The 94,397-nt window shown below is 62.2% G+C and carries 69 protein-coding genes, 5 pseudogenes and 1 riboswitch; of the genes and pseudogenes, 22 read left to right on the forward strand and 52 right to left on the reverse strand.

Annotation, left to right across the window (positions count from 1 at the left end; all coding sequences use genetic code 11):
• Positions 1–216 precede the first annotated feature (216 nt).
• Together M1B35_RS19425 and M1B35_RS19430 are read left to right on the forward strand one after the other, a co-directional pair.
• Positions 217–1,242 (forward strand): extracellular solute-binding protein, encoded by a 1,026-nt coding sequence (locus M1B35_RS19425; RefSeq protein ID WP_268262803.1) that lies wholly within the window; start codon positions 217–219, stop codon positions 1,240–1,242.
• Positions 1,242–2,807 (forward strand): ABC transporter permease, encoded by a 1,566-nt coding sequence (locus tag M1B35_RS19430; RefSeq protein WP_268262804.1) that lies wholly within the window; start codon positions 1,242–1,244, stop codon positions 2,805–2,807. Before M1B35_RS19425 ends, M1B35_RS19430 begins: the two co-directional genes overlap by 1 nt.
• Positions 2,808–2,871: 64 nt before the next feature.
• On the opposite strand, the gene M1B35_RS19435 is transcribed toward M1B35_RS19430, so the two are convergent.
• The 12 genes from M1B35_RS19435 to M1B35_RS19490 all read right to left on the reverse strand — a co-directional run bounded on the left by M1B35_RS19435 (position 2,872) and on the right by M1B35_RS19490 (position 17,202).
• A complete protein-coding gene (locus M1B35_RS19435; protein WP_268262805.1) occupies positions 2,872–4,806 on the reverse strand; it encodes a methyl-accepting chemotaxis protein in 1,935 nt (644 codons plus the stop codon).
• Between the two features lie 138 nt (positions 4,807–4,944).
• On the reverse strand, positions 4,945–6,237 hold the full coding sequence (locus M1B35_RS19440; RefSeq protein ID WP_123329571.1) for an adenylosuccinate synthase: 1,293 nt from the start codon (positions 6,235–6,237) through the stop codon (positions 4,945–4,947).
• 54 nt (positions 6,238–6,291) lie between these two features.
• On the reverse strand, positions 6,292–7,479 hold the full coding sequence (locus M1B35_RS19445) for an ATP phosphoribosyltransferase regulatory subunit (protein ID WP_268262806.1): 1,188 nt from the start codon (positions 7,477–7,479) through the stop codon (positions 6,292–6,294).
• A gap of 292 nt (positions 7,480–7,771) precedes the next feature.
• Positions 7,772–8,641: a protease modulator HflC gene (gene hflC / locus M1B35_RS19450; protein ID WP_123329567.1), complete on the reverse strand. Its 870-nt coding sequence runs from the start codon at positions 8,639–8,641 to the stop codon at positions 7,772–7,774.
• Positions 8,641–9,813, reverse strand: coding sequence for an FtsH protease activity modulator HflK (gene hflK, locus M1B35_RS19455; protein WP_123329564.1), 1,173 nt, complete (start codon positions 9,811–9,813; stop codon positions 8,641–8,643). The genes hflC and hflK overlap by 1 nt, the downstream gene beginning before the upstream one ends.
• Before the next feature lie 95 nt (positions 9,814–9,908).
• A complete protein-coding gene (gene hflX, locus M1B35_RS19460; protein ID WP_268262807.1) occupies positions 9,909–11,210 on the reverse strand; it encodes a ribosome rescue GTPase HflX in 1,302 nt (433 codons plus the stop codon).
• 12 nt (positions 11,211–11,222) lie between these two features.
• Complete coding sequence (gene hfq, locus M1B35_RS19465) at positions 11,223–11,483, reverse strand: RNA chaperone Hfq (protein ID WP_007921378.1); 261 nt, start codon at positions 11,481–11,483, stop codon at positions 11,223–11,225.
• Between the two features lie 94 nt (positions 11,484–11,577).
• Positions 11,578–12,549 carry a tRNA (adenosine(37)-N6)-dimethylallyltransferase MiaA gene (miaA, locus tag M1B35_RS19470; RefSeq protein ID WP_123329560.1) on the reverse strand — a complete coding sequence of 324 codons (972 nt, stop codon included), beginning with the start codon at positions 12,547–12,549 and terminating at the stop codon, positions 11,578–11,580.
• Entirely contained in the window at positions 12,549–14,459 is a 1,911-nt protein-coding gene (gene mutL / locus M1B35_RS19475) for a DNA mismatch repair endonuclease MutL (RefSeq protein WP_425273429.1), read from the reverse strand. Before mutL ends, miaA begins: the two co-directional genes overlap by 1 nt.
• Positions 14,456–15,868: an N-acetylmuramoyl-L-alanine amidase gene (locus tag M1B35_RS19480; protein WP_123329556.1), complete on the reverse strand. Its 1,413-nt coding sequence runs from the start codon at positions 15,866–15,868 to the stop codon at positions 14,456–14,458. Before M1B35_RS19480 ends, mutL begins: the two co-directional genes overlap by 4 nt.
• Positions 15,869–15,883: 15 nt before the next feature.
• On the reverse strand, positions 15,884–16,354 hold the full coding sequence (gene tsaE, locus M1B35_RS19485) for a tRNA (adenosine(37)-N6)-threonylcarbamoyltransferase complex ATPase subunit type 1 TsaE (protein WP_123329554.1): 471 nt from the start codon (positions 16,352–16,354) through the stop codon (positions 15,884–15,886).
• A complete protein-coding gene (locus tag M1B35_RS19490; protein ID WP_268262808.1) occupies positions 16,342–17,202 on the reverse strand; it encodes an NAD(P)H-hydrate dehydratase in 861 nt (286 codons plus the stop codon). Before M1B35_RS19490 ends, tsaE begins: the two co-directional genes overlap by 13 nt.
• A gap of 63 nt (positions 17,203–17,265) precedes the next feature.
• Here M1B35_RS19490 and queG point away from each other — a divergent pair, with 63 nt between their 5' ends.
• Complete coding sequence (gene queG, locus M1B35_RS19495; RefSeq protein ID WP_268262809.1) at positions 17,266–18,345, forward strand: tRNA epoxyqueuosine(34) reductase QueG; 1,080 nt, start codon at positions 17,266–17,268, stop codon at positions 18,343–18,345.
• Here the strand turns inward: queG and M1B35_RS19500 are convergent.
• Together M1B35_RS19500 and orn are read right to left on the reverse strand one after the other, a co-directional pair.
• Entirely contained in the window at positions 18,327–18,941 is a 615-nt protein-coding gene (locus M1B35_RS19500; protein WP_185039142.1) for a trimeric intracellular cation channel family protein, read from the reverse strand. The genes queG and M1B35_RS19500 overlap by 19 nt on opposite strands.
• 122 nt (positions 18,942–19,063) lie before the next feature.
• Positions 19,064–19,606: an oligoribonuclease gene (orn, locus tag M1B35_RS19505; protein ID WP_123329547.1), complete on the reverse strand. Its 543-nt coding sequence runs from the start codon at positions 19,604–19,606 to the stop codon at positions 19,064–19,066.
• Between the two features lie 107 nt (positions 19,607–19,713).
• Between orn and rsgA the strand changes: the two genes are divergently transcribed.
• Entirely contained in the window at positions 19,714–20,745 is a 1,032-nt protein-coding gene (rsgA, locus tag M1B35_RS19510; protein WP_268262810.1) for a small ribosomal subunit biogenesis GTPase RsgA, read from the forward strand.
• A 63-nt stretch (positions 20,746–20,808) separates the two neighbouring features.
• Here the strand turns inward: rsgA and motB are convergent, their stop codons facing one another.
• Positions 20,809–21,840, reverse strand: a complete 1,032-nt coding sequence (gene motB / locus M1B35_RS19515; RefSeq protein WP_268262811.1) for a flagellar motor protein MotB — start codon at positions 21,838–21,840, stop codon at positions 20,809–20,811.
• Between the two features lie 3 nt (positions 21,841–21,843).
• On the reverse strand, positions 21,844–22,695 hold the full coding sequence (motA, locus tag M1B35_RS19520) for a flagellar motor stator protein MotA (RefSeq protein ID WP_123329540.1): 852 nt from the start codon (positions 22,693–22,695) through the stop codon (positions 21,844–21,846).
• Positions 22,696–22,861: 166 nt separating this feature from the next.
• On the opposite strand from motA, the gene M1B35_RS19525 reads away from it, so the two are divergent.
• From M1B35_RS19525 to asd, 3 genes and pseudogenes are all read left to right on the forward strand, one after another.
• Positions 22,862–24,400 carry an HDOD domain-containing protein gene (locus M1B35_RS19525; protein WP_268262812.1) on the forward strand — a complete coding sequence of 513 codons (1,539 nt, stop codon included), beginning with the start codon at positions 22,862–22,864 and terminating at the stop codon, positions 24,398–24,400.
• A gap of 43 nt (positions 24,401–24,443) precedes the next feature.
• A pseudogene (gene rhdA / locus M1B35_RS19530) lies at positions 24,444–25,258 on the forward strand (thiosulfate sulfurtransferase).
• A 16-nt stretch (positions 25,259–25,274) separates the two neighbouring features.
• Positions 25,275–26,135: an archaetidylserine decarboxylase gene (gene asd, locus M1B35_RS19535; protein ID WP_268262813.1), complete on the forward strand. Its 861-nt coding sequence runs from the start codon at positions 25,275–25,277 to the stop codon at positions 26,133–26,135.
• A gap of 65 nt (positions 26,136–26,200) precedes the next feature.
• Here the strand turns inward: asd and serB are convergent, their stop codons facing one another.
• The gene (serB, locus tag M1B35_RS19540) at positions 26,201–27,415 is read right to left on the reverse strand and encodes a phosphoserine phosphatase SerB (RefSeq protein WP_268262814.1); all 1,215 of its coding nucleotides are present in this window, start codon (positions 27,413–27,415) and stop codon (positions 26,201–26,203) included.
• 134 nt (positions 27,416–27,549) lie between these two features.
• Between serB and M1B35_RS19545 the strand changes: the two genes are divergently transcribed.
• A complete protein-coding gene (locus tag M1B35_RS19545) occupies positions 27,550–29,085 on the forward strand; it encodes an AhpA/YtjB family protein (protein ID WP_268262815.1) in 1,536 nt (511 codons plus the stop codon).
• Between the two features lie 258 nt (positions 29,086–29,343).
• Here M1B35_RS19545 and M1B35_RS19550 read toward each other — a convergent pair whose 3' ends face one another.
• The 9 genes from M1B35_RS19550 to M1B35_RS19590 all read right to left on the reverse strand — a co-directional run bounded on the left by M1B35_RS19550 (position 29,344) and on the right by M1B35_RS19590 (position 38,618).
• A complete protein-coding gene (locus M1B35_RS19550; protein WP_268262816.1) occupies positions 29,344–30,054 on the reverse strand; it encodes a PqiC family protein in 711 nt (236 codons plus the stop codon).
• Between the two features lie 179 nt (positions 30,055–30,233).
• A complete protein-coding gene (parC, locus tag M1B35_RS19555; RefSeq protein WP_123329526.1) occupies positions 30,234–32,492 on the reverse strand; it encodes a DNA topoisomerase IV subunit A in 2,259 nt (752 codons plus the stop codon).
• A gap of 7 nt (positions 32,493–32,499) precedes the next feature.
• Entirely contained in the window at positions 32,500–33,021 is a 522-nt protein-coding gene (locus M1B35_RS19560; RefSeq protein WP_268262817.1) for a retropepsin-like aspartic protease family protein, read from the reverse strand.
• Complete coding sequence (locus tag M1B35_RS19565; RefSeq protein ID WP_268262818.1) at positions 33,018–34,001, reverse strand: esterase-like activity of phytase family protein; 984 nt, start codon at positions 33,999–34,001, stop codon at positions 33,018–33,020. The genes M1B35_RS19560 and M1B35_RS19565 overlap by 4 nt, the downstream gene beginning before the upstream one ends.
• The gene (gene parE, locus M1B35_RS19570) at positions 34,001–35,905 is read right to left on the reverse strand and encodes a DNA topoisomerase IV subunit B (protein WP_268262819.1); all 1,905 of its coding nucleotides are present in this window, start codon (positions 35,903–35,905) and stop codon (positions 34,001–34,003) included. The genes M1B35_RS19565 and parE overlap by 1 nt, the downstream gene beginning before the upstream one ends.
• A 45-nt stretch (positions 35,906–35,950) precedes the next feature.
• Positions 35,951–36,559, reverse strand: a complete 609-nt coding sequence (locus M1B35_RS19575) for a YqiA/YcfP family alpha/beta fold hydrolase (RefSeq protein ID WP_123329518.1) — start codon at positions 36,557–36,559, stop codon at positions 35,951–35,953.
• Positions 36,560–36,642: 83 nt separating this feature from the next.
• On the reverse strand, positions 36,643–37,458 hold the full coding sequence (gene cpdA, locus M1B35_RS19580) for a 3',5'-cyclic-AMP phosphodiesterase (RefSeq protein WP_268262820.1): 816 nt from the start codon (positions 37,456–37,458) through the stop codon (positions 36,643–36,645).
• 99 nt (positions 37,459–37,557) lie between these two features.
• Entirely contained in the window at positions 37,558–38,010 is a 453-nt protein-coding gene (locus M1B35_RS19585) for a DUF1249 domain-containing protein (RefSeq protein WP_123329514.1), read from the reverse strand.
• On the reverse strand, positions 38,001–38,618 hold the full coding sequence (locus M1B35_RS19590) for an NUDIX domain-containing protein (protein ID WP_268262821.1): 618 nt from the start codon (positions 38,616–38,618) through the stop codon (positions 38,001–38,003). The genes M1B35_RS19585 and M1B35_RS19590 overlap by 10 nt, the downstream gene beginning before the upstream one ends.
• Positions 38,619–38,842: 224 nt before the next feature.
• Between M1B35_RS19590 and M1B35_RS19595 the strand changes: the two are divergent.
• Positions 38,843–39,588, forward strand: a pseudogene (locus M1B35_RS19595) (RsiV family protein).
• Here M1B35_RS19595 and cytX read toward each other — a convergent pair.
• Both cytX and thiC read right to left on the reverse strand, forming a co-directional pair.
• The gene (cytX, locus tag M1B35_RS19600) at positions 39,557–40,849 is read right to left on the reverse strand and encodes a putative hydroxymethylpyrimidine transporter CytX (RefSeq protein ID WP_268262822.1); all 1,293 of its coding nucleotides are present in this window, start codon (positions 40,847–40,849) and stop codon (positions 39,557–39,559) included. The pseudogene M1B35_RS19595 and the gene cytX overlap by 32 nt on opposite strands.
• 103 nt (positions 40,850–40,952) lie before the next feature.
• Positions 40,953–42,842, reverse strand: a complete 1,890-nt coding sequence (gene thiC / locus M1B35_RS19605) for a phosphomethylpyrimidine synthase ThiC (protein WP_123329506.1) — start codon at positions 42,840–42,842, stop codon at positions 40,953–40,955.
• A 146-nt stretch (positions 42,843–42,988) separates the two neighbouring features.
• A riboswitch (TPP riboswitch) is annotated at positions 42,989–43,094 on the reverse strand.
• A gap of 196 nt (positions 43,095–43,290) precedes the next feature.
• Here thiC and M1B35_RS19610 point away from each other — a divergent pair.
• A pseudogene (locus M1B35_RS19610) lies at positions 43,291–44,726 on the forward strand (TolC family outer membrane protein).
• A gap of 83 nt (positions 44,727–44,809) precedes the next feature.
• Here the strand turns inward: M1B35_RS19610 and waaA are convergent.
• Positions 44,810–46,093 carry a lipid IV(A) 3-deoxy-D-manno-octulosonic acid transferase gene (waaA, locus tag M1B35_RS19615; RefSeq protein ID WP_268262823.1) on the reverse strand — a complete coding sequence of 428 codons (1,284 nt, stop codon included), beginning with the start codon at positions 46,091–46,093 and terminating at the stop codon, positions 44,810–44,812.
• A 22-nt stretch (positions 46,094–46,115) separates the two neighbouring features.
• Positions 46,116–47,000: a LysR family transcriptional regulator gene (locus M1B35_RS19620; protein WP_425273430.1), complete on the reverse strand. Its 885-nt coding sequence runs from the start codon at positions 46,998–47,000 to the stop codon at positions 46,116–46,118.
• Between the two features lie 109 nt (positions 47,001–47,109).
• Here M1B35_RS19620 and M1B35_RS19625 point away from each other — a divergent pair, with 109 nt between their 5' ends.
• From M1B35_RS19625 to M1B35_RS19640, 4 genes are all read left to right on the forward strand, one after another.
• A complete protein-coding gene (locus M1B35_RS19625; protein WP_123329491.1) occupies positions 47,110–47,442 on the forward strand; it encodes a DMT family transporter in 333 nt (110 codons plus the stop codon).
• A gap of 88 nt (positions 47,443–47,530) precedes the next feature.
• The gene (locus M1B35_RS19630) at positions 47,531–48,706 is read left to right on the forward strand and encodes an NAD(P)/FAD-dependent oxidoreductase (RefSeq protein WP_268262824.1); all 1,176 of its coding nucleotides are present in this window, start codon (positions 47,531–47,533) and stop codon (positions 48,704–48,706) included.
• Complete coding sequence (locus tag M1B35_RS19635) at positions 48,703–49,515, forward strand: aldo/keto reductase (RefSeq protein ID WP_268262825.1); 813 nt, start codon at positions 48,703–48,705, stop codon at positions 49,513–49,515. The genes M1B35_RS19630 and M1B35_RS19635 overlap by 4 nt, the downstream gene beginning before the upstream one ends.
• Before the next feature lie 41 nt (positions 49,516–49,556).
• A complete protein-coding gene (locus M1B35_RS19640; protein ID WP_268262826.1) occupies positions 49,557–50,528 on the forward strand; it encodes a metal ABC transporter ATPase in 972 nt (323 codons plus the stop codon).
• A gap of 51 nt (positions 50,529–50,579) precedes the next feature.
• Here the strand turns inward: M1B35_RS19640 and hldE are convergent, their stop codons facing one another.
• From hldE to msbA, 4 genes are all read right to left on the reverse strand, one after another.
• Positions 50,580–52,004, reverse strand: coding sequence for a bifunctional D-glycero-beta-D-manno-heptose-7-phosphate kinase/D-glycero-beta-D-manno-heptose 1-phosphate adenylyltransferase HldE (gene hldE / locus M1B35_RS19645; protein ID WP_123329909.1), 1,425 nt, complete (start codon positions 52,002–52,004; stop codon positions 50,580–50,582).
• A gap of 102 nt (positions 52,005–52,106) precedes the next feature.
• Positions 52,107–52,718 (reverse strand): adenylyl-sulfate kinase, encoded by a 612-nt coding sequence (gene cysC, locus M1B35_RS19650; protein WP_268262827.1) that lies wholly within the window; start codon positions 52,716–52,718, stop codon positions 52,107–52,109.
• The gene (locus M1B35_RS19655) at positions 52,711–53,415 is read right to left on the reverse strand and encodes a sulfotransferase family 2 domain-containing protein (RefSeq protein ID WP_268262828.1); all 705 of its coding nucleotides are present in this window, start codon (positions 53,413–53,415) and stop codon (positions 52,711–52,713) included. The genes cysC and M1B35_RS19655 overlap by 8 nt, the downstream gene beginning before the upstream one ends.
• A 175-nt stretch (positions 53,416–53,590) precedes the next feature.
• Positions 53,591–55,396 (reverse strand): lipid A export permease/ATP-binding protein MsbA, encoded by a 1,806-nt coding sequence (gene msbA, locus M1B35_RS19660; protein ID WP_123329480.1) that lies wholly within the window; start codon positions 55,394–55,396, stop codon positions 53,591–53,593.
• Between the two features lie 156 nt (positions 55,397–55,552).
• On the opposite strand from msbA, the gene M1B35_RS19665 reads away from it, so the two are divergent.
• On the forward strand, positions 55,553–57,400 hold the full coding sequence (locus M1B35_RS19665) for a bifunctional O-antigen ligase/aminoglycoside phosphotransferase family protein (protein ID WP_123329478.1): 1,848 nt from the start codon (positions 55,553–55,555) through the stop codon (positions 57,398–57,400).
• A 49-nt stretch (positions 57,401–57,449) separates the two neighbouring features.
• On the opposite strand, the gene M1B35_RS19670 is transcribed toward M1B35_RS19665, so the two are convergent.
• From M1B35_RS19670 to glnE, 16 genes are all read right to left on the reverse strand, one after another.
• Positions 57,450–58,073 (reverse strand): CatB-related O-acetyltransferase, encoded by a 624-nt coding sequence (locus M1B35_RS19670; RefSeq protein WP_123329476.1) that lies wholly within the window; start codon positions 58,071–58,073, stop codon positions 57,450–57,452.
• A gap of 16 nt (positions 58,074–58,089) precedes the next feature.
• Entirely contained in the window at positions 58,090–58,974 is an 885-nt protein-coding gene (locus M1B35_RS19675; RefSeq protein WP_123329474.1) for a glycosyltransferase, read from the reverse strand.
• Complete coding sequence (locus M1B35_RS19680; protein ID WP_268262829.1) at positions 58,971–60,125, reverse strand: glycosyltransferase; 1,155 nt, start codon at positions 60,123–60,125, stop codon at positions 58,971–58,973. Before M1B35_RS19680 ends, M1B35_RS19675 begins: the two co-directional genes overlap by 4 nt.
• Positions 60,122–61,006: a DUF6625 family protein gene (locus M1B35_RS19685; RefSeq protein WP_123329471.1), complete on the reverse strand. Its 885-nt coding sequence runs from the start codon at positions 61,004–61,006 to the stop codon at positions 60,122–60,124. Before M1B35_RS19685 ends, M1B35_RS19680 begins: the two co-directional genes overlap by 4 nt.
• A gap of 54 nt (positions 61,007–61,060) precedes the next feature.
• Positions 61,061–62,473 (reverse strand): PIG-L deacetylase family protein, encoded by a 1,413-nt coding sequence (locus tag M1B35_RS19690; RefSeq protein WP_268262830.1) that lies wholly within the window; start codon positions 62,471–62,473, stop codon positions 61,061–61,063.
• A gap of 8 nt (positions 62,474–62,481) precedes the next feature.
• Positions 62,482–63,378: a GNAT family N-acetyltransferase gene (locus M1B35_RS19695; RefSeq protein ID WP_268262831.1), complete on the reverse strand. Its 897-nt coding sequence runs from the start codon at positions 63,376–63,378 to the stop codon at positions 62,482–62,484.
• A complete protein-coding gene (locus M1B35_RS19700; protein ID WP_268262832.1) occupies positions 63,378–64,508 on the reverse strand; it encodes a glycosyltransferase in 1,131 nt (376 codons plus the stop codon). The genes M1B35_RS19695 and M1B35_RS19700 overlap by 1 nt, the downstream gene beginning before the upstream one ends.
• Positions 64,492–66,249 (reverse strand): carbamoyltransferase family protein, encoded by a 1,758-nt coding sequence (locus M1B35_RS19705; protein ID WP_123329466.1) that lies wholly within the window; start codon positions 66,247–66,249, stop codon positions 64,492–64,494. Before M1B35_RS19705 ends, M1B35_RS19700 begins: the two co-directional genes overlap by 17 nt.
• A 199-nt stretch (positions 66,250–66,448) precedes the next feature.
• The gene (locus M1B35_RS19710) at positions 66,449–67,903 is read right to left on the reverse strand and encodes a lipopolysaccharide kinase InaA family protein (RefSeq protein WP_268262833.1); all 1,455 of its coding nucleotides are present in this window, start codon (positions 67,901–67,903) and stop codon (positions 66,449–66,451) included.
• Positions 67,903–68,655: a lipopolysaccharide kinase InaA family protein gene (locus tag M1B35_RS19715; RefSeq protein ID WP_268262834.1), complete on the reverse strand. Its 753-nt coding sequence runs from the start codon at positions 68,653–68,655 to the stop codon at positions 67,903–67,905. The genes M1B35_RS19710 and M1B35_RS19715 overlap by 1 nt, the downstream gene beginning before the upstream one ends.
• The gene (locus tag M1B35_RS19720; RefSeq protein ID WP_123329460.1) at positions 68,652–69,386 is read right to left on the reverse strand and encodes a lipopolysaccharide kinase InaA family protein; all 735 of its coding nucleotides are present in this window, start codon (positions 69,384–69,386) and stop codon (positions 68,652–68,654) included. Before M1B35_RS19720 ends, M1B35_RS19715 begins: the two co-directional genes overlap by 4 nt.
• On the reverse strand, positions 69,386–70,192 hold the full coding sequence (rfaP, locus tag M1B35_RS19725) for a lipopolysaccharide core heptose(I) kinase RfaP (RefSeq protein ID WP_123329458.1): 807 nt from the start codon (positions 70,190–70,192) through the stop codon (positions 69,386–69,388). The genes M1B35_RS19720 and rfaP overlap by 1 nt, the downstream gene beginning before the upstream one ends.
• Positions 70,192–71,313: a glycosyltransferase family 4 protein gene (locus M1B35_RS19730; RefSeq protein WP_123329457.1), complete on the reverse strand. Its 1,122-nt coding sequence runs from the start codon at positions 71,311–71,313 to the stop codon at positions 70,192–70,194. The genes rfaP and M1B35_RS19730 overlap by 1 nt, the downstream gene beginning before the upstream one ends.
• On the reverse strand, positions 71,313–72,374 hold the full coding sequence (gene waaC / locus M1B35_RS19735) for a lipopolysaccharide heptosyltransferase I (protein WP_123329455.1): 1,062 nt from the start codon (positions 72,372–72,374) through the stop codon (positions 71,313–71,315). The genes M1B35_RS19730 and waaC overlap by 1 nt, the downstream gene beginning before the upstream one ends.
• A gap of 1 nt (position 72,375) precedes the next feature.
• Complete coding sequence (gene waaF, locus M1B35_RS19740) at positions 72,376–73,410, reverse strand: lipopolysaccharide heptosyltransferase II (protein WP_268262835.1); 1,035 nt, start codon at positions 73,408–73,410, stop codon at positions 72,376–72,378.
• 134 nt (positions 73,411–73,544) lie between these two features.
• Positions 73,545–76,484, reverse strand: coding sequence for a bifunctional [glutamate--ammonia ligase]-adenylyl-L-tyrosine phosphorylase/[glutamate--ammonia-ligase] adenylyltransferase (glnE, locus tag M1B35_RS19745; protein ID WP_268262836.1), 2,940 nt, complete (start codon positions 76,482–76,484; stop codon positions 73,545–73,547).
• 384 nt (positions 76,485–76,868) lie between these two features.
• On the opposite strand from glnE, the pseudogene aceE reads away from it, so the two are divergent.
• From aceE to msrA, 4 genes and pseudogenes are all read left to right on the forward strand, one after another.
• Positions 76,869–79,513: pseudogene (gene aceE / locus M1B35_RS19750) on the forward strand (pyruvate dehydrogenase (acetyl-transferring), homodimeric type).
• Positions 79,514–79,524: 11 nt separating this feature from the next.
• A pseudogene (aceF, locus tag M1B35_RS19755) lies at positions 79,525–81,476 on the forward strand (dihydrolipoyllysine-residue acetyltransferase).
• 313 nt (positions 81,477–81,789) lie between these two features.
• On the forward strand, positions 81,790–84,483 hold the full coding sequence (locus M1B35_RS19760) for a putative bifunctional diguanylate cyclase/phosphodiesterase (RefSeq protein ID WP_123329445.1): 2,694 nt from the start codon (positions 81,790–81,792) through the stop codon (positions 84,481–84,483).
• 73 nt (positions 84,484–84,556) lie between these two features.
• Positions 84,557–85,204, forward strand: a complete 648-nt coding sequence (gene msrA, locus M1B35_RS19765) for a peptide-methionine (S)-S-oxide reductase MsrA (protein WP_268262837.1) — start codon at positions 84,557–84,559, stop codon at positions 85,202–85,204.
• Positions 85,205–85,330: 126 nt separating this feature from the next.
• On the opposite strand, the gene M1B35_RS19770 is transcribed toward msrA, so the two are convergent.
• A complete protein-coding gene (locus M1B35_RS19770; protein ID WP_123329441.1) occupies positions 85,331–86,167 on the reverse strand; it encodes a 23S rRNA (adenine(2030)-N(6))-methyltransferase RlmJ in 837 nt (278 codons plus the stop codon).
• Between the two features lie 199 nt (positions 86,168–86,366).
• Here M1B35_RS19770 and M1B35_RS19775 point away from each other — a divergent pair, with 199 nt between their 5' ends.
• Both M1B35_RS19775 and M1B35_RS19780 read left to right on the forward strand, forming a co-directional pair.
• Positions 86,367–87,638 carry an O-acetylhomoserine aminocarboxypropyltransferase/cysteine synthase family protein gene (locus tag M1B35_RS19775; protein ID WP_268262838.1) on the forward strand — a complete coding sequence of 424 codons (1,272 nt, stop codon included), beginning with the start codon at positions 86,367–86,369 and terminating at the stop codon, positions 87,636–87,638.
• A 189-nt stretch (positions 87,639–87,827) separates the two neighbouring features.
• Positions 87,828–88,322: a DUF2165 family protein gene (locus M1B35_RS19780; protein ID WP_123329438.1), complete on the forward strand. Its 495-nt coding sequence runs from the start codon at positions 87,828–87,830 to the stop codon at positions 88,320–88,322.
• 81 nt (positions 88,323–88,403) lie between these two features.
• On the opposite strand, the gene putP is transcribed toward M1B35_RS19780, so the two are convergent.
• Entirely contained in the window at positions 88,404–89,888 is a 1,485-nt protein-coding gene (gene putP, locus M1B35_RS19785) for a sodium/proline symporter PutP (protein ID WP_123329436.1), read from the reverse strand.
• A gap of 461 nt (positions 89,889–90,349) precedes the next feature.
• Here putP and putA point away from each other — a divergent pair, with 461 nt between their 5' ends.
• Positions 90,350–94,303, forward strand: a complete 3,954-nt coding sequence (gene putA / locus M1B35_RS19790; RefSeq protein ID WP_268262839.1) for a trifunctional transcriptional regulator/proline dehydrogenase/L-glutamate gamma-semialdehyde dehydrogenase — start codon at positions 90,350–90,352, stop codon at positions 94,301–94,303.
• Positions 94,304–94,397 lie beyond the last annotated feature (94 nt).

Here is a 94,397-nt window from a genome sequence, read left to right on the forward strand (position 1 = left end):
GTCTTCTTCTGGGCACCAATTCAAACTTCAAGATCATTCTTGAAGCTTCACAAAAACCCGCGAAAGCGGGTTTTTGCGTTTCTGGGCCCCTCTCTTTCTCCCGCTGCAGCCAAACACCTCTACCAAGCCTGTCTTCGACCTCAAGCCGCACATGAGAAATAATATCGTTTATCATTGTTACAAGTTTTTGCGGCACAACAGTGAGGAAACCTGCGAATGATGTTCAGAAACACCCCCCTTCCAACATCCCTTCTGCGTGGCTTGACCATCACTTTGCTGGGACTGACCCTGGCATCTCCACTCACCCAAGCGGCCGATCCGGTTTCCCTGACCCTTTATAACGGCCAGCACAAAGAAGTCGGCGACGCCATCGCCAAAGCCTTCGAGGCCAAGACCGGCATCCACGTTAACGTGCGCAAGGGCAGCAGCAACCAGCTGGCCAGCCAGATCGTCGAAGAAGGCGACCGCTCGCCCGCCGACGTGATCTACACCGAAGAATCTCCGCCGCTGAACAAACTCGGCGAACAAGGCCTGCTGGCCAAAGCCGACGCGGCGACACTCGACGTCCTGCCCAAGGATTATGTCGCCACTAACGGCACTTGGATCGGCGTGACCGCACGAGTCCGCGTCGTCGCCTTCAACCCGAAACTGATCGACGAAAAAGACCTGCCCAAATCGGTCATGGAGTTCTCCGAGCCGCAGTGGCAAGGCAAGGTCGGCTTCGTGCCCACCAGCGGCGCCTTCCAGGAGCAAGCGGTTGCGATCATCAAGCTGCATGGCAGAGACGCCGCTGAAGAATGGCTGACCGGCCTGCGCGCCTTCGGCAAAACCTACAGCAACAACATGGTAGCGTTGAAAGCCGTGGAGAACGGCGAGGTCGCCACCGTGCTGGTGAACAACTACTACTGGTTCGCCCTGCAACGGGAAAAAGGCCAACTCGACTCCAAACTGCACTACTTCACCGATGGCGATGTCGGCGGCCTGATCACCGTCTCCAGCGCAGCAGTCTTGAAGTCCAGCAAGCACCCGAAAGAAGCCCAGCAATTCCTTGCCTACATGGCCAGCGAAGAGGGCCAGCGTGTCATCACCCAGACCACCGCCGAATACCCGCTGCACAAAGGCATGGAGTCTGACCGCGGCCTCAAGCCCTTCAGCGAGCTGCAAGCCCCTAAAGTCACACCCGCCGACCTGGGCAATGCCGAAGAAGCCCTGGAACTGGAACGTGAGGTTGGCCTGAACTGATGAGCACATCGTTGCCCGCCTCCGCCTCGCGCGCCGGCTACGTGCCGAGGCGCAAGCGGCCTTCGATCTGGTTGCTGCTGCCGGTCCTGCTCCTGGTCGGCCTGAGCTTGCTGCCATTGCTGTATGTCGGGCTCAAAGCCTGGCAAGCCGGCTGGGCGGAGGCGTTGCACTTGCTGTGGCGCCCCTATGTCTTTCGCCTGCTCAGCAACACATTGCTGCTGATGGTCGGGGTCACCCTGTCCTGCGTAGTGGTTGGTCTGTCCCTGGCCTGGTTGCTGGAACGCAGTGACCTGCCGGGCCGGCGTATCTGGGGGGTCGTCCTGTGCCTGCCCTTTGCCGTGCCGGCCTTTGTCAGCAGCTTCACCTGGGTCTCCCTCAGCGCCAGCTTCGAAGGCCTGGGCGGCGCGATCCTGGTGATGAGCCTGTCCAAATACCCCTTGGTGTTCCTGCCCGTGGCAGCCACCCTGCGCAATCTCGACCCCTCCCTCGAGGAATCAGCCCGCACCCTGGGAGAGAACCGCTGGGGTGTGTTCTTCAAGATCACCCTGCCCCTGCTCTGGCCCTCGGTCCTGGCCGGCGCATTGCTGATCGCCCTGCATATGCTGGTGGAGTTCGGCGCCCTGTCGATCATCGGCCTGCAAACCTTTACCACGGCGATTTATCAGCAGTTCGAACTGGAATTCAGCAACGCCAACGCTGCCATGCTCTCAGCCGTATTGCTGGCTCTGTGCCTGATCCTCCTGTGGCTGGAACTGCGGGTGCGCGGCAAAGGCCGCCATGTCCGCACCGGTCAAGGCGCGGCGCGGCATGCGGAACAGGTGCGCCTGGGCAAATGGGCCCTTGGCGGCCAGCTCTACTGCCTGCTGCTGACCCTGATCGGTAGCGGCATTCCCCTGGGGATGCTGGGTTACTGGCTGGACGTGGGCTCATCGGCGGCGTTCCCGGTGGCCGCCATCAGCGAAGCCCTGCTGTCATCCCTGGCACTGTCTTTGGGAGGGGCCGCGCTGTGCCTGGTCCTGGCAGTTCCCGTGGGCTTGCTGGTGGTACGCCACAAAGGCCGCCTGGCACTCTGGGCCGAACGCCTGCCGTACCTGCTGCATGCCCTGCCAGGCCTGGTGATTGCCCTGACGCTGGTGTACTTCGCCCTGCACTACGTGCCGGCGCTGTACCAAACCTCGGCCTTGCTGCTGATTGCCTATGCGCTGCTGTTTTTGCCACTGGCCCAGGCGCCGATCCGCACCGCCCTGAACAAGGCCGCACCACAGCTGGAAGAGGCCGCCAAAACCCTGGGCGCGTCATCGTTCAGTGCTTTTTGCCGGGTGACCCTGCCGATTATCTTTCCGGCCCTGGGCGCCGCGTTTGCCCTGGTGTTCCTGGATGCGATGAAGGAACTGACCGCGACCCTGCTGCTCAGCCCAACAGGACTGAACACCCTGGCGACTGAAGTTTGGGCGCACACGGCGAATGTGGAATTTGCGGCCGCAGCACCCTATGCGGCACTGCTGATCCTGGTATCGGGGTTACCGGTTTATCTGCTGACGACCAAGATGTACCTGAGTCGTTGAGCAGTGCTTCGCCGGCAAGCTAGCTTCTACAACAGATCGTAGGAGCCGGCTGGCCAGCGAAGTGTCAGGCGCGGAACTGCCCCAGGCTGGCTTTCAATTGGGCCGCCAGATTATCCAGGACCTTGCCGCTGGCCGTGGTTTCCACCACCGCCTGGGCCGCACGCTCAGCCTGGGCGTGAATGGTTTCCACCCGCCCCCTGACGGCCTGCGCGCCCTGAGCCTGATGAGCCGCTGCCTGGGTAGCCAGGCCAATCGCAGCATGCACCTGCTCCACGGAAGACTGCACGGACTGCTGCCGGCGCGCACTGTCACGCAGCACCAACAAGCCTTCGCTGGCTTGGCGCCCGGCCTGGCCAATGGCGGTCACGGCCTCCCGCGCGCCCTGCTGCAGGGCAACGATATGGGACTGGATATCGCCCGTGGAACTCTGAGTCTTGCTGGCCAGGGCCCGCACCTCATCGGCCACCACAGCAAAACCACGCCCCGTCTCACCCGCACGAGCCGCCTCGATTGCCGCGTTCAAAGCCAGCAGGTTGGTTTGCTCGGCAATCCCATGAATCACCGTGAGCACCACCTCGATCTGTTCACTCTGCTGGGCCAGGCGCTCAATCACTTTGGCACCGGTATCCACCTGCCCGGCCAGCGCCTCGATCAAACCACCGACCTGAGCCGAAGTCCGCGTGTTCTCATCCGTGGCCTGGCGAATTTCCACCACTTGCTGCAACGCCGCCTGCATGGCCTGGCTCTCGGCCTGGGCCTCATCGGCCATTTGCGAAAGCGCCCGCAAGCTTTCAGCCACTTCGTCGCGCTGTGCCTCGGCAGCGGCATCCGCCCCGGCGTTGCGCAAGCTCATGGCGCCGATCTCGACACCGGTGCGCTGGGCCACATCACCGGCCTCGCGGACGATTGGCTGCAGCTTGTCCACAAAGCGATTGACCGCCGATGCCATGTCGCCGATCTCGTCATTACTGTTGAGCTGGACACGCTTGGTGAGGTCACCCTCGCCCGCCGCCAGGTCGTTCAGCGCCGCGATCAACAGGTGCAGCTTGTTCACCACACGCCGCCCCAGCACCACCGCCAACAGCAGCAAAACCCCGCAACCCACCAGCGCCAGGCCCATGCCGATCCGCCAGCGCAGCGTTCCTGCGGCGTCCTGCACGGTGCTGGCGGTATTGGCCTGCATCGCCGCAGCCGTGCCCTGGGCGGACTGCAAGCGCGCGCGCATGGCCGCCGAACTGTCCGCAGAAGCGCCCTTGAGGCTGTCGCCCACCAACTGGTCACCGCTGGCAATCAACGCCGTGAAGCGCTTATCCAGCGCCGCCACATCCGCCTCGACCGAGGCCGTGGAAACCCCCATCAGCACCTTGCCGATTTCCACACCATTGGGATTGATCGGTGCCTCGAGGTAATAGACCGATGGATCATTCTTCGCCGCGTTCAGCACCTTATCCAGTGCCCGATCACCCTGGCCCTTTTCCAGCAGCGCCTTGTTGATCGGATTCTCCCGATTCAAGTAGCGCGTCAGGTGCTCACCCGCAGCGTCGTCGTAGACCACAAACAACACATTAGGGTTGCGCTGCGCGCGCCGGGCGAACTCGGAGAGGGTCGGGACATCGTTATCCCACATGGCACGCGGCGCGACCGAGGCGAGTAACTGGGCCATGTCGTTGGCCGAATCCTTGAGATCCTTCTCCAGGGTGGCTCGCAACTGCGCCTGCTCTTCCTTGAGGCGGGAAGACAAACCCGCCGTAAGACGCTGACGCGTATTGCTGGACAGGCTTTCCAGGCTGGAGGTGACCTCTTGGGCCGCTTGCTCCAACTCACTGGAGAGCTTTTGACTATCAACGCCCAGGCCCGCAGCCAGATCAGCCTCAAGGGCCGTCACCGTGCTCCGGGTCAGCGCAACCGCCACCAGTACCTGCACCAAAAGGGCGATACCGAGCGTAACGAACACAGGCCGCAACAAACGGCTTTGTAACAGTGAGAGAACGGCCGACACAGGAAATCCCTCTACTTTGACGCCATTAAATTGATGGCACTCTAGAAGTGGAAATTACAGCAAGGGTCGTGCCGTCCAACCCACAGAAACGACAAAGGGCCCTCGAAGGGGCCCTTTGTGTTTTACATCAACAACTTATCAAGCGAACGGATGACGCAGAACGATGGTTTCGTTGCGGTCCGGGCCCGTCGAAATAATGTCGATTGGCGCGCCGACCAACTCTTCGATGCGTTTGATGTAAGCACGTGCAGCGGCAGGCAGCTCTTCCAGGGTCTTGGCACCCAGGGTCGAATCGCTCCAGCCTGGCATCTGCTCGTACACCGGCTCCAGGCCGATGTAGCTGTCAGCGTCGGTCGGCGCGTCGATGACGGCACCGTGCTCGTTCTTGTAGCCGACACAGATGTTGATGGTTTCCAGGCCGTCCAGAACGTCCAGCTTGGTCAGGCACAGGCCCGAGATGCTGTTGACGTCGATGGCGCGACGCAGGATCACAGCGTCGAACCAACCGCAGCGACGAGCACGGCCAGTAGTCGCACCGAACTCGTGGCCACGCTTGGCCAGGAAGGCACCGACGTCGTCGAACAGCTCAGTCGGGAACGGACCCGAACCCACACGGGTGGTGTAAGCCTTGGTGATGCCCAGGATGTAATCCAGGTACATCGGGCCCACGCCCGAACCGGTAGCGATGCCGCCGGCGGTGGTGTTGGAGCTGGTGACGTACGGGTAGGTACCGTGGTCGATGTCCAGCAGCGAACCCTGGGCGCCTTCGAACATGATGTCCTTGCCGGCACGACGCAGGTTATGCAGCTCGGCAGTGACGTCGAGCATCATCGGCTTGAGCAGCTCGGCGTATTCCATGCACTCGTCCAGAGTCTTCTGGAAGTCGATGGCCGGCTCTTTGTAGTAATTGACCAGTACAAAGTTGTGGTAGTCCAGCAACTCGCCCAGCTTGGCGGCGAAACGCTCGCGGTGGAACAAGTCACCGATACGCAGGCCACGACGGGCCACCTTGTCTTCGTACGCTGGGCCGATGCCGCGACCGGTAGTGCCGATCTTCTGCTCGCCGCGGGCTTTCTCGCGGGCCTGGTCCAGGGCTACGTGGTAGGACAGGATCAGCGGGCAGGATGGGCTGATGCGCAGGCGCTCGCGCACCGGCACGCCTTTCTCTTCCAGCTTGATGATTTCACGCAGCAGGGCATCCGGCGCAACCACCACGCCGTTGCCGATCAGGCACTGCACGCCTTCGCGCAGCACGCCCGAAGGGATCAGGTGCAGGACGGTTTTCTCGCCGTCGATCACCAGGGTGTGGCCAGCGTTGTGGCCACCTTGGTAGCGCACTACGGCAGCGGCATGTTCGGTCAGCAGATCAACGATCTTGCCTTTGCCCTCATCACCCCATTGGGTGCCCAGGACTACGACATTCTTACCCATAACACTTGTCCTCATTCGCGCAAACTTGGTGCCGGCAGCCGCCGGCAGGAAAACTCAAGAAGCCAGCGGCAATACTTGCCAAAGCCCATTCTGCTGAATCAATTGCCGGTCGCAGTCCGCTTCACGGGCGGCGGCCAAAGGCTGCCCAGGCAACGCCTGGACAACACGCTGACCCTCACTGCGCAACTGGCAAACCTGCTGCCAGAGTGCCGCATCAGTGCTGTCAGGCATCCAGATACCGCCGGACGGTAACTCGACCTCAGCACGCCCCAGGGTCACCAGGGTTTTCAAATCGGTGGAAAAACCGGTCGCCGGCCGGGCACGCCCGAAGTCCGCGCCGATGTCGTCGTAGCGACCGCCCTGGGCGATGGACTGACCTTCACCCGGCACGAACACCGCGAACACCACGCCTGTGTGGTAGTGATAGCCACGCAGCTCACCCAGGTCGAAGTACAGCGGCAACTCAGGGAAACGTGCGGACAAACGATCGGCGATGGTCAGCAACTCGTCGAGCGCCGACAACACCGGAGCCGGCGCAGCAGCCAGACGGCTGCGGGCCGCGCTCAACACTTCACGACCGCCGCACAGATCAACCAGCGAGCGCAACATGTCCGCCAGATCGGCAGGCAAACCTTCGGTCAGGCTAATGACCTCGTCGATCGCCTTGCGTTGCAGGGCATCGAACAATTGTTGCTCCACGGCACCCGACAAACCGGCCGCACGAGCCAGGCCGCGGTAGATACCGACGTGGCCCAGGTCCATGTGCACATCCGGCACATCGGCCAGTTGCAACATGGCCAGCATCAAGCTGATGACTTCAACGTCGCTGCTCGGGCTGGCATCGCCATACAACTCGGCACCCAGTTGAATCGGACTGCGCGAGGACGACAAGGCACGCGGCTGGGCATGCAAGACGCTGCCCGCGTAGCACAGGCGGCTCGGACCTTCACGACGCAGGGTGTGGGCGTCGATGCGCGCCACTTGTGGCGTGATGTCGGCACGGAAACCCATCTGCCGACCCGACTGCGGGTCGATGACCTTGAAGGTACGCAGATCCAGGTCCTGGCCAGCACCTGTGAGCAGGGATTCCAGGTATTCGATATGGGGAGTAACGACGAACTCGTAACCCCAACTCTGGAACAAATCCAACACCTGACGACGCGCCACTTCGATGCGCGCCGCTTCCGGCGGCAGTACTTCTTCGATGCCATCTGGCAGCAGCCAGCGGTCTACCGTTGCCATTACGCCATTCCCCTATGGTCCGGGCGGCAAGCCTGGGGCCAGCCTTGAGTGAAGCAGAAAAGGGCCGCATCCGACGCGAACTCAGCCGGACAGGCAGCTGGAAACCAGCTGTACAGACCCTTTTCCTCGAAAAATCTTGCCGGGCTCTTGAACGAACTTCGGCCAATCAAACATGCAGACGCAAAAAAGCCGGGAATTTCCCGGCTGCCGCATCATACACACGTTTTCCCAAAGGATCACCCCGCGAGGCGTTTTAGCCGCCCGGCGGGGTGCTGCTCAGGTCAGTGCAAGATCAAGGCTTGGCTTTTTCCAGGTAACGGAAAAAGTCGCTGCCCGGATCCAGGACCATGACGTCGGTTTTGTTCGCGAAGCTTTCACGGTAAGCACGCAGACTACGGTAGAACGCGTAGAACTCCTGGTCCTGGCCATAGGCTTTGGCGTAGATCGCTGCGGCTTGAGCATCACCATCACCACGCGCCTCTTCAGACTCGCGATAGGCTTCGGCCAGCAGCACGCGGCGCTGACGATCGGCGTCAGCACGGATGCCTTCAGCCAGCTCGTTACCTTTGGCGCGATGCTCACGAGCCTCACGCTCACGCTCGGTGCTCATACGCTCGAACACGCTGCGGTTCACTTCCTTGGGCAGGTCGATGGCCTTGACGCGAACATCGACCACTTCGATACCCAACTCTTTGTTGGCCATCTTGTTCAAGGACGCAGTGATATCGGCCATCAGCGCATCGCGCTCACCGGAAACCACTTCGTGCAGCGTACGTTTACCGAACTGGTCACGCAGGCCCGACTCAAGACGACGGGACAGACGCTCGTCGGCAATCTGCTTCAGACCGGAAGTTGCGGTGTAGAAGCGCTCGGCATCCTGCACTCGCCACTTGGCAAAGGCATCGACCATCACGGCTTTCTTTTCCAGAGTCAGGAAGCGCTGTGTCGGTGCATCCAGGGTCATCAGGCGGGCATCAAACTTACGCACCTGGTTCACGTAGGGCACTTTCACATGCAGGCCAGGCTGGACATCGGCCTGGACCACACGACCGAACTGCAGCAACACCGCACGCTCGGTCTGAGCGACGATGTAGAAGCTGTTCCAGGCAACCACCGCCACGACAACACCCACAATCAGGGCGATCAGCGATTTATTGCTCATCAGCGACTCTCCCTAGAACGTGTCTGCTGTTGCTGCAAATCAGCCGCCGCACGTGCATTCACTTCATTGCTAGCCGCAGACGCTGCACCCGTTACCGGAGCATTGCCGCCACGACCGCTGTCGATCATTTTGTCCAGCGGCAGGTAAAGCAGGTTGTTCTGCCCGCCCTTGTTGCCGGTCACCAGCACTTTGCTGGTGTTGCTGAAGACTTCCTGCATGGTGTCCAGGTACAGACGCTCACGGGTCACTTCAGGTGCCTTGCGGTATTCGGCTACCAACTTGGTAAAGCGATCCGCTTCACCCTTGGCCCGAGAAACCACTTCGTCGCGATAACCGTTGGCATCTTCAAGGATGCGCTGGGCCTGGCCACGCGCTTCCGGCACGACGCCGTTGGCGTAGGTTTCAGCCTGGTTGCGCGAACGCTGCTCATCTTCACGAGCACGGATCACATCGTCGAAGGCCTCCTGCACTTCACGCGGGGCTGCCGCGCTCTGTACGTTGACCTGGGTCACGGTGATACCGGTGCGATAGGTATCGAGGAAGCGTTGCAGACGCTCCTTGATTTCGCTGGCCATCAACTCACGACCTTCGGTCAGCACCTGGTCCATCGCCGTGGAGCCCACGACGTGGCGCAAGGCGCTGTCGGTCGCATGTTGCAGGCTGATTTCTGGCTGATCGACGTTCAACACGAAGTCTTGCAGGTTGCTGATCTTGTACTGCACGGTCAGCGGCACTTCGACGATGTTCTCGTCTTCGGTCAGCATCTGGCCCTGCTTGGTGTAGGCACGCTCACGCGTGACGTTCTCCATGTACTTCTTGTCGATCGGCGGGAAGTAGATGTTCAGGCCCGGGCCGACGGTTTCATAGTACTTGCCGAAGCGCAGCACCACGGCCTGCTCCTGCTCGTCGACGACGTAAACCGCGCTGTACAGCCACACGGCCGCCAGCACGACAAGACCGATGCCCAGCAAGCCGAAACCACCGCCCTTGCCGGAGCTACCGCCGTCATCACCACGTTTTTTACCACCACCGAACAACCCATTCAGGCCTTCCTGCAGCTTACGGAAGGCCTCGTCGAGATCTGGCGGCCCCTTGCGGTCGCCGTTATTACGGCGCTTACCACCCCAAGGATCCTGATTATTCGAGTTGCCACCCGGCTCATTCCAAGCCATAGCGCTCTCCATCTGATAAAGCAAAGACGCACCCACGCGCGCCGACCAATGCTACAGAATGCCTGCTACAGCGGCACAACCGCTTGCCCAGGCTTTTATTGCAAAGTGTGTTGCTCGATGAACTCCAGCGGCTGCATGCCTTCGCGACTTACCAGTCGATTCAACTCGACTCGCGGCAAACGAACAGCAAGCAGACTGACGCCTTCTTCATCGTGGTCTTCCTTTTGCACCGCGCCCAACTCGAAGAACTGTGCACGCAGTCGAGCAAAACGCTGAGGCAAGCGCAAGGTGCCTACGAACAAATCATCGCCCAGCAACTCGGCGATGGCTTGCTTGAGTAAATCCAGACCCCGACCGTCTTGAGCCGATAGCCAGACGCGCTGCGGATTGCCATCGGCATCACGCTGAATCTGCGGCTCCACGCCCTCGAGCAAATCGAGTTTGTTATAGACCTCCAGGATCGGCAAGTCTTGGGCCCCGATCTCTCCGAGCACCACCATGACCTGTTCGATCTGGGCCATGCGCTCAGGCTCATGGGCATCGATCACATGCAGCAACAGGTCGGAATTGCTCGACTCTTCGAGCGTAGCCCGAAACGCCTCGACCAGTTTGTGCGGCAAATGACGGATAAAGCCCACGGTATCGGCCAGCACGATCGGCCCCAGGTCATCCAGTTCCAGACGACGCAGAGTGGGGTCGAGGGTGGCAAACAATTGGTCGGCGGCATATACGTCGGACTCGGTCACCGCATTGAACAGCGTGGACTTGCCGGCGTTGGTGTAACCCACCAGGGACACAGAAGGAATATCAGCCCGCTTGCGGCCGCGACGAGCCTGCTCGCGCTGACTGCGGACCTTCTCCAAGCGCCCCTTGATCTGCCGCAGGCGAACCCGCAGAAGGCGTCGGTCGGTTTCCAGCTGGGTTTCACCCGGGCCACGCAGACCGATACCGCCTTTCTGCCGCTCAAGGTGAGTCCAGCCGCGAACCAGTCGGGTACTCATATGCTCAAGCTGAGCCAGTTCGACCTGGAGCTTGCCTTCATGGGTACGGGCGCGTTGGGCGAAAATATCGAGAATCAGACCCGTGCGGTCAATCACGCGGCACTCGAAAGCACGTTCGAGGTTACGTTCCTGACTGGGCGTGAGGATGTGATTGAAAATCACCAGGTCTACCTGTTCGGCTTTGACCAGGTCGCGTAATTCTTCGACCTTGCCGCTGCCAACCAGGTATTTGGCGGTTGGCCGATGACGCGGCACGTTTACAAACGCGACGGTCTCGGCGCCGGCCGATTTTGCCAGCTCCTGAAACTCCTGCGGATCTTCGCGCGCCTCAGGGTCCTGACCATCCAAGTGAACGAGAATGGCCCGTTCACCACCACCGTGGCGCTCAAAGAACAAAGGAGACTCCTATCAGGCGTTACCTGGCTCAGCGTCACCCTGTTCGGATTCGGATGCGCTAGGCAGACGAATTGGACGAACTGGAACTACTGTCGAGATAGCGTGCTTGTAAACCATCTGGCTGACGGTGTTTTTCAGCAGGATAACGAACTGGTCGAAGGACTCGATCGTACCCTGCAGCTTGATCCCGTTGACCAGATAGATGGAAACCCCAACTTTCTCTTTACGCAAAGTATTCAAGTAAGGGTCTTGTAGCGAATGCCCTTTTGACATGTGCCGCACTCCTTTAAGGATCAATAATAAAAAATTAGAAAAACAGATGGCTTAAGCCGTCACACCCCCAAGGATAGACGGCAATTGCAGGGACTCAGCTCAATATGGAGACCGATCCCAAGTATTTCAAGGCGCGTGGCAGATTGTCGCAATCCAGGCTGTCCAGCCAATGCAGATCAGCCCAACTGCGCAACCAGGTGAACTGGCGTTTCGCCAATTGGCGCGTGGCAATGATCCCCCGCTCCTGCATCTCGGCTGACGTCAGCTTGCCATCCAGATGATCCCAGACCTGCCTGTAACCTACTGCTCGTATAGACGGCAACCCGGCATGCAGGTCACTTCTCGAACGCAGAGCTACGACCTCGTCGATGAACCCCTGTTCCAACATTTGCGTGAATCTTTGTGCAATGCGCTCATGCAGTACCTGCCGATTCGCCGGAGCGATGGCCAAGTTCGCGACAGTATAGGGCAATTGACCCTGTCCCGATGCGCCTGCTTCAGTACTTTGCGCAGATTGTCGCTGGCGGTGAGCCGTCATTGTCTGACCGCTGACCCGGTAAACTTCCAGGGCCCTGCTCAGACGTTGCGGATCATTGGGATGGATCCTGGCCGCCGACTCTGGGTCGATTGCCGCCAATTGATCGTGCAACGCCTGCCAACCCAGTCGCGCGGCCTCGTCTTCCAGCTCGGCGCGCACCTGAGGATCGGCTGGCGGCATATCGGCCAGCCCCTCGAGCAGCGCCTTGTAATAGAGCATGGTGCCGCCCACCAGTAGCGGGATCTTGCCCCGCGCCGTGATATCGGCCATGGCCGCCAAAGCATCAGTGCGAAAGTCTGCGGCGGAGTAACTCTGGGCCGGGTCGAGAATATCGATCAGCCGATGGGGAAACTCCGCCAGCAGCGCCTTGGAGGGCTTGGCGGTACCAATGTCCATGCCGCGATACACCAGCGCCGAGTCGACACTGATCAACTCGCAGGGCAGGACCTTGGTCAGCTCAATGGCCAGATCGGTTTTGCCCGCAGCGGTCGGGCCCATCAGAAAAATCGCTGGAGGAAGCTGGCTCATCAACGACCGCGCAAAAAGAGTTTGTCCAGATCGTCCAGGCCCAGTTGGGTCCAGGTCGGCCGGCCATGGTTGCATTGGCCGCTGCGCTCGGTGTTTTCCATGTCCCGCAGCAGCCCGTTCATTTCCGGCAACGCCAGGCGCCGGTTGGCGCGAATGGCGCCGTGGCAGGCCATGGTGCCCAGCAACTCGTTGAGGTGGGCCTGAATGCGGTCACTGGTGCCGTATTCCATGAGGTCCGCCAACACGTCGTGCACCAAGCGATTGGCCTCAGCCTGCTTGAGCAAGGCCGGGATCTGTCGGATGGCCAGGGTCTCCGGACCCAAACGCTGCAGCTCGAAGCCCAGGCGCTGGAACCAACTGACGTGCTCTTCTGCACAATCCGCCTCGCGCTGGCTGACCGCGATCGACTCCGGTACCAGCAGCGGCTGGCCGCTCAGACCTTCGCTGGCCATGGCCACCTTGAGCCGTTCGTACATGATCCGCTCGTGGGCCGCATGCATGTCCACTAGCACCAGGCCCTGGGCATTCTCCGAGAGAATGTAGATCCCCTTGAGCTGGGCCAGGGCGTAACCCAACGGCGGGATATCCCCCTGGCCGTCCGGCAACGACACCGACGGCGCACCCGGCAGCGGCGCGAAAAACTCGCGATAGGCGCTTTGGGCTTCCGCCGCCGGTAAGGTCGACTGCGGCCGCGGCGTGTATTGGTATTGATACCCCGCCCCGGCACCCGAACCCGGCGTAGTCATGGACGGCTGGGCCTGTGGCTGCTCCAGCGCCAAATTGGCCGCCAGGCGCATTTCACCCTGCGGGCCGAACTCGCCGGCTTCAATCCCCGTTGGCCGTACCATGCCAGCGACAGCCGCCGGCGCCGCCAGATGATCCTCCGGACGCACGTCGCCCAGGGCTCGGTGCAGGGTGCCGTAAAGAAAGTCGTGCACCATGCGCCCATCACGGAAGCGCACTTCGTGTTTGGTCGGGTGCACGTTGACGTCGACCACCGCCGGGTCCACTTCGAAAAACAGCACGAACGTCGGGTGCCGGCCGTTGAACAGTACGTCGCGATAAGCCTGGCGCACCGCGTGGGCGACCAGTTTGTCGCGCACGGCGCGGCCGTTGACGAAGAAGTACTGCAGGTCTGCCTGGCTGCGGGAAAAGGTCGGCAGGCCCACCCAACCCCACAGGTGCAACCCGTTGCGCTCGACCTCGATGGGTAGCGCCTGCTCCAGGAAACCCGCGCCGCATATTGCCGCCACGCGCCGGGCGCGGGCTGCATCGTCGTTGGCTTCGTGCAGGCTGAGCACGCTTTTGCCGTTGTGCCGCAGATGGAACGCCACATCGAAACGGGCCAGGGCCAGGCGCTTGATGACTTCTTGCAGGTGATCGAATTCGGTTTTCTCGGCCTTGAGAAACTTGCGCCGGGCCGGGGTATTGAAGAACAGATCGCGCACTTCCACCGAGGTGCCGACCGGGTGGGCCGCCGGCTGGACCCGCGGCGCCATGTCACGGCCTTCGGTTTCCACCTGCCAGGCCTGGTCGGCGTCACGGGTGCGCGAGGTCAGGGTCAAGCGTGCTACGGAACTGATGGACGCCAGGGCCTCACCACGAAAGCCCAGGCTCATCACCCGCTCCAGGTCTTCCAGATCACGAATCTTGCTGGTGGCATGACGCGCCAGGGCCAGGGGCAGGTCGTCGGAGGAAATCCCGCTGCCGTCATCGCGAACCCGCAGCAGTTTGACCCCTGCCTGCTCCACATCCACATCGATCCGCCTAGCGCCCGAGTCGAGGCTGTTCTCCAGAAGCTCCTTGATCACCGACGCCGGGCGCTCAACCACCTCGCCTGCGGCGATCTGGTTGGCCAGGCGCGGGCTGAGCAGCTCGATGCGCGCACTGCTGTTCAGCGGCTCACTCATTCCTTGGCCGCCAATTCAGTGCCTGGAATGGTCAGGGTCTGGCCCACTTTCAGCTCATCGGTCTTCAGGTTGTTGGCACTGCGCAAGGTCGCGGCCGACACTTGGTAGCGCACAGCCAGCATGGCCAGGGTTTCCCCCGGGCTGACCCGGTGATCACGCGGCCCTTGGGCAATCTTCCCGGAGTCGCGCAGCCAGGCAATGTAAGTTCCCGGCGGCGGGTTCTGCTGGAAGAACTGACGCACGCCGCTGCTGATGGAGCGTGCCAGCGCCTGCTGGTGACTGGCGGTGGCCAGCTTGTTGGCCTCGTTGGCGTTGGAGATAAACCCGGTTTCCACCAGAATCGACGGAATATCCGGCGATTTCAGCACCATGAACCCGGCCTGCTCCACACGCTGCTTATGCAGCGGCGTGACCCGACCGATGTTGCTCAGGACCTTCTGGCCCACATTCAGGCTGGAGGTCAGGGACGCGGTCATCGACAGGTCCAGCAGAACCCCGGCCAGCATGCGGTCTTTGTCATCGAGGCTGACGTTGCCAGCACCGCCGATCAAGTCAGAACGGTTTTCACTGTCCGCCAGCCAACGGGCGGTTTCAGACGTAGCCCCACGCTCGGACAAGGCAAATACGGACGCCCCAAAGGCGGCTTTCGAAGGCGCTGCGTCAGCATGGATCGAGACGAACAGGTCAGCGCCCTTCTTGCGGGCGATTTCGGTACGGCCGCGCAACGGAATGAAATAGTCGCCGGTGCGGGTCAATTCGGCGCGGAAGCCCTTGAGGCCATTGATCTGGCGCTGCAGTTCACGGGCGATGGCCAGCACCACGTCTTTCTCATGCTGACCGCGGGAACCGGAAGCCCCCGGGTCTTCGCCACCGTGCCCGGCGTCGATTACCACGATAATGTCGCGTTTGCCCGCCGGTGCCGGCGGCAGCTTGATCGCCGGTTCGACCGGTGTCACCGGAACGGCCGGAACCGTCGCGACATTGGTCGGCGGCGGTGTCGGCGCGGCATCGGCCGGGTTATCGAACAGATCGACCACCAGACGGTTACCGTACTGGGCATTGGGTGCCAGGGTGAAGCTCTTCGGGGTGACGGCCTTTTTCAGGTCGATGACCACCCGCAGGTCGGTTGGCGTGCGCTGCGCTGAACGCATGGCAGAGATCGGCGTATTGGCCGTAGCGATGTTCAATGGGCCGCCCAGGGTCGCGCCATTGATATCGATCACCAGGCGATCGGGGGCCGAGAGGGTGAAGACACTGTGTTGCACCGGGCCGGTCAGGTCGAACACCAGTCGCGTGTTATCCGGTGCCCGCCACAGCCGAACGCTGCGAACCTGTGTTGCGGCCACAGCCTCGACGGCCAATGCCGTAAGCAAGAGTCCTACGACAGCGACCATCGCGCGAATGCGCATACCTAACCCCATAATTTATTTGAATTCCAACGCCAAAGCGGCACACCAGGACTCGCCACGCGAGCCTTGTGATAACAGATGCACAGAGCGCCCGTTGTTATGCGGGCTAATGGTAATGGTCAGGTCCGGCTTTGGCAAAAAGCCTGCACCACGTTGAGGCCACTCCAGCAGGCACAAAGCATCGCCCTCGAAATAGTCACGGATGCCCAGGAACTCCAACTCCTCCGGGTCGACCAAGCGATACAGGTCGAAGTGAAAAGCCCGCACCTCACCGATCTCATAAGGCTCCACCAGGGTGAAGGTCGGGCTCTTCACCGCCCCCACATGCCCCAGCCCACGGATGATGCCGCGCGACAAGGTGGTTTTACCCGCGCCCAGGTCACCTTCAAGAAAGATCACCCCAACGCCTTGGGTCGCCCGCGCAATCTGTGCACCAAACGCGACCATGGCCTCTTCATCGGCCAGATACAGGGTTACTTCAGACACGGTGACTGCTCCTCCAACAACTGACGAATGGCCGGGATCAGATCACTGGCCGCCAACCCGCGCCCTTGGGCGCCTTGACGCTCGCCGGCCGTGGCATGCAGCCACACCGCCAGGCAAGCGGCTTCGAACGCCGGCAAGCCCTGGGCCAGCAACGCCCCCAGCAGACCCGCCAGCACATCCCCCAACCCCGCGGTGGCCATTACCGGATGCCCCTGATCGCAACGGACCAGGTTCCCCTCCGGGCTAGCAATCAGGCTACCAGCCCCCTTGAGCACCACCACCGCTGTATATTTTTTACTCAAAGCCCGAGCTGCGGCAGGACGATCCGCCTGCACCTGGGCCGTGCTCACCCCCAACAGCCGCGCCGCTTCCCCGGGATGAGGCGTGATCACACTGTCGGCCGGCAACAGCAAGCCGCCCTTGGACAACAGATTCAACGCATCGGCATCCCAGACCTGCGGCAGGCGGGCACTGGCCGCGGCGGACAATAAGCTGCGCCCCCAGGCGCCCTGCCCCAGGCCGGGGCCCACCACCAGGACCGAAGCCTGCTCCAGCAGCCCCATCAACTGGTTGGCTGAGTGCGTGCCCAGGGTCATGACTTCCGGCAAGCGCGCCAGGGCCGCTGGTACGTGCTCGCTGCGAGTGGCCAGCGACACCAGGCCGGCGCCACTGCGCAGGGTGCTTTGCGCGCTCAACAACGCGGCACCGCCGAAACCATGGTCGCCACCGATCACCAGCACATGGCCGAACTGACCTTTATGGGCGTCCAGGGAACGGGCGTTCAATCGCGGCAACTGCTCAGCCAACAGTGACTGAACGTCGGGTAATGGGTGATTTGTCTGCGGCATGCGTCTTCGGGCTCCGATGTCTGGCAGAATTATACGCACCTCAGCCCCGGTTTCTCTCGCCTCATGCCCGCTATTACCACCGATCTCCCTGCCCTCGCCCAATCGATCAAGGACTGGGGCCGCGAGCTAGGCTTTCAGCAAGTCGGCATCAGCGGCCTGGACCTGGCCGAGCATGAGCAGCACCTGGAGCGCTGGCTGGCTGCCGGCTACCACGGCGAGATGGAGTACATGGGCGCCCACGGCAGCAAACGCTCCCACCCGGACCAACTGGTGCCTGGCACCTTGCGCGTGGTGTCGCTGCGCATGGACTACCTGCCCGGCGACACCCAGATGGCGCAACGCCTGGCCCAACCCGAGAAAGCCTATGTCTCGCGTTACGCCCTGGGGCGCGACTACCACAAGCTGATCCGCAAACGCGTGCAGCAACTGGCCGAGCGCATTCAGCAAGCCATCGGGCCGTTCGGCTACCGCGCCTTTGTCGACAGTGCCCCGGTCTTGGAAAAAGCCATCGCCGAACAGGCTGGGCTGGGCTGGATCGGTAAGAACACCCTGGTGCTCAACCGCAAGGCCGGCAGTTACTTCTTTCTGAGCGAACTGTTCGTCGACCTACCGCTGCCGGTGGATGCGCCCCACGCCACGGAGCACTGCGGGCGCTGCACCGCCTGCCTCGACATCTGCCCCACCAACGCGTTTGTCGGCCCCTATGTGCTGGATGCCCGACGCTGTATTTCTTACCTGACCATCGAACTGAAAAGCGCGATTCCCGAGGACTTGCGCTCGATGATCGGCAACCGCGTCTTCGGCTGCGATGACTGCCAGATCGTCTGCCCCTGGAACCGTTTCGCCCGGCCGTCCGGCGAAAGCGACTTCAAGCCCCGGCACAACCTGGACAATGCCGAATTGGCCGAGCTGTTCCTGTGGGATGAAGACACCTTCCTCAGCAGCACCGAAGGCTCGCCCCTGCGCCGCGCCGGCTACGAGCGCTGGCTGCGCAACCTGGCGGTGGGCCTGGGCAATGCGCCCTCGAGCATTCCCGTGCTCGAAGCCCTCAAGGCCCGCCAGGACCACCCGTCAGAACTGGTGCGCGAGCACGTGCAGTGGGCCCTGGCACAGCACGCCAGCCGTCAATGTTCGTCGTTGTAGACGAATTTGGGCATTTCCCAATGAAAACGGATCGCCAGCAGCCGTAATAGAAAGCCGCCAAACAAGGTGATCAGGATCGACTGCTCGCCGGGCAATTGCAGATAGATGCACAGCATGTAGCACCAGGCAGCGGCGAAGGAGACGCTGGCATAGAGCTCGCGGCGGAAAATCAGCGGAATGTCGTTGCAGAAAATATCCCGCAGAATGCCGCCGAAGACCCCGGTGATCACCCCACTGACCGAGGCCACCAGCATGCCGTGGCCCATTTCCAGGGCAGTCATGCAGCCAATCAAGGTAAAGGCCACCAGGCCCACAGCGTCGAGCACCAGGAACAGCGAGCGCAGATGGCGCATCAGGGGCGCGATAAAGATCGTCACCAGCGCCGCCACTGAGGTCAGCACCAGGTATTCGGGGTGCTTGACCCAGGTCAGCGGGTAGTGCCCCAGCAGCACATCACGCACCGAACCGCCGCCCAGGGCCGTGATGCAGGCGATCAGCACCACGCCAAACCAATCCATGCCACGGCGACCGGCCGACAAGGCGCCCGTCATGGCTTCAGCGGTAATGGCAATCAGGTAGAGCATCAGCAGCATGATGGCGGTCCTTGCAGGAAGGCGCGCAGTCTACTCAGTTGGCGCAAGCACCAAAAGAGGGCAGCAGAGGGAAATAGGCTGGCGGCAACGTCTGTCGCCGGGCGGCCGGCGACAGACGTTGCGCTTTAGAACTTGATGAAGTGCTTGCGGTAGTGCTGCAACTCGGCGATGGACTCGCGAATATCATCCAGTGCCAGGTGGGTGCTGCCCTTCTTGAAGCTGTCACGCACATCCGGGGCCCAGCGTGCGGCCAACTCTTTCAGGGTCGAAACGTCCAGGTTGCGGTAGTGGAAATAGCTTTCCAGGGCCTTCATGTGGCGAAACAGGAAGCGCCGGTCCTGGCAGATGCTGTTGCCACAGATCGGCGACTTGCCCTTGGGCACCCACTGCTCGAGGAACGCAATGGTCTGCGCTTCGGCTTCGGCCATGCTGATACGGCTGTCGCGCACACGCTGGGTCAAGCCGGAACCACCGTGCTGGCGGGTGTTCCACTCATCCATGCCAGCGAGGATTTCATCGCTCTGGTGAATCGCGATGACCGGGCCTTCAGCCAAGGTATTGAGGTTGCTGTCGGTGACGATGGTCGCCATCTCGATAATGACGTCGGTGTCAGGGTTCAGACCGGTCATTTCCAGATCGATCCAAATCAGATTCTGCGGGTTTTGCATGGGAGGGCTCCTCGGCGTAGTTGCGCAGTTTAGCCTAGAGCACCTGCCCGGCGTGCTAAACTCGCGGCCGTTTTACCTAACCGCTGCATTATCGACACGGAACACCAATGGCCAAACGCCAGCTCAATCGTCGCCAAAACTGGCGCATCGAAAAGATTCAAGGCGAGCGCGCCGCCCGCGCCGCCAAACGCGAATCCTCCGCGGTGGAAGCCCTGGAGGGAGGCGATCTCGGCCCGGAACAGACCGGGTTGGTGATCGCCCACTTCGGCGTACAGGTCGAGGTCGAAGCCCGCGAAGGCGAATTGGCCGGCCAGGTATTCCGCTGCCATTTGCGCGCCAACCTGCCCGCACTGGTCACCGGCGACCAAGTGGTCTGGCGCGCCGGCAACCAAGGCATCGGGGTGATCGTCGCCCAACTGCCGCGCAACACCGAACTGTGCCGCCCGGACAGCCGCGGCCAACTCAAGCCGGTGGCAGCCAACGTCGACATGATTGTGATTGTCTTCGCGCCCATGCCCGAGCCCCACGCCAACCTGATCGACCGTTACCTAGTGGCCGCCGAGCACGCCGGCATCCGCCCGTTGCTGCTGCTGAACAAAGCCGACCTGATCGACGAACAGAACGCCCCGGCGCTCAATGCCTTGCTCGCGGTCTATCGCCAGTTGGGCTATCCGCTGCTGGAAGTCTCGGCGCACCACGGCGACGGCATGGATCAACTGCAAACCCAACTGGACGGGCGCATCAGCGTATTCGTCGGCCAGTCCGGCGTGGGCAAGTCCTCCCTGGTCAACAGCCTGCTGCCGGAAGTCGAAGCCCGTGTCGGCCCGCTGTCGGAGTACTCCGGCCAAGGCACCCACACCACCACCACCGCTCGCCTGTTCCACTTCCCCGGTGGCGGCGAACTGATCGACTCCCCAGGGATTCGTGAGTTCGGCCTTGGGCATGTCAGTCGCGCCGATGTCGAGGCAGGTTTTATCGAGTTCAACGACTTGCTCGGCACTTGCCGTTTCCGCGACTGCAAGCACGATCGCGAACCGGGCTGCGCCCTGCTCATGGCCCTGGAAGACGGCCGCGTGCAACAGCAACGGATGAACAGCTACCGCTCGATCATCGCCAGCCTGCCGGACAGCAGCTACTAAGCCTCACACGCCAGAAACGACAAGGCCGCGATCATCGCGGCCTTGTCGTTTCTGGGCTGGAGCCTAGGGCTGTTTCGGCGCAGTAGGCGCCTGGCCCGGCTCGTCCATCTTCAATACACCGTCTTCGAAGATGTTCATTCGCTGGCGAACCTCATGGGCTGGCAGCGGGTCGGTACCCGGTGGCAGAGCATGAGGATCAACCGCCGCACCTGGCGCTGCGGGCTCAGGGCTCGCTGGAGCATCAGGCGCCTGCTCACCCTCGATCGCCCGCTGGGCTTTCTTGGTCAGCACGACGATGTCGATCCGCCGGTTCACCGGGTTGAAGGGGTCCTTGCGGTCAAACAGCGACGACGAGGCATAACCCACCACCCGCGCCACTTGCGAGTCCGGATAGCTGCCGGCAACCAACGCCCGTCGTGCCGCGTTGGCACGGTTGGCTGAAAGCTCCCAGTTACCGAATTCACCTGCGCCCGAGTATGGCTTGGCGTCGGTATGACCACTGATGCTGATCTTGTTCGGCACCGCCTTGATGGTGTCGGCCATGGCCAGCAGGATGTCCTCGAAGTACGGTTTGAGGCGCGCACTGCCGGAGTCGAACATCGGCCGGTTCTCGGCGTCCATGATCTGGATCCGCAAGCCGTCCTGGGTGATTTCGAAGAGGATCTGATCCTTGAACTTCTGCAGTTGCGGGTTTTCCTCGACCTTGTTCTGCAACTCTTGCAGCAACAGTTCGAGACGCTCGCGCTCCACCTGCTCGGCCATGCCTTCGACTTGCTCGGCGTCGACCGTGACCTTGTCCGGTTGCGGCTGGGACTTGACCTCAGGGTTGAGGGTGGTCTCAGGAGCCAACTCCGGCGTACCGCCCAAATCGATGATGTAGGGCGTGCCGCTTTCGGAGAAGCCGATCGGGTCCTTGAAGTAACCGGCGATGGCGATCTTCTGCTCCGGGGTTGCGGTGGACAGCAGCCACAACACCAGGAAGAACGCCATCATCGCCGTGGCAAAGTCAGCGAAGGCGATTTTCCAGGCGCCCCCGTGATGCCCGCCCGCGAAGCGCTTGACGCGCTTGATGATAATCGGCTGGTTATTTTCCATGACTTAGCGTCCGCGAACCGCTTGTTCCAGCTCGGCGAAGCTAGGACGGTGCCCTGGGTACAGCACTTTGCGCCCGAACTCCACAGCCAGCGATGGCGGCATGCCGGAAGCCGAGGCCACCAGGGACGCCTTGATGGATTCGTAGACGTTGAGCTCTTCCTTGGCATCGTGGGCCAGGGACGTAGCCAACGGACCGAAGAAACCGTAGGCCGCGAGAATACCGAAGAAGGTACCCACCAGTGCCGCACCTACGTGCAGGCCGATGGACGCCTGGTCGCCTTCACCCAGGGAGGCCATGGTCACCACGATCCCCAGTACCGCCGCAACGATACCGAAGCCGGGCATGCCGTCGGCGATACCGGTCACCGCGTGGGAAGGATGCTCGAGGTCTTCCTTCATGCTGAACAATTCCATGTCGAACAGGCCTTCCAGCTCATGGGGAGCCATGTTGCCGGAGGACATGATGCGCAGGTAATCGCAGATGTAAGCGGTCATGCGCTCGTCTTTGAGCACCGCCGGGTACTTGGCGAAGATCGGGCTGGCCGCGGCATCTTCGATGTCCCCTTCAATGGCCATCATGCCTTCGCGACGGCTCTTGTTGAGGATCTCGTAAACCAGGCCCAGGACTTCCAGGTAGAAGGTGTGGGTGAAACGCGAGCTGAACATCCCCAAGGATTTCTTGATGACGTGCATCGTCATGTGCCCGGGGTTGGCCTGCAAGAATGCGCCGAACGCCGCACCGCCAATGATCAACACCTCGAAAGGCTGGATCAGGGCTGCGATTTTACCGTGGGAGAGCACGTATCCGCCGAGCACGCTCGCGAATACGACGATGATGCCGATAATTTTAGCCATAGGTAGGAGAGTACTTATTGAGTCGGGTTCAAGGTCATATTCGGAAGTTCGTAAAACTCTTCTTCTACTTATCGGCAAAACTGCGCCAGACTATAGCTCGTTAAGGCGAAAAGCCAGTTTGGCCCGCTCTGGGCGTGTTTGCAGCAGACGATGATTGTGTCCAACCATGTCTAATGAAACGACAGTCCCACATCCAACGCCCCGCACACTTGATGCCTGGGTCAAGCGCCTGAATGCCGTGCGCTTGCCCGTGCCGCAAGCCAGCCATGATCGAGTATGCAAAGCCATTGCCAACAACCGCAGCTCATTGCGGGAAATTGCCGACCTGATGCAGAACAGTCCGGCACTGGCCTTGAGCGTGATTCGTGAAGCCAACGCCCACACCCACGGCAGCATGAGTGAGCCGGCGGAAAACCTGGAAATCGCCGTCAACCGCCTGGGCCTCAAGCGCACCGAAGAGCTGCTGGCGCAACTGCCGACCCTGCCCGAAGCCCAGATCCCTCAGCCCCTGCGTCAGCTGCAGTTGATCAGCCAGCATGCCACCCAACAAGCCAATGGTTTCTTCGCCGCGCGCCTGGCCCGACTCTGGCAGGACATCCACTGGGGCAGCCTGCTGTTTCTCTCGCCGCTGTGGCCCCTGGCCCTGAGCGCCCCCAAGCTTCTGGAGGAATGGGAGCAGCGGGTGATCTACAAGGGTGAATCGGCACACAAGGTTGAGCTGGAGCTGTTCGGCGTGCCGCTGCTGGACATCTGCCAGGCGCTGGTACACGTGTGGCACCTGCCGATCTGGGTACAACAGGGTTATCGCCTGCTGACCAGCGAACAAAAGCTGCTGGTCAAAGTCCTGCACATCGCCCGCGACAACGACAATCCGCTGCGTCAGCAACAGCGCCTGGACGCCGATCCGAACCTGCGCCGCTGGCTGAATCAGCCGGCCAACAGCGTGCTCCTGGCCAACGGCATGGCACTCTCCGCGCAACAAGCCTGGAACACCCCGCACAACCAGCGCTGGCAGTCCCTGACCGCACTGTATCTACAGATGCCGATCGACCAACTGCAACAGCAGTTGCACCAGCAGGCCGTGCAAAGCGCGCGTAACGACACGATGCCCGACCTCTGGCACCCGGCCCAGGCGCTGCTCTGGCCCTGGGACAGCCGCCGGCTGCCGGACAATATGCTGCCCGCGCATGCGCCAACCGCCGAAGACCTGGCCAAGTGGCGTCGCCACTGTGCGCAATTGCTGCTCGAGCCCAGCCGCTTCACCAACGCCATTCACCTCACCACCGCCGCCCGCGACGCCCTGTTGGCCAGTGGCATGCGGCGGGTGATGTTGCTGATGGCGGATCGCGAACACAGTGCCCTGAGGGTCCAGCAGATTGCCGGTTTGCCGGCAGAGTCAGCCAACCTGACCCTGCAAGCCAGCCAAAGCAGCGTGCTGCAGCGCCTGCTGGAGAAATCCGCCCAAGTGCGCATCACCCCCGAAAACGACGCACAGTTCTCCGCCCTGCTGCCGGGCCAGTTGCGCCGGCTGTTCCGCGGCGACCACCTGTTGCTCCGTTCATTGAGTAACAACGGCCGAGTGATCATGCTGGTGGTGGCTGACCAGGGTGGCGGCCCGTTCTCGGAAATCACCGTCCAGGCCTTCGGCAAAACGGCGCAATGCATCGAAAAAGCCCTGCACAGCTTTACCAACCGCAGCTCGTGACGCTTGCGCTACAATCCCCCCTTTTGTGCCCTGGAGACCTCACATGTCTGACTTCTCTGGCTTGCCGCTGGTCATTGAGCCGAGCGACTTGCTCGCTCGTCTCGACGCCCGCGAACTGATTCTGGTCGACCTGACCAGCGCCGCACGTTACGCCACCGGGCACATTCCCGGCGCCCGTTTTGTCGACCCCAAACGCACCCAGCTTGGCCAGGCCCCGGCACCAGGCCTGATGCCGCCACAAGCCGCCCTCGAAGCCCTATTCGGCGAACTGGGGCACAACCCCGACGCGGTCTACGTGGTTTATGACGACGAAGGCGGCGGCTGGGCCGGGCGCTTCATCTGGTTGCTGGATGTGATAGGCCATCGCCACTACCACTATGTGGATGGCGGCCTGCTGGCCTGGCTGGCGGAAAGCCTGCCGGTGTCCACCGAGGTGCCCGCCCCCGCTGGCGGCCCCGTCTCCCTGACCCTGCACGACGAGCCCACGGCCACGCGTGAATACCTGCAAAGCCGCCTCGCGCCGCCGACCTGGCGATCTGGGACGCCCGCGGGCCGCTGGAGTACACCGGCGAGAAGGTGCTGGCCGCCAAGGCCGGGCACATTCCCGGCGCCATCAATTTCGAATGGACGGCCGGCATGGACCAGGCGCGCCACCTGCGCATCCGCCGCGACATGCCGCAGATCCTGGAAAAGCTCGGCATCACCCAAGACAAAGAAGTCATCACCCACTGCCAGACTCACCATCGCTCCGGCTTCACCTACCTGGTGGCCAAGGCGCTGGGTTACCCGCGAGTCAAGGGCTACGCCGGTTCCTGGGGCGAATGGGGCAATCATCCCGACACGCCCGTAGAGATTTAAGGTTTAAGGACAGTTAATGAAAAAGCGTTTGTTTATCCTCAGCCAGTACCTGCTGCCTCATCACCTGCTGTCGCGCCTGGCCGGCTGCATTGCCGAGTGCCGCGTGCGTTGGTTCAAGAATGCCTTCACCGCATGGTTCGCCAAGCGCTACCAGGTGGATATGTCACAGGCCCTGGTGGAAGACCTGACGGCCTACGAGCACTTCAACGCCTTCTTCACCCGCGCCCTGAAAGACGGCGCACGCCCGCTGGATTCCACCCCAGGCGCGATCCTCAGCCCGGCCGACGGTGCCGTCAGCCAACTGGGCCCGATCGAGCACGGCCGGGTATTCCAGGCCAAGGGCCACAGCTTCAGCGTGCTGGAGCTGCTCGGTGGCGACGCCACAATGGCGGCGCATTTCATGGGCGGTGATTTCGCCACCATCTACCTGTCACCCAAGGACTACCACCGCGTGCACATGCCGCTGGCCGGGACCTTGCGCGAGATGGTCTACGTGCCGGGGCGGATTTTTTCGGTCAACCAGACCACCGCGGAAAACGTTCCGGAACTGTTCGCCCGCAACGAGCGCGTGGTGTGCCTGTTCGACACCGAACGTGGCCCTATGGCCGTGGTGCTGGTAGGCGCGATGATCGTGGCCTCGATCGAAACCGTCTGGGCCGGCCTGGTGACGCCGCCCAAGCGTGAACTGAAAACCGTGCGCTACGACGAAGCGGCTCGCGCGCCGATCCACCTGGAGAAAGGCGCCGAGCTGGGCCGCTTCAAGCTGGGCTCCACCGCCATCGTGCTGTTCGGCCCAGAACAAGTGCAGTGGGCTGAAGGCCTGGTGGCCGGCTCCCCCGTGCAAATGGGTCAAGGCCTGGGCCTGGCCAAGGCCTGAGGCTTTTACCGGGTATAAAAAAACGCCGCTGATTCAGCGGCGTTTTTTTTGGCGGGTGCTTTAGATCACAACTGGCCGTCGCGATCACGGAAGCCCAGCAGGTACAGCACACCGTCCAGGCCCAGGGTGGAAATCGCCTGTTTCGCCGATTGCTTCACCAGCGGCTTGGCGCGGAACGCCACACCCAAACCGGCAATCGCCAGCATCGGCAAATCGTTGGCGCCATCACCGACGGCAATGGTTTGCTCCAGGCGCAAGCCTTCCTTGTGCGCCAGCTCACGCAGCAAATCGGCCTTGCGCTGTGCGTCGACAATCGGCTCGATGGCCACGCCAGTGACCTTGCCATCCACCACTTCCAGCTCGTTGGCGAACACATAGTCGATGCCCAGCTTGGCTTGCAACTGTTTGGCGAAGTAGGTGAAGCCGCCAGACAGAATCGCGGTCTTGTAGCCCAGGCGCTTGAGCTCGGCGAACAGGGTTTCAGCCCCTTCGGTCAAGCGCAGCGAAGCGCCGATGGAGTCCAGCACATTCACGTCCAGCCCCTTGAGCAAGGCCAGGCGCTCCTTGAAGCTGGCGCGGAAATCCAGTTCGCCGGCCATGGCCCGCTCCGTGATTTCCGCTACGCGATCGCCCACGCCGGCCGCCTTGGCCAACTCATCGATGACTTCGGCCTCGATCAGCGTCGAGTCCATGTCGAACACGGCCAGGCGCCGATTGCGACGGAACAGCGAGTCTTCCTGGAAGGCGATGTCGACGTTCAGTTCCTGAGCCACGCTGAGGAACTCGGCGCGCAGCGCTTGCGGGTCGGCCGCCTCACCACGCACGGAAAATTCGATGCAGCCCTTGCCCTTGTCCGCCGGCGTGTCCAGCGGCATACGCCCGGACAAGCGATCGATATGGTCGATGTTCAGGCCGTACTTGGCCGTGATCGAGCTGACCCGCTGCAACTGTTCAGCGGTCACTTTACGGGTCAGCAGGGTGACGATATGGCGCTTCTTGCCCTGGCCGCCGACCCATTGCTGGTAATCCGCCTCGGACACCGGCGTGAAACGCACCTGCTGATCCAGCTTGTAGGCCGTGAACAGGATGTCCTTGAGCACCGACGAGCTTTGCTCGTTGCTCGGAATTTCAACCAGGATGCCGAACGACAGGGTGTCGTGGATCACCGCCTGACCAATGTCGAGAATGTTCACACCACCCTGGGCCAGAACACCGGTAATGGCCGCCGTCAGACCGGGACGGTCAACACCGGTGATGTTTATCAGGACAATTTCGCGCAAGGCGCACCCCCGCAGGTGGAAAAAAACCGCATTCTACCTACTTTCGCTGACCATCGGGCACAGCCAGCGCTTTGCCGGTCTAGGGCCTGTCGCTATACTGCGCGTCAACTTCACGGACAAAAGAGCCGAGCTCAGTGAACCGGCCTACGCCAGTCAAACCCGATAACTTCTTTCTGCTGATCTTCCGTGCACTGCGCCACCGCCGTGTACCGATTGCATTACGCATTGCCAGCCATAACGTGATCCTGGTCGCCCTGGCCCTGGTGATCTATGCCTGCGTGATGGGCCTGCAATTCAAGCAGGCGATGCACGAACAAGCCGACGCCCTGGGTCAGAGCCTGACCACCCAGACCGCGACCTCGGCCACCGAGCTGCTGGTGTCCAACGACATCCTCAGCCTCAACGTGCTGCTCAACAACCTGACCAAGAACCCGCTGGTGGCCCATGCGGCCATCTACAGCGTCGACAACCGGATCCTCGCCGAAGCCGGGCAGCGCCCGAAAAGCAGCCTGCTGGGCGAAACCGAAGGCGTCTACCAGACCAAGATCACCTTCCAGGACGTGACCGCCGGCAACCTGCGGATCAGCCTGGACATGGCCCAGTTCCAGCAGCCGATGACCATCAGCCTGCAAAGCATGGGCATTCTCAGCGCCATTCTGCTGGCCCTGGCCCTGGCCTTGAGCCTGCGCCTGGGGCGGCATATCTCCACACCCCTGATGCAGTTGCGGGTCTGGCTGCGGGACCTGGACGAACACACCCCGGCCACCCAGCGCCAAGACGAGATCGGCGATCTGGCGCGCCAGCTGCACGCCCGCCTGGTGCCGGAAAAGCCAGAACAGGAACCCGAGCCCGACTACGACGACAGCGATTACGACACTACCGAAGACGCCGAGCCGGCCTTTGAGGTGCGCAACCTGCGTGACCCGAGCTTTGATGAAAGCGCCCCGGTGGCCGGGCTCAAGCCGGCGCCACGGCATCTGGTCAGCGCCGAAGAAGACGAACTGGACGAAGAAGACCCGTTCGCCGACCTGCGGGATCATTCAAGCGCCTCTGCCCCCAAGCCGCTGCTCAAGCCGGTAGTGCCCCAGCAACCGCAACACAGTGCGGTACTGGCCGTGCAACTGGGCGCCCAGGAACAACTGCGACGCCTGCCCCGCGCCCGCTTGACGGAGTTGCTGGAGCGCTATCGTGATTGCCTGGACCAGGCAGCGTTGCTGTATCAGAGCGAACTGCACACCCTGAACGACGGCAGCACCCTGATGCTGTTCCACAGCGAAGACAGCGGCGATGACTACCTGACCAACGCCATTTGCTGCGGCGAGCTGTTGCGCGCCCTGGGCCATGCGCTGCAGATCGAAGTCGCCGACAGCGGCATCACCCTGCAACTGCAACTGGGCCTGACCCTCGGTGACGAATTGTTCGGCCTGAGCCAGATCGACCTGCTGCTGACCGAGACCGCCCAGGATGCCCTGGCCCTGTCCCAACACAGCCGCAACCTGCTGCTGGTGGAGCGCAAGATCAACGACGACGCACTGATTCGCCAACGAGCGCGGATCCGCCCCATCGCCAGCCCGGAAGGTGCCTGCTGCGTGGAGCGCCTGATGGAGCCCTATCCATCGATGCTAGAGCGCCAGCTGGCGCGGATGCACGAGACCCGGGCCAAGCTGTAAGGCTGAACCCCCTGAAAAGCCCGCCTAGCGCGGGCTTTTTTGTGTCTGACGGAGGGGCTTTGTCAGGCCCTGCCCATATCAATGAGGCCCTGAACCTTGCACAAGGCTTGCCTACCCCATCGCCGGCAAGCCGGCTCCTACAGGTTCCGCACGATTGGCCGTTCTGTAGGAGCTGGCTTGCCAGCGATAACGCCCCCATCAACCTCCAGAAACAACAAAGCCCGCGGCTAGGCGGGCTTTGTCTTGAGGCAGGTCACATCAGAACCTGAACACTTCCATATCCGTGCGGATCGGCGTGGCCATGGGGATCTTCGGCTGCTTGCTCTGCTCCACTGGCTTAGCGGCCGGAGCGGGCGCCGATTTACGTGGAACATCTACGATGGCCGGCTGATTGGCCAGCGGCCTCAGCGCACCGGACAATTGTTCGGCCAGGCGCTGCAACAACACCCCCTGGGCCTGGACCTGAGACGCCGTGGTGCCCGCGTGCTGTTCTTGCAGATGGACAATACGGTTGTCACGCACCTGGCCACGGCGGTCGATCAAGCGCCATTGGGCATCCAGGATCGCCGGCTGCGACTTGCCCGAATCCAGGCGAGTGATCGACAGCAAGACCTGCACATCCGGGGTGAAGCCATTGGTGGCCGGAGACAGCACCACTCGCTGACTGTCCAGATGGCCCGCGACCTGACGCAGCAGCAACTGGTCGATGTCCGATGACAAGCTGCCTGCCCAACGACCGTCGGTCGAGGCTTGCAGGCTGCCATCATCTTGGCGCTGCAACAGGGTTTCGCGTTGCAGATAATCAGCAATCAGCACCGGCCCCAAGAGGACCGACATCCCGGCGTTAGCCGGTTGAGCTGGACTTCCGCTGTCCAGCTGATACAGCGACACCGGCTGGTGTACGCTGCAACCCGCCAGGCCAAGAACGCCAGCGAGCAAAAAAACAAGTGGAAGGCGCAGAGCAGTCATCATCCCATCCAGGTGGCGGCCACAAGGCTAGCCACAGTGTAAATACTCAAAAAAACCCTGAATAACGCTCGGCCACGCCGGCGCTTGAAAGCGCATATCATCCGTGAATATGCGCCCCGACTCCAGCGTTGTAGCGTCGATCTACCGGTTAAATCGCAGATCGAGCGCTCTAGCCCGCATTAGTTGAGATTTTCTACCAACAACGCATCTACGCGCTGGAAGCCACGTGGCAGTTTGTTACCTCGGCGGCCGCGCTCACCCTTGTAGTGCTCCAGGTCGTCGGCCTTGAGCGACAGGGTCCGTTTACCGGCCTGCAGCACCAGGGTCGCGCCATCCGGCAGCACCGCGACATCCGTCACATACTCCTCACGGCTGGCCACACGCTCACCGGGAATGCCGATGATCTTGTTGCCTTTGCCTTTACCCAATTGCGGCAGGTCGCTGATCTTGAAGATCAGCAAGCGCCCTTCAGTGGTCACCGAAGCCAACCAGTTCTGCTCACGATCGGCCACCGGCCGCGGCGCCAGCACCTTGGCATTGTTGGGCAGGCTCAACAGGGCCTTGCCTGCCTTGTTCTTGGCCTGCAGGTCTTCACCCTTGACCACGAACCCATAGCCGGCGTCGGAGGCGATCACGTACAGCGCCTCATCTTCAGGCAGCAGCACGCATTCGAAGGTTGCCCCTGGCGGCGGCGTCAGGCGCCCGGTCAGGGGTTCGCCCTGGCCACGGGCCGAAGGCAAGGTATGGGCTGCCACCGAATAGCTGCGGCCAGTGGAGTCGATAAACACCGCGAACTGGTTGGAGCGCCCCATGGCCGAGGTCTTGAAGCCATCCCCGGCTTTGTAGGAAAGCCCCGTGGCATCGATATCATGCCCCTTGGCCGAACGTACCCAGCCCTTTTCCGACAGAACGACGGTCACTTTCTCGTTCGGCAGCAGCTCGGTTTCGGTCAGCGCCTTGGCTTCACTGCGCTCCACGATCGGCGAGCGACGGTCATCGCCGTAGGTCTCGGCATCTTTGAGCAGCTCGGTGCGCACCAGCTTCTTGAGCTTGGCTTCGCTGCCCAGCAGGGCCTGCAACTTGGCCTGTTCTTTCAGCAATTCATCCTGCTCGTCCCGCAGCTTCATCTCTTCCAGACGAGCCAACTGACGCAAGCGAGTGTCGAGAATGTAGTCGGCCTGGATCTCACTGAGCTGGAAGCGCGCAATCAACTCGGCCTTCGGGTGCTCGGCGGTCCGGATGATGTGGATCACTTCATCCAGATTGAGGTAGGCAATCAGCAAACCGTCCAACAGGTGCAGGCGCCGCTCGACCTTATCGAGGCGGAACTGCAGGCGACGGCGCACGGTATTGACCCGGAACTCCAGCCACTCCACCAACAAGGTACGCAGGTTCTTCAACTGCGGCTTGCCGTCCAGGCCGATGATGTTGACGTTCACCCGATAAGTGGACTCCAGCTCGGTGCTGGCGAACAAATGCTGCATCAGCGCTTCGTGGTCGACCCGGTTGCTGCTCGGGATAATCACAATCCGGCAAGGGTTCTCGTGGTCCGACTCGTCACGCAGGTCAGCCACCATCGGCAGCTTCTTGGCCTGCATCTGCGCGGCGATCTGCTCCAGCACCTTGGCGCCGGATACCTGGTGGGGCAGCGCGGTGACAATGATGTCGCCGTCTTCAATGCGGTACACAGCGCGCATACGCACCGAGCCCTTGCCGGTTTCGTACATTTTCAGCAGATCGGCGCGGGGCGTGATGATTTCCGCTTCGGTCGGGTAGTCCGGGCCCTGGATATGCTCACAGAGCTGCTCGACCGTGGCCTTGGGCTCATCCAGCAAGCGTACGCAGGCGGTCGCCACTTCCCGCAGGTTGTGCGGCGGTACGTCCGTGGCCATGCCCACGGCGATGCCGGTGGTGCCGTTGAGCAGGATATTCGGCAAGCGCGCCGGCAGGACCAACGGCTCCTGCAAGGTGCCATCGAAGTTCGGGCCCCAGTCCGCGGTGCCCTGGCCCAGCTCGCTGAGCAGCACCTCGGAATAGCGGGATAGACGCGCTTCGGTGTAACGCATGGCCGCGAAGGACTTGGGATCGTCCGGCGCCCCCCAGTTACCCTGGCCATCCACCAAGGTGTAGCGATAGCTGAACGGCTGGGCCATCAGCACCATGGCTTCATAGCAGGCCGAGTCGCCGTGGGGGTGGAATTTACCGAGCACGTCACCCACGGTACGGGCAGATTTCTTGTGCTTGGAGTCAGCGTCCAGCCCCAGCTCACTCATGGCGTAGACAATACGCCGCTGTACTGGCTTCAGGCCGTCGCCGATATGCGGCAGCGCACGGTCCATGATCACGTACATGGAGTAGTTGAGGTAGGCATTTTCGGTGAAGTCAGCCAGTGATCGGCGTTCTACGCCATCCAGGCTGAGATCAAGGGAGTCGCTCATGCGGGCCTCATCGGTTCGTTGTCTGGCGCAGCAGCAAGGTGCCACCACGCTGGGTAAATTCAAGTTGTTTCAATGCGCTCATGCCCATCAGCACCTGCTCGCCGCCCAGTCCGGGGACCACCAGGGCGCGTACATCCCGCAGGACGATCTCACCCAACTGCAGGCGCTCAAGACGGGTCCGGTAGCCTTCGGTGCGGCCATTGGCCGTGCTCAGGGTCACCGGGGCGCCTCGCTCCAGGCCCAGGCGCTCGGCCAGGTCCGTCGGGATCGCGACGTCGGTGGCGCCAGTATCGAGCATGAAATCCGCCGGCTGGCCATTGATCTGGCCGCTGGCGACGAAGTGACCCTGGCCGTTACCCACCAGCTTCACCTCGATGTAATCCCCATGATGTTGCGAAGTCACGACAGCGTTAGGATTTTCCTGACGCTGCTCCCACTCGCCAAAAAATCGCGTGGCCAGAAACAGCCCAGCGGCCCAGGCCATGATCAACATGACCCGCCCTGCCCTTTTACCGGGTTGCTGGCTCATGGTTTGGCACTCCAACCACCCTCAGGAGCAGCAAAACGCCAGACAATCGGCCGTACTTCGCCATCGGCGCGGGCACCATTGTTGTTGTCCAGGCCGATCCAGGCCCCGGTTGCATCCACCACCAGCGCTTCGGCCAGCCCGTAGGGCTGCGGATAACGCCGTTGCTCCTGGAGCGCCTCGGCGGCAAACGACCAGCAACGCTCGACCTTGGCGGTCTGTGCATCCCGGCGACAGACTTCATAGGCGTTGCGTTCCAGGGTGAACAGCTTGCCCTCGAACAACGCCAGGTCGGCAAAATCCCGGGACACGGCCTTGGCCTTGGGCATTTGCGCAGGCTGCATTTCCGAACCGGCTTCGCTGAGCAGCACACAGCCGCCGTCGCAATCCCAGACCGTCTGCTGACGCTTGATCAGCAACAACCCTCGACGTTCGCGCTCGGCCGCCAGCCAGATCCGATCCCCGGCGGGGCTCACCGCCAGGCCCTCGAACAACGCATTGAAGTGCAGCAACATACCGCTGGCACGGGCTTCGCGGACCATGATCGGGGAAATTTTCAGCCACTGCGCCGGGCCATCCACCGGCACCTGCAACACCGCCGCATGGGATTCGCTGACCACATACTTATGGCCGGCCTTGTCACAGGTAATGCCTTCAAAATCCAGGTCGCCGCCACGCACAAAGGACGCCGCCCAGGTTCGCGAGCTCAAGCCCCAGGGCAAGCCACTGGCGGGCACCGGCGGCACCTCGACCGGCACCGCCTGGGCGCGCCAGACCGTCTCACGGGTATCGAGCCGGTAAATCTGGTCGTCATCGCGGTCGGAAACGGTCCACAAGTCCTTGCCACATTGCGCCAGGCCCGACAGGTTGCCGCCGCGCATCCCTTCTACCGGATGCTCGGCGAGCAACTGCAGCTCGGGCGATGGCGCGGCCACCGCCGAGGTTGCCAATAGCACTGACGCCAGGGCAAAGCCTCTGAACATCAGGCCAGCACCTCCGCCAGGTTGCCTTTGGACTCCAGCCAGGTCTTGCGGTCGCCGGCGCGTTTTTTCGCCAGCAGCATGTCCATCATTTCCGAGGTCGCCTCGACGTCTTCCAGGGTCAACTGCACCAGGCGCCGAGTGTTCGGGTCCATGGTGGTCTCGCGCAGTTGCGGCGGGTTCATTTCGCCCAGGCCTTTGAATCGAGTGACCTGGGGCTTGCCGCGTTTCTTCTCGGCCACCAGGCGGTCGAGAATGCCATCACGCTCGGCGTCATCCAGGGCGTAGTAGATCTCTTTGCCCAGGTCGATGCGGTACAGCGGCGGCATGGCGACATAGACGTGGCCGGCATCCACCAACGGGCGGAAATGCTGGACGAACAAAGCACAGAGCAAGGTGGCGATGTGCAGGCCGTCGGAGTCGGCGTCGGCGAGGATGCAGATTTTGCCGTAGCGCAGCTGGCTCATGTCCTCGGCACCCGGGTCGACGCCAATGGCCACGGCAATGTTGTGCACTTCCTGGCTGGCCAGGACTTCGCTGCCGTCCACTTCCCAGGTGTTGAGGATCTTGCCGCGCAACGGCAGGATCGCCTGGAACTCTTTATCCCGTGCCTGCTTGGCCGAACCGCCGGCGGAATCACCTTCCACCAGGAACAGCTCGGAACGCATCGGGTCCTGCCCGGCGCAATCCGCCAGTTTGCCCGGCAGTGCCGGTCCCTGGGTAATGCGCTTGCGCTCGACCTTTTTGCTGGCCTTCAAACGGCGGCCGGCGTTGCTGATGGCCAGTTCGGCCAGTTGCATGCCCAGCTCAGGGTTGGCGTTGAGCCACAGGCTGAACGCGTCCTTGACCACCCCGGAAACGAAGGCCGCGGCCTCACGGGACGACAGTCGCTCCTTGGTCTGGCCGGAGAACTGGGCGTCTTGCATCTTCATCGACAGGACGAAGGCGATACGCTCCCAGACGTCTTCCGGTGCCAGCTTCAGGCCCCGTGGCAGCAGGTTGCGGAATTCGCAAAACTCGCGCATCGCATCCAGCAGGCCCTGGCGCAAACCGTTGACGTGGGTGCCGCCCTGGGCCGTGGGGATCAGGTTGACGTAGCTTTCCTGGACGCTGTCGCCGCCTTCAGGCAGCCACAGCAGGGCCCAGTCCACGGCTTCCTTGTTACCCGCCAGGCTGCCGCAGAACGGCTCGCTCGGCAGGCGCTCGAATTCGCTGACCGCGTCCACCAGGTAGGAGCGCAGGCCGTCTTCGTAATGCCACTCGACCTTCTCGCCGCTGGACTTGTCTTCGAAGCTGACCAGCAGCCCCGGGCACAGTACAGCCTTGGCCTTGAGCACGTGCTTGAGGCGGCTGACGGAGAATTTCGGCGAGTCGAAGTATTTCGGGTCCGGCGCGAAGTACACGCTGGTGCCGGTGTTGCGCTTGCCCACGGTGCCGATCACTTCCAGCTCGGTGGCCTTGTAGCCATCGGCGAACGTCATCTGGTACTCGTTGCCGTCACGCTTGACCCGCACCCGGACCTGGTTCGACAAGGCGTTGACCACGGAAATACCCACCCCGTGCAAACCGCCGGAGAACTGGTAGTTCTTGTTGGAAAACTTGCCGCCGGCGTGGAGCTTGGTGAGGATCAGTTCGATCCCGGACACGCCCTCTTCCGGGTGAATGTCCACGGGCATGCCGCGGCCATCGTCGGACACTTCCAGGGAATGGTCGGCGTGCAGGATGACCTGGATCGACTTCGCATGGCCGGCCAGGGCTTCGTCGACGCTGTTGTCGATGACTTCCTGGGCCAAGTGGTTCGGCCGAGAGGTGTCGGTGTACATGCCCGGACGTTTGCGCACCGGGTCGAGGCCCGAGAGGACTTCGATGGCGTCTGCGTTATAAGAGCTAGCGCTGGGAGTGGCCATGGGGTCTCGTCGTTAGTCATTCAATGAAAATAAAGGCTCGAGCGTTCACAATGCCGTGAAATCGATGGCCTGATACTGATCGGCGCCAATGCCGGCAAAACTCAACATCGCCGGCAATTGTCCGGCAAAACCCTGGAAGCCATGGTCGCCGCCGGCCTGAATACGCAAGGCGCAGGCCCGGTAATACCGTTGCGCGCTGCGATAGTCCAGGGTCTCATCACCCGTCTGCAACCACACCTGATAACGCTGGGGGTCCTGCGGCGCCGGCACTTCCAGCTCCGCCAGGGCTGCCACGTGATCGTGGGTCAGCTCCCAGGTCTCGTCGGTATACAGGTTCTTTTGCGTACCCAGGTAACCGTCGAACATCCGGTGCGGGGTCACCGCAGGGTTGATCAGCAAGGCCTTCAGGCCATGGCGCTCGGCAAGGTGAGTCGCATAGTAGCCGCCGAGCGAGCTGCCGACCAGCAGTGGCCGCCCCAGCTCGGCAATCGCCTGCTCCAGCTGGCTGATCGCCTCCCGGGGATGGTGATGCAAGGCCGGAACCCGCAACTGTCCGGCCAGCCCGATGGCGTCCATCACCGCACTCAACTGAGAGGCCTTTTGCGAGGCCGGGGCGCTGTTGAAACCGTGGATATAAAGGATCGACCCGGACATGCGAACTCCCTGTGAGATGAGCAAAGCGCGCAGTTTACAGGGAGTCTGAGAGATTGACTTGCCCGGTCAGAATACCGGAGGTGTCAGTAGCCGTTGCTGCCGTAATCGACGGTGAAAACAAAGCCGCTGACCCGCTCCACGCCGGTTTCCAACCGTCCATCGGGCAGCAGCCGCAGCCAGCGATAACCCGGCGCCCGCTCATCGACCTTGAAGTCGTCGCTGCCCGGCTCGAACTGGATGCAGGTCGAGGGCGATGCCAGCAGACGCAGCGCCCCCTGGGGGCGATCGATTTCCTGGTGCACATGGCCCCAGAGCACGGCCCGCGCCTGGGGAAAACGCTCCAGGACGGCAAACAGGGCTTCAGGGTTGCGCAGGCCGATGGGTTCCATCCAGGCACAGCCAATGGACACTGGATGATGGTGCAGGCAAATCAGGTGATGACGCTCAGGCGCTTCACTCAGGGCGCGCGCCAGCAGTTGCAGTTGTTCGTCCTGCAAATAACCGGGCACTGAGCCGGGCACCGCCGAGTCGAGCAAGGTGATCCGCCAATTACCGATGTCCACCACCGGCTCCAGCAACGGGCTTTGCATCGCCGCCAGGGCCATGATCTGCGGCTCGTCGTGATTCCCCGGGATCCAGCGGGCCGGGGCCGATATCTGCCGGGTCATGTCGCGAAAGCGCTGGTAGGACTCCAGGGTCCCGTCCTGCGACAAGTCCCCCGTGGCCAGCATCAGGTCGATCTGTGGCTGCTGCGCCAGCACCAATTCGATCACCCGTTGCAGGCTGTCGCAGGTGTTCATGCCCAACAGCGTTCCGTCCGCCTCGGCGAACAGGTGGCTGTCGGAGAGTTGCACCAGCAACACAGGATCATCGGTGGTCAGAGTGGATACGCTGGGCAAGGCGTTCTCCCAAGGCAGAATCGCGGGGCATGAAGATGGGGGCAATTATGCTGGGGGAAATTAAAAAGAGGAAACCCGTGAACCGGACACAGTTCACATCTAACGCACAGCCTCGAACTCATGGCCGCAAGCCAGGCAGTGACTCAGCCACTCGCCCAGGAAGACATTCAGTTGGGCCTTCTCATCAGGCTGATGCATGAACGCATTGGGATAGGGGTAAATGCCCCGAAAGCGCCGGGCGTGCTCGGCACTGATGACTTCCGCCATGCGCGCATCGTGATAGACCTGCACTTCCAACTGCGGCACCGGCAACCATGGCAGGCTGTGTTCCTGGCGTACCTGCAAGGTGGTGGTGTAGGGGCAGGCCAGCAACACCTCCAGGGCCAGCACGCCGAGCATCTGGTCGCCCTGGGTCACCGCAATGCGCCGCGCCACCGGCTGGTTGCGCATGTCGGGCAACAGGCGCATCAGGCGGGCATAGTTGGCCTCGCAGGCGGCTTGCAGGCCCACGAGGTCCACCCGATAGCGATCGCGTGCTTTGTTTACGACCATAGCCCCCTCACTTCAGCCCGGTTCAACGCCAGCCATTGCAGGGCGATGATGCTCGCCGCATTGGCAATCCGTCCGTCCCGTACCGCTTGCAATGCATCTTCCAGGGCCCAGACCGAAACCCGAATGTCTTCCGCCTCCTCCACCAGGCCATGCAGGCCACCGGCCCCGCGGCTGTCGCAGCGACCGAGAAACAGATGCACGAACTCGGTGCTGCCCCCTGGCGACGGGAAATACTGAAGCATCGGCCACAATGCGGAGAAGGTCAGCCCAGCTTCCTCCTGTGCTTCGCGGTGAGCAACTTCTTCCGGTTGCTCGTCCTTGTCGATCAACCCGGCCACCAGTTCCACCAGCCAGGGCGTCGCTGCCTTGCCCATGGCGCCGACCCGGAACTGCTCGATCAGCACCACTTCATCGCGCTGCGGATCGTAGGGCAGCACGCAAACGGCATCATGACGAACGAACACTTCGCGGCTGATTTCCCGCCCCATGCCACCGGCAAACAGCTCATGGCGCAGCTGCAGACGATCGAGCCGGTAGAAACCCTGGAAGCAGTTGTCGCGCCGGATGATCTCGACGGCGCTCGGAGTGGCCTTGGCAGAGTCAGTCATTGCAGTCCTCGTGTACAACGTATTCGATCCGAGGATCCCCCTCGACTTCGCGCCATCCTAACGCGCTCGCGGCCCATGGTGCAGCCCCTTTGCCCTCAGCGGGATAGACGGCGGGGGGGCAAACCTAATCTAATTGCCTGCATTGAGCTTAGTGGCGAACCGACTGCCTCGCTGACAGTCGAAGCCGGTAACTTTTGCTTCCCCCTGGTTTAGAAAGGACGCCCATGTCACTCGTTAAAATCGCCTCCGTGGCCTGTATTGCCCTGACCCTGGGCGCCTGCCAAAGCCTGTTCCAACCCAACTACCGGACACCGCTGGAAAGCACCCGCGACAAGTCGGAACAGATCAAGCCCGGCTGCGACGGCCAGGATTGCCCGCTGGTGAACCTCGACATCGTGCACTTTGCCGCCGAGCCACAACTGGACGCGATCATCGAAAAGCGCCTGCTGCAAATGACCCGCACCAGCCCGGACGCCGCGACACCAGCGACCCTGACCGCCTACCGCGAGCAATTCCTGCGCCAGGCGCCCAGCCGCAACAGCATGTACCTGCAATCCAAGGTACGGGAGCAGCATGACGGCTTGGTGATCATCGAACTGGCCAGCTACCTGGATACCGGCGGCGCCCATGGCACGCCGGGCCGTGGCTTCATCAACTATTCGCGCCAGCAGCACAAGGCCCTGAACCTCTCGGACATGCTGCTGCCGGGCCAGGAAGAGGCGTTCTGGAAAGCCGCGCAAGTGGCCCACAACAGCTGGTTGATCAGCACCAAGCTGGACCAGGAGCCGGAGTACATCAAAAGCTGGCCCTTCCAGAAAACCCCGAACGTGGCTTTGACTTACGGCGGCGTGATCCTCAAGTACGACGTGTCGGTGATCGCGCCTTACGCCCTCGGCCACGTCGAACTGAAGATCCCTTACAACCGCCTGGGCGCATTCTCAAGCCCGAGCTGTTCCCTGGCCGTAACTGAACGCCCGGCCCAACAGCCATTGCAGCGCCCCTGCCAGGATCAACGCCGGCAGGGTCGCGCCCACATCCGGGTAGAAGTTGGCCAACAGATGATACGTGCTGACCCCACCCAGCCAGGCCAGCAAAGCCGGCCAGCGCAGCGCGAACGACACCGGCAAAGCCCCGCGCTTGCGCAGGATGAAGTGATCCACCAGCACCACGCCGAACAGCGGCGCAAACACCGAGCCGATCAGCAACAGGAAGTTCTGGTACTGGGCCAGCGGAGCCAGGCAGGCAATCAGGGTGCAGATCACACCAATCGCCAACGCCAGGTGCTCGACCTTCAGCCGCAATAGAATGCCGCTGGAGACCGCCGCCGAATGGATATCGGCAAAGGCGTTTTCCGACTCGTCCAAGAGAATCAGCAGCAGCGGAATCCCCAGGCCAGCGCCGGCCAGCGCCAACAGCAGGGCATTCACTTCACCGCTAGGAGCGAACGCCAAGGTGTAGGCGACGCCCAGGCTCATCAGCCAGAAATTGCCGATAAAGAAGCCCAGGGCGGTGCCACCAAACACGTTTTTGGCGCGCTTGCCGAACCGCGAATAGTCGGCGATCAGTGGCAGCCACGACAACGGCATGGCAATGGCGATATCAAAGCCCACGGCAAACGGCATCGAACCGTCACCGGCCTGGGCCCACAAGGCACCCAGGTCGACCTTGGCCAGCAGGTTCCAGGTCAGCCACAGGCACGCCGCCAGCAGCAACCAGATGCCCCACTTGCGCAAAATCTGCCGCACGAAGGTGAGAGGACCGCTGACCGCCAGCAAAGTGGCCAGGGCACCGAAGAACAGGGTCCAGAGCAAGGGGCTGGCCAGCAGGCTGCCCTCGCTGAACGCGCGCGTGCCGAGCAGGCTTGCCGCATCGCGCATGACGATGATTTCAAACGAGCCCCAACCCACCAGCTGCAGCAGGTTAAGCAACGCAGGCAGGCTGGCGCCGCGGTTGCCAAGGCTGAGCTTGAGCGCGGCCATGGACGACAACCCGGTATCGCTACCGATCACCCCCACCGCCGCCAGCAGCAAGACGCCCACCGCCGTGCCAAAGAAAATCGCCAGCAGCGAACCCGACAGGCCCAACCCCGGCGCCAACAGCGCACCGGTCTGCAACACCATCAAGCCGATACCGAGGGAAAACCACAGGGAAAACAGATCGCGCGCGCCGAACACCCGCTGCGCCAAAGGCACCGCGTGATCGGGGGAGTAGGTACTGGGTTGAATGCTCAAAGGGGCGTACTCGGAGGGGAGCAGAGAAAAGCAGCTGCGAGCTTCAAGCCACAGGAAAAGGCGCGGCGCCCTTGCCTGGAGCTTGAAGCTTGTAGCCCGCGACTTAAACCTTCTTGTAAAGCTGACTACCTTCCTGCTTGAAGCGCTCGGCCTGTTCCGCCAGGCCTTTGGCGACGTCCACGTCCACCGCTTCGATGCGTTGGTTGGCCGCGTACTCGCGGACTTCCTGGGTGATTTTCATCGAGCAGAACTTCGGCCCGCACATGGAGCAGAAATGCGCCACCTTGGCCGAGTCCTTCGGCAGGGTTTCGTCGTGGTACGAGCGCGCGGTGTCCGGGTCCAGGCCCAGGTTGAACTGGTCCTCCCAACGGAACTCGAAACGCGCCTTGGACAGGGCGTTGTCGCGGATCTGCGCGCCTGGGTGGCCTTTGGCAAGGTCGGCAGCATGGGCGGCGATCTTGTAGGTGATGATCCCGGTCTTCACGTCATCCTTGTTCGGCAGGCCCAAGTGCTCCTTGGGCGTCACGTAGCACAGCATGGCGCAGCCGAACCAGCCGATCATTGCCGCACCGATGCCCGAAGTGATGTGGTCGTAGCCTGGAGCGATGTCGGTGGTCAGCGGGCCGAGGGTGTAGAACGGCGCCTCGTCGCAGCACTCCAGCTGCTTGTCCATGTTTTCCTTGATCAACTGCATCGGCACGTGGCCCGGGCCTTCGATCATGCACTGCACGTCGTGCTTCCAGGCAATCTTGGTCAGCTCGCCGAGAGTCTCCAGCTCACCGAACTGGGCTTCGTCGTTGGCGTCGGCAATCGAACCCGGACGCAGGCCATCCCCCAAGGAGAAGCTGACGTCGTAGGCCTTCATGATTTCGCAGATTTCGTCGAAGTGGGTGTAGAGGAAGTTCTCTTTATGGTGCGCCAGGCACCACTTGGCCATGATCGAGCCGCCCCGGGAAACGATGCCGGTCACGCGTTTAGCGGTCAGCGGCACATAGCGCAGCAGCACCCCGGCGTGGATGGTGAAATAGTCCACGCCCTGCTCGGCCTGCTCGATCAAAGTGTCGCGGAACAGCTCCCAGGTCAGGTCCTCGGCCACGCCGTTGACCTTTTCCAAAGCCTGGTAGATCGGCACGGTACCAATCGGCACCGGCGAGTTACGGATGATCCACTCGCGGGTTTCATGGATGTGCTTGCCGGTGGACAAGTCCATCACCGTGTCCGAACCCCAGCGAATGCCCCAGGTCAGTTTCGCCACTTCTTCCTCGATGGAAGAACCCAGGGCGCTGTTGCCGATGTTGCCGTTGATCTTCACCAGGAAGTTACGGCCGATGATCATCGGCTCCAGCTCAACGTGGTTGATGTTGGCCGGGATGATGGCGCGGCCGCGGGCGATTTCCTCGCGGACGAACTCTGGGGTGATTTCTTTCGGGATGCTGGCACCGAAGCTGTGGCCGGCGTGTTGCTGCTTCAGCAGGCCGGCGGCGCGGGCCTCCTGGAGCTTCATGTTTTCGCGGATCGCGACGTATTCCATCTCGGCAGTGATGATGCCCTGGCGGGCGTAGTGCATCTGGCTGACGTTGGCCCCGGCCTTGGCCCGACGCGGGTTGTTGACGTGGGCGAAGCGCAGTTTGGTCAGCTCGGCATCGGCCAGGCGCTGCTGGCCGAAGTTGGAGCTCAGGCCCGCCAGGCGCTCGGTGTCGCCACGGTCGTCGATCCAGGCCGAGCGCACATCGCCCAGCCCCTTGCGCACGTCGATCACAACGTTCGGGTCGGTGTAAGGGCCGGAGGTGTCATAAACGGTGACCGGCGCGTTGATTTCGCCGCCGAAATCGGTGGGCGTCACATCAAGGGTGATTTCGCGCATCGGCACGCGGATGTCCGGGCGAGAACCCTGAACGTAGACTTTTTGCGAACGGGTGAACGGCTTGACCGATTGTTCGTCGACCTTGGCCGAATCGCTCAGGTTGATCGCGTTTTTAGATTTTGTAGTCATCACGGGCTCTCCAGACAGCATCCAGGCAGTGGATTGTCGGAGCAGAACCTGAAAGGCACGGACGCACCAGGACTGGTGCTGTGCATCGTCGTCGAGCGTTCGATTGTCGAACAATTTCCCGGACGAAGCACAAGAGGACTCGCCGGGTGACGAGAAATCTTGTTCCCTACGCAGGCGCTAACCTGATCAGGTTCAACGGGATCCGAAATTATTCGATCTCAGCCTCATAGCAAGGCACCCCGACAAGAACTGGCGCAGTCTAGACCAAAGTCCGGGCGCAATGCCAATCCCCGTGCAATCAGCATGATGAATGGCGTAATTGCAGGATTGTTGCCATAAGTCAGCACATCTACACTCGCTGGGCCGCGCCAAGCCTTGACGCTCCCGAGAGCGAGACTTAGCCTTGGCGCCTGAATTATCCTCGTAATATTACTCAAGGGATCGCCTCATGCTGCGCAAACTCTCACTGGCCCTTGCCGTGTCTTGTGCGTCCAATGGAATGGCTTGGGCAGCAGAAGCGCCCTTAACCACCAAGACCGATCTGGTCAGCGTCTACCAGGAAGCCGTGGACAACAACGCCGACCTGGCTGCCGCCCGCGCCCAATACGGCGCCCAGAAGGAAGTGGTGCCCCAGGCCCGTGCCGGCCTGCTGCCCAACCTCTCGGCCGGTGCAGACCTGAACAACACCCGCACGCAAATCGATCGGCCTTCGGCGACCTCCACACGCAGCGGCACGGTGTACCAGGCGACCCTGGCCCAGCCACTGTTCCGCGCCGATCGCTGGTTCCAGTTGCAGGCCGCCAAGGACGTCAACGAGCAGGCTGCCCTGCAGCTCTCGGCCACTGAACAGAACCTGATCCTGCAAAGCGCGGAAAACTACTTCGCGGTGCTGCGCGCCCAGGACAACATGGCCTCGACCAAGGCCGAAGAATCGGCCTTCAAACGACAGCTGGACCAGTCCAACGAGCGCTTCGACGTGGGCCTGTCGGACAAGACCGACGTCCTGCAATCCCAGGCCAGCTACGACACCGCCCGGGCCAACCGGATCCTCGCCCAGCGCCAGGTGGACGATGCGTTCGAAGCCCTGATCACCCTGACCAACCGCCAGTACAACTCAATCCAGGGCATCGTCCACACCCTGCCGTGCTGGCGCCATCACCGAACGACGCCAAGGCCTGGGTCGACACCGCCGCCAAGCAGAACCTCAATCTGCTGGCCAGCAACTACGCGGTCAGCGCCGCCGAAGAAACCCTCAAGCAGCGCAAGGCCGGCCATGCACCGACCCTGGACGCCGTGGCGCAGTACAAGAAGGGCGACAACGACGCCTTCGGCTTCAGCAACCCGGACCCTGCCCTGCAAGGCCAACGTTACGGTGGCGACGTCGAACAGCGCAGCGTCGGCTTGCAGTTGAACATCCCGATCTTCAGCGGCGGCCTGACCAGCTCCCAAGTGCGCGAGTCCTACTCACGCCTGAGCCAGACCGAGCAGCAACGTGAATCCCTGCGCCGCCAGGTGGTGGAAAACACCCGCAACCTGCACCGCGCGGTGAACACCGATGTCGAGCAGGTCCAGGCGCGGCGCCAGTCGATCATCTCCAACCAGAGCGCCGTGGAAGCCACGGAAATCGGCTATCAGGTGGGGACCCGTAACATCGTCGACGTGCTCGATGCCCAGCGCCAGCTGTACACCTCGGTGCGCAACTACAACAACAGCCGCTATGACTACATCCTCGACAACCTGCGCCTGAAGCAGGCCGCCGGAACCCTGAACCCCGGGGATCTGCAAGACCTGTCGCGCTACCTGAAAGCCGACTACAACCCGGACCGCGACTTCCTGCCGCCGGACCTGGCCAAAGCGGCCCAAGAGCAATTGCAGGCGCGCTGAACCCGCCGCGACAGGCACAAAAAAGGCCGGTGCGATTCACAGGAATCGCACCGGCCTTTTGCGTTCAGCCTCCAGCAGTGGCGTCAGGAGCGAGCCTTGAGCAAGCGCTCCAGGCCATCCAGCAAGCGCTGCAGCGCCCCCTGGTTGGCCGCCATGACCTTGAGCCCGGCTTCGGCCATTTTCTGTGCATCCCGTGGCAGCTCGAACAGCCGCTGCACCGCCACCGCCAAGCCTTCGGCATCCTCCACTTCCTGCAGCGCACCGGCCTCGCGCAGCAGGGCGGCGATTTCCAGGAAGTTAAACAGGTGCGGCCCACTCAGCACCGGCTTGGCCAGGGCTGCCGGCTCCAGCAGGTTGTGCCCGCCATTGGGCACCAGGCTGCCGCCGACAAACGCGCTGTCGGCCAAGGCATACAGAAACAGCAGCTCGCCCATGGTGTCGCCCAACAGCACCGAGGTGTGGCTGCCCACCGGTTCCGCGCTGGAGCGGCGCACCGTGGCAAAGCCCTGTTGCCGACACAGCTCGAACACTGAATCGAAGCGCTCAGGGTGACGCGGCACCAGAATCAGCAAGGCGTTGGGGTAACTGTCCAGCAGACGACGATGGGCATCGAGCACCACCGCATCTTCGCCGTCATGGGTGCTGGCGGCGATCCACACCGGACGCTCCAGGGCGCCCCATTGCTGACGCAACTCGGCGGCGCGTGCCAGCAATTGCGGGTCGATGGTCAGGTCGAACTTGATCGAGCCGGTCACCTCGACCGTTTCCGGCCGCGCGCCCAGGGCACGAAAGCGCTCCGCCTCGGCCTCGGTCTGCACCGCGAACAGGCTCATTTCCTGAAGCATTGGCCGGGTCAACCGGGCAAAGCGGCCGTAGCCCTTGGCTGAGCGTGCAGACAATCGGGCATTGGCCAGGGCCACTGGAATCCCGCGTTTGGCGCACTGGTGGATATGGTTCGGCCACAATTCGGTTTCCATGATGACCGCCAGCCGGGGCTGCAGCCGATCCAGAAACCGCGCGGCAGCGCACGGCAAGTCATAGGGCAGGTAGCAGTGCTGGATCCGCGGTTCATTGCCGAACAGGGCCTGGATCCGCTCGGAGCCGGTGGGCGTCATGCAGGTCACGGTGATCGGCCATTGCGGGTACTGGGCCAGCAGCCGACGGATCATCGGCGCGGCGGCAATGCTTTCACCCACCGAAACCGCGTGAACCCAGATCCCCCCGGGCTGCAGCGGCGGCAGGCCGAAGGAGAAGCGTTCGCCAATCCGCCGGGCATAGGCCGGCGCCTTGCGCGCCCGCAGCCACAGCCGAATCGCCACCAATGGCAGCCCCAGGTAAAACAGCGCGGTGTAGAGAGTTCTATTCATGGCGGCGGAGTTTATCGGTTTTTTAGCCAATCGCCTTCAAGTGCACGGCAAAACGTTGCGCCAGCCAACGGGCAGCCAGGCCCAGGGGCTCGTCTCGGCGCCAGACCAACTCCACCACCAGCGCCGGCGGGGTCCATTCACTGACCAGCTCCACCATCTGGTGCTGATAGGCCGGGTACTGCACCACGTGCCGCGGCAGCCAGGCCCAGCCCAGGCCCCGCATCAGCCACTCGGCCATGACGTAGAAACTGTCGGCGCGCCACACCTGGGGGCTGATCGCTTCGCCGCCGGGGTAGCCGCTGGTCAAGGGTGAAATCAACAACTGCCGGTGGCGCGCCAAGAGTTGGCGATCGACACGCTGTTCATGGGCCAGGGGATGGCCCACCGCGCACACCGTGACCATCTCGACACTACCCAACGCCTGCCGCTCCAAGGCCTCGGGCATGTGCTCATGGTGAAACAGCAAGCCCAGGTCAGCGCGTCGCTCCAAGAGTTTGCGCGCCACATCGCCCTGGGCCGCGCTGGCCAGTTGCACTTCCAGGCTGGGGAATTCCTCGGCCAGGGCTTCCAGGCTGTCGAGCACCGGCTGAAACGGCATCGCCTCGTCCTGGGCCAGGCGCAAACGGGCTTCCTGGCCGCGCATCATGGCCAGCGCCCGGCCGTTGAGACGATCGCATTGGCGCAATATTTCCCGGGCCTCCTGCAACAGGGCGCTGCCGGCTTCGGTAAGCCGGGGCTGGCGCCCGCTGCTACGCTCGAACAGGCTGACGCCCAGGTCTTCCTCCAGCAGGGCAATCGAACTGCTGACCGCCGACTGGGCCTTGCGCTGCTGACGCGCCACAGCGGAAAACGAACGCTGCTCGGCCACGCTGACGAACAAGCGCATTTGCTCCAGGTTCCATTGCACGCTCATGGTTCAACCTATCTCCCATTCAGATAGGTAATGACTTTACCCCATCTGTGTTCGCCCTAGAATGCGCACCTCAGAACGCCGCATCTACACGAGGAACACCCCCATGAACGCTTACTACTACCTGGCCATCGCCATCTGCGCCGAAGTGATCGCCACTGTTTCGATGAAAGCGGTCAAGGGCCTGAGCACCCCGATTCCCCTGCTGCTGATCATCGTCGGCTACGGCATCGCCTTCTGGATGCTGACCCTGGTGGTGCGCACGGTGCCAGTGGGCGTGGCCTACGCGGTCTGGGCCGGCATGGGCATTGTCATGGTCAGCATCGCCGCGCTGTTCCTCTACGGGCAGAAGCTCGACATCCCGGCCATGCTCGGCATGGCCCTGATCGTCCTGGGGGTGGTGGTAATCCAGTTGTTTTCGAAAACCGCCGGGCACTGAAAAACAGCGGCAAGAAAAGCGCCACGCTTGCAGCTTGTGGCTTGAAGCTTGAAACTTGCCGCTTCGTTTTATTTCCCGAGGTCGCTGCATGCCATCCGCTATTTCCACCGACGTGCTGATTGTCGGCGCTGGCGTCGCCGGGCTCTGGCTCAACGCGCGCCTGCGTCGCCAGGGCTTTTCCACTGTGCTGGTGGAAAGTGCCAGCCTCGGCGGCGGGCAGAGTGTGAAATCCCAGGGCATCATCCACGGCGGCGCCAAATACGCCCTGCACGGTGCCCTGACCGGCGCCTCGGAAGCCATCGCCGACATGCCTCGCCGCTGGCGCGAGGCCCTGGCTGGCAATGGCGAACTGGACCTGTCCAGCGTGCGCCTGCTCTCGGAAGCCCACTACCTCTGGTCCCCAGGCACCCTGGCCGGCAACCTCACCAGCTTCTTCGCCAGCAAGGCGGTGCGCGGCCGGGTCGATCAGGTCAAGGGCGAGCAACTGCCCCCTGCCCTGCAAGACAAGCGCTTCAAGGGCAAGGTCTATCGCTTGGCCGAACTGGTGGTGGACGTGCCCAGCCTGATCGAGCGCCTGGCCCAACTGGCCGGTGACGGCCTGCTGGCCGGGCAGCACGTCGAGCCGCTGCTGGAGCAGGGCGAACTGGTCGGGCTGCGCGTCGATGAGCGCGAAATCCGGGCCCAGCGCATCGTCCTCAGCGCCGGTGCCGGCAACGCCGAACTGCTCAGCGCCCTGGGCCTGAGCCAGCCAACCATGCAACGCCGCCCCTTGCACATGGTGATGGTCAAGGGCCCGAGCCTGAAACCGCTGTACGCCCACTGCCTGGGCGGCGGCCCCAAGCCACGGATCACCGTGACCACCCATCCTGCAGCCGATGGCCAGTGGGTCTGGTACCTGGGTGGCGACATCGCCGAAGCCGAAGGCGTGGCCCGGGAACCGGCCGCACAGATCGCGGCCGCGCAAAAAGAGCTGGGCAACCTGCTGCCCTGGGTCGACCTGAGCCAGGCGCACTGGGCCACCTTGCGGGTGGATCGCGCTGAGCCGGCACAATCGGGCCTGACCCGGCCGGACAACGCCTTCCTCGCCGAACAGAATCGCCTGCTGGTGGGCTGGCCGACCAAATTGGCCCTGGCCCCGGATTTCGCCGACCGGGTGTTGGCCGCGCTGGCCCGTGACGGTATCCAGCCTGGCCCTGCGCACACCTTGCCCAGTCTGCCCAAGCCGCCCGTGGCACAACCCGCCTGGGAGCAACTGTTGCCATGAGCCAAGTCACCCTGCACGACCTTCATCGCCCCCTGGGCAACACCGGCTTGCAGGTGTCGCCCCTGGGCCTGGGCACCGTCAAGCTGGGCCGCGACCAAGGGGTCAAGTACCCCAATGGCTTCCAGATCCCGGGGGACGACGAAGCCCGCATGCTGCTCAAGCTGGCCCGCGACCTGGGCATCAACCTGATCGACACCGCGCCGGCCTACGGCCGCAGTGAAGAACGCCTGGGCCCGCTGCTGCGTGGCCAGCGCCAGGACTGGGTGATTGTCAGCAAGGTGGGAGAAGAGTTCAGCAACGGCCTGTCCCAGCACGACTTCAGCGCCCAGCACACCCGTGCATCGGTGGAGCGCAGCCTGCAACGCCTGGAAACCGATGTGATCGATCTGGTGCTGGTGCACTCCGATGGCAATGACCTGGCAATCCTCGATGACGGCGAGGTCTACCAGACCCTGGCGGCGCTCAAGCGTGAAGGCAAGATCCGTGGCTTCGGCTTTTCCGGCAAGACCGTCGAAGGCGGCCTCAAGGCACTGGAGCAAGGCGACTGCGCCATGGTCACCTACAATCTGAACGAACAAAGCGAGCGGGCGGTCATTGATTATGCGGCGCGCCACGGCAAAGCCATCCTGGTGAAAAAGGCCCTGGCCAGCGGCCATGTGTGCCTCAACCCGGGCGTGGACCCGGTCCGCGCCAGCTTCGAGTTGTTGTTTGACCAGCCGGGCGTTGCCAGTGCTATTGTCGGGACCATCAACCCCCTGCACCTGGCCCATAATGTGACGACCGTTGCCCAGGTCCTGAGCAAAAACTGATGCCGCCGACGCGGCCGACCCCGACGCAAGAAGGAGCCGACATGCCGCGAACGCTGATAAGAAAGAACCCCAGCAACTTCAAGACCCTGCCGTTATTCGTCGAAGCGACCCCCGAAGGCCTGAGCTACCAGAGCGTCGGGATGCCGCTGAATTTTTCCCAGACCCTGCAGCGCCGCCGCCCGGTGGCCGTGGCCGATCCCGAGCGTTTCGCCCTGGAACTGGCCAACCTCGGGGTCTCGGTGCGCCTGACCCTGCATTGGCAAAACCGCGACTACTGGGTATTGGTGCGCCAGCGCCGCCAGGATCGCGGCGACGTGGTGCTCAAGCTGATCTCCGGTTACGTACCGGCCCAGGAACTGAACCTGCCGCTGCACACGGCCATCCAGGAAATCGCCGAAGAATGCCTGCTGGAGACGCCCGAAGGCTGGCTGGGCGGGCGCTTCAACGACACCTGGCTGCCCACGCCCTACTCCGGCGCCCTGCATTACCGCGAAGCCCTGCCCTTTCGCCTGACGCCGCTGTCTGGCGCGGCGCGCCCGGTGCGGTGCGCCAACCTGCAATTGATCGAGCGCCCACGGGCCTATGTCCACCTGCCCACGGCGTCATTGCAATTGATTTATGACTTGCGCCTCGACGTCCCCAAGGAAGCCAAGTCCCTGAGCCTGTTCCATGTCGACGAACGCCTGGAAGGCGACCAACTGGTCGCACGCCTGGATCGCAAGCGCCCGGACCTGTACCTGATGCCGCTGACAGATGGCCAGCCTTGCGGCGAGCTCTACACCCTGAAAAAAGACCGCCTGCACCCGGCCAGTACTCGTGGTTTGTACCTGGCAGAAAGCTTCGCCCAGCAGGACGGTTGGCTGGTGCGTGATGAGCGGATTCGCTGGAAAGACTGGCTCAGGCAGCGTGGCCTGAGTGCGCCGGAAAAGGACTCGAAACTCAAGCGTTTGACCGGCAAGGCGCGACAGATCTTGCGCAAGATCGTGCCCGCGAAGGCCAGCCAGCAACGCTGAATCCACAGGCGGCGTGTTCCCCTGCGGGAACACGCCAATACCCGGCAGGCCTTACTCCGATTTGCGGATTTTCTCGACGATGGCGGTGGTCGAGCTGTTTTCCACCAGCCCCAAGACCTTCACCGTGCCGCCGTAGGCCTTGACGATATCGGCGCCGACCACTTGGTCGATACCGTAGTCACCGCCCTTAACCAGCACATCGGGCTTGACCTGGCTCAGCAGGTTTTCCGGGGTGCCTTCAGGGAAGCTGATCACCCAATCCACCGCGCCCAAACCCGCCAGCACAGCCATGCGCCGGTCAACGCTGTTGATCGGTCGACCCGGCCCTTTCAGGCGGCTGACCGACGCATCGTCGTTGATCGCTACGATCAGGCGATCGCCCTGGGCACGTGCCTGCTCCAAGTAGGTCACGTGGCCGGCATGGAGAATGTCGAAACAGCCGTTGGTGAAGACAATCTTCTCGTTGTGCGCACGGGCATCGTCGATCGCCAACAACAACTGGTCGAGGCTCAGCACACCACGCTCGGAACCTTCCTCACGCTGGATGGCACGACGCAGCTCCGGGGCGCTGATCGCCGCAGTACCGAGTTTGCCCACCACAATGCCCGCCGCCAGATTGGCCAGGGCCACCGCGTGGGGCAGCTCTTCGCCGGCCGCAATGGCCGCAGCCAGGGTCGAGATGACGGTATCGCCGGCACCGGTGACGTCGAACACTTCACGGGCCCGGGCCGGCAAGTGCAGGGCCGGATGATCGGGGCGCAGCAGGGTCATACCGTGCTCGCCGCGGGTCACCAGCAAAGCACCCAATTCCAGGTCGTGCATCAGCGTTGCACCCTTGCTCACCAGTTCGTGCTCGTCGGCACAACCACCAACGATGGTTTCGAACTCGCTGAGGTTAGGGGTGATCAGGCTGGCGCCACGGTAGATGGAGAAATCCTTGCCCTTGGGGTCCGCCAGCACCGGAATACCGCGGTTGCGGGCGGCCTGGATCAGGACCTGATGGTTCTTCAGGGCGCCTTTGCCGTAGTCCGACAACACCAGCACCTTGACCCCTTCGAGCAACGCGTCGACTTCAGTGGCCAGGGCCAGGGCGTCAGTGGCGAACGGCTCTTCGAAATCAATTCGCAGCAGTTGCTGGTGACGACTCATGACCCGCAGCTTGACGATCGTCGGCTGATGGGCGATGCGCTGGAAAATGGCCCGTACGCCAGCGCCGTGGAGGCTGTTGGTCAGGCTTTCAGCCGCTTCATCGTCACCGGTCACGCCCACCAATGAGGCAGGTGCGCCGAGGGCGGCGATGTTCAGGGCAACGTTGGCGGCACCGCCGGGGCGGTCCTCGATTTGCTCGACCTTGACCACCGGCACCGGCGCCTCAGGGGAAATCCGTGAGGTACCACCATGCCAGTAACGGTCGAGCATGACATCGCCGACCACCAAGACAGGGGCTTGATCGAATCGCGGCATGGACAACTTCATGGAGCAACCCACATACAAAATGAACAGGGGCGCGATATTAACACAGGGTTGGCGCCGCCTAGTTCAATGGCTTCAGCCAGCTGTGTGAAGAATTAAAACCGCTCATTTCTCCAGCAACAGGCCTAGCAAGCGCGCCGTGGCCTGGGCCAGGCCGACGCTGGCGGTATCGATTTCACACTCGGGGTTCCGCGGGGCTTCGTAAGGGCTGTCCAGGCCGGTGAAATCCTTGATTCGCCCTGCCAGGGCCGCCTGATACAACCCCTTGGGGTCTCGCCGGGCACAAGTCTCGAAGGCCGTGCTGATGTACACCTCAAGAAACTCATCAGGCCCGAACAAGGCTCGGGCGGCGTCACGTTCAGCGCGGAACGGCGAGATCGCCGAGACAATCACCAACAGCCCGGCGTCCACCATCAACCGCGCCACTTCCGCCATGCGCCGGATGTTTTCCTTGCGCGCCTCTGGCCCCATGCCCAAGTCACTGCACAAGCCGCTGCGCACATTGTCGCCATCGAGCAGGAAGGTGTGCAGGCCCCGCTCGTTCAACCGCAACTCCAGCTGATTGGCCAGGGTCGACTTGCCGGCACCGGAGAGCCCGGTCAACCAGATGCAGCGGGGTTTCTGGTGCTTGAGGGCAGCCCGGGATGAACACGAAAGGGCCAGCGTGTAAGGACGGATCTGTGGCTGTTCCTGAGTGCTGAAGGCAGGCTCATTCATAGCCAAGCATCTCGTAGTCACGCTCATAGACTCGCCGCACCAGGCGCCGGGTGCGCACCGTGCACAACTCGCGGACTGGCTGGGCATGCCGGTGCTGGGAAACATTCAGACGAGGCAGTTGCGAGGTCACGCCGAGGTGATCGCAGAGCAGGTGAAAGTCACGCTCCAGGTGTTCCTGGTAGCCGATGAAGTCCATGGACAAGCGCCCAAGGGAGTCAGTGAGAAAGTCACTTTGGGCAGCAAAGTGCATCTGCCGCTGGATGTTTTCCGGGCGCAGCCAGCGACTGACGAAGTCGTCGAAATCCCGGTAATGGCTGACCAGCGCCTGGGCGGCCTGATCGCGGTTGCCGAGTCGATTGCCCCGCAGAAAGGCGTAGGCCGAATAGGCACGCTCCAACGGATCACGCACAAAGGCGAACTTGAAGCTGCTGGAAAACTCCCGGGGAAACTGCTGCTCATACCAGTACAACGGCAGGTGCCCGGGGCTCCAACCGTCGAACAGGGCTGCACAGACACTGCTACCGGCACATTTGGGCACATGGATGAACAGGCATGATTGCCGGGAGAAGGCCTGGGGGAAGCGCACATTGGCAGACATCGCCTTGTTCACCACCTGGCGGTCCACCACAGACAAGCGCCCGAGCAAGAAACTGCGCTGGGACTTGGGTAATAACTTCCACAGATAACGTTGCAACATTCCAACACCCACGCAACGGGGATGGCCCCGTCGATCTGTTCAATAGATTCAGGCGGGAACCATAACAAGGGCGTTGGGCGGAATTATTTAGGCTTGGTCAAGACTGTATGGGGCTGGTTACAAACCCGGAGGCAAGGCACCCAGCAAGGGGGAGGTTCGGCCTCCCCCCAGAGGATCAGGCGATGCCGTTGGGCACCGGTTCCTCAAGGCCCATGGCGTGCAGACGAGCGTAGTAGCCGTTCTGCGCCAACAGCTCACTGTGGGTGCCACGCTCGACAATGCGCCCCTGATCCATGACCAGGATCAGGTCGGCCTTCTCGATAGTCGACAGACGGTGCGCAATGACCAGGGTGGTACGACCCTTCATGACCTTGTCCAGGGCGGCCTGGATATGCCGCTCGGACTCGGTGTCCAGGGCCGAGGTGGCCTCGTCGAGAATCAGCAACGGCGCGTTCTTCAACAACGCCCGGGCAATTGCCAGACGCTGACGCTGACCACCGGACAACAGCACGCCATTCTCTCCGACCTGGGTGTCCAGGCCCTCAGGCAACTGGGCGATGAAGTCCATGGCATAGGCATCCACCGCGGCTTTCTCGATGTCTTCACGCGGCGCGCCAGCCAAGTCACCGTAGGCGATGTTGTTGGCCACGGTGTCGCTGAACAGGGTGACGTTCTGCGTCACCTGGGCAATATGCCGACGCAGGTTCAGCAGCCGGTATTGCTCGATTTCCGTGCCATCCAGCAGGATTTCGCCCTTGTCGTGGTGATAGAAGCGTGGGATCAGGTTGGCCAGGGTCGACTTGCCGCTCCCTGAGCGCCCGACCAGCGCCACCATTTTCCCCGGGTCCACCGAGAAGCTGATGTCATCCAGCACCTGCCGCTCCGTACCCGGGTAGGTGAAGCTCAGGTTGCGCACTTCCAGGCGACCAGTGACCGAGGCGTGCTCGACCGTGCCCTTGTCCAGCTCAGGTTCGACGTCCAGTTGTTCGAAGATGCTTTCCGCACCCGCAACGCCTTTCTGAATGGTCGAGCTGACTTCCGACAATTGACGGATCGGCTTGGGCAGCAAACCGGCCATGGTGATGTAGGCCACCATTTCCCCCGCCGAGGCATCGCCGCGCAGGTAAAGCACCAGGAACATCAACACCGCCATGGCGCTGTAGATCACCAGTTGCAGGAGCGGCGTGTAGATCGCCCCGGTGCGGGTCATGCGCAGTTGCTTGTCGGTATTGCCCTGGCTGGCCTTGAGGAAGCGATTCTGCTCATAGACCTCGCCGCCGAAGCTGCGCACCACGCGATAGCCTTGAATGGTTTCCGAAGCCACGTGGGTCACATCACCCATCGCGGCTTGAATCTTCTTGCTCTGTTTGCGGAATTTCTTGCTCGCCGTACTGACCATGACTGCGATCAGCGGCAGGATGGCAATCATCACCAGGGTCAGGCGCCAATTCATCCAGAGCAGGGAAGCGAACAGGAAGATCACCGTCATGCCCTCACGTATGACGACCTTGATCGCATCCGTCGCCGCCCCCGTGACCATGGTCACGTTGAACGTGATGCGCGAGATCAGGTGGCCAGAGTTGTGCTTGTCGAAGTAGCGGTTGGGCAGGATCAACAGGTTGTTGAACAACTGCACCCGCAGGTCATGCACCAGGCCGAGGGAGACCTTGGCCAGGAAGTAGTTACCCAGGTAGGAACCCAGGCCCTGCCAGGCGGCAATCAACACAATCAGCAGCGGCACGGCCTGCAACAGTTGCATGTCGCGCAGGTAGGGCACCGAAGGAAAGAGCACTGCTTGAGGGTCGGACAGGCCATCGACAAAGTACTTGAGGATGTAGCCGAGCATCGGCTGAGTCGAGGCGAAGATCAGAAAGCCGACGATGCTGATAAGGAACAGGCCGATATAAGGCCGAACATAGCCAAGCAGGCGGAAGTAGATTTTCAAGCTCGATGGGCTTGCGGAGAGACTGGAGTCGGTCATATCACGCGAACGTCACTAAAAAGGACGCTGACTTTAGCACAGCTTCCCCGCCGCACTGGCAATCCCGTCGGGGCGCGGATTGTGCAACTGACAAACGACACCCTTGGCTTTAGCCGCTATCATGGCCGACTTCATTTCTGGGACGAAACTCTAAGTATGCAATCCAGCGCTCTGCGTGATACGTCCAATCGAATCTTCGATTTCATCTGCCTATGGATTCTGCCGCTGGGTTATCTGCTGCTGCTGTGTTCCATGTTCTTTCTGCCCGGGCGCGGTTCGCTGCACAAGCTCTATTACGCACTGTTCAGCATTCCGACACTGCTTGCCCTGTGCCTGCGGCCCAGCGAGCTCAAAGGGCTATGGCGTGAACCCGCCTTTACGCTGGTTTTGCTCTACCTGGGCTGGGCAACCCTCAGCCTGACGTGGAGCCCGGACGTAGATAACGCCTTCAGCGAAATCAAGACGCCCCTGCATACCTTGATGCTCTTCCTGGGTTGCTGCCTGTTGGTACGCCATCGCCGGGATGTGCTTCATCCGATCATTTTCACCGCGGCCCTCGTGGCGCTCGCCGCATCGGTCTTCAATCTGTACGGGTTCGCCATGCACCCCAAACATGCGCGGATGGTCGGCGCCGGCGCGTTTGACAACCCTCTGCTCAGCTCCCACGTCTTCGGCTTTTTCTGCAGCTACTGGCTGTTTCTCAGCATGACCTGCCAGCGGCGCCAATTGCTGTGGCTGAGCATTCCGGCACTGGTGGTGATGTTTGCCGCCGTGATTGCAACAGGCTCAAGGACGCCCATGGTCGCCTTGACCCTAGCGGCACTGTGGCTGGCGTTTATCTGCTGGAACCGTCGCTCGCTGATCTTGCTGGGGACAATGTTTGTGGGGGGCACCGCCATACTGATCACGCTCTCGCACATGCTCATCGAACGCGGCAGCTCGTACCGCTTCGAACTCTGGCAACTGGCACTCAACCAGATCAGCGCTCACCCATGGATAGGCCACGGCTACCAAGCCACGCTTGCCTTGCCATTGAGCAGCCTTGGCATCACCTTCGAAGAGCCCCACAACTTCGCCCTTGGGGTTCTTTACTACGTCGGCGCGATAGGTTTGCTGCTCTGGCTCTTGATGCAGGCCTGGAGCTTGCTCAATAGCTGGCGCCTGCGCGCGCAACCCCTGCTGATCCTGGCCTCGACCTGGCTGATGTTTGGTATCGGCGCAGGCCTGACCGAAGGCGGGGGCATTCTGTCGCGGCCCAAGGAGCACTGGTTCCTGCTCTGGATCCCCCTGGCCCTGATCATTGCCCTGAGCATCAACCAGCGCGCCAAGCGTTTGCTGGCGACCCCGGTAAAGAGGCTTCAGGCACAGGCTCTGGATACCCTGACGCGCAACGCCCATGTGATTGAAGAAGACGGCCTGGGCCCCAAAGTACTGCGCCTGGATGACGGCAGCTTCCTGAAGATTTTCCGTTGCCGCTCCTGGTACACCTCCGGCGGCTTCAACCCTTACTCGGAGCGCTTCGCGGTCAACAGCCTGCAATTGTCCGCCATGGGCATCACGACCCCTGAAATCCTCGGCCTGTATCAACTGCCGGACAACAGCGGCGCGGTGCGCTACCAGCCCCTTCCAGGCCAAACCGTGCGCCAGCAGTTGCAAGCCACAGACAGCGCCGAAGCGCGCAACGCCCTGATGAAGCGCTTTGGTCGCTTCATGGGCCAGTTGCACGAACAAGGGGTGTACTTCCGCTCACTGCACCTGGCCAACGTACTGGTCCTGGAAAACGGTGAGTTTGGCCTGATTGATCTCGCTGACCTGCGCATCTACCCGTCGGCCCTGCCCGCGACCCTGCGCCAGCGCAATCTGCGCCATATGCAACGTTATGCCGAAGATCGTGCGTGGCTGTTCGAAGAGCATGTCGAGGCATTGCTGCAGGGCTATGGCGAAGCAGCATCGTCTACCTTGGCCAAGCGCTTACAGCAGCAAATCCTCCTGACCCATAACTGATCGCCCTCCGGGCCGGCAACCATTGCCGGCCCAGCGCTGCGGCGGCCGCTCAACTCGGTGAACGCTGCCTCGCGTACGCCAGGAAGCCGTCGATATCGGTGCTGCAAAGCTTGTCACCCAAGCCATGCAACTCGGCTTCCGGCCATTGCCACCATGCACTGGCGAGCAGTTGTTCGCGCTGCTCCTCGGGAAAGCGCCAACGCAGGAAGCGCGCAGGATTGCCGCCGACCACCGCGTAAGGTGCGACATCTTTGGTGACCAGGGCTCCCGCCGCGACAATCGCACCATGGCCAATGGTCACGCCGGATAACAAGGTGCAGTTGGAACACAACCACACATCGCTGCCCACCGTCACATCACCGTGGGTGCCGCTGAAGGCCTGGATGTGAGACGCCTGGGCCACCATGGCGGGAAACGGATAGGTGGTGACCCAGTCGGCGCGGTGATGCCCTCCGAGGAAGATCTGCACCCCCTCGGCAATCGAGCAGTAGGCACCAATACGCAGGGTAGAGCCTTCCTGCCAGTCATGAACCAGGGGCAAGCCATAGCTGCCCCGGCCTATCTCATAGCCGGGGTAACGCTGCTTGAAGCGCACTACGCCGCGCTCGATCTTCGGCAACTTACGGATCGCACGTTTGGCGCGTTTCTCCAGAAAGCGTTGTATCCAGCCCATCGCGCAACGCCTCTCTTCAGTCTTTTTCCAAGGGAGAGAAATACAAGCGCCCCAGCCCACGCCAAGTCTTCTTGTTCCACGCCTTGAGGGGGATCTGCGCCAACAGTTCACGCGCCAGGACACGATCCCGATTGGCGGTTTTCAAGAACATCGAACTGAGGAACTTGTAGCGCACCTCGTCGTAACGCGGGTGATCGCTGAACAACGCGTAGGAGCGCAGGATGTTGTCGATCATGAAGCGGTGGTTCTTGTAAGAGTTGGTGGCGTGCTTGCGATAGCGCGCCATCAGCACGTTAAGACCATCGATGAAATAACCGGCACGCGTGATCTTCAACTCGATCAACAAATCTTCGAGGCGGATATTCGGGTCGAAGCCACCGACCTTTTCCAGCGCTTCGCGACGGATCATCAGGGTTGGAGCCGGCGGGTAAGGCTTGCGCTCCATGAACATGTCATCGAAGTCCAGACGCCGGAACGGCACATCCCGACGCTGGCGTTTCTCCGGAAACAGCTCGCCGTTGGCGTCGATCAGTTCGATGTTGCCTGCACAGATGCCCACTTCTGGCTTACCGTCCAGGTACTCGACCTGAACCGCGATGCGCTCCGGCAGCATGATGTCGTCAGAACCGAACGGCACGATCAAGCTGCCTTTGGCCCGGGCAATCGCGCCATTGAGGGTATTGGTCAGGCCCTGGTTCTGCTGGACCTGGAAATCAAAAGCGTGCTGCGCCTGCAAGGCACGGATACGCTCGACACTGTCGTCGGTGGAGCCGTCATCAACCACCAGCAATTCGATGTTCGAATAGGTCTGGTTCAAGACACTGAGAATACTTTGCTCAATGTAGGGCGCGTGGTTGTAAGAAGCGATGATCACCGTCACCAGTGGTTGCTGGTCTTTCATAAAGCTCCCTTACCCGCCTGACTCAATCCCGAGTCGATCAATTGCAAATACTCCTGACGAAACACGTCAATATCGTGCTGTTCCTGCAAATAGCGGTAGGCCTGCTCGCCCTTTAGCCGAAGCGCCTCGTCGGACAGTTGCAGGTACTGATCCAGGGCCTCGATCAACGCCGGAACGTTGGCCGGCTCCACCGCCAGGCCGCCGGCCCCCTGGATCAGCGGCAACATGGCGGGCACGTTGGACGCGATGATCGGCAGATGACCGCTCATGCCCTCAAGCAGCGCCAGGCCCAGGCCCTCGGCCAGGGACGGCATGGTCCATAGATCAAACGCACGCACATACTGCAGGGCGTTCTCCTTGAACCCAAGCAAATGGGCGCGCCCACCCAGGCCCAGGCGCTCGATCTCGCGACTCAGGTTCGACTCTTCACGCCCGGCCCCCATGATTGCCAGCTGGGCCTGGGGGTACTTGTCCTTGAGCGCGGCGAACGCCTGCAACAGATAGGTGTGCCCCTTGACGGGCACCAGGCGCCCAAGCGCGCCGATCAAGCGGGCATCCGCATCCAGGCCGAGCAACTCTCGGGCCTGCTGACGCGGGTGCTGCAAGGCTTCTGCCTGCTCGATGTCGATGGCATTGGTGATCGCCCAAGTGTTCTGGTCGGTGAACCCGCAATCGCAATCCAGCAAATACTGCTTCACTGCCGGCGACACCCCGACAAACCGCCAGTGGTGATCGATCATGCGCTGGGTCTGACGCCGCCGGTACAGGCGGTCGTACTCGCCAAAACCATGGGAGATGCCAATGCACAGCGGAATCTTCAACCAACGGTTGAGTTGCAGCAGCATGTTGACTGGCTTGAAGCGATTGCAGATCACCACATCGAACTGTTCCTTGCGGCAAAACTGGTACAACCGCCACATGGCGCGAAGCCGCATGCCCTTCAAGGACTTGGCGGAAAAATCGAAATACACCGAGTGATCGGCCCGGCTGACCGGATCGTTCGGCCCTGGACGACCGCGCAGGAAGGCGGCGGTGACTTCATAGCGCTGAGCAGGCAAGGCCTTGACGATCTGTTCGGCAAGGTCAGCGAAATCATGGGCTTTGACATTGTAATCGGGCTGCAACTGCAGGACCTTGAAACGCTGACTCATAACTCTCCCCGCTGAAAACCTGTCGCATCAATGACCCAGCACGGCTCGCTTGCCAGTGCTTTGACCTGCTCCGGAGCCGGCTCCGGCAAACCTGCCCATTCGTTACGTTTCCAGCACACAAAATGAAAGTAGGGAAAGCTCCGATCGCCATCACGATCATTGGTCAGCCGCCCGTTTCTCCAATACCAACGCAAAGGGAAGCGATCAGTGCCGTCGTGCCACTTGATGACCCCGCCCGGCGTACTGAAGGCCTCGGTGAACTCACTGCGTCGACGCCAGGGGTTGAACTGGCCGACCAGTTTGAACAGGGGCTTGGGGAGGTTTTTGCGCCAAAGGAAAATCCGACTGAAGGCGCCCTCATCCAAGGCATGATGCGCTTGATCGGTGAAGCGCTCCTTCCAATTCTTGATCTGCATGAACAGCTCCCGCTTGCGGGCGCTGTTGCGCATCAGGCACAGGTGCCCGGCGACACGCCGCTCATGGGTGGAGAACAAGTCATAGCCGGCCAGGCGATCGGCTGTGAAATACTCCCGCAGATTGCCGTAGACCAGATCGATATCCCCAAAAGCCCAGAAGTCATAGCCCTCCAGGCGATCGGCATGGATATGACCGAGGGCAGGCTTGATATCACAGAGCTTGTAGGCGGCCCGTGGCGCGAAATCAATACCCAGGCGCCTGGATACCAATTGACAGTAGTCGCTGAAGCTCATGGGCTCGATGGTGACGTTGTCCGGCAGGTGATCCGGCGTGCCACAGTCACTGAACAGCAACCAGTCAATGTCCGGGTTGCGTCGGCAACTTTCGAGAAAAAACGGCATCCAGAAGGGCCAACGGCCGAAATACGGGATGACAAACAAGATACTTGGGCACTGATTGATCACAGAATGCTCACTGTCGAATTACTCAGCACAAAACGCCCCTGCGTCGCTGCCGCGTCAAGGGCGCTCCACCAGCCAGAACAGTTCATGCCGTCTGACCGCCTTGCGAAAAAACTCATTCTCGCCGAACGGCGAAGGTGAGCGAAGAGCCAGAAGCGACTGGATCGAACGACGCAAACGACGCTTGAACGGCATTCGCGGCTGCAGGTCATGCATCATCCCCAGCGCCATGGCCTTGTCACATTGCTGCTCCGGCGATAATGACAGGCACCACGGACGCAAGCTTTGTGCCGAATCGAACATCGGCGGCAAGGCAATTCCTGCCCCGGCATCACCCATAGGCCAGCGATCGTTGTCATGCAGGTGGTTGGCATAACCCAGCACCGTGGACGGCTGCCAATCCAGCCCTTGCAACGCCTCCAACACCGCCGCCTGGGCACAGATATGGTCGGGATGGGGGTCCAGGGATGGATGGGGCAGGACCAGCACTTGCGGTCGCGCCTTAAGCAGCAGCGCCCGCAGATCGGCCAACAGGTTGTTCCAGGTTGGCTGGCCGTCCTGATCCGCCGGCAAGGGGAACGGATTGAGCTGGCGGAACAGACGGATATCCGTCAGGTCGGCTTCTCGCGAGGCCATGGGCTGCTCGGGAGCCGCCTGCATCGCCGGCAGTTGCAGGCAGAAATAGCCCAATTGCACGCAATGGGCCTCGGGTACTCCCGCCCAGCGCGGCACCGCAATACTGTCCCAGGCCCGCAGTCGCCCCTTGATCCGCGCCGCTTCGACCGGCTTCAGGCCCATGGCCTGATAGTGTTCGGCTTCAATCTCGCCAGCGGTCAGGGTCACGATCCAGGCTTCATCGGCCTGGCTGTAGAGGCCAAACGCAGCCAGCTCGGCGTCATCGGCGTGGGGGGCGATCACCATCACCCGCTGACGCCGATAGTCCGGCTGGCGGAACAGACTCAGTTGCGGCTCGCCCCGCAGCCGACAAAAATGCCCGCGCACGCGCAACTCACCATTGAGCAGGGCCTGGCTGGAACCACTGAGGTTGAGGAACCGCCGACCATTGACGCCACGTTCAAAGGTTTGCCGATCCGCACCTGAGCCGCTCGACAGCTCGATTGCCGGATCAAGGAAACGCCCCAGCCACGTGCTCTTGACCTGCAGTTCCAAGATCAGGGTTTCATCGCCGACCAGCTCCAGCGCTGGGTCCAGGCGTAGATAACCGTCCTGCAGATGGACCTTAGGCTGCTCGGTTTCAGGGCCAAAGCGATACTGGTAGTCATCCTTGGGCGAGTAGAACAGGTGATCAGCAAACCAGGCTTCATGGGCCACCCAGGCCAGGACGGCCAACAGCAGCGGCAGCCACCACACCACCAGCAGGCCAACGGCGAGCAACAGCAGCACACCGACCAACAAACCGATACGTTTATTGCGCCGATGGCGCTTGAGCAACTGCTGTTTGCGACTCATGGGCGGGCTCACACCTGGAAGACCGGCACAGGGTTGCACCATCGGTCCTTGTATTCGCGATCGGCACGGCCGAAGGAGAAACGCAGCGGCTTGTCCAGCAAACGGGCCTGTTCCCAGGCGCTCTGGGTATTGAGGAAACTCAACACGCTGCCAGGGCTGAACTCACGGGTTTCAGGATCGACACCGCCATTGACGTACTCGACACTGACCCACTCCGGCGCCTCCACCCGATACACCAGTTGCACAGCGATCGGCGCATCCTTGAGGAAAATCACCGACCCGATCAACAACTCGCCGAGCAGGTCGAGAACCTGAGCCATGTGCTGGGCGCCGGTGGCGACGAAGCCCCAGCGACGCTGGAACAAGTCACAGTAGATCGCCGCCAGTTCGGTGCTGGAAAACTCCGCGACCGGCCGCACTACACCCCCCGCCTCTTCCAGTAGGCGCAGTTCACGTCGCTGGTTGTAGCGAAACTTTTTCGACAGCTCTTCCGGGGTCCGCGCCATGGCCAGTTGCTCGGCCTGAGGCTTGAGGGCACTGAAGCGGCCCTCGTTAAACGCCGACAGGTAGCGCCCGCGATGCCGCAGCGGCGCCTGGGCCTGGGCGGCGGCGGGCAGGATCAGCTCGGCATTGCCCAGGTCGAACAGGCCCTTCTTGCCCGCACGCTTGAGCACGTCCTTGGACAGCGCCAGGTCGCGCCCCCAGGTGGGAATGGCCGCTTGCAGCTCACCGTTCTGCTCCCAGCCCAGGTAGCGGACCGGGATGTTCGCCAGGTCCGCCAGGCGCTCGACCACCATGGGATGGGTCGCGACACTGCCGCCAAAGCGCTGCCAGGTCGCCGCATAAGTCGATGCGTCGATGACTGACCAGCCGCGCTCCCGCCAGCCTTGAAATCGGTTGAGCATCAGGCCCCCGACGTCAGGTCGATGACCACTGGCAAGCGCCAGAACGCATCACGCACTGCACGATCCGAGAAACGCTCACGCAAGCGCTCGAGCATCAGCTCGGCACACTGCCGACGCTGTTGCGCATCCATCGCAGCCAAGTGTTGCAGCCCCTGGGCCATATGTTCGGCATCGCCCAAGGGGAACAAGATGCCCACGCCTTCAACCACTTCCTTGGCCCCGCCGCACGCCGTCGCCAGCAATGGCACGCCAGCAGCCATCGCCTCCAGCAGCACCATGCCAAACGGCTCGTGGTCAGAGCTCAGGGCAAAAACGTCAAACGCACGAAAGTACTGCCGAGCCTCGGCCACCTGGCCGAGGAACAGCACACGATCGGCCACACCCAGCTCACGAGCCAATGTCTTGAGGTCTTGCTCCAGGCGTCCAGCGCCCAGAATCGCCAATTGGCTATTGGCCGGCAGGCCCGGCAAGGCGATGGCAAAACCACGCAACAAGGTTGCCTGGTCCTTATCGGGGTGCAGCCGACCCACATTGCCGACGATCCAGGCATTGGCGTCCAGCCCCAATTCCTTGCGCGCCTCGACGGTGTCTACCTGAGACGCCAGCAACGCATCGATATCGATGCGGTTGTAAAGGGTTTGAATCCGCGCAACTGGCCAACCAGGGAGGCATCGACGCAGGTCGTCACGCACCGCATCAGAGACCCCGAGCAGGCTCAAGCGCCGGCGAAACAACCGGGCAAACAGCTTGCGTCCGCCACGCTGGTAATCGCCAAACGCGTGGTGCACGCCGATCACCGGCAAGCGACTGCCCAGCAAGGCGATATAGATCGGCTTGAAACGATGGGCAATACAGAAACTGAAGTTGCGCGACGCAGCGATCTTGCGCAGATCGCTGATGGCGCCCAGCTTCAAGCCGCTGACCGCCTTGGAGCTGTACTCCATGAACAGCACTTCATCGGACGCACAGGCAGCCGCAACCTTAGGGTCGGCATCCCCCGTCAGAAAGACGGTGGTGACTCGATAACCACTGGCGATGAACAGATTCGCGTACTGCCGGGCACAGTCAAGGAACGGACCGTAATACGAATGGCAGAACTGCAGCACATGGCGTTCAGCCGAGCGTGTCATAAGGATCCACGCCGTCTTTGACCACCAGGATGTCTTCCATGATCAAGTACTGCAGATCGGAACCGAAGAACATGTTCAGCGCATCGGTAGGCGAGCAGATCATCGGCTCACCACGGCGATTGAGCGAGGTGTTCAGGGACACACCGTTGCCGGTCAGCACTTCCAGGGCTTTCATCATGTCGTAGTAGCGCGGGTTGTATTCGCGCTTGAGCACCTGGGCCCGGGACGTGCCGTCCTCGTGGACCACTTCCGGTACACGGGTCTTCCACTCTTCGGCAACTTCGAAGGTGAAGGTCATGAACGGCGCCGGGTGATCGACCTTGATCATCTGCGGGCCGACGGTGTCGAGCATGGACGGGCAGAAAGGCCTCCAGCGCTCGCGGAACTTGATCTGCTCGTTGATCCGGTCGGCCACGCCAGCGGCGCTTGGGCAACCGATGATCGAACGACCGCCCAAGGCCCGCGGACCGAACTCCATGCGCCCCTGGAACCAGGCCACCGGGTTGCCGTCCACCATGATCTTGGCAATACGCTCAGGCGTGTTGTCGATCTGGCGCCAGGCCGGTTTGTTCGGGTGACGGGCACAGGCCGCGATCACGTCTTCGTTGCTGTAGGACGGGCCGAGATAGACGTGTTCCATCTTCTCTACCGGCACACCACGGGCATGGGAAACGTACGCAGCAGCACCCACGGCGGTGCCGGCATCGCCGGAAGCCGGCTGCACGAACAGCTCTTTGACTTCAGGACGGGCAATGATCTTCTGGTTCAGCTTGACGTTCAGCGCGCAGCCGCCAGCGAAGGCCAGCTTGCCGGTTTCCTTGAGGACGTCGCCCAGGTAGTGGTCGATCATCTGCAGGGCCAGCTTCTCGAACAGCGCCTGCATGCTCGCGGCGTAGTGGATGTAAGGCTCGTCGGCGATGTCGCCTTCGCGCTTGGGACCCAGCCACTCGATGAGTTTTGGCGAGAAGTAGAACCCCTTGCCCTTCTCTTTGTAGCGGCGCAGGCCAATGACGTTGGCGTAGTCGGTGTTGATCACCAGTTCGCCGTTTTCAAAGCTGGCCAGACGGGAGAAGTCGTACTTGCTGGCATCGCCATAAGGCGCCATGCCCATGACCTTGAACTCGCCGTCGAGCATCTCGAAGCCGAGGAACTCGGTGATGGCGCCATACAGGCCACCCAGGGAGTCCGGGTCGAAGAATTCCTTGATCTTGTGGATCTTGCCGTTTTCACCGTAGCCAAAGAAGGTGGTGGCGTACTCACCCTTGCCGTCGATCCCGAGGATCGCGGTTTTCTCTTTGAAGCCCGAGCAGTGATAGGCGCTGGAGGCGTGGGCCAGGTGATGCTCGACCGGCTCGATCTTGATCTTCTTAGGATCGAAGCCCAGTTGCTCGAGGCACCAGACAATCTTGTTGCGATAGCGCTTGTAGCGCCGGTTGCCCATCAGCAGCGCATCAAGGGCGCGATCCGGGGCGTACCAGTAACGCTTGGCGTAGTGCCAGCGCGCTTTGCCGAACAGGCTGATGGGCGCGAATGGAATCGCCACCACGTCAACATCGGAAGGTTTGATGCCGGCCTGTTCCAGGCAGAACTTTGCCGACTCGTAAGGCATGCGGTTCTTTGCATGCTTGTCTCGTACGAAACGCTCTTCTTCAGCGGCCGCGATCAGCTTGCCGTCGATGTACAAGGCTGCTGAAGGATCATGGCTGAGGGCGCCGGACAGGCCAAGAATCGTCAATGCCACAGGGGTCTAGCCTCGTTTAGTCTGCATACGGGCGCAGGGCGCCTGGAGAAAAATAGGTGCTCGCAAGAGGGGCGAGAAACAACTAAAGGGCGGGATTATAACTGAAAAGCACCGGCAAACCTCTAGCTGCACGCGGCAAGTCAGGCGCCAGGCCTCGAGTCGCCGCTGCTGACCGCAACAGCGCCCCGGGCCAGGCACCTCAGGCCTGATCGACCTGGGCCGTTTTCGGCAAGCGCCGGTCGATCACTTGATACAAGGCACTGCTCTCGGGCCAGTTGCGCATGAAGCGCGCACGATCCCGAGCATAGGCTGGCGCAAAGCTGCCCAGGCTGGCGTGCTGGCACATGGAGTCCAGATCGATCAGCGCCCAGCGGTCTTCCTGCCAGAACAGGTTATGTCCCTTGAAATCACCGTGGCTGATGCGCTGTTTGAGCAACTCGGCAAACAACTGGTCCAGGGCCAGCAACTCGGCCTCGGGCGCGGCACCACTGTCCACATAGGGCGCAAAGCGCTCGATGATGTCCGGCCCCGCCAGGTATTCGGTCACCAGGTAAGCCCGGCTGCGCAGCCAGAAAAAGCGCTTTTCCAACACCGCCAGCGGCTTGGGCGTGGAAATGCCGAGGAACGCCAGGCGATTGCCCTCGCGCCAGGAATGCCAGGCCCGGCTCGGGCGCCAGAAGCGTTTGAGCCAATGGGCAAAACCCTTGATGTTGTAGCGTTTGATCACCAACGGGCGCCCCGCCACTTCGACCCGGCCGACGCTGGCCGCGCCACCGGTCTTGTACAGGTGGCCCTGGTCGAGCAAGGCGTCAGCCTGCTCCAGCACCGGCAGCATGGCCGCCTCTTCTTCACGGCGGATGGCGCGCAAGGCGAAAGGCCCACGCACCACGCTGAACAGGCTGCACTCGCGACCGACCTTGTTGAGAAAATCCCTCAGGCGCCAGCCACGCACCTTGTCCACCTGCTTTTGCAGGGCTTCCAGCGGCAAGGCATGTTCGGCGTTGTTCAGCAGGTAGTGCACCAGCAGCTCTTCGGTGAACGGCTCCAGGCCCTGAGGCAACTGAGCGAAAAACACCCCCAGGTTCTCCAGGACCTTCTGCCGCGACAGGGGCTTGCCCGCCTCTTCAGCCACAATGCCGGCGCCATCGATCAAATAGAGCCTGCCGTCGTGACGCAGCAGGTTGTCCAAGTGCAGATCCTCCTGCCACAGGCCCTTGCCGTGCATCTGTGCAATCGCCGCCAAGGCCTCGGCCAGCACCGCCTGCTGCCCATCCGCCAGGGGTGGCAACGCCTGCACCTGTTGCCAGGCGTCCCCCAGGCTCTCGGCGCCTTCAAGCAGCTCGAACAGCAACCAACCGCCCTCGCCGTCCTTGAGGCCATCAGCCAACAACAGCGGCGTGGTCAGGTCCTGCTCAGCCAGTTGGCGAACACCCCGCAGCTCACGCTGGAAATGCCGCGCCGCCTTGGGCCCCACCAGCAACTTGGCCAGCACCGGACGACCGCGCCAGACGCCGGCCCCGACATAACGCTGCCCGGGCAACACCCGCAGCAGACTCAATAATTGCAACTGGGCCGGCCCGGCGGCATCCGCCAACTCCAGGCTCATGGGCAGGCTCGGTGTACGACCGGCGCTCTTCAGCTCGGACAAACGCATCAGCGAGCCCCCTTATTGCTGCTACGGGCCGTCAACCGCTCGATCCAGCGATCCACCAGTGAGGCATCCGCCGGCAGGTCGAGGTAGGCCGCAAGCAATACCCGCACCTCGTCGCGACCCCAGACCTTGGCCCGGCGCAGCAACGGCTCCAGGTCCTTGACCCGATCACGCTGGCCAAACAGCAGCGGCCGGGTTTTCTCCAGATCGATCAATTGCGCCTGATAACCCTCGCCCGTGGCCCGCAGGAAAATGTGCTTGGGATAGAAACAGCCATGCACCTGCCGCAACCCGTGCAGTTGGCGAGCCAACTGCCCGCAGGCGCGCAGGATTGCCAGGTGCTGCAGGTCGCTGAGTTCGGCCCATTGCTGCAGCAACGAATCCAGGTCGTTCCAGCCGTCCAGGGCACGGGTCAGGAGGATCGCCCGGGTTTCCCCGGCGACCTTGCGCTCACCAAAAAACACCGCCTGCAACGCCGGGATACCCAACTGCCGATAGCGGCTGATGTTGCGAAACTCCCGGGCGAAACTCGGCTCGCCCAACGGACGATGCAAGGTCCGGGTGAGGTAGTTGCTCTGGCGCTTGAGGTAAAACCCCCGCCCTTCCAGGTCCAGGCGAAACACGCTGCTCCAGCCGCCATGACTGGTATTGGGTTCGTCCACGGCATCCAACTGCTTGGCCCACAGCGCATCAAAACTGCCGAGGCCATGACGCTCCAGCAAGGCGCGCTCTTCAGCCGCCAGGAAATCAGTCATTCCCGTCCCTCGAAAAATCTCAGCACATGGCGAATGCGCTGCTTGTCCGCCGCGTTCAAGCGAGTGCGCTGACGGTATTGCAGGTAGAAGCGCAGGCGCTGGGTGGCCGACAAGTGATACTTGGCGACCTTGTCCAGGCACGCCAAGTCCTTGGTAATGCGGTACTTGAGCCAGAAACCGCGCCAGAAGTCGCCGTTCGGGCAATCGATCAGGTACAGCTTGGCGTTATCGTCGATCAGCAAGTTGCGCCACTTCAAATCGTTATGAGTGAAGCGGTGGTCATGCATGATGCGGGTGTAACGCGCCAACTGGGCACTGACCCCCTCGACCCAGCGACGGTCTGCCAGCAACGGGTCATTGCGATCGGCCAGAGCCGACAAATCCTCGGTGCGCGGCAACTCGCGGGTGATCATCGCCCCCCGGTCATAAGCCAGGCCGCGACGCTCCAGGCCCCACGCCACCACTTCAGCGGTGGGAATGCCCCACTTGGCAAAACGCTTGAGGTTCTGCCACTCGGACTTGACCCGGGGCTTGCCCAGATAGCGCCGCAGGTTCTTGCCGGCGCCGGTGTAGCGCTTGACGTAATAGTTGACGCCGTCGCGCTGGACGCGAATGACTTCCGAGAGCGGGTCGCGGGTCAGGCGCTCGCCCTCAAGGGCAAACACCGCTTCAAGACTGCCAAAATCCGCGGCCAGTTGCTCGTAGCCGGGTTCCAGGTTCCAGCCCGCCATCAGAGCGCATCTCCGTACCGCTGCTTGCGATCGTAGAGCTTGTTCGCCTTACCCTCGAGCCAGGACAGCAGCGCCGACTCTTGCGCCAGGATGTGCCGCAACGGCTGCTGGAAGTAGCCCTTGAGGAAACGCAGCTTGTCGCGGCGGGTCAGGCCGATGTCCAGGGCGGAGAAGTACAGGGCCGCCAGGTCTTTGTTGCGCCAGCGCTGAGTGATCGCCGGGCGGGTCTGGGCCCGGTGCAGGTCGATCACCGAGAGCTTGAAGTCATCCGCCGTCACCGGCTTATCGGTGTGCAGCAGGAAGTGGCAGATGTAACAGTCACGGTGGTTGACCCCGGCGCGGTGCATCATGCCGGTCATGCGGGCCACTTCGGCGATCAGCGCGCGCTTGAGCCGAGGCTCCGGCGGCTGCTTAACCCAGTCGATACTGAAGTCTTCGAGGCTGACGGTGGGTGCCAGTTCTTCGGTGACGATGAAAGAATGCTGGTCTGCCGGGTTGTTGCCGCGCTCGCCATAGGCCACCGCCGTCATGGTCGGCACACCGACCTCCTGCAAGCGTTGGATAGCCCGCCACTCCTGGCCCGCGCCCAGTACCGGCAGCTTGGCCGTGAGCAGGTTCTTGAAGATCTCGCCCCAACCGATGCCGCGGTGGATCTTCACGAAATAACCGTTGCCCGCGACCTCGGTGCGCAAGGTGCGACGGGCCTCCAGCTCACGGTAAACCTGGCCGCTCAAGCCCTCGACTTCGGTGAACGCATCGCGTCCAGCCCAAAGGCTCTTGAACGGTTCGGCAAGAATCAACTTCATCAGTGTTGCTCCGCCAGAATCACATCCGCAGCGTGCTGCGGCATGCTATAGAGGTCGGCCGTCTCGGCGAACGCCAGGCCATTCCGGCTCCAGGTCGCGCGTGCAGCGTCGTCGGTCAACATGGTGTTGAGGTATTGATTGAGCTGGGCCTGCTCAAAGGGTTCGTCCAGCACCCGGCCGCTGTCGGCCTCGGCGATGTAATGGGCATAACCACAGACCGCGCTGACCAGCACCGGCAAGCCCGCCACCAGGGCCTCAAGCAATACGGTGCCGGTGTTTTCGTTGTAGGCCGGGTGAATCAACAGGTCGGCGCCCAACAGGAAACGCGGGATATCGCTGCGCCCCTTGAGGAACTGCACCTGTTCCCCCAGCCCCAGCGTCGCGCTCTGCAGTTGGAATACTTTGGGGTCATCCTGGCCAATTACAAACAGCCGGGTGCGTTTCTTCAGCTCCGGCGGCAGTGCAGCCACGGCCTTGAGGCTACGATCAACGCCCTTGGTCTTGAACCCGGAGCCGATCTGCACCAGCAACAGGTCGTCGTCCTTGAGGGCGAACTCACGACGGAATTCGGCACGAATCTCGGCCGCGTTCGGCGGCGCCCGGCGGTCCTGGGCAATCCCCGGCGGCAGCAGGTGGAAGCGCGACAGCGGCGTGTCGTAATGCTTGATGAACAGCGGCTGCTGCACTTCGGAAATCATCAGCACTTCGGTCTTGGCGTCCTTGGCGAACACCGCACGCTCGTACTCGGCGAAGTGTCGGTAGCGGCCCCAACGGCGGTACAGGGAGTTACGCAGGTTCTGCGCCTTGTCCTCGAAGCAGCCATCGGCGGCGTAGTACACATCCAACCCGGGCATTTTGTTGAAGCCAATCAGCCGGTCCACCGGGCGCTTGGCCAGGTCGGCTTCCATCCAGGCGCTGAGCTTCTCGTTGCGTCGATGGTTGAAGAAGGCCTTGACCGGCGCCACCAGCACTTCAAAGCCCGGCGGAATATCACCTTCCCAGATCAGGGTGTAGACGCGGATCTGATGGCCGCGCTGCTGGCACTCCAGGGCAATGCGCATGAAGTCGCGCTGCAGGCCGCCAAAGGGAAAATATTTGTACAACACAAAAGCCAATTGCATCAGCGCAGCTCCTCAGCCAGTAACAACGTGCTCAGTCGGCTCGCGACACGCTCGGGGTTCAGGCGAGTGAAGCACAGCGGCCACTCGCGTTTCAGGTCATACCGCTGCTGGTCAACGGCAGACGGTTGATAGGTGCACTGCTTCTGCAGGCAGGGCGCGCAAGGGAAGTTGCTGCCCAAGTGAATCTGCACTCGGCCATAGGCCCCGGTCAGCCCGGGGTTGGTCGGACCGAACAGGGAAATGGTCGGTACATCCAGGGCCGCGGCCAGGTGCCCCAGCCCGGTGTCCACAGCAACACACGCCTGGGCCTGGGCCAGCACCTTGGCCACACCGGCCAGGTTCAGCTTGGGCAGGACCGTGGCGTTACTCAGGCCCTCGGCAATGCGCTCGGCACGGGCCTTCTCCGCTGGATTGCCCCACGGCAACTGGACATCGACCCCAAGCATGCCCATGCGCTCGGTCAACTCGCGCCAGTAGGCTTCGGGCCAGTGCTTGGTGTCCCAGGTCGTGCCGTGGAGGAACAGCACAAAGGGGTTCTTGCGCGGCAGTTCCACCAGGCGCTCGACGCTCAGACCGTAATCCCCCAGGCCCTGAGGCAGGTCATAACCCAGGGCCACGGCGAACAGCTGGCGCACTCGCTCCACCGCATGCTGACCACGAGCCACTGCCAGGCGCCGCGAATAGAAACGCGCCGCCAAAGGCTCACGAGCCGAGTCCTTGTCCAGACCGGCCACCGGGGCCCGTACGTAACGGGTCAGCCAGGCGCTTTTCAGCAGGCCCTGGGCGTCGATCACCAGGTCGTATTGGGTGGCGCGCACATTCTGTTTGAAGCGTCGCCATTCGCCACTCTTGATGGTCTGCCAGAGGTTCTTGCGCCAGCGACGGATCGCCACCGGAATCACCTTGCCCACCGCCGGATGCCAGGTTGGAATCTCGGCAAAGCCTTCTTCCACCACCCAGTCGAAGGTGATCCCGGGAATCGCCCGCGCGGCATCGGTCAGGGCCGGCAACGCATGAATCACGTCCCCCAGGGATGAGGTCTTGATCAACAGTACCCGCAACTTAATGAACCTCGACCACGGTGCCCTGCAAGCGCTGCAGCGCCTCGGTCACCGGCTGCGGCAGCAGCTGGCGCAAGCAGTTGTAATGGCCGAAGCGGCAGGTGCGGTCAAAGCACGGGCTGCATTCCAGCCCCAGGCGCACCACCTCCACCTGGTCCGCCAGCGGCGGGGTGAAGCCCGGCGACGTCGAGCCATAGACGGCCACCAGCGGGCGGTTCAACGCGGCTGCTACGTGCATCAGCCCGGAGTCGTTGGAGACCACCGAATCAGCGCAAGACAGCAGGTCGATGGCTTCAGCCAGGGAGGTGCCGCCACAGAGGTTGACCGACTCTTCCCGCAGGCCGGGGATCAGCCGCTCGCGAATTTCCTCACCCACCGCGTGATCGTTCTTCGAGCCGAACAGCCAGACCTGCCAGCCTTCGCGAATCTTCAATTCGGCAACCTGGGCGTAATGCTCGGATGGCCAGCGTTTGGCTTCACCGAATTCGGCGCCCGGGCACAGGGCCAATACCGGGCGGTCCAGGCTCAGGCCGAACTTGGCCAGGGTCGCCTCGCGGCTCGCCGGGTCGATCTGCAGACGCGGCCGCGGATAAGGCTGAGGCAGCTCGGCGCCCGGCTCATAGGCCAGAGCCATGAAGCGCTCGATCATCAGCGGGTAGCGTTGTTTGTCCAGCTTGCGCACGTCGTTGAGCAGGCCGTAGCGAAACTCGCCACGCCAGCCGGTGCGCTTGGGGATGCCGGCGAAAAACGGCACCAGCGCCGACTTCAAAGAGTTGGGCAGCAAGATCGCCTGATCGTACTGGCCGGCCAGGGTCTTGCCGATGCGTCGGCGTGTCGCCAGCTCCAGGGCTCCGTGACCGAGGGGAAAGCTCAAGGCCTGGCGCACTTCGGGCATGCGTTCGAGGATCGGCCGGCTCCACTCGGGGGCCAACACGTCGATCTCGCATTGAGGATGGCGTTGTTTCAGACACTGGAAGAGTGTCTGCGCCATCACCATGTCACCGACCCAACTGGGCCCAACGATCAGAATATTCATGTGGTTTCCAAAAACGAGCCGGGGAGGCATTCGCCTCCCCGCCTCGAGAATCCAGCACCCGCGGCCTTCACCGCCAGCTCATTTGGACGAACCGTGAGCGGTTCGCCGGATAATTTTTAGCAACTCGACGTTGCCTAGCTTAGCCCCAGCTCGCGCCAAATCCGCAAAACTTCCCGCCGTTGGGTCACAAACTGATCACCCGTGATAATCCCGGCCTCATTCTGCAAGGCCTGGCGGTGAGCGGCGGAGCGATAGGCTTTGTAGACCTCGCGCAACAGGCTGGCATCGGTCGCGGGCATCAGCCCAACCTCCTCCAAGCCCTCCAGAATGCGGATATTGTCGGTGTAGCGCAGCAATGACGGGTGCTCTTCGGACCACGCCAGGGTCGCGTATTGCACCATAAATTCGATATCGACGATACCTCCGGCATCCTGCTTGAGGTCGAACGGCGCCGTGGCTTCAAAGGCATTTGCCGCCGTGCCGGCGGCCGTCAGCTTGCTGCCCAGGTTGTCGCGCATCTTGGCCCGCATCTCGCTGACCTCCTGGCGCAGCTTGGGCAGGTCCCGCGCCTTGCCCAGCACCGCCGCGCGGACTTTCTCAAAGGCCTGCCCGACATCCTGGCTGCCCACCAACACCCGCGCGCGGATCAGGGCCTGGTGCTCCCAGGTCCAGGCTTCATGCTCCTGGTAGCGGGCAAACGCCCCCAGAGAACTCACCAACAGCCCCGAGGCACCGGAAGGCCGCAAGCGCATGTCCACTTCATAGAGCTGGCCGGAGTTGGTCTGGGTGGTCAGCAGGTGAATGATGCGCTGGCCCAGGCGGGTAAAGAACTGCGCGCCGTCAATGGGCTTGGCGCCATCGGTTTCCGCCTGAGGATCACCGTCGTGGATAAACACTAGGTCCAAGTCGGAACCGTGCCCCAGTTCGATCCCGCCGACCTTGCCATAACCGACGATGATAAATCCCGGGTCGCACAAGGTGCCGTCGCTGCGTTGCGGCGCGCCGTACTTGGCCACCGTCTGGCGCCAGGCCAAGGCCAAGACTTGCTCGAGGATCGCTTCGGCCAGCCAGGTCAGGTAATCGCTGACCTTCATCAACGGCAGGCTGCCGGCGATTTCCGACGCTGCCACCCGCAGCCGGTGGGCCAGCTTGAAGTGGCGCAAGGCTTCCATTTGCTGCTCAAGGTCATCTTCGGGAATCCGCGTCAGGCGCTCGCGCAACTCGGCCGCCAACTCCGGCGCCAGGGGCGGCTTGAACAGGCGCCCCTCGTTGAGCAATTCATCGAGCAACAGCGGGAAGCGGGTGATCTGCTCGGCAATCCACGGGCTGGCGGCACACAGGGTCAGCAAACGGCGCAAAGCCCCCGGGTTCTCGGTCAGCAGCACCAGGTAGGCGGAACGCCGCGCCACCGCCTCGACCAGGGGCAACACACGCTCCAGCACCAGGTCAGGGTTGGCATGCTCCACGGCCTGGGCCAGCAAGCGCGGGATAAAGGCATCGAGGCGCTCCCGTCCAAGGCGCTGCATGGCGCGCAGTTGCGGACTGCCACGCAGGCTGGCCAAGGCTTTCAGGGCCTTGGGCCCATCATTGAAACCACCGTCCTGCAACTGTCGGCAGGCGGCCTCCTCATCCTGGGCCTCTTCCCAGAGCGGCAGCCACTCACCGCCCACCACCACTTCACTCTCGGCGCCTTCCTCTTCATCAGGGTCGGCAATCACCTGGCGGAAGTGCCACTCCACCCGGCCGCGCCAGTACATCAATTGTTCGTGAAACGCCTGCCAATCGGCAAAACCCAACATAAAAGCAATACGCGCCCGATCCGCATCGCTGTCCGGCAGCATTTGCGTCTGTCGGTCGGCAATTGCCTGGATCGCATGCTCGGTGTAGCGCAGGAATTCATAGCCCTCACGCAATTCGTTGATGACCGCAGGCGGCAGGTAGCCTTGTCCCTCCAGGGTACTCAGTACCTTTAATAGAGGGCGCTGCTGCAGACTCAGGTCGCGACCGCCATGGATCAGCTGAAACGCCTGGGCGATAAATTCCACTTCGCGAATGCCGCCGGAGCCCAGCTTGATGTTCTCCGCCATGCCCTTGCGCCGCACTTCCTGCTGGATCAACTGCTTCATGGTGCGCAGCGCTTCGATGGCGGAAAAGTCCAGGTAACGCCGATAGACGAAGGGCCGCAGCATCTCCAGCAATTGCGCGCCGGCGACCTGGTCCCCGGCCACCACCCGTGCCTTGATCATGGCGTAGCGTTCCCAGTCCCGGCCTTGGTCCTGGTAGTACTGCTCCAGCGCGTTGAAACTCAGCACCAGCGCGCCGGCCGAGCCGTAAGGGCGCAGGCGCATGTCGACGCGAAACACAAAACCGTCGACGGTCATCGGGTCCAGGGCCTTGATCAGGCGCTGGCCCAGGCGGATGAAGAACTCCTGGTTATCCAGAGGGCGCTTGACCCCCACCGTCTCGCCGCCTTCCGGGTAGGCGAAGATCAGGTCGATGTCGGACGACAGATTGAGCTCCACCGCCCCCAGCTTGCCCATGCCGAGGATGACCATGTGCTGGGCCTCGCCACTGCGGCGGCCGGTGGGAATGCCGAATTGCTGGCTGTGGCGCTGATACAACCACTGATAGGCCTGGTCGATGCTGGCGTCGGCCATATCGGACAGGTCGCGGCAGGTCTGCACCAGGTCGGCCTGGCGGGTCAGGTCGCGCCAGATGATCCGCACCTGCTGCCGCGTACGCTGGCGACGCAGCACCCGCCCCAGCTCATCCTCGGTCTCGGCCTGCTGCACGGCGGCGGCGATCTGCGCGCACATTTCCCCGGCAGCGAAGGGCCGGTCCAGTTCGCCGCTGCGGACCAGCTCCAGCAACATCAAAGGGTCACGTACGCTCTGTTCAATGACAAAGTCGCTGGCCGCGCCGACCCGGGCAAACGCCGCCCAGCGCTCGGGGCTCCAGGCGGCAAGATCATGCTCGCCCTCCAGCGCTGCTACTGCACCACGGAACGACTGCTCCCCACGGCTGACAAATGGCTGGAGAATCGCTGGAAGTTCGGCAAGCGCGGGCAGGCTCATGGGCTATCCTTGATCGGCGTGGAAAGTACGTGCTGCGGCGCTCGGCGAAAGCCGGCCAGGTGACGAAGTGTCGAACAAAGGTTAGAAATAGCTGAAAATTGTTTTTCTTTGGCAGCCAACATCAATTTTTTACCTATTCCCGTCGATCATAGACCAACAGTAACGATTATTCTCACAACCCAGCAGGAGGCCACGAGCCATTCTTCTGTAGTTTTACTACTCGTCTATACATTCGAAAGGCTGAAATGGCCGACGATTTGTAGTAAAACTACACGCCGCCGGATCAACCCTCCGGCAATCCAAGAATTTATAATCGTCTGCCCACAAGGCCAGTCGCAAACTCAGGCAACCGATTCTGGAAGCCTTTCCGCCCTGGAGCAAGCCATGCAAGACCTCGATCCCGTCGAAACCCAGGAATGGCTGGACGCCCTGGAATCGGTTCTCGACAAAGAAGGCGAAGACCGTGCTCACTATCTGATGACCCGTATGGGCGAACTTGCGACCCGCAGCGGCTCGCAACTGCCTTACGCCATCACCACGCCATACCGCAACACCATCCCCGTCACCCACGAAGCACGCATGCCTGGCGACCTGTTCATGGAACGCCGCATTCGCTCGTTGGTACGCTGGAACGCGATGGCCATGGTGATGCGCACGAACCTGAAAGATTCTGACCTGGGCGGTCACATCTCCAGCTTCGCCTCCAGCGCCACCCTGTACGACATCGGCTTCAACTACTTCTTCCAGGCCCCGACCGACGAACACGGCGGCGACCTGATCTACTTCCAAGGCCACACCTCGCCAGGCGTCTACGCCCGCGCGTTCATGGAAGGTCGCATCACCGAAGAACAAATGAACAACTTCCGCCAGGAAGTGGACGGCCAGGGCCTTTCGTCCTATCCGCACCCTTGGCTGATGCCTGATTTCTGGCAGTTCCCGACTGTGTCCATGGGCCTGGGCCCGATCCAGGCGATCTACCAGGCACGCTTCATGAAGTACCTGGAAGCCCGTGGCTTCATTCCGGAAGGCAAGCAGAAAGTCTGGTGCTTCCTGGGCGACGGCGAGTGTGACGAGCCGGAATCCCTGGGCGCCATCTCCCTGGCCGGCCGCGAGAAGCTGGACAACCTGATCTTCGTCATCAACTGCAACCTGCAGCGCCTCGACGGCCCGGTTCGCGGCAACGGCAAGATCATCCAGGAACTCGAAGGCGTGTTCCGCGGTGCTCAGTGGAACGTCACCAAAGTCATCTGGGGCCGTTTCTGGGACCCACTGCTGGCCAAGGACGTCGACGGCATCCTGCAACGTCGCATGGACGAAGTCATCGACGGCGAGTACCAGAACTACAAAGCCAAAGACGGCGCGTTCGTACGTGAACACTTCTTCAACACGCCTGAACTCAAGGCGATGGTTGCCGATCTGTCCGACGACGAGATCTGGAAACTCAACCGTGGCGGCCAGACCCGTACAAGGTCTATGCGGCGTACCACGAAGCGGTCAACCACAAAGAACAACCTACCGTCATCCTGGCCAAGACCATCAAGGGTTATGGCACCGGTGCCGGCGAAGCGAAAAACACCGCGCACAACACCAAGAAAGTCGATGTCGACAGCCTGAAGTTGTTCCGCGACCGCTTCGACATTCCGGTCAAGGACGAAGAGCTGGAGAACCTGCCGTTCTTCAAGCCAGAGCCAAACAGCGCCGAAGCCCGCTACCTCAGCGAGCGTCGCACTGCACTGGGCGGTTTCGTGCCACAGCGCCGCGCCCAGAGCTTCAGCGTACCGACGCCGGACCTGGACACCCTCAAAGCCATCCTCGACGGCTCGGGCGACCGTGAAATCTCCACCACCATGGCCTTCGTGCGGATCCTCGCGCAACTGGTCAAGGACAAGGACATCGGCCCACGCATCGTTCCGATCATCCCGGACGAAGCCCGTACCTTCGGTATGGAAGGCATGTTCCGTCAGTTGGGCATCTACTCGTCCGTCGGCCAGCTCTACGAGCCAGTCGATAAAGACCAGGTGATGTTCTACAAGGAAGACAAAAAGGGCCAGATCCTCGAAGAAGGCATCAACGAAGCGGGCGCCATGAGCTCCTTCATCGCTGCCGGTACTTCGTACTCCAGCCACAACCAGCCCATGCTGCCGTTCTACATCTTCTACTCGATGTTCGGCTTCCAGCGTATCGGTGACCTGGCCTGGGCCGCTGGCGACAGCCGCACCCGTGGCTTCCTGATCGGCGGCACCGCCGGCCGCACCACGCTGAACGGCGAAGGCCTGCAACACGAAGACGGTCACAGCCACATCCTGGCTGCCACCATCCCGAACTGCCGCACCTTTGATCCAACCTACGGCTACGAGCTGGCGGTGATCATCCAGGACGGCATGAAGAAGATGACCGAAGAGCAGCAGGACGTTTTCTACTACATCACCGTGATGAACGAGTCCTACCAGCAACCAGCCATGCCGGCCGGTGTCGAGGAAGGCATCATCAAGGGCATGTACCTGCTCGAAGAAGACACCAAGGAAGCGGCACACCACGTACAGCTGATGGGCTCCGGCACCATCCTGCGTGAAGTGCGTGAAGCGGCGAAGATCCTGCGTGACGAGTTCAACATCGGCGCTGACGTATGGAGCGTTACCAGCTTCAACGAACTGCGTCGCGACGGCCTGGCCGTAGAGCGTCACAACCGCCTGCACCCTGGCCAGAAGCCACAGCGCACCTTCGTCGAAGAATGCCTGACCGGCCGTAAAGGCCCGGTCATCGCCTCCACCGACTACATGAAGCTGTTTGCCGAGCAGATCCGTCAGTGGGTTCCTTCCAAGGAATTCAAAGTGCTGGGCACCGACGGTTTCGGCCGCAGCGACAGCCGCAAGAAACTGCGTCATTTCTTCGAAGTCGATCGTCATTTCGTGGTGTTGGCAGCCCTGGAAGCCTTGGCTGACCGTGGTGACATCGAACCTAAGGTTGTGGCTGAAGCCATCGCCAAGTTCGGTATCAACCCGGAAAAACGCAACCCACTGGACTGCTGAGGAGACTTTTTGTGAGCGAACTCATTCGCGTACCTGACATCGGCAGCGGTGAAGGTGAAGTAATTGAACTGTTTGTGAAGGTCGGCGACCGTGTCGAAGCCGACCAGAGCATCCTGACGCTGGAATCGGACAAGGCGAGCATGGAAATTCCTGCTCCCAAGGCCGGCATCGTCAAAAGCCTGAAAGTGAAGCTGGGCGACCGCCTGAAAGAAGGCGACGAACTGCTTGAGCTGGAAGTCGAAGGTGCCGCTGCTGCGGCCCCTGCGGCTGCCGCACCGGCTGCCAAGGCTGAAGAAAAACCAGCTGCCGCCCCGGCCGCTGCTGCACCTGCAGCGGCGCCGGCGGCTGCCAGCACCCAACAAGTGCACGTGCCGGATATCGGTTCGTCGGGCAAGGCCCAGATCATCGAGATCCAGGTCAAGGTCGGCGACACCGTCGAGGCTGATCAATCGCTGATCACCCTGGAGTCCGACAAGGCCAGCATGGAGATTCCTTCGCCCGTTGCAGGCGTGGTCGAGAGCATCAGCGTCAAGCTCAACGACGAAGTCGGCACCGGCGACCTGATCCTGGCCCTGAAAGTGGTGGGTGCTGCGGCACCGGCTGCTCCAGCGCCGGCCCAGGCCGCTGCTCCAGCCGCCGCCCCGGCACCGGCCGCCGCAGCTCCTGCTGCACCGGTAGCCGACAGCGTCCAGGACATTCACGTTCCGGACATCGGTTCTGCGGGCAAGGCCAAGATCATCGAAGTCCTGGTCAAGGCCGGCGACAGCGTCGAAGCGGATCAATCGCTGATCACCCTCGAGTCCGACAAAGCCAGCATGGAAATTCCATCGCCAGCCGCCGGCATCGTGGAAAGCGTATCGATCAAGCTGGACGATGAAGTCGGTACCGGCGACCTGATCCTCAAGCTCAAGGTCAAAGGCGCTGCCCCAGCGGCCGCTCCTGCTCCGGCTGCCGCACCCGCCGCCGCCAAGGCTGAAGCCGCCCCTGTAGCCGCCGCACCAGCGCCAGCCGCAGCACCGGCAGCAGCCCCGGCCAAGCCCGCTGCCAAGGTTCATGCAGGCCCGGCAGTACGCCAATTGGCCCGTGAATTCGGCGTCGAGCTGAGCGCGGTGAGCCCAAGTGGCCCACACGGCCGCGTACTGAAGGAAGACGTGCAGGTGTACGTCAAGGCGATGATGCAGAAAGCCAAGGAAGCACCAGCAGCCGCTGCTGGCGCAACCGGCGGCGCCGGCATCCCGCCGATCCCAGTGGTGGACTTCAGCCGCTTCGGTGAAACCGAAGAAGTGCCGATGACCCGCCTGATGCAGGCCGTGCCACCAACCTGCATCGCAGCTGGCTCAACGTGCCTCACGTGACTCAGTTCGATTCGGCTGATATCACCGAGCTGGAAGCTTTCCGCGTTGCCCAGAAAGCCGTGGCCGAGAAGGCTGGCGTCAAGCTGACCGTGCTGCCACTGCTGCTCAAGACCTGCGCCCATCTGCTCAAGGAACTGCCGGACTTCAACAGCTCCCTGGCGCCAAGCGGCAAGGCAATCATCCGCAAGAAGTACGTCAACATCGGCTTCGCCGTAGACACCCCGGATGGCCTGCTGGTCCCTGTGATCAAGAACGTCGACCAGAAGAGCTTGCTGCAACTGGCTGCCGAAGCGGCTGCCCTGGCTGAAAAAGCCCGGACCAAGAAACTCTCGGCGGACGACATGCAAGGCGCTTGCTTCACCATCTCCAGCCTCGGCCACATTGGCGGCACCGGCTTCACGCCGATCGTCAACGCGCCGGAAGTGGCGATCCTCGGCGTTTCCAAGGCCACCATCCAGCCTGTCTGGGATGGTAAAGCCTTCCAGCCGAAGCTGATGCTGCCCCTGTCGCTGTCCTACGATCACCGTGTGATCAACGGCGCAGCCGCCGCACGCTTCACCAAGCGTCTGAGTGATCTGCTGGGCGATATCCGCACCATGCTGTTGTAAGCGACACCGCGGTTCTCCTGTCATGGGAGAACCGCTGCGACACCGTTTTCGAGCGCCACGCTCGCACCTCAACCCCGTCAATTTGGCGGGGCTTTTTTTTGTCGAAAACCCCGAAATCCCCCCGATAAAAGCCTGTTGTCGGACGTCTGAAGATAACTTTTCAGAAATCTGCCGCTCTGCCGATAAATTCTTATAGCACTTAGCCTTCATCCTTACTTGTCAGTCACGGCCGCATGATGCAACCTTGCCGCAGGCAGCAATAAAGAGGGCGCGAGCCCGGCGCGATCAGTATTTTCGAAGCGAGTTTCCCCCCATGAAAAGCCAACCCGATGCCGCCAGCCGTATGGCGGCCGAGGTAGTGACGCAGTTGCCCGTGCCCTCGCGGCTCGGCATGCTGCGTTTCGAACGGCTGAATGAGGCAAGCTGGGCCCTGCTGTTTCTCGATCCCAATTGTGAGCGCCAGTTCGGTTTGCCGGCGATTGAGCTCTGCGCCCTGGTGGGTTCGCCCTACGCCAGCCTGATGGAGCCCGAAGCGCGCTACCACCTGCACGACACCATCCAGCAACAACTGAGCAAATCCCCCCATTACCTGATCCGCTACACGCTGCACACCAGCCAAGGGCCCGTGAGCATCCTGGAGCTGGGCGAAGCCTACAAACAACACAATCGCCACCTGCTGCGCGGCTACCTGCTGGTCGTCGGCGGCCTGTTCAGCGACTTGCCGGCCCTGCCCACGCTGGACCTGGAAACCCAGAACAGCCGACTGCAGATCGCCCTGGAGCTCAACCAGCGCGCCCAGCAGGAACAACTGCAGCACTTGGACCGGGTGCGTGCCCAGCAAGACCTGATCCTGCTGCTGACCCGCCAGCGTTACAGCACCGGCAACTCCCTCAAGGAAGCCGCCGAGCTGATCACCCGCTGCGCCTGCGACATCTACCAGATCGATTGCGCCAGCCTGTGGAACCTGGAAGACCAGCAACTGACGCCGATTGCCGCCTACCATCGCGGCCCGCAGGAATATCGGATGCCGGAGCCCATCGATGCCGGCAACTTCCCCGATTACCTGGAAGCCCTGCACAGCTGCCGCGCCATTGACGCCCACAACGCCATCCGCGACCCGCGTACCCGGGAAATGGCCGAAAGCCTGAGGCCGCGCGACGTCAACGCCATGCTCGATGCCAGCATCCGCATAGACGGCCAGGTGGTGGGCGTGCTGTGCCTGGAGCAAACCGGCACCACCCGGGCCTGGCAGTCGGACGAGATCGCCTTTGCCGGCGAGCTGGCGGACCAATTTGCCCAGGTCATCAACAACCACAACCGTCGCGTCGCCACCAGCGCCCTGCACCTGTTCCAACGGGCAGTGGAACAAAGCGCCAACGCCTTTTTGCTGGTCAACTGCGACGGCGTGGTGGAGTACGTCAACCCGAGCTTCACCGCGATCACCCAGTACAGCACCGAGGAAGTCCACGGCCATCGCCTGTCGGAACTGCCGGCCTTGGAAAACCTCAGCGAACTGCTGTTCGACGCCCCTTCCAGCCTGGCCAAGAGCAACAGCTGGCAGGGCGAGTTCAAGAGCCGGCGCAAGAACCTCGAGCCCTACTGGGGCCAGTTGTCGATTTCCAAGGTCTACGGCGACAACCGCGAGCTGACCCACTACATCGGCATCTACGAAGACATCACCCAGGCCAAGCTCGCCCAACAACGCATCGAGCGCCTGGCCTACACCGACAACCTGACCAACCTGGGCAACCGCCCGGCGTTTATCCGCAACCTCGATGAACGCTTCGCCCGGGATACCGACACGCCCATCAGCCTGCTGCTGGTGGACATCGACAACTTCAAGCGGATCAACGACAGCCTCGGCCACCAGACCGGCGACAAACTGCTGATCAGCCTGGCGCGGCGCCTGCGCAACAGCCTGAGCCCCAGCGGCAGCCTGGCGCGCTTTGCCAGTAACGAGTTTGCCGTGCTGCTGGACAACACCGACCTGGAAACCGGCCAACAGATCGCCAGCCAACTGCTGATGACCTTGGACAAGCCGATGTTCGTCGACAACCAGTTGATCAGCGTCACCGGCTCCGTAGGCCTGGCCAGCGCGCCGCTGCATGGGCGTGACCCGCAGACCCTGATGCGCAACGCCGGCCTGGCGCTGCACAAGGCCAAGGCCAACGGCAAACACCAGGTACAGGTGTTTACCGAAGCCCTGAACGCCGAGGCCAGCTACAAGCTGTTCGTCGAGAACAACCTGCGCCGCGCCCTGACCCAGAACGAGTTGGACGTGTTCTACCAGCCCAAACTCTGCCTGCGCAGCGGTCGCTTGCTGGGGATGGAAGCGCTGCTGCGCTGGAATCACCCGGAAAAGGGCATGATCCGCCCCGACCAGTTCATCAGCGTGGCGGAAGAAACCGGCCTGATCATCCCTATCGGCAAATGGGTCGCGCGTCAGGCCTGCCGCATGAGCAAACAGCTGACGGCCTCGGGGCTGGGCAATCTGCACGTGGCGATCAACCTGTCGCCCAAGCAGTTCTCCGACCCGGACCTGGTGGCCTCGATCGCCAGTATCCTCAAGGAAGAACAGTTGCCCTCTTCCTTGCTGGAACTGGAGCTCACCGAAGGCCTGTTGCTGGAAGCCACCGAAGACACCCACCAGCAGCTCGAACAGTTGAAGACCCTGGGGCTGACCCTGGCGATGGATGACTTCGGGACCGGTTATTCGTCGCTGAGCTACTTGAAAAAATTCCCCATCGACATCATCAAGATCGATCGCAGCTTTATCCACGAGATCCCCGACAACCAGGACGACATGGAAATCACCTCAGCGGTCATTGCCATGGCGCACAACCTGAAAATCAAAGTGGTCGCCGAGGGCATCGAGACGTCCGACCAACTGGCGTTCCTGCGCCGCCACCGCTGCGACGTGGGCCAGGGCTACCTGTTCGACCGGCCCATCCCGGGGACCGAACTGATCGACAAGCTCAGACGCTACCCGCGCGGCCCAATCGCCTGACAGCGCCGCAACACTCGGGCAAACTGCGTGTCTGAATTTTTACTGACTCCCACCCTGACTGAGAGGACTGATCATGGTTCTGCGCTCGGAAATTCTGGTGAACAAAAACGTGCTCCCGACTCAAGAACAAGCATTGCCTGGCCGTGAAACCCCGATGGCCTTGCCTGAGACTCACTTCGTCAACGGTAACCCCCTGCTGGGCCCATTCCTCGACAACGTCGGCTTTGCGATCTTTGGCCTGGGCTGCTTCTGGGGCGCCGAGCGGCGCTTCTGGCAGCGTGACGGCATCGTCAGCACGGTGGTGGGCTACGCAGGCGGCTATACGCCAAACCCGACCTATGAAGAAGTCTGCTCGGGCCTGACCGGCCACAGCGAAGTGGTGCTGGTGGTGTACGACCAGGACAAGGTCAGCTACGAAGAGCTGTTGAAGATGTTCTGGGAACTGCACAACCCGACCCAAGGCATGCGCCAAGGCAACGACATTGGCAGCCAGTATCGCTCGGTGATCTATGCCACCACCCCAGAGCAACTGGCCGCGGCAAAAGCCAGCGCACAGGCCTATCAACAAGAGCTGACCAAGGCCGGCCTGGGCATCATCACCACCGAAATCGACGAAGCCCCGACCGTCTACTTCGCCGAGGCCTATCACCAGCAATACCTGGCGAAAAATCCCCAGGGCTACTGCGGCATCGGCGGCACGGGCGTGACGTGTCCAATTTGAGGCAGCGGTAAGCTTCACGCTGCACGTCAGACGCTAGAAACAAAAGCGGCAAGCAAAAAGCGGCTCACCCTCCGCTCCCGCTTGCCGCTTACCGCTTACCGCCCAAAACTCGCCGCGGCCCCTGACCTACTCCGCTATCAACCAATCCATCTGCCAGCCGCCCTGGGTCTGGCCGAGTTTCTTCGACAACCACGGCAGCAGCTCGCGCAGTTCCTCTTCCAGCCCCCACGGCGGATTGGCAATGGCCAGGCCCGAACCGTTCAGGCTGTTGGGGGTGTCCAGTGGGTGCACCAGCAATTCCACGCGCAACAACTTCGGCGCGCCGGTGCCGGCCAGGTCCTGATAGAAGCGCCGCAACATGCGCTGATCCTTCACCGGGTACCAGATGGCCGCCACGGTCTGGCGCATCCGGCTGATGGCCTCCTTCAGCGACGCCGCACAGCGCTGCATTTCATCGAGCTGCTCGAACGGCGGGTCGATCAGCATCAACGCCCGCTTCTCGGCCACTGGCAGCAAGGCCCGCGCCACGTGCCAGCCCTCGCCCAGGTGCACCGCCACCCGGCGATCCCCCTTCATGTTGTCCTTGAGCAGCAAGCCGTCCTGCGGATGCTTTTCGTTGAGCAGCACCCGATCCTGTGACCGGGTCAATTGCCGCGCCAGCTCCGGCGAGCCCGGGTAATAACGCAGCTCGCCATCCGGGTTCATCTTGTGCAGCAATTGCATGTAATCCGCGGTTAACGGCGGCAGGTCCTGCTCACCCCACAGGCGGGCAATGCCTTCCAGGTATTCGCCGGTACGCGACGCCTGGTCGCCCTTGAGGTCGTACAGACCAATGCCGGCGTGGCTGTCGAGGTAGGCGAACGGCTGATCCTTGCGCGACATCAGGGCGATGAGGCGGGTCAGGGTCAGGTGTTTGAAGACGTCGGCGTGGTTGCCGGCGTGGAAGGCGTGACGATAGTTCATGGTTGCTCCTGCGCAGGGAGCGAAGTTTACCTTGTACACGCGCCGTCGTCAGGTCACGCCGCGCTGCCCTTGGCTTATGCCGCAAACCAGGGTCGGCACGAAAAAAAGGTCTAATGCCGGTAGGGGCCTGTTCGCTGCGGAGGCATTACATTCAGGCCCTACAAAAAAACCAAAGCAAGCCAAGGAGGTCAAGCCACTCATGAAAGACGCAACGATCGCGCTGCACCATGGATTCAAATCAGACCCGACCACCAAGGCCGTGGCCGTGCCGATCTACCAGAACGTCGCCTTCGAGTTCGATAACGCCCAGCACGGCGCCGACCTGTTCAACCTCGATGTGCCGGGCAATATCTACACCCGCATCATGAACCCCACCAACGATGTGCTGGAACAGCGCATGGCGGCGCTGGAAGGCGGGATCGCCGGGCTGGCGGTGGCGGCAGGCAGTGCAGCGATCCATTACGCGATCCAGACCCTGACCCAGGCCGGTGACAATATTGTCTCCACCCCGCAGCTGTACGGCGGCACCTACACCCTGTTTGCCCACCTGCTGCCGAGTTTCGGCGTCGACGTTCGTTTTGCCCGGGATGACTCGGCCGAAGCCATCGCCGAGCTGATCGACGACAAGACCAAGCTGGTGTACTGCGAAAGCATCGGTAACCCGGCGGGCAATATCGTCGACCTCGAAGCCCTGGCCCTGGCGGCCCATGCCCGCGGCGTGCCGCTGATGGTGGACAACACCGTAGCCACGCCGATTCTGTGCAAGCCGATCCAGTTCGGTGCCGACATCGTGGTGCATTCGGTGACCAAATACGTGGGCGGCCACGGCAACTCCCTGGGCGGGGTGATCGTCGACAGCGGCACCTTCCCCTGGGCCGATCACCCGGAAAAGTTCGCCAGCCTCAACACCCCGGAGCCGGCCTACCACGGCGTGGTTTACACCGAGAAATTCGGCCCCGCCGCCTTTATCGCCCGTGCCCGCACCGTGCCGCTGCGCAACACCGGCGCGGCCCTCGCGCCGATGAACGCCTTCCTCCTGCTGCAAGGCCTGGAAACCCTGGCCCTGCGCATGGAGCGCCACACCGAGAACGCCCTCAAGGTGGCGACCTTTCTCCAAGACCACCCGCAAGTGGCCTGGGTCAGCTACGCCGGGCTGCCTGACCACCCGCACCATGAGCTGGCGCAGAAATACATGAAGGGCAAGCCGTCAGCGATTCTTTCGTTCGGCCTCAAGGGTGGCTACCAGGCCGGCGTGCGTTTCTACGATGGGCTGCAGATTTTCAAGCGCCTGGTGAACATCGGCGACGCCAAGTCCCTGGCGTGCCACCCGGCCTCCACCACCCATCGCCAGATGAACGAAGAAGAACAGGCCAAGGCCGGGGTCAAGCCGGAGATGATTCGCCTCTCGGTGGGCATCGAAGCCATCGAAGACCTGCTGCAAGACCTCGACCAGGCCCTCGCCCTGGCTTGAAAAAACGCCCCGCACCCTTCAGGCTGCGGGGCGTCTTCCCCTCCGGATGACCCCGCTGCCGCGCCGGCTCTCCCTATCCGGCCCGCAGCGGACGGCTGTGCTGCCCCCACCTTCCAGCGCCGGCCTCTCTTCCACCCGCAACAGGCGCCATGGGACTCAACCACAGACTGACAAAGGACAAACTCCACCATGACCGCCCGTTACGCAAAAATCGCCATGACTTTGGCCATCGCCGCCTTCGCCCTGTTGGTGGCCTTCAACAACATCAGCGACTACGCCTCCAACTTCGCCTTCGTCCAACACGTCCTGAGCATGGACACCCTGTTCCCCGGCAACACGGCCACCGGCCGCGCCATCACCGCGCCCTGGCTGTGGCACAGCGGCTACTGGCTGATCATCAGCGGTGAAGCCCTGACCGGCCTGCTCCTGGCCTGGGGCGCCCTGACCCTGTGGCGCAACCGGCATGCCGATGGCGCCCGCTTCAACCGCGCCAAAGCCCCGGCACTGGCCGGCCTGTGCCTGGGCTTTATGGTCTGGTTCTTCGGCTTCATGGTGGTGGGCGGCGAATGGTTCATGATGTGGCAATCCCACACCTGGAACGGCCAGGAAGCGGCCTTCAAGTTCTATATGGCGATCCTCGGGCTGCTGATCTTCCTCAACCAGCCCGACCCTGAGCTGAGCTGAATCAAAGGCAAAAAAAGGCCCGCCCTGGCATCCAGGGCGGGCCTTTTGCAGTTCAGCTAAGGCTCACTGCACGGGGCGACCTCAGCGGTTGAGCTTGAAGTCTTTTTCCGCAGCTTCGAAACGCTGGACCATGCCGGCGCTCGGTGCGCTCATCTTGCTCACCAAGAGAATGGCCAGGCTGGCGAAGATAAAGCCTGGGATGATTTCGTACAGGCCCAGCAGCTCGAAGTGCTTCCACAGCACCACGGTCAGCGCGCCGACGATAATCCCGGCCAACGCGCCGTTGCGGGTCATGCCTTTCCAGATCACCGAGATCAGCACCACTGGACCGAAGGCCGCACCGAAACCGGCCCAGGCGTAGCTGACCAGGCCCAGTACACGGTTAGTCGGGTCGGCAGCCAGGCCAATCGCCACCAGCGCGACCACCAGCACCATCGCCCGGCCAACCCACACCAGCTCCTGTTGGGAAGCGCGTTTACGCAGGAAGGCTTTGTAGAAGTCTTCGGTCAGGGCGCTGGAGCACACCAGCAACTGGCAGCTCAAGGTGCTCATCACGGCCGCAAGGATGGCCGACAACAGCACACCAGCAATCCATGGGTTGAACAACAGCTTGGCCAACTCGATAAACACCCGCTCAGGGTTCTCGGCCACGGGGCCGGCCACTTCAGGGTGCGCCGAGAAGTAAGCGATACCGAAGAAGCCCACTGCCACGGTGCCGCCCAGGCACAGGATCATCCAGGTCATGGAGATGCGACGGGCGTTGGCGATCGACTTGACCGAATCCGCCGCCATGAAGCGCGCCAGGATGTGCGGCTGGCCAAAGTAGCCCAAGCCCCAGCCCAGCAACGAGATCACGCCGATGAAGGTGGTGTTCTTCAGCATGTCGAAGTTGGTGGCGTCCTTGGCCTCGATCGCCAGGAAGGTGGTATCGACCCCGCCGGTGGCCAGCAGCACGATGATCGGGGTAAGGATCAGGGCGAAGATCATCAGGGTGGCTTGCACCGTGTCAGTCCAGCTCACCGCCAGGAAACCGCCGACGAAAGTGTAGGCGATGGTGGCGGCAGCACCGGCCCACAGCGCCGTCTCGTAAGGCATACCGAAGGTGCTTTCGAACAGACGGGCACCGGCAACGATGCCGGAAGCGCAATAGATGGTGAAGAACACCAGGATCACCACCGCGGAAATGATCCGCAGCAGGCCGCTTCTGTCTTCAAAACGGCTGGAGAAGTAGTCCGGCAGGGTCAGCGCATCGCCGTTGTGCTCGGTCTGCACCCGCAGGCGGCCGGCCACGAACAGCCAGTTCAGGTAGGCACCGACGATCAGGCCGATGGCGATCCAGCTTTCCGACAGGCCGGACATGTAGATGGCGCCCGGCAGGCCCATCAGCAGCCAGCCACTCATGTCGGACGCACCGGCGGACAACGCGGTGACCACGCTGCCAAGGCTGCGACCGCCCAGAATGTAATCGGAAAGGTTGTTGGTGGAGCGATAGGCCATAAAGCCGATCAGCACCATTGCTGCGATGTAGATCACGAACGTGATCAAGGTTGGATTGCTTGCACTCATGTGAGTTACGCCCTGGCTTTGTTTTTATGTAGCAGCGATCAGCACAACCGCCGCCCAACGGATACGTTTGAGAGACGATCGGGTATTACGCGCATTTATGACTGATGTTTCCCCAGGAAAGCCATCAGCCGATGAACCGCCGCAAAGGGAGGTTGCACCTGAGGCGCGAATCCTATTCAACAACTCCAGCGAGGTGCAACCTGTTTCACGGAATTCAGTTGCACCTCATCGAATTTAGGACCGGAACGAATGTTTTTGCTCCTTTTTGGAGCAAAAAACCAACTTTCCAGAATTAATCGCACCAAGGCAATGCGGGCGTTTGCTCGCCCTATTCACTTCCTGACGAGCTGTGATTGTTTCCGGCAAAAAAAGGGTTGCACCCGGTTGCACCCTATTCAGCGCAAGGCTAATCTTGCCGCCAGCTGATGCCACGCAGTCGTGGCAAACATGAGGATAAAAATATGGCTACCACCACCCTCGGGGTCAAACTCGACGACCCTACCCGCGAGCGTTTGAAGGCCGCGGCAACCTCCATTGATCGCACGCCCCACTGGCTGATCAAACAGGCGATTTTCAATTACCTGGAGAAACTCGAGGGTGGTGCAACCCTGACCGAGCTGAGCGGTGCGACCGGCAAAGACGGCGACGACGCCGGCGAAGTCCAGGCTGACCACGCCCATCAGTGCTTCCTGGAGTTTGCCGAAAGCATCCTCCCGCAGTCGGTATTGCGTGCCGCCATCACCGCCGCCTACCGCCGCCCGGAACCGGAAGTGGTGCCGATGTTGCTGGAGCAGGCGCGCCTGCCGGCGCAGATGGCCGAAGCCACCCACAAGCTGGCCGCCTCGATTGCCGAAAAACTGCGCAATCAGAAGAGCGCCGGTGGCCGCGCCGGCATCGTCCAGGGCCTGCTGCAGGAATTCTCCCTGTCGTCCCAGGAAGGCGTGGCACTGATGTGCCTGGCCGAAGCCCTGTTGCGCATCCCCGACAAGGGCACCCGCGACGCACTGATCCGCGACAAGATCAGCACCGGCAACTGGCAGCCGCACCTGGGCAACAGCCCGTCGCTGTTCGTCAACGCCGCGACCTGGGGCCTGTTGCTGACTGGCAAGCTGGTCTCCACCCACAACGAAGCGGGCCTGACCTCGTCCCTGAGCCGCATCATCGGCAAGAGCGGCGAGCCGATGATCCGCAAAGGCGTGGACATGGCCATGCGCCTGATGGGCGAGCAGTTCGTCACCGGTGAAACCATCGCCGAAGCCCTGGCCAACGCCAGCAAGTTCGAAGCCAAGGGCTTCCGTTATTCCTACGACATGCTCGGCGAAGCGGCCCTGACCGAGCACGACGCGCAGAAATACCTGGCGTCCTACGAGCAGGCCATTCACTCCATCGGCAAAGCCTCACACGGCCGGGGCATTTATGAAGGCCCGGGCATCTCCATCAAGCTCTCGGCCCTGCACCCACGCTACAGCCGCGCCCAATACGAACGCGTGATGGACGAGCTGTACCCGCGCCTGCTGTCCCTGACCCTGCTGGCCAAGCAATACGACATCGGCCTGAACATCGACGCCGAGGAAGCGGACCGCCTGGAGCTGTCCCTGGACCTGCTGGAACGCCTGTGCTTCGAGCCGCAGTTGACTGGCTGGAACGGCATCGGCTTCGTGATCCAGGCCTACCAGAAGCGTTGCCCGTACGTGATCGACTACGTCATCGACCTGGCGCGCCGCAGCCGCCATCGCCTGATGATCCGCCTGGTAAAAGGCGCGTATTGGGACAGCGAAATCAAGCGCGCCCAGGTCGAAGGCCTGGAAGGCTATCCGGTCTACACCCGCAAGGTGTACACCGACGTTTCCTACATCGCTTGCGCACGCAAACTGCTGTCGGTGCCGGAAGTCATCTACCCGCAATTCGCCACCCACAACGCCCACACTCTGTCGGCCATCTACCACATCGCCGGTCAGAACTATTACCCCGGTCAGTACGAGTTCCAGTGTCTGCACGGCATGGGTGAACCGCTGTACGAACAGGTTGTAGGCAAGGTTTCTGAAGGCAAGCTCAACCGTCCGTGCCGCGTGTACGCACCGGTGGGCACCCACGAAACCCTGCTGGCCTACCTGGTGCGTCGCCTGCTGGAAAACGGCGCCAACACCTCGTTCGTCAACCGCATTGCCGACCAGTCGATCTCCATTCAGGAACTGGTGGCCGATCCGGTAGCCAGCATCGAGCAGATGGCGACCCTGGAAGGCGGCTTCGGCCTGCCGCACCCACGCATCCCGCTGCCACGCGACCTGTACGGCAGCGAACGCGCCAACTCCGCCGGCATCGACCTGGCCAACGAACACCGCTTGGCGTCGCTGTCCTGCGCCTTGCTGGCGACCGCCCATAACAGCTGGAAAGCCGCGCCGATCCTCGGTTGCGCCTCCAGCAATGAAGCCGCCACCCCGGTGCTGAACCCGGCCGATCACCGTGATGTGGTCGGCCACGTGCAGGAAGCCACAGTCGCTGACGTCGACAACGCCATCCAGTGCGCCCTGAACGCCGCGCCGATCTGGCAAGCCACGCCGCCGGCCGAACGCGCCGCGATCCTGGAGCGCGCCGCCGACCTGATGGAAGGCGAGATCCAACCGCTGATGGGCCTGCTGGCCCGTGAAGCCGGCAAGACTTTCGCCAACGCCATCGCCGAAGTGCGGGAGGCCGTGGACTTCCTGCGCTACTACGCGGTGCAGGCACGCAACGACTTCACCAATGACGCCCACCGCCCACTGGGCCCGGTGGTGTGCATCAGCCCGTGGAACTTCCCGCTGGCAATCTTCAGTGGCCAAGTGGCCGCCGCCCTGGCCGCCGGTAACCCGGTCCTGGCCAAACCGGCCGAACAAACCCCACTGGTGGCGGCCCAGGCCGTGCGCCTGTTGCTGGAAGCCGGCATTCCTGAAGGCGTGCTGCAACTGCTGCCCGGCCAGGGCGAAAGCGTCGGTGCCCGCCTGGTGGGTGACGAGCGGGTCAAAGGCGTGATGTTCACCGGCTCCACCGAAGTCGCCCGCCTGCTGCAACGCAACATCGCCGGACGCCTGGACAACCAGGGCCGCCCGATCCCGCTGATCGCCGAAACCGGCGGCCAAAACGCGATGATCGTTGACTCCTCGGCGCTGACCGAACAAGTGGTCATCGATGTGGTGTCCTCGGCCTTCGACAGTGCCGGCCAGCGGTGCTCGGCCCTGCGCGTACTGTGCCTGCAGGAAGATTCCGCCGACCGCGTGATCGAAATGCTCAAGGGCGCCATGGCTGAATCCCGCCTGGGCAACCCGGAACGCCTGTCGGTGGACATCGGCCCAGTGATCGACGCCGAAGCCAAGGCCGGTATCGAGAAGCACATCCAGGCCATGCGCGACAAAGGTCGCAGCGTGTACCAGATGGCCATTGCCGACAGCGAAGAAAGCAAACGCGGCACCTTCGTCATGCCGACCCTGATCGAACTGGAAAGCTTCGACGAGCTGCAACGGGAGATCTTTGGTCCGGTGCTGCACGTGGTGCGCTACAAGCGTAAAGAGATCGACCAGTTGATCGCCCAGATCAATGCGTCCGGCTACGGCCTGACCCTGGGCGTGCACACCCGCATCGACGAAACCATCGCCAAGGTGGTGGACAACGTCAACGCCGGTAACGTCTACGTCAACCGCAACATCGTCGGCGCCGTGGTCGGTGTGCAACCGTTCGGCGGCGAAGGCCTGTCGGGCACCGGCCCGAAAGCCGGCGGCCCGCTGTACCTCTACCGCTTGCTGTCGACCCGCCCGGTGGACGCCATCGAGCAGTCGTTCGTCCGTGGCGACGCGCTGAATGCACCGGACCTGCGCCTGCGTGATGCCATGAGCGCCCCGCTGACAGCCCTCAACACCTGGGCCCAAGGCAATCAGCTCAACGACCTCAGCGCCCTGTGCGCGCAGTTCGCTGCCCAATCGCAAAGCGGCATCACCCGCCAACTGGTGGGCCCGACCGGCGAGCGCAACAGCTACGCGATCCTGCCGCGCGAACACGTGCTGTGCCTGGCGGACCTGGAAAGCGACCTGCTCAACCAACTGGCGGCCGTGCTGGCCGTCGGCGGCTCGGCGGTTTGGCCGGAAAGCGATGTCAGCAAGGCGCTGTTCGCCCGCCTGCCGAAGGACGTGCAAGTGCGCATCCAGCGTGTGGCGGATTGGACCAAGGACGAGGTGGTGTTCGATGCTGTGCTGCACCACGGCGATTCCGACCAGTTGCGCGGCGTCTGCCAGCAAGTGGCCCAGCGCGCCGGTGCGATTGTCGGCGTTCACGGCCTGTCCCAAGGCGAAACCGGCATCGCCCTGGAACGCCTGGTGATCGAACGCGCCCTGAGCGTTAACACTGCGGCAGCCGGCGGCAATGCCAGCTTGATGACAATCGGTTAAGAGCAGCGGCAAGTTTCAAGCGGCAAGGAAGAGCGGTTCGGTTCGGACCTGCTTTCTCTTGCCGCTTGAAGCGTGTAGCGCATCTCTTCTGCCC

The sequence above is a fragment of the Pseudomonas morbosilactucae genome (assembly GCF_023241665.1).
GTDB classification, from domain to species: domain Bacteria; phylum Pseudomonadota; class Gammaproteobacteria; order Pseudomonadales; family Pseudomonadaceae; genus Aquipseudomonas; species Aquipseudomonas morbosilactucae.

Coding starts and splice junctions, on each gene's coding strand:
- M1B35_RS19425 (WP_268262803.1), top strand. CDS start 217: ATGATGTTCAGAAACACCCCCCTTCCAACATCCCTTCTGCGTGGCTTG.
- M1B35_RS19430 (WP_268262804.1), top strand. CDS start 1,242: ATGAGCACATCGTTGCCCGCCTCCGCCTCGCGCGCCGGCTACGTGCCG.
- M1B35_RS19440 (WP_123329571.1), bottom strand. CDS start 6,237: ATGGGTAAGAATGTCGTAGTCCTGGGCACCCAATGGGGTGATGAGGGC.
- M1B35_RS19445 (WP_268262806.1), bottom strand. CDS start 7,479: ATGGCAACGGTAGACCGCTGGCTGCTGCCAGATGGCATCGAAGAAGTA.
- hflC (WP_123329567.1), bottom strand. CDS start 8,641: ATGAGCAATAAATCGCTGATCGCCCTGATTGTGGGTGTTGTCGTGGCG.
- hflK (WP_123329564.1), bottom strand. CDS start 9,813: ATGGCTTGGAATGAGCCGGGTGGCAACTCGAATAATCAGGATCCTTGG.
- hfq (WP_007921378.1), bottom strand. CDS start 11,483: ATGTCAAAAGGGCATTCGCTACAAGACCCTTACTTGAATACTTTGCGT.
- miaA (WP_123329560.1), bottom strand. CDS start 12,549: ATGAGCCAGCTTCCTCCAGCGATTTTTCTGATGGGCCCGACCGCTGCG.
- mutL (WP_425273429.1), bottom strand. CDS start 14,459: ATGAGTGAGCCGCTGAACAGCAGTGCGCGCATCGAGCTGCTCAGCCCG.
- M1B35_RS19480 (WP_123329556.1), bottom strand. CDS start 15,868: ATGCGCATTCGCGCGATGGTCGCTGTCGTAGGACTCTTGCTTACGGCA.
- M1B35_RS19490 (WP_268262808.1), bottom strand. CDS start 17,202: ATGCCGCAGACAAATCACCCATTACCCGACGTTCAGTCACTGTTGGCT.
- queG (WP_268262809.1), top strand. CDS start 17,266: ATGCCCGCTATTACCACCGATCTCCCTGCCCTCGCCCAATCGATCAAG.
- orn (WP_123329547.1), bottom strand. CDS start 19,606: ATGCAAAACCCGCAGAATCTGATTTGGATCGATCTGGAAATGACCGGT.
- rsgA (WP_268262810.1), top strand. CDS start 19,714: ATGGCCAAACGCCAGCTCAATCGTCGCCAAAACTGGCGCATCGAAAAG.
- motB (WP_268262811.1), bottom strand. CDS start 21,840: ATGGAAAATAACCAGCCGATTATCATCAAGCGCGTCAAGCGCTTCGCG.
- motA (WP_123329540.1), bottom strand. CDS start 22,695: ATGGCTAAAATTATCGGCATCATCGTCGTATTCGCGAGCGTGCTCGGC.
- M1B35_RS19525 (WP_268262812.1), top strand. CDS start 22,862: ATGTCTAATGAAACGACAGTCCCACATCCAACGCCCCGCACACTTGAT.
- asd (WP_268262813.1), top strand. CDS start 25,275: ATGAAAAAGCGTTTGTTTATCCTCAGCCAGTACCTGCTGCCTCATCAC.
- M1B35_RS19550 (WP_268262816.1), bottom strand. CDS start 30,054: ATGACTGCTCTGCGCCTTCCACTTGTTTTTTTGCTCGCTGGCGTTCTT.
- parC (WP_123329526.1), bottom strand. CDS start 32,492: ATGAGCGACTCCCTTGATCTCAGCCTGGATGGCGTAGAACGCCGATCA.
- M1B35_RS19560 (WP_268262817.1), bottom strand. CDS start 33,021: ATGAGCCAGCAACCCGGTAAAAGGGCAGGGCGGGTCATGTTGATCATG.
- M1B35_RS19565 (WP_268262818.1), bottom strand. CDS start 34,001: ATGTTCAGAGGCTTTGCCCTGGCGTCAGTGCTATTGGCAACCTCGGCG.
- parE (WP_268262819.1), bottom strand. CDS start 35,905: ATGGCCACTCCCAGCGCTAGCTCTTATAACGCAGACGCCATCGAAGTC.
- M1B35_RS19575 (WP_123329518.1), bottom strand. CDS start 36,559: ATGTCCGGGTCGATCCTTTATATCCACGGTTTCAACAGCGCCCCGGCC.
- M1B35_RS19585 (WP_123329514.1), bottom strand. CDS start 38,010: ATGGTCGTAAACAAAGCACGCGATCGCTATCGGGTGGACCTCGTGGGC.
- M1B35_RS19590 (WP_268262821.1), bottom strand. CDS start 38,618: ATGACTGACTCTGCCAAGGCCACTCCGAGCGCCGTCGAGATCATCCGG.
- thiC (WP_123329506.1), bottom strand. CDS start 42,842: ATGACTACAAAATCTAAAAACGCGATCAACCTGAGCGATTCGGCCAAG.
- waaA (WP_268262823.1), bottom strand. CDS start 46,093: ATGAATAGAACTCTCTACACCGCGCTGTTTTACCTGGGGCTGCCATTG.
- M1B35_RS19625 (WP_123329491.1), top strand. CDS start 47,110: ATGAACGCTTACTACTACCTGGCCATCGCCATCTGCGCCGAAGTGATC.
- M1B35_RS19630 (WP_268262824.1), top strand. CDS start 47,531: ATGCCATCCGCTATTTCCACCGACGTGCTGATTGTCGGCGCTGGCGTC.
- M1B35_RS19635 (WP_268262825.1), top strand. CDS start 48,703: ATGAGCCAAGTCACCCTGCACGACCTTCATCGCCCCCTGGGCAACACC.
- M1B35_RS19640 (WP_268262826.1), top strand. CDS start 49,557: ATGCCGCGAACGCTGATAAGAAAGAACCCCAGCAACTTCAAGACCCTG.
- hldE (WP_123329909.1), bottom strand. CDS start 52,004: ATGAAGTTGTCCATGCCGCGATTCGATCAAGCCCCTGTCTTGGTGGTC.
- cysC (WP_268262827.1), bottom strand. CDS start 52,718: ATGAATGAGCCTGCCTTCAGCACTCAGGAACAGCCACAGATCCGTCCT.
- M1B35_RS19655 (WP_268262828.1), bottom strand. CDS start 53,415: ATGTTGCAACGTTATCTGTGGAAGTTATTACCCAAGTCCCAGCGCAGT.
- msbA (WP_123329480.1), bottom strand. CDS start 55,396: ATGACCGACTCCAGTCTCTCCGCAAGCCCATCGAGCTTGAAAATCTAC.
- M1B35_RS19665 (WP_123329478.1), top strand. CDS start 55,553: ATGCAATCCAGCGCTCTGCGTGATACGTCCAATCGAATCTTCGATTTC.
- M1B35_RS19670 (WP_123329476.1), bottom strand. CDS start 58,073: ATGGGCTGGATACAACGCTTTCTGGAGAAACGCGCCAAACGTGCGATC.
- M1B35_RS19675 (WP_123329474.1), bottom strand. CDS start 58,974: ATGAAAGACCAGCAACCACTGGTGACGGTGATCATCGCTTCTTACAAC.
- M1B35_RS19680 (WP_268262829.1), bottom strand. CDS start 60,125: ATGAGTCAGCGTTTCAAGGTCCTGCAGTTGCAGCCCGATTACAATGTC.
- M1B35_RS19690 (WP_268262830.1), bottom strand. CDS start 62,473: ATGAGTCGCAAACAGCAGTTGCTCAAGCGCCATCGGCGCAATAAACGT.
- M1B35_RS19695 (WP_268262831.1), bottom strand. CDS start 63,378: ATGCTCAACCGATTTCAAGGCTGGCGGGAGCGCGGCTGGTCAGTCATC.
- M1B35_RS19700 (WP_268262832.1), bottom strand. CDS start 64,508: ATGACACGCTCGGCTGAACGCCATGTGCTGCAGTTCTGCCATTCGTAT.
- M1B35_RS19710 (WP_268262833.1), bottom strand. CDS start 67,903: ATGCGTTTGTCCGAGCTGAAGAGCGCCGGTCGTACACCGAGCCTGCCC.
- M1B35_RS19715 (WP_268262834.1), bottom strand. CDS start 68,655: ATGACTGATTTCCTGGCGGCTGAAGAGCGCGCCTTGCTGGAGCGTCAT.
- M1B35_RS19720 (WP_123329460.1), bottom strand. CDS start 69,386: ATGGCGGGCTGGAACCTGGAACCCGGCTACGAGCAACTGGCCGCGGAT.
- rfaP (WP_123329458.1), bottom strand. CDS start 70,192: ATGAAGTTGATTCTTGCCGAACCGTTCAAGAGCCTTTGGGCTGGACGC.
- M1B35_RS19730 (WP_123329457.1), bottom strand. CDS start 71,313: ATGCAATTGGCTTTTGTGTTGTACAAATATTTTCCCTTTGGCGGCCTG.
- waaF (WP_268262835.1), bottom strand. CDS start 73,410: ATGAATATTCTGATCGTTGGGCCCAGTTGGGTCGGTGACATGGTGATG.
- glnE (WP_268262836.1), bottom strand. CDS start 76,484: ATGAGCCTGCCCGCGCTTGCCGAACTTCCAGCGATTCTCCAGCCATTT.
- M1B35_RS19760 (WP_123329445.1), top strand. CDS start 81,790: ATGAAAAGCCAACCCGATGCCGCCAGCCGTATGGCGGCCGAGGTAGTG.
- msrA (WP_268262837.1), top strand. CDS start 84,557: ATGGTTCTGCGCTCGGAAATTCTGGTGAACAAAAACGTGCTCCCGACT.
- M1B35_RS19770 (WP_123329441.1), bottom strand. CDS start 86,167: ATGAACTATCGTCACGCCTTCCACGCCGGCAACCACGCCGACGTCTTC.
- M1B35_RS19775 (WP_268262838.1), top strand. CDS start 86,367: ATGAAAGACGCAACGATCGCGCTGCACCATGGATTCAAATCAGACCCG.
- M1B35_RS19780 (WP_123329438.1), top strand. CDS start 87,828: ATGACCGCCCGTTACGCAAAAATCGCCATGACTTTGGCCATCGCCGCC.
- putP (WP_123329436.1), bottom strand. CDS start 89,888: ATGAGTGCAAGCAATCCAACCTTGATCACGTTCGTGATCTACATCGCA.
- putA (WP_268262839.1), top strand. CDS start 90,350: ATGGCTACCACCACCCTCGGGGTCAAACTCGACGACCCTACCCGCGAG.